Below are 112421 nucleotides of genomic sequence, written 5' to 3'. Positions count from 1 at the left end.
GTGATCGCGACCTCGTCGGCGTGGTCGTTGGCCGCCTCGCCGTGTGCGTCCGCGACCCGCTCGATCGCGGTCATCGCCGCCTCCCGGCAGACCGCCGCGATCTCCGCTCCGGAGTAGCCGTCCGTCTCGTCGGCGAGCCGGTCGAGGTCCACGTCGTCGGCGACCGGCTTCTCGCGGGTGTGGACCGCGAACACCGCCCGCCGCGCCTCCCGGTCCGGCTCGGGCACCTCGACGTGCGTCTCCAGCCGGCCGGGACGCAACAGCGCGCGGTCGATCGCCGACCGGCGGTTCGTCGCGGCGAGCACGACGAGGTTCGGGTTGTCGCTCGCGCGGTCCAGCTCGGTCAAAAGCTGCGAGACCACGCGCTCGCCGACGCCGGAGTCGCCCCCGCCGGCCGCGTCGCGGTCGGTCGCGATCGCGTCGATCTCGTCGAAGAAGACGATCACCGGCGCGGCCTGTCTGGCGCGGTCGAAGAGGTCTCGCACCGCCTTCTCGGACTCGCCGACGTACCGGTCGAGCAGCTCCGGGCCGGCGACCTGAACGAAGTTGACGCCGCTCTCGCCCGCGATCGCCCGCGCGAGCAGCGTCTTCCCGGTGCCCGGCGGCCCGTGTAACAGGACGCCCGTCGGCGGGTCGGCGTTCGCCGCGTCGAAGAGCGGACCGTACGTCAGCGGCCAGCTCACCGCCCGCTCGAGCTTCTCCTTCGCCCCGTCGAGCCCGCCAACGTCGTCAAAGTCGGTGGTGGGCTGTTCGGCGACGTACTCGCGCATCGCGCTCGGCTCGACCGCGGCGTGGGCGGCCTCGAAGTCGGCCCGCGTGACGGTCACCGAGTCGAGCGCACGGGCGTCGCTCTCGCGGGCGCGGCGGAGCGCGGTCATCGCCGCCTCCTGGGTCAGCCCCTCGATGTCCGCGCCGACGAAGCCGTGGGTCCGGCTCGCGATCCGGTCCAAGTCCACGTCGTCGGCGAGCGGCATCCGCCGCGTGTGGACGTCGAGGATCTGCCTGCGGCCCGCCTCGCCGGGAACGCCGATCTCGATCTCGCGGTCGAACCGGCCGCCGCGCCGGAGCGCGGGATCGAGCGAGTCCACCCGATTGGTCGCGCCGATGACGATCACGTCGCCGCGGGCGTCGAGCCCGTCCATGAGCGAGAGCAGCTGGCCGACGACGCGGTTCTCCACGTCGCCGCCGTCGTCGCGCTTGCCCGCGATCGAGTCGATCTCGTCGAAGAAAACGATCGCGGGCGCGTCCTCGCTCGCGCGCTCGAACACCTCGCGGAGCCGCTCCTCGGATTCCCCCTTGTACTTCGACATGATCTCCGGGCCGTCGACCGTGATGAACGTCGCGTCCACCTCGTTGGCGACGGCGCGAGCGATGAGCGTCTTCCCGGTGCCCGGCGGCCCGTACAACAGGACTCCCTTCGGCGGGTCGACCCCGAGCCGGGTGAACACGCCCGGCTCCGAGAGCGGCAGCTCGATCGTCTCGCGCACCAGCTCCAGCTCCTCGTCCAATCCGCCGATGTCCTCGTAGGTCGCGCCGGCGGTGTGTTCGGCCGGCGGGGCCTCCCCCTCGCCCGCCGGACGGCCGTCGGTTCCGGGCGTCGAGCCGGCCTCCCGCGTCGCGTCGGACGCGCCGGTCCCGGAGCCGGTTCCCGCCTCGGCTCCGGTTCCGGCTCCACCCTGCTCCCCGTCGGCGGCCGACCCGGACCGATCCCGGTCTCCGCCCTCGTAGTCGACCGACACGTCGGTGCCGCTCGCGACCCGGACGGTGCCGCTCGGCCGCGTCTCACGGACGACGAACCGGAGGCCGCCGAGCCGCTCGACGTGGACGGCCTCGCCGCGGGAGATCGGTCGGTCGCGGAGGTCGCGGGCGAGCGCGCGCTCGACGACCTCGCGGCTCACGTCGACCGACGCCAGCCGGGCGGGCGCGGCGAGGACGACCCGGTCGGCGTCGACCACGTCGACGGGGCTGACGGTGACGACGTCGCCGACCTTCACGCCGGCGTTGGCGCGGGTGTCGGCGTCGATGAGGACGGAGCCGTCCTCCGCGTCGGGGCCGCCGGGCCACACCTTCGCGACGGCCGAGCGCTCGCCGTCGATCCGGACCGTGTCGCCGCTGAGGAGGCCGAGTCGCTTGCGCGCGGGTTCGGGGAGCCTGGCGATGCCGCGGCCCGCGTCGCGCTTCTCGGCGGCGCGAACGGTGAGCCTGACGCCGGCGGTCTCGTTCATGGAGCGTCTTCCGTCCGCTGGCCCTTTACCCTTACTCGGGGGCTCCGCCGTCCGCGACGCTCCTCCGCCGGCCGTAACCGCCTTCACCGACCGCAGCCGCCTCCGCCGACCGCAACCCCCTTACCCCGGCCGGCCGCGAATGCGGGCATGCAACCGACAGGCGACCTCCGCGGCGACGCCGTCCACGTCGGCGGGGACGCCAGACAGCGGTTCTACGACTCGCGCGGCTACGGCCGCCCGCTCGGCGGGAACGCGATCGAGCTCTCGCGGGTCGAGGCCGCCCACCTGCTGTTCCGCGGCGATCTCGCCGGGGTTCGCCTCGAGTCCGGCGACGGCGGCGCGGACGCCGACCCCGCCGGCTTCGAGCGGTTCTTCGTCGACAGCGCCGCCGCGACCGACCGCTTCGCGGTGCGCTACCTCGTCTACGCCGACCTCCGCGACCGCGGGTTCTACCTCTCGCCCGCCCGCGATCCGTGGCCGGGCGGCCGGGCGGACGTGCCCGACGCGGTCGACGTCGTCGCCTACGAGCGCGGGTCGACGCCCGACACCGGAAACGTCCGCTACCCGGTGCGCGTCGTGGGCGAACGCGAGTCGGTCCCCGCCGGCGACCTCGCCGGCCAGACCCTCGCGGTCGTCGACGAGGAGAGCGACATCACCTACTTCGAGGCCGCCACCCCGAAGCTTGCGGGCTCGACCGCCTACGACCCGCCGGCCGACCTGACCGGAGTCCTCCTCTCCGACCGCGTCGTGCTCTGGGACGCCCCGCCCGACCTCTACGAGCGCGGGTTCTACGGCCAGCCGCTCTCGGGGCGGGCGGCCGCGGTCGAGGGGATCGTTCAGCTCTCGCTCGTCGAGGCCGCGTCGCTCGCGGCCGACGGGAGCCTCCGGCTCTCGGCGGTCGTCGCCGGCGGGGGGGCGGACGACGGCGACGGCGATCTCGCGGGCGACGACCCCGCGAGCGCCGCCGCCGCGATCGTCGCCCGCGGCCGCGCCGTGGAGGGCGACCGGTTCGACCGCCGGCTCGCGGCCTACCGCGACCTCCGCGAGCGCCGGACCGTCCCCAAGACGGGGTTCAAGTTCGGCGCGGACTTCCGGACGTACCTCGACGTCGACACCGTCGAGGACCTCCCGCACTCCGAGCACCTCGTGCGGGTGGTCGAGCCCGACCACGTCCTCGCGCCGCGCGAGCTCTCGCTCGACGTGCGGCTCGCCGGCGGCGTCCGGAAGGAGCTGGTGTTCGCGCTGACCGACGGGAGTGGAAGCGCGGGAGACGCCGGGACCGACGACCGGATCGAGTGGCTCTCGGTCGGGAGGCTGACGCCGTGAGGGGCGGTCGAGGTCGATCGGGGCGGGACCGGACGCCGCGGAGTCGGCCGAGGGGATCCCCGTGACCCTCGCGGTCTCCTTCTGGGCGCTCGTCGTCTTCGCGACGGTCTCGTGTCTGTTCATGGCCTGGTCGCTCGGGGCCAACAGCAACTCCCCGCCGTTCGCGCCGGCGATCGGGGCGAACGCGGTGTCGACGATGCGCGCGGCGTTCCTGATCGGGATCCTCGCCGCCGCGGGCGCGCTGACGCAGGGCGGGGCGATCTCCGAGACGGTCGGCGCGGACCTGATCGACGGCGTCGCGATCACGCCGCTCGGGGCGACGACCGGCCTGCTCGTGGCCGCGTCGTTCATGGCGTTCGGCGTCTACAGCGGCTATCCGGTCCCCGCGGCGTTCGCGACGACGGGCGCGATGGTCGGCGTCGGCCTCTCGCTCGGCGGCGACCCCGCGCTCGACACCTACCGCCGGATCGGGACGTTCTGGCTGCTCGTACCCCCCGTCTCCGGCGGGCTCGCGTACCTCACGGCGACGCTGCTTCGGCGCGACGACGTGCCCGACACGGTCGGCGTCCCACTGTTGGCCGGCGTGGTCGCCGGGATCCTCGCGAACGTCCGGCTCGGGGTGATCCCGCATCCGGAGCGCGCGCAGGGCTCCGTCGCCGAGGCGGTCGCGGCGGCGGTCGGCGGGAGTATTGAGGTCCCGACCGCGCTCGGCGTGGATCCCGTCGTCGTCCTCGTGACGCTCGCGTTCGCGGCCGTCGGGTTCCGGTTCATCCGCCGCCGGACGCGGGCCTCGGTGGAGAAGGGGATCCGGACGTTCCTGCTCGTCCTCGGGAGCGTCGTCGCCTTCTCGAGCGGCGGCAGCCAGGTGGGGCTCGCGACCGGGCCGCTGGAGAACCTCTACGGGACGGCGCTCGGGCTGCCCGCGATCGTGCTGATGGGCGTCGGCGCGAGCGGGATCCTCGCGGGCGCGTGGATGGGCGCGCCGCGGCTCCTCCAGGCGACCTCGCGGGAGTACGCCCAGCTCGGCCTCCGGCGGTCGATCGCGGCGCTCGTGCCGGGGTTCGTCATCGCGCAGGCGGCGATCACGCTCGGGATCCCCATCTCGTTCAACAACATCATCATCTCGGGCGTCATCGGCGGCGGGCTCGCGGCGGGGTCCGCGGGCGTCTCCCGCCGGAAGATCGGCGTGACGGTCGGGTTCTGGGGGATCACGCTCGTCACGTCCGTCGCGATCGGGTTCGGCCTCTACCGGCTCCTCTCGACGACGCTCGGGATCGCGTGAGCGCGGCGGATCCGATTCGTCCGCCTCGGGAGACACCGATTCGTCCGCCTCGGGAGAGGTGGCTTCCTACTGAAACGAGACGCCTGAGCGTACGGTCCTGAAGCGTCGTGACCCCTCGACGGGGACGAGATCGTATCAACGAACAAAATTATGTGACTTATTATCGTACCACTGGTATGGAGTACTTCCTCACGGGGGGAACGGGATTCATCGGCACGCGGCTGGTCGAGCGACTCGCTGCCGACGGACACGCGCTGACGGTGCTGACGCGGGATCGATCGAACGCCACACACCTCCCCGACTCGGTCTCGGTCCTCGAGGGGGACATCACCGAGAAGGCGAGCATGCGAGAGGGGATCGAGGGCGTCGATGGCGTCTTCCACCTCGCCGCCTGGTTCCAGCTTGGACCCGGGCCCTGGAACGAACGGCTGGCCGAGCGTATCAACGTCGACGGAACGAGAAACGTCCTCGAACTGATGGACGAACTCGACGTTCCCAAGGGCGTCTACGCCAGTACCGTCGGCGTGTACGGCAATACCGGCGGCGAGTACGTCGACGAGTCGTATCGCTCTCCGAACGATTTCCCGACGGTGTACCAGGAGACGAAGTGGCGAGCGCATTACGAGGTCGCGGATCCCATGATGGAGAACGGACTCCCGCTGGTGGTGGCGACGCTCGGGGCGATCTACGGGCCGGGCGACAAGCCGTACGGCGGAACGCCACGGGCGGCGGCGATCGACTACCTCCACGGGGAGCTACCGATGATACCGAGCGATTTCGTCATGTCGTTCGATCACGTCGAGGACACGGCCGCGAACCTTCAGCGGGCGATGGAGCGCGGGTCTCCCGGTGAAGAGTACATCATCGCCGGGGAGCCGCGTGATCTGGTCGACTACTTCGACATCGCCGAGGACTGTACCGGCGTCCCGGCCCCACGAGCGGTACCGGGATCCTTGTTCGGCCTGCTGCGGTATGGCGTCGCCGCTCTCGAGGGGATCACCAGACCCCCCGAAGGGTTCGAGAGCGAGTTGCTCGGGTTCTTCGCCACCGGAGAAGCGTTGGTCGATAACTCGAAGGCGCGGCGTGAACTCGACATCGAGCACCGATCGCTCGAGGACGGGGTCCGCGAGTACATGCGCTGGGAAATGGAAGAACAGGGGATGGAGCCGGGGCGAGCGGAGAGCTCGGTGAGGACGTAGACGGAGGATCGCGACCGAGCCGTCCGTCCCGATCACCGGACGACGGTGACGGTGACGGGGGCCTCCCCCACGACCGTGCTCGCGATCGTCCCCAGGAGCCGCCGGGCGATCGAGCCGCGCTCGCCGCCGTGGCCGCCCATCACGACGTGGTCGACGTCGTGGTCCGCGACGTACGCGAGGATCGTCTCCGCCGGGTCGCCGGTCTCGACCGTCGTCTCGACGGGTCGGTCCGCGGCGGCGGCCCGCTCGCGGGCGTCCGCGACCAGCCGCTCCGCGCGCTCTGCTGCCTCCCGCTCGCGTTCCCCGTCCGGCTCCAGCACGCCGCCCTCGGTCATGCCGGCGTCCAGCGGGGTGACGACGTTCAGCACCGTCACCGGGCAGTCGAAGGTCGCGAGCGCGTGCGCCAGCGCCTCCGCGGCCAGCGGCGAGCCGTCGAGGGGAACGAGCACGTGGTCGGGGGTCATATCGGCCGATCGATCGGCGGAGGCATAAAGCCCGCAAGCCGGCGGCGGCTCGCGTGCCGGCGACCGCGTGCCGGCCGCCCGCCGCGTGCGAGCCGCTCCCGCGCAAGCGAACGGTTTTTGCGTCGACCGACGGGAGGAGTGGTATGAACGAGGACACCCCCCGCACGGACGGCGGGACCGAGCGCGCCGACGGCGAGCCGAGCGAGGACGTCGCGCTCGACCCGTGGGGGTCGGCGTCGGTCGGCGACTACGCCGACCTGTTCGCCGAGTTCGGCATCGAGGCGTTCGACGACGTCGCCGACGACGTGGTCGACCCGCACTACCTGATGCGCCGCGGCGTCATCTTCGGCCACCGCGAGTACGACGCGGTCGCGGAGGCGATGGCGAACGGCGAGCCGTTCGCCGCGCTCTCGGGGTTCATGCCCACCGGCGACCCGCACATCGGCCACAAGCTCGTGTTCGACGAGCTGATCTGGCACCAACGGCGGGGCGGCGACGTGTTCGGGCTGATCGCCGACCTCGAGGCCCACTCGGCCCGCGGGATGTCCTGGGACGAGATCGACGAGCACGCTCGGAGCTACCTCCTCTCGCTTCTCGCGCTCGGGTTCGATCCCGAGGAGGGCGAGCTCTACCGGCAGTCCGACAACCGCGCGGTCCAGGACCTCGGCTTCGAGCTGGGGTCGAAGGCGAACTTCTCGGAGTTCGAGGCGATCTACGGCTTCGACGGCGAGACGAACATCTCGCACATGCAGAGCGTCGTCACCCAGACCGCGGACATCCTCTACCCGCAGCTGGTCGACGAGCCGAAACCCACCGTGATCCCGGTCGGCCCCGACCAGGACCCGCACGTCCGGCTCACGCGCGACCTGGCGACGCGGATGCGCTACTTCAAGGTGACCGAGGCGTTCGCGAGCTTCGAGCTCGACGACGAGGAGCGGACGCTGGTGCGGGCCGCCTACGACGCGCTGGCGGGCGGCGACGACGGCGCGGCCGGCGACGAGGCGGACGACTCCGACGTGCGCTGTGAGGACGCCGCCGCGTGGCTCGCCGACTACGAGCCGCCCGAGGTCGACGCCGAGGCGGTCGACCTCGAGGAGGCAAAGACGAGCGCCCTCGACAAGCTCCGCGCGGGCGGCAAGGAGCCGCTCCGCCCGCGCGTCCGCTTCCTCGACCGCAACGCCACCGACGAGGCGTTCGAGGCGCTGATCGAGGCGATAGCGGGCGAAAAGCGCGTCTTCGAGGGCCACGTCGACGCGTTCGAGATGACGCGCGAGGCGGCCGAGTCGCTGGCGCGGGAGGTGGAGATCGACCACGACGGCTTCGGCTTCCGCCAGCCCTCCTCGATATACCACCGCTTCATGACCGGGCTCACCGGCGGGAAGATGTCCTCGTCGATCCCGGCGAGTCACATCTCGCTCCTGGACGACCCCGAGGACGGCTACGACAAGGTGCGGTCGGCGACGACCGGCGGACGCGACACGGCCGAGAAGCAGCGCGAACTGGGCGGCGAGGCCGACGAGTGCCCCGTCTACGAGCTGTACGCCTACCTGCTCGCGGGCGACGACGACGGGCTCGCGACGGAGGTGTACTCCGAGTGCGTCAACGGCGAGCGGCTCTGTGGCGGCTGTAAGGAGCAGGCGGCCGAACTGATGCGCGAGTTCCTCTCGGAGCACCAGGAGAAACGCGCGGAGGCCGAGGAACTCCTCGAGGATCTCGACATCGACCTCGACTCCGACCGGCGCGGGACGGGCGGCGAGCACTGAGAACGCCGCCGATCTCGCCGCCGATTTGACGCCGACCGTTCCGGGTCGATCGGACGGGAGCGCGGGGGCGGGAGCACGGCCGCTACGCGACTGCGGATCCGGTATGAATGGTGGACGGCCGAGCTAGCCCGGTGTTCCGGCACGGGGTATCCCGGTTGCCTCCTCCACCCCGCGACCCGACGAGCGACGGGCGTCCGGCGGTGGGCTGCTCGCTTCCGCGCCTGACCCGTTGTCGCCGACGAACCGCGACGGGCCGCTCCTGCGAGCGGGCGCCACGGACCGCTGTCCCCGGCGGACGAGGCTTCCACGTTGGCTCTCGGGGCCCGCGCCGGTCTATCCGGACGCGCCCGGTGTTCGGTCCCCGCTGAAGACTACCTCGCGGGTGACGAGCGGGGCCTAACCGCCCGACCTAGTCCGGTTTCCACTACATCGGTGCCCCATAAGGGCCTTTCGTTCGCGGGAGGCGCGCACGGTCGCCGGCGCCGGCGCTCGGCTCCCGAGCCTACCCGAGCAGCTCCCGGGCGTACACGCCGGCGGAGAGCGGAATCGGCAGCGACGCGACGGTCACGGCGGCCGCGTGGTACTCCAGCCACCGGTGCTCCCCGAACATGGTCGTCGGCTCGACCGAGAGCCACCAGAGCGCCGAGAGCAGCGTCGTCGCGACCCCGAGGACGACGAGCGCGCCGGCGAGCGTCCCCGGGTCGACGTTTCCCTGCTCGACGGAGGCGAACACGACCGCGCTCAACAGCGCGAGCAGCGCGACTCCCCCGGCTCCGACCGGCCCGGCCGTGTAGTACCCGGCGAGCTGGGCGTCGAACCCGGAGACGAGCGCGTACGGGACGGCGAGCAGGAGCGCGCTGACGAGGGCGGCGGCGATCCCGACCTGTCGGGAGCGGGCGCGAACGTTCATGTCCCGAGATACTCGGTCGGCGCGGTAAAAGGACCGGATCGCGGTCGGTTCTCCACCGAGCCCCGCCGCCGAGCCCGCACCGTTTTGGCCCCGCGGCGCGGACGGGCGGACATGTCGCTCGACATCGAGACGCCGGACCCGCCGGAGCTGTCCGCCGTCGACCCGAACGAGTACGAGGACGCCGAGGTCGCCGGCGGCGAGTACCGCCGCGACGAGCTGTCGGCGTTCCTGCGCGAGGGGGCCTGGGAGGAGGCGTTCGCGGAGTGGGCCGCCGACACCGACCTCGACGAGTCGGACTGGCGGATAGTCGAGGATCTCGAGTTGGTCTCCCGGTTCGACTTCTTCTGGGACTCCTTCGCCGACCGCGTGGGCTACCACGCGCCGGGCGTCCCCGAGGACTGGAAGGAGCGGAACTACCACGCCGACCTCGACTCGTGGGGCTCCGTCTCCGCGATCAACGCCGGGCTCACGGAGCTCGGCCAGGTCGTCTGTGACGTGCTCAAAGCGGAGTACATCGAGTGGGAGTCGGAGTACGAGGCCCCCGACGACCTCCCGGACTTCGACGCCTGACCGTGTCCGAGGACGATCCCACGGAGTCGCCCGACCCCTCGCCGCCGGCCGGCTTCTCGCCGCCGCCGATCCCGGCGTTCGACGCCGAGGCGGCCGAGACGGCCCGCGAGCGACAGGGCGACCTGACGAAGCCGCCGGGGAGCCTCGGCCGGCTCGAGGACCTCGCGGTCGCGCTCGCCGGGCTGACCGGCGATCCCCGCCCGACGCTCGCGGACCCGACCGTCGTCGTCGCCGCCGCGGACCACGGCGTGGTCGACCGGGGCGTCTCGGCGTACCCGAAGTCCGTGACCCGCGCCATGCTCCGGAACTTCGCGGCCGGCGGGACCGCCGTCTCCGCGATAAGCGAGGTCGTCGGCGCGGAGACGCTCGTCGTCGACGCGGGCGTCGAGGGGCCGGCGATCGAGGCCGGCGGTCCCGTCGAGATCGTCGACGAGCGGATCGGCCCCGGCACGGACGACGTCGCCGCGGGACCGGCGATGTCCCGCGCCGACGCGGTCGCGGCGCTGTCGGGCGGCGTCCGGACCGCTCGAACGCGGCTCGCGGACGCCGGGATCGTCGCGCTCGGGGAGATGGGGATCGGCAACACCACGGTCGCCGCCGCGCTCACGGCGGCGCTCACCGGGGCGGACCCGGACCGGGTCACCGGTCACGGGACCGGCGTCGACGAGGAGACCCGCGCGCACAAGGTCGCGGTCGTGGAGCGCGCGCTCGCGACGAACGGGCTCGTCGACGACGACGGAGGGATCGACCGCGACGACGATCTCGACGGGGGGATCGACCGCGGCGAGGAGCCCGACGCCGGTTTCGACGTCGGCCCCGTCGAGGTGCTCCGGCGCGTCGGTGGCTACGAGGTCGGGCTTCTCGCCGGCGTCGCGATCGGCTGTGCGGCCGACCGGACGCCGGTCGTCGTCGACGGCGCGGTCTCGGGCGCGGCCGCGCTCGTCGCCGACGCGGTCGCGGGGGACGTGCGGCCGTACCTGCTCCCCTCGCATCTGGGCGACGAGCCGGGCCACGCCGTCCAGCTCGACGCCCTCGGTCTGGAGCCGCTCTTCGATCACGGGCTCCGGCTGGGCGAGGGCTCCGGCGCGGCGCTGGCGCTTTCGACCTACCGCGCCGCCTGCCGGACCCACGACCGGATGGCGACGTTCGCGGAGGCGGGCATCGAGCGGTAACGGAACGCTCCGCCGAACGCCGCAGTCCGCCGTATTCAAATACGCGGGCGGGAACACGTCCGTATGGAGCAGATCGACGACCAGTACACGCCGGCCGACGTCGAGTCGGCGGTCGCGGAGTACTGGGACGACGCGGACGCCTACGAGGCGGCGAAGGAGGCACACGCCGACGACCCGCCCTTCTTCTTCGTCGACGGGCCGCCGTACACCTCCGGACAGATGCACCTCGGGACCGCCTGGAACAAGACGCTGAAGGACGCCGTCATCCGGCATAAGCGGATGACCGGCCACCGCGTCACGGACCGGCCGGGCTACGACATGCACGGCCTCCCGATCGAGGTGAAAGTCGAGGAGGAACTCGGCTTCGAGAACAAGCGGGACATCGAGGAGTACGGGATGGAGCCGTTCATCGAGCGGTGCAAGGAGTTCGCCTTGGAGAACCGGGCGGCGATGGACGAGGACTTCAAGTCGATCGGCGTCTGGATGGACTGGGAGGACCCCTACGAGACCGTCTCGCCCGAGTACATGGAGGCGGCGTGGTGGGCGTTCTCGAACGTCGCCGAGAACGGCCTCGTCGAGCAGGGGAAACGCTCCATCTCGCAGTGCCCGCGCTGTGAGACCGGGCTCGCCAACAACGAGGTGGAGTACGAGGACGTCGAGGACCCCTCGATCTACGTGAAGTTCCCCCTCGCAGACCGCGAGGGCAGCCTCGTGATCTGGACGACGACGCCGTGGACGATCCCCGCGAACACCTTCGTCGCCGTCGACGAGGACCTCACGTACAACGCCGTCCGCGCGGAGACGGACGGCGAGGAGGAGCTGCTGTACGTCGCCGAGGCGTGCGTCGAGGACGTGCTCCGGGAGGGTCGGTACGACGACTACGAGGTGGAGGCCGAGCTCTCGGGCGCGGACATGCTCGGCTGGGCGTACGACCACCCGCTCGCCGACCACGTCGCCGACTACCCCGACTTCGAGGGCGCGGGCGAGGTGTACGCCGCCGACTACGTGGAGGCGGACCGCACCGGGCTCGTTCACTCCGCGCCGGGCCACGGGGAGGAGGACTTCCAGCGCGGCACCGAGCTCGGCCTCGAGATATTCTGTCCCGTCGCCCCGAACGGCGAGTTCACGGACGCGGCCGGCGAGTACGCCGGGCGGTTCGTGCGCGACGCCAACGAGGCGATCATCGCGGATCTCGTCGCCGACGGACACATGCTCGCGCACGGCACCGTCGATCACAGCTACGGCCACTGCTGGCGGTGTGACACCGGGATCATCCAGCTCGTCACCGACCAGTGGTTCATCTCCATCACGGACGTGAAGGACGACCTCCTCGACAACATGGAGGCCTCGGAGTGGCACCCGCAGTGGGCGCGGGACAACCGCTTCCGCGACTTCATCGAGGACGCCCCCGATTGGAACGTCTCCCGGCAGCGCTACTGGGGGATCCCGATCCCGATCTGGGTGCCCGAGGACGCGGCGGCCGGGGACCTCGACGACGACATGATCGTGATCGGGACCCGCGAGGAGCTCGCCGAGCGCGTCGAGGAGGAGGTCGACCCCGACTCGATCGACCTCCACCGACCCTCCGTCGACGACCTCACGATCGTCGAGGACGGGACCACCTACCGCCGCGTCGAGGACGTCTTCGACGTGTGGCTCGACTCCTCGGTCGCCTCGTGGGGGACGCTCGGCTACCCGAGCGACGCGGACGCGCACGACGAGCTGTGGCCCGCCGACCTGATCATCGAGGCGCACGACCAGACGCGCGGCTGGTTCTGGTCGCAGCTCGGGATGGGGACCGCCGCGGTCGGCGAGATCCCCTACGAGGAGGTGATCATGCACGGGTTCGCCAACGACGAGGACGGCCGCAAGATGTCCAAGTCCGTCGGCAACATCGTCACGCCCGAGGAGGCGATCGAGCGGGCCGGCCGCGACCCGCTCCGGACGTACCTCCTCAGCCACGACCAGCAGGGCGTCGACCTCGCGTTCGAGTGGGACGGACTCGCCGAGTTACAGGGGAAGCTCAACATCCTCTGGAACGTGTTCCGGTTCCCGCTCGAGTACATGGAGCTCGACGGCTACGACCCGGCCGAGGCCTCCCTCGACGACGGCGAACTGGAACTCGTCGATCGGTGGGTGCTCTCGCGGCTCCAGTCCGTGGAGACGGAGGTCACCGAGGCCTGGGACGACTACCGCGTCAGCGACGCGGTCAACGCGACCATCGAGTTCGTCACCCAGGACGTCTCCCGGTTCTACGTGAAGGCCGTTCGCGACCGCATGTGGGAGGAGGCCGACTCCGCCTCGAAGCGCGGGGCCTACGCCACGCTCGCGACCGTCCTCGACGAGGTCGTCCGGCTGCTCGCGCCGATCGCGCCCTACCTCACCGAGCGGATGTACCGGACGCTCGACGGCGAGGCGACCACGGTCCACCAGCTCGCGTACCCCGAGCCCGACGACGACCTGCGCGACCCCGACCTCGAACGCGACGTGGCGGTCCTCCGCGACGTGGAGGAGGCCGCGGCGAACGCCCGCCAGCAGGCCGGCCGCAAGCTCCGCTGGCCCGTCCCGCGGGTCGTCGTCGAGACCGACGACGACGCGGTCGCCGGCGCGGTCGACCGGCTCGCCGATCTGATCGCCGACCGCGTCAACGCCCGCGAGGTTCACGTCACGGACGCCTTCGACGAGCTGGTCGAGACCGCCGAGCCGCGGATGGCGGCGATCGGCCCCGCCTTCGGCGGCGACGCGCAGAAGGTGATGGAGGCGGTCCAGGGCGCGACCCGCGCGGCGATAGAGGGCGGCGAGGTGGCGGTCGACGGCGACTCCGTCGACCTCGACGACGAGATGGTCGAGTACGTCGCCGAGCCGCCGGAGAACGTCACCGGCGTCGACTTCGACGGCGGAACGGTGTACGTCGACACCTCGCTCACCCCCGGAATCGAGTCCGAGGGGTACGCCCGCGACGTGATCCGCCGGGTCCAGGAGATGCGCAAGGAGCTCGACCTCGACGTCGAGGCGCGGATCCGACTCGGCGTCGCCGTCGACGACGATCGCGTGGCGGGCTTCGTCGACGAGCACGCCGACCTGATCGCGGGCGAGGTCCGCGCCGACGGCTGGCTCGACGATCCGGCCGACGCCGCGGAGGGCGGGCTCGTCGAGGAGTGGAACGTCGAGGACGTCGCGGTGACGATCGGGATCGAGCCGGTCGCGTAGCCGCGTCGCGCGACGCTCCCGCTTTCGGGACGGTCCCCCGCCATCCGCGACGACCGCGTGACGATCGCCGGCGGCGCTCGGTCGACCCCGAAACGTATACCTAGTCCCCTCACCACGGTCCGTGTATGCGTGTTCGACCGGCGCGTCCCGGCGACGCCGAGACGCTTCGGACGACGGTTTCCCGCGCCCGCGAGGCGACGGTGTTCGACGACATCGGCGCGCCCCTTCTGGACGTCTCGGCGGCCGGCGTCCGGGAGGCGGCCGTGGGCGCGGAGTGCTGCTTCCTCATGGAGGACGACGACGGCCCGATCGGGGTGGCGATCGCCCACCCCGACGAGGAGGGAACCGAGGCCGAGCTCCTCGCGCTGTGGGTCCACCCGGAGCACGTCGGAGAGGGCGTCACCGAGGAGCTGCTCTCGCGCGTCGCGTCGGCGCTCTCCGACCGCGGCGTCGAGACCCTCCGCGCGAGCGTGCCCGACGACCGGCCGAGCGCCCACGAGTTCTACCGCGCCCACGGGTTCGACCGGCGCACGGTGCGGCGGGGCCCCGCCGGCGACGAGGCGATAGTGGTGGCCGACATCGAGACCGTCGCGTGACCGCGACGGGCTCGACTCGAGACACCTCCCGCCATCGATCCATCCCACCGACATGACCGCTCCCGACCTCGGTCCCGCCCTCCTCGTCGCGCTCGGCGGCACCCTGCTGTTCGTCGCCCTCGCGAGCCTCCCGGCCGGCAGCCGCGTCCGCCGGGCGTACGGGATCGACCCCGACGACGACGCCGGCGCTCGCGCGAACGCCGCCGTGCTCGCCGCGACCGGCGCGTTCCTCCTCGCGCTCGCGGCCGCGATCCGCGCCGCGGTCCCGGATCGATCCGTCGCGGCCGGAACGCTCGCCGTCGCCGCCGCGGGGACGGTCCTGCTCGGCTGGCTCGTCCGCTACCGCGACCGCCGCGAACTCCTGACGACGCCGAACGTCGACCGCGAGCGCGCCCGCCGGCTCGGCGCCGCGGCCATGCTGACCGGCGGGCTCCTCTGTGTCCCGCTGGCGGCGGTGCTTTTCGGCGCTGGAGAGTCGACCGTCGCCGTCGCCGTGCTCGCGACCGCGGTCCTCTCGACGCTCGCCGTCGCCGCCGCGTATCGCTAGAAGGAGGTTACTTCAGACGTTCCTGGAGAAAGGAGGGGTGTGCGGCGGTGACCCCGTCGACGGCGAGCAGCTCGTCGTTGATCACGTCGCCGAGCTCGTCGCCGTCGGCGGCGCGCACCTCCGCCATCAGCATGTGGTCGCCGGAGGAGGTGTACAGCGCCTCGATCTCGTCGAGCGCCTTCAGCTCGCGGGTCGCGGAGACGTACTTGCCGGAGTCCACGTCCATCCCCACCATCGCGATCGACTGCGTCGAGAGCTTCTTCGGGTCGACGTCGGCCGAGTAGCCGACGATGACGCCTTCCTCCTCGAGCTTGTCGATGTACTTTCGCACCGTTGGCTTCGAGACCTCCGCCCGCTCGGCGATCTCCCCGCAGGAGGCCTGCGCGTCCTCCTCCAACACCGAGAGGATACGCTCTTCCGTCGATACGGTACTCATACGAACTCCTTTGTCACCACGGAAAAAATACCTTGCGAACCCGAAAACGGGAGTCGAAACGCCGAACCGGGCCGGCGGGGCTACTCGTGTTTGCCGACGAATCGGTCGTACGAGCGCTCCCACTCGTAGTCGTCGTCCCAGTAGCGCTCGGCCAGCGGCTCCTCCGGCATCTCGCCGATCTGGCGCTTCTCCTGGCCGTAGGAGGGGCGGTCCTCGTCGACGTAGAAGCGGCCGGTGAGCACCTCGCCGTCGTACAGCGCCTCCTCCGTCGTCCGCATCATCTCGGCGGCCTCGACGCGGTCGGTCCTGTCGAACTCGTAGTCGTCGGAGTCGTTGACGTCGATGTACGGGACGTACTGGCGGGCGTCCTTGTTCCAGGTCGGACACTGCGTCAGGAAGTCGACGTGGGCGAACCCGTCGTGTTCGATCGCCTCGATGAGGATCTCCTTGGCCTGGTTCGGGTTGACCGCGGCCGTCCGGGCGACGTAGGAGGCCCCGGCGTTGAGCGACATCGAGAGCGGCTTGAGCGGCTCCTTGGCGCTGCCCGAGGGCTGGGTCTTCGACTTGTGACCCTTCGGGCTCGTCGGCGAGGTCTGGCCCTTCGTGAGCCCGAAGATCTCGTTGTTGAACACGATGTAGGTCATGTCGTGGTTCTCCCGGGCCGTGTGGATGAAGTGGTTCCCGCCGATCCCGTAGCCGTCGCCGTCGCCGCCGGCGGCGATGACCTCCAGGTCGGGGTTCGCGAGCTTCGCGGCGCGGGCCACGGGCAGCGAGCGCCCGTGGATCGTGTGGAAGCCGTACGTGTCGAGGTAGCTGTTCAGCTTGCCCGAACAGCCGATCCCGGTACAGAGCAGCGTCTCCTCGGGCGTGCGCCCGACCTCGGGGAGCGCCTGTTTCAGCGCCTTCAGGACGCTGAAGTCGCCGCAGCCGGGACACCAGGTGGGCTGGGGCTCGACGCCGGGGGTGTACTCGTCGCGGTCGATCTCTCGTTCCTCTCCGATGGCTGAAAACGTGCTCATGGGTTAATCACCTGCTGCTGGGACGAAGGTGGTCTGATGGCCGGACGCGTCGCCGTCGCCCTCGACGATCGCCGCCTCGAAGCCGTCGACGACCTCGGCCGGCTCGAACGGGTTGCCGTTGTACTTCAGGAGGCTCGACAGCTTCTCGCCGTACCGGCCGAGGTTCTTCTGGACGAGCCCGCGGAACTGCCCGGAGGCGGTCATCTCGACCACGAGGACCTCGTCGACGCTCTCGACGAACGCCTCGACCTCCTCGGTCGGGAACGGGAGCATGTCGGAGACGCCGAGCGACTTCACCGAGACGCCGGCGTCGTTGAGCCGGTCGACGGCCTCCTCGACGGTCCCCTGCTGGCTCCCGAACGTGAGGATCCCGTACTCGGCGTCGGCGGGGCCAGCGTACGAGCTCGTGTCCACGGTGTCCAGGTCCGCGCGGATCGCCTCGAGCTTCTGCGTCCGGCGGTCGATCTGTGCGACCCGGTTGTCGGGCGACTCGCTGATGTGGCCCGTCGGGTCGTGCTCGTTGCCCGTCGCGAGGAAGCGACCGCCCTTCTGGCCGGGGATGGATCGGGGGGTGACGCCGTCCTCGGCGTCGTGTTGGAAGCGGTGGAACTTCCCGTCGGCCGAGTGGGGCTGTTCGGCGAGCTCCTCCTCCGTGAGCGTCTTGCCGAGCGTCGGGTTCGGCTCGCGGTCGAAGTGGCTCTTGGGGACGCTCACGAGCTCCCCGCCGAGCTTCTGGTCGTACAGGAGGATCGTCGGGATCTGGTACTCGTAGGCGAGCCGGAAGGCGAGCCGCGACTGCTCGTACGCCTCCTCGACCGTGCCGGGGGCTAAGACGACCCGCTGGGAGTCGCCCTGGGAGGTGTACAGGACGTGCTCGAGGTCGGACTGCTCCGGCTTCGTCGGCATCCCGGTCGAGGGGCCGGCGCGCATCGCCTCCACCAGGACGACCGGCGTCTCCGTCATCTCCGCGAGCCCGAGCGGCTCGGACATCAGCGCGAAGCCGCCGCCCGAGGATCCGGACATCGCCTTGACGCCGGCGTGGGAGGCTCCCACGGCCAGCGCCGCCGCCGCGATCTCGTCTTCGACCTGCTCCGAGATCCCGCCCAGCTCGGGCAGGTTCTGGGTCATGATCGTGAACACTTCCGTCCACGGCGTCATGGGGTAGCCCGCGATGAAGCGGCACCCCTCGTCGATCGCGCCGTACGAGATGGCGTCGGACCCGGACATGAGGAGCTGCGTCTCCTCGTGTTCGCCGGTCGGGACCGAGACCCCGACCTCCTCGACGTCGTACTCCTCGCGGACCTGGTCGTAGGCGGTCTCGAGGATCTCGAGGTTGGGGTCGAGGATCTTCTCGGGCATCGCGTCGCGCATCAGGTCCTCGACGTGCTCGAGGTCCATGCCGATCAGCGCGCAGGTCGCGCCGACGCCGGCGGTGTTACGCATCACTTCCCGGCCCATGTCGCGGGCGAGCCCGCGGAGGTCGAGCGGGAAGACGTGCCAGTCGTTCTCCTCGACGCGCTCGTCGAAGTTCGGGATCTCGGAGGGGTCGAGGAGGCCCTCGTCGTAGACGATGACGCCGCCCTCGCGGAGCTCGTCGAGGTTCTCCGAGAGCGGCTTGATCTCCTCGTTCCCGTAGACGGCACCCTCCTGCGGGTTTCGGGCGAAGGAGTCGCCGAGCGCCAACAGGAAGTTGTAGCCGTCGCCGCGGGAGCGTACCGGGTCCGCCGACGCGCGGATCTCCGTGTACGTGTGGCCCCCACGGATCCGGGACGGATAGTGCCGGTGTGTGAACACGTTCAGCCCCGATCGCATCAGGGCCTTCGCGAAGTTCTGGCTGGTGGAAGCGATCCCGTCGCCGGATCCTCCCGATATCCGCCAGATGAGTTCTTGATCAGTCATATCGTGGATCTTGGCCCGGTAAGGCCCAGTAGCCAGACGTTGTGTCGGTCACCTCTTAGGGTTTGCTATGGATTCACATGAAACGATCATGAACGATCCCCGGAGCGAGGGCCCCACGTCGGCGCGTACGGGGGTTCCGGGATCCGGCGTGGAGCCCGAGCGTCGAGCCGGAGGCGCTCGCGTTCGGCGGCCGGGCGGCGGCGGTCCGCGCCCTTTTAGACCGTCCTCCGCCGAACGGCGGTATGCTCACGTTCATCGGCCTCGGCCTCTACGACGAGCGCTCGATCACCGTCGAGGGGCGCGAGGCGCTCCGGTCGGCGGACCGCGTCTTCGCGGAGTTCTACACCAGCCGGCTGGTCGGCGCGGACATCGCGGACCTCGAGGCGGCCCACGGCGTCGAGATCGAGGTGCGCGACCGGGAGGGTGTCGAGCGCGACCCGGAGCCGATCCTCGCGGCCGCGGAAGACGGCGACGCCGCCTTCCTCACCGCCGGCGACACCATGATCTCGACGACGCACACGGACCTCCGCCTCCGGGCCGAAGAACGGGGGATCGAGACGCGAGTGGTCCACGGCGTCACCGCCCAGTCGGCCGCCTCGAGTCTCACCGGGCTCCAGAACTACCGCTTCGGAAAGGCCGTGACGCTCCCGTTCCCGTACGCCCACGGCGGCGACGACGTGCCGGGAAGCGTACGCGAGACGATCGAGGCGAACCGCGAGCGCGGGCTCCACACCGTCGTCTACCTCGACATCAAGGTCGGCACCGGCCCGTCGGGCCCCGACCCCGACCACGAGGAGTACATGACCGCCGACTACGCCGCGGGCCTGCTCGCGGACGGCTGGCGCGACGCGCTCGCGGTCGTGGTCGCTCGCGCCGGCTCGCCGGACGCGGTCGTCGCCGCGGACCGGCTCTCGGCGCTCGCCGGCCGCGAGTTCGGCGACCCGCTCCACCTGCTCGTGATCCCCGGCGACCTCCACCACGTCGAGGCGGAGGCGCTCGTCGGGCTGGCCGGCGCGCCCGAGTCGATCCTCGAGGAGTAAATCCTCCCGAGGAGTAAGTCCCCCGAGGAATGAGTCCTCCCGAGGAGTGAGCCGGAACGGCCCGCCGACCCTCACGATTAATGATGGTGGCCCTCGTCGACGTGGAACATGACTGACGTACCCGTCGGTCGGCTCATGTCGACGGAGCTCGTGACGGTCGCCGCCGACGCCACCGCGGCGGAGGCGGCCGAACGAATGCTGGAGACGGGCGTGAACTCGATCCTCGTCGTCGACGAGGCCGGCCGTCTCGAGGGACTGCTCACCGGGTGGGACTTCGTTCGGCTCGTCCGCGAGAACGACCCGCACGACGAGACGCTCGTCGGCGAGTGTATGACCGCCGACGTCGTCACCGCGTCCGAGGACGACTCGGTCGAGGCGCTCGCCGACCTCGCGGACGGCGAGTACAGCCACCTCCCGGTGACCGACGAGGACGGCGTCGTCGTCGGAATGCTGTCGACGACCGACCTCACGAAACACCTCGCCGGCCGGTAGTCTTCCGAGGAGCGCCCCCTTGCGCCATCCGGAAGACCCAACACGTCCCACGGACGAGGTGTGGTATGGACTTACACGATCGCACCCGAGTCAGCGAGGTCATGTCGACGCCGCTGGAGACGATCGGCGGCGACGAGCCGATCCGCGACGCCGCCCGTCGCATGCGCGAGAAGGACATCAGCGCGCTCGTCGTCACCGCCGGCAGCGGCTGTATCGTCACCCAGAGCGACATCGTCGGCGCGGTCGCCGACGGGCTCGACACGGAGGAGACGCTCGTCCGCGACGTCATGACGGAGGACGTCGAGACCGTCACCCCGGACCTGCTGATGGAGGAGGTCGCCGCCATGATGACGATGTACGGCGTGAAACACCTCCCGGTGGTCGACGACGACTACGTCGGGATGATCTCCTCGACCGACGTGACCGCGCACCTCTCGTAAAAGCGAGGGCGCGATGCCCGGTTCCGCCCGCTTCGAACACGCCAGCGGCGTCGGTTCCCCTCGCGGTTCGGTCAGTAAAGTCGAAGCAACGAGCGACCGCCGGAGCGGTGGCGCGCCCGGGAGCGGGCCGGAGGCCCGCGACCGGAACGCGAGGGACGCGGCGAGCGGAGCGAGCCGCGAGGCTGGGGAGGTGTGAGGTGCGGGGCTGTGGGGAGCGGGGGGACTCAAAGGGGCAGTCGCGAGGGCGACGCTCGGCGACGTAAGCACCGCAGCGAGCGAAGCGAGCGAGGAGCACAGCAAGGCCTCCGAGCCCTCGCGACTGGGGCTTTGGCGGTGTTCACCGCGCCAGCAACGGTCGCGTTTCTGTCAGAGTAAGACCACCTGTAACACCCACTCTACTAGCAACCGAATTCTAGCGACCGTCTCGTGGCGCAACGAGCGTACGAAAGTGGGTTCGACCGAACCCCTTCCGCCTCGCTCCGCTCAAAACAGCAGCAGCGGCACGCCGACCGCCAGCCCGACGGCGATGAGCACGAGGTTCCAGATCAACACCGGGCGGACGAGGTCGCGACCGACGCTCGCGGCGAAGGCGGTCTTCACGAGGATGCTCGAGACCGTGCCGGCGACGATCCCCGCGACCGCGGTGTCGACCGTGACCTGCCCGGTGCCCAGGAGCGAGACCGCGGTCGTCGTCGCCGTTCCCGAGGAGACGAGCCCCGCGAGGAAGGCGGTGGCGACGAAGCCGGTCGCGCCGAACGCCCGCTCGGCCCCGGCGGAGACGAGCAGCACGAGGAGGAACAGCCCGCCGAAGGAGAGCGCGTTCCGCATGCTGAACGGGGAGGTGAGCTCCGCCTCCACGCCGGTCCGCCAGTCGCTCCGCCAGAGCGCGAGCGCGACCCCCGCGACCGTGATCGCGCCGAGGGGCGCGCCGACGGCGAGCGCCGCCTCGGGGACGAAGACGACGACGAGCGCCGCGTTCCGCAGCGCCATCGCCGCGTTCGCGAGCAGGATCGAGCCGACGGCGATGTCGAGCAGGTCCGTCCGCCCGGCGGCGCGTTTGGCCATCTCGGCGACGACCGCGGTGGAGTTCACGAGCCCGCCGAAAAAGCCCGTGACGGCGTAGCCGCGGCCCTGGTACCTCTTGACGAGCACGTAGTTGACGAAGCCGATCGCGCTTATCGCGACGACGAGCGACCAGACCAGCCGCGGCTGGACCGCCCCCCACGGGTCGACCGTCTCGGCGGGGAGGATCGGGAAGACGACGAACGCGAGGATGGTGAACTCGACGGCGCTGCGCACCTCCTCGCGGGAGAGCTCCCACGCGAACTGGTGGAGCTCGCGTTTCAACACGAGCAGGAACGAGGAGAGCACCGCCACCGTCACCGCCTCTAAGAAGAGGCTCGCCGCGACGAGCACGCCGACCCCGTAGGCGACGAGCATCGAGACGGAGGTGGTGAGCGAGAGGCCGTCGACGTCCGGCTCGACGAAGCTCCGGACCGCCAGAAGCACCGCGCTGGCGACGATCAACGCGCCGCCGACGACGAGCAGTCCTGGCTCGTCGGCGACCGAGAACACCGCCGCGACGAGGCTGACGAGCGCGAACGTCCGGATCCCCGCCGACTTCTGTGACCACTCCCGTTCGAGTCCGAGGAACATCCCCAGGAGCGTCGCCAACACCAGCTTGGCGACGTTCGTCTCCAGGTAGATCAGGGGGTCGACGCCGACGGTCGAGGCGACCGTGGCGAGGGTCGAGGCGACCGCGCCGCCCGTCACGGCCGGTCACCCCGGTCGAAACCGTCGGAATCGCCGAGATCGCCGAAATCGCCGAAACCGTCGAAATCGCCGAAATCATCGCGAGCGGGTCGCATCCCTCGTCACCTCCGGGGTCACCGGTTCGTCGGCTCCCGCGGGAGGTCGAGCGCCTCCGTGAGGTCGTGTTCCTCGCCGGTGAGCACGTAGAGCACGTCCTCGAGGATGACGACGAGCTCCGGGAGCTGTCTGGCGACGAGGTAGGTGATCCCGATCAGCGCGACGACCGCGAGCAGCTGGCTGATGATCCGGTCGGAGACCAGAAACGAGACGCGATAGGGGTTGCTCGCGCCGAACATCGCCAACACCAGCTCCGGCTGCCACTGCATGTACTGGTTGCCGGCGACGATCGTGATGAACGTCGTCCGGAGGATGTTGAGCACGTAGATGAGCGGGATGGAGACCACGAGCGCCCGGATCTTCCGGTCGAGCGGCCCCTCCACGGCGGCGACGAGCCCGCCGAAGATCGCCATGCTGCCGAGGCCCGTACACGCCAACACGACGTTGATCCGCATGCGGTGGCCGTCCGCGAGCGTCCACCCGAAGGCGGCGTCGTACCCCTCGTAGCTCGTCACGCGCTCGGGGGCGTACCCGAGGAGGTCGATCATCGCGCCGGTGTGGTTCGCGACGATCTCGATGAGGATCCGCCGGGGCTCCGGGACCGCCACGCCGGCGAGCGTGAACGCCGGGATCGTCTCGAACGGCAGGTAGATGAACAGCATGATCGAGACCGCCCGGGTGAGCGTGAAGAGCGACGCCCGCCCGTCGTACAGCAGGTAGCCGACGTAGAGACAGGCGGGGACGCCGACGAGCGCGAGGATCGACTCGACGTAGCTCTGGTGTTCGAACGCGAAGTACGGCACCGTCGTCAACCAGAACAGCCCGAACAGTCCCCACGTGCCCGCCGCGAGCGCCCGTCCCGCCGCGTACCCGCGGGCGTCGAGCAGCCAGGCGGCCGCGAAGAGGATCGCGACGATCCACGCGAACGTGAACGTGTCGGGGACCACGCTCAGTATCGCGGGGACGCCGGAACCGAACATGTAGAGAGGGTCGGAGGTCGTCGAATAAAGCCCTTGTCGTTGTCGGCGATCCGCGTTACGCCGCCGGTGTGCCGAGCTATCGCTCCTCGCTGTCGAGCACGCGGATCTGGTCGCCGCGGACCGTGACCGGGATGGGGACGGTCGCCTCGTACAGCTCGACGGTCACCTGGTCTTTCCCCTCGTCGATGCGCTGGACGCGGGCCTTCTCGCCCTTGAACGGGCCGGCGATGAGTTCGACGATGTCGCCCTCGGCGATCCCCTCCACGTCGGGGGTCGGCGAGAGGAAGTGTTCGACCTCCGAGAAGGGGCTCTCGGCGGGGCCGTCGGAGCCCTGGATGACGCCGCGGGCGTGCGGGATCTCGTCGAGGATCCGGGCGAAGACGCTGCCGTCCGAGGCCTCGACCATCACGTAGCTCGTGAGCTGGTCGGGGGCGATGACGGCCTGGATCTCCGGCATCTCCTTTTCGGCGAGCATGTCCGCGACGGTCCGCTCCTGGCGGGCGGTCGTCTTGACCGAGAAGATCGGCATTACGCGCCGACCCCCGGCAGGAGGCTCATGATCGCGAACATCAGGAAGCCGAGGAAGCCGATGAGCAGGATCCCGGCACCGGCGATCTTCGACACCTGGAGGAACTCGTCGGTGCTCGGCGTGCTCGCCAGCTTCAACACGCGGATATAGCTGTTGAGGTCGTACGGGACGTCCATGTTACGAGCGAGTTCGTGACGGGACGGTTTTTACCTTTTGATGCGAGCCGCCGGGCGACCGACCTCACCCACGCTCGCCGTCTCCTCGCTCCGCGACCCACCGAACCCCGCCGACGACGCCGGCCGCCGTCAGGGCGTTCGAGAGGGCCCCTGGCGCGTCGTTCCAGGTGACCGGGTCGCCGGTCACCGCGCCGAGAACGACGAGCGCGAGGAGGGTCGCGACGAACGCGAGAAGCGAGGCGTCGACGAACCCCGGCAGGCCGCGGTCCGTCTCCAGCCGCGGCTCGTCGACGGACGGGGAGTCGTCGGAATCGCCGAGGAGGGACGGGCGTGACATCGTGTGAGGGCGGGGAGCGGTACGGTCCGGCGAGACGGGGGGCGATACGGTTCCGCGGGGGGTGAGAGCAGCCGCGATCCTACGGCCGACCGGTCACTCGACGTAGTCGATGTCCTCCATCTCGGCGGCGACCTGTTCGGCGTCGCCGTCGTTCTGGCCGTAGATCTGCGGCGACTCGACGCCCGTGACGACGATCATCGTCCGCATCTCGCCCTCGAGGTCCTCGTCGACGGAGGTCCCCCAGATGATCCGGGCGTCGGGGTCGATCCGGTCGTAGATCTCCTCGACGACGCCCTCGGCCTCCTCGATGGACATGTCCTGTCCGCCGGTGACGTTCACGAGCGCGGAGTTCGCTCCGGAGATGTCGACGTCGAGCAGCGGCGAGCGGAGCGCCGATTTCACCGAGTCCTGCGCCTTCGACTCGGAGTCGGACTCGCCGAGCCCGATCATCGCGACGCCGCCCTTCTCCATCACGGTGCGGACGTCGGCGAAGTCGAGGTTGACGAGGCCGGGTTTGGTGATCAGCTCCGTGATCCCCTTCACCGAGCGCATCAGCACCTCGTCGGACACCTTGAACGCCTGCCGGACCGGGAGCTTCCCGACCGCGTCGAGCAGGCGATCGTTGGGGACGACGATCACGGTGTCGCTCACGTCGCGGAGGCGCTCGAGGCCGGCCTCCGCGTTCGTCCGTCGCACCTCGCCCTCGGCGGTGAACGGGGTCGTGACGATGGCGATGGTGAGCGCGCCGGAGTCGCGGGCGGCCTTCGCGACGACCGGGGCGGAGCCCGTTCCGGTTCCCCCGCCGAGCCCGGCGGTGACGAACACCATGTCGGAGCCGTCGATGGCGTCGGAGATCTCCTCTTGGGACTCGATGGCGGCCTCCTCGCCGACCTGCGGGAGCGAGCCCGCGCCGCGACCCTGCGTCTTCTGTTGGCCCATCAGGATCTTGGTGTCGGCCTCGATGTTGACGAGGTGTTGGACGTCGGTGTTGGCCGCGACGAGCTTCGCGCCGTGGATCCCCTCCTCGGTCATCCGGTTGACCGTGTTGCCGCCCGCGCCGCCGCAGCCGACGACGGTGATGTTGGTCTGGAGGTCCTGGAGAACGTCCTCCAGCTCGTCGTCGGTCATGGTGCCGGTCTGGGGGGCCGCGCCGGCGTGTCCGTCCTGTGCGGGGTCGCCGGGACCCCCGGAGCCGTCCGCCGGGGATTCCTCGGCTTCGTCGATGGCGTCCTCAACGATGGAGTCCATTATATGGTGCCGTTGCGACCCCGACGTATTTATTCTTGCCCGATCGTCCGACTCGCGTCAGACGCCGGGAGGCCCCCGCAGTCGGTTCGAAGGGGCCGTTCACGCCGGTAACCGCTCACTCGATCGGGAACCGCTCCTCCGAGCGCGTCGAGACCGCCTCCGGATCGATCGTCTCGCCGTCGACCTCGACCGGCTCGCCGGACGCGAGCCGACCGAACGCCGGACCCTCCGGCACGCCCAGATCGGCCGCCAGCGCCGGGTCGAAGGCGGTCTCGCGGGCGACGACGGCGTCCCCCTCGACGACGACCTCCTCGTAGCCGGCCTCGAGGACGGCCGCGAGGTCGGCGACGAGGTCCGCGTGGCCGGGGCTCGCCCCGTCGGCCGCGAAGGCGGCCTTCCCGGCCGCGCGCGTTCCCGCCTGTTCGGTCCCGAACGCGACCGCGTTCACCTCGACGGCAGCGCGCGCAGCCGCGGCGTCGACCCCCTGTGCCCGCGCCAGCAGGTCGGCCGGTAGCTCCCGGACGACCACCGTGTCCGCGGGGTCGGCGGGAATGTCCTCATCGTCGCGGTCGATCGCGTCGTCCTCGGGAACGACCGACCCGAACCGGAGTCCCTCGTCGACCGACTCGATCGCTGCCTCCAGGTGGTCGACGAGGTCGAGCGGGCGGTCGCCGACCTCGCGCACCCACGTCTCGCTCACGACCCGGTGGCCGAGGCCCCGGATCGCGTCGGCGAGCGTGGGGCGGTCGCCCTCGATCACGGCGTGGTCGGCGCGGCTCCGCTCGAACGCCGCCTCGATCACGTCGCGGTTCGCGTCCGGCGCGCCCATCTCGCCGAGCGCCCAGTCGGCCCCGACGTGCCCGACCGCCCACTCCGTCTCGCGGACGATGCGGGTGAACCGCGGGGCGTAGTGGCCGCCGCCGAAGCCGACGACGTGGCGGTTCCGACCGTCGGGTCCGGTCCGGTTCGGGCCTGTCCCCCGGAGCGCGAGGACGGCCCTCGCGACCGCGCGGGCACCATCGGGGTCGCTCCACTCGGACTCGTCGGAGCCGAGCTCGGCGAACAGCGACGGGACCGCGGTGTCGGTCGGGCCGTGGTGGGTACACTCGATGCCCACGTCGTACCCCTCCGGGGCGTGGGTCGCCATCGCGTCGACGACGCGGTCGACCGCGCCGGGCGCGGCCCGCGCGAGCGTCCGCGGCTCCCCGCCGTACTCCGCCGGCCCGAAGTTGCCGGTGACGTGGGCGGTGAGGAGCGGCCCGGTGTTTCCCGAGTGCCGCGAGACGAACACGAGGAGATCAGGATCGCCCCCGCGCGGCTCGTCGCTCCCGTCCTCCCGGTCGTTCTCGTCGATCCCGTCCTCCCGGTCGACCTCGGCCCTGCCGTCTCCCCCGCCGTCCCCGCGGCCGAAGGCGGCCGCGGGGTTCGACAGCTCGATGTGGAGGTCGGCGAACTCGCGGAGCTCGAACCCCTCGGTCCGGTAGTAGGTTCCCCCGCCCGCGGCGTCCGGGCGGCTCCCGTCCTCGCGGCTCGTCCAGTCGCCGACCTCGAGCAGCCGCTCGCCGACGTGTACGGAGGCGCTGTCGGCCCGGCTGACGACGATCGCTATCACGACTCCGGCTGGGTCGCCGTCGACCGAATAGCCGTCGGTTCCGGTCGGTGCGGATCCGCGGCGGCGACGGATCTCACGGCAACAGCAGGTAGACGAACCCAGCGTACGCGGCCACGAGGACCGCGCCGTCGACGCGGGTGAGCCGGTCGCCGCGGTACATCAGGCCGACGACGAGCAGCGTGAACGCGAGGAGCGCCGGGAACTCGAACGCCCGAACGCCGGGGCTCACGTCGATCGGGGAGACGAACGCGAGCAGGCCGATCACGGCCAGGACGTTGTAGATGTTCGAGCCGACGACGTTGCCGACGCTGAAGCTCGCCTCGTCGCGCGCGGCGGCGACGACGCTCGCGGCGAGTTCGGGCAGCGAGGTGCCCACCGCGAGCACGGTGAGGCCGATGAAGAGGTCCGAGAAGCCGGCCGCGGCGAGCAGGTCGCGGCCGCCGTCGATCAGCCAGCGCGAGCCGAGGACGAGCGCGGCGATCCCGGCGACCACGGCGAGGACGTCCCGCGCCTCCGCGTCCGGCATCCCGTCGCGTTCCGCGTCGGAGATCCCCGCCTGGGTCCGCCGGACGCGACGCAACACCACCAGGGTGAACGCGACGAGCGCCGCGAGGAGGACGGCACCCTCGAGGGGCCCGATCCGACCGTTCCACCCCAGTGCGACGAGCAGCAGCGCGGCGAGGACCATGAACGGCACGTCTCGACGGAACACCGTCTCGGAGACGCCGAGCGGGCGGATCAGCGCGGAGACGCCCAACACGAGCCCGATGTTGGCGACGTTCGACCCGACGATCGCGCCCAGCCCGATGTCGGTCGAGACGGTGAGCGCGCCGAGGACCGACACGAACAGCTCCGGCGTGGTCGTCGCGAACGCGACGACGGTCACGCCGACCGTCGAGGCCTTCAGCCCCACCGCGAGCGCGAGGTCGCGGGCGCCCGCCACCAGGAGCTCCGCGCCGGCGTACAGCAGGCCGATGCCGACGAGGAGGAGGCCGAGTTCGGTGACGGGCGAGCCGAGAACCATGCTCCGCGGTTCTCGCCGCCGCCCAAAAACGACGCGATACGGCTCGACGACGTCGGCGGTCTCGACCCCTACGTCCGGGTCGCGCGGAACTCGCCGTGTTTCATCCCGACGACGAAGACGATCGCGCCGAAGACGACCATCGACGGGAGGACCATCATCAGCGTCGTCGAGAGCGGCATCATGCCGCCGCCGACGAGCCCGGCGACGCCGAGGGCGATCAGAAGCGCCACGAGACCGGCCGCACGCGGGAGGTCGAACTCCATGTGATCGTTACGGGACTCGCGGACGTAAGGGTTCGGTCGATGACTCACGAGCCGGCGACCGTCGTCCGGAACGGTGGCGCGCCTCCGAGCGGCCCGGGGCCGCGAGGAGCCCGCGAGGTCGCCGGCGGCTCCGCCGCCGGCTGCCAGAGAATCTTCGATTCTCGCTGGACGCGGCGACCGAAGCGGAGCGGAGGGAGTCGCGAGGTTGGGGAGGCGTGAGGTGCGGTTGCGGGGCGGTCGGGCGGGACTTTGGCGGTGGTCACCGCGCCGGCAACCACGTACCACCGAGCGACTCGAACCTACGCCTCGATGATCTCGTCGTCGTCCTCCTCGGGGATCCGAAGCTCCCCGTCGAGCGAGACGACAGCGTCGCCGCCGACCGCGACGGTCACGTCGCCGTCCTCCGCACCCCCTTCGCCCTCCTCGACCCGAACCCGGACGTAGCCGGGGCGGTCGAGGAAGTGGCCCTGCTCACACCGGATCTCCTCCGGAAAGTCGCCCTCGAAGGCCCCCACCTCGTGGAGGTAGCCGCCGACCGCGCCGCTCGCGGTGCCCGTTACCGGGTCCTCCGGGACGCCGAGGGCGGGCGCGAACGCCCGACCGTGGAGCGTCGAGTCGGCCTCGAGCGCGTCGAAGGTGAACGCGTAGACGCCCGCGACGTCGAACTCGGCCGACAGCTCCTCGACCGCGCGCATGTCCGGGTCGGCCTCGCCCAGCCGCTCGAGGAAGTTGACGGGGACGACGAGGAACGGGAGGCCGGTGGAGGCGACGGCGACGGGGAGGTCCGCGCCCACGTCGCGCAGCGCGGCCGGGTCGATCCCGAGCGCGGACCCGAGTCGGTCGGCGTCGAGATCGGCGGGATCGACGGTCTCGACCGTCGGCGGCTCCTGGCGCATCCAGATCCGGCCCGACTCGGTCACCCTGATCGTCAGGTCGCCGACGTTCGTCCGGAGGAGGTGCTCGCCCGCCTCGACCGCGCCGTCCGCGAACAGCGCGGCGTACGAGGCGACCGTGGCGTGCCCGCAGAGGTCGACCTCGTCGGTGGGGGTGAAATACCGGATCCGGCGGCGGGACTGGACGTCGTCGTCCCCGTGCCTGTCGGCGTCGTCCCCGTCTCCGTTCCCGTCCTCGTCCCCGTCCCCGTCCCCGTCGCCGCCGTCCCCTTCGACTGGCGTGAGAAAGGCGGTCTCGGACGCGCCGAGTTCGGCCGCGATCCGGGACATTCGGTCGTCGCTCAGGCCCGCGGCGTCGGGGACCACGCCGGCGACGTTGCCGGCGAGAGGGTCGTCGGTGAACGCGTCGACGAGCAGGGTGCGTCGCGTCTCCATGCTCTCTCCTCGTCGTGCCCGTAAAAAAGCGCACGGGGGAGCGGGCGGGACCGCGGATCCGGACGGTCGGCTCACGGACGGGCACGGCGGACGCCCACGGCGTCAGTCGTGGGTCACCGACTCGGCCGGGTTGACCGACGTGGCGCCGCGAAGCTCGATCCGCGCGCCGCCCCCCGCCGCCTCCGCCGCGGCCGCGGTCCACCCGTGTGCGGCCGCGATCTGCGAGACGATGCCCAGCCCGAAGCCGGTGCCCTCGGGGTTGGTGGAGTACCCGGCCTCGAAGACCGCCTCGCGGTCCGCCTCCGGGATCCCCGGGCCGTCGTCGGCGACGAACAGGGTCGTCCCCTTGCGGCCGACCGTGACGGTCACGCCCGCGCCGCCGTGCTCGACCGCGTTGCGAAACAGGTTCTCGAACAGCGTCCGGAGCCGCGAGGCGTCGCCGACGACCTCGCCGGGATCCTCGACCCGCAGGGTCGCGTCCGCGGTCTCGACCGTCTCCCACGCCCGCTCGGCGACCGCCGCGACGTCCACCGACTCGGCGTCGACGACGCGCTCGCCCATCCGGGCGAACGAGAGCGCGTCCTCGATCAGCTCCGTCATCCGGTCGAGCGCCCGCGACGCGGTGTCGAGCCGCCCCTCGTCGCCCGTCTCGCGAGCCAACTCGAGGTTGCCGATCGCCACCGACAGCGGGTTCCGCAGGTCGTGTGAGACCACGCTCGCGAACCGCTCGAGCCGGTCGCGCTCGCGGGCGACCTCGAGTTGGGACTCCCGGCGCTCCAGCTCGTAGCTGACCCACCGACCCATCAGCTCGACGAGCGTCACCTCCCACGTCGAGAACGGCTCCGACCGGGCGTCGCGGTCGTAAAAACAGAACGTGCCGTACACCTCGTCGTCGACGACGACCGGCGCGCCCACGTAACAGCTGAGCTCGAGCGCGACGACGCCGTCGCGGTCGGCGAACGCGGGGTCGTCGGCCGCCGACTCGACCTGGAGGGACCGCTCCGTCGAGACGACCCGCTCGCAGACCGTCGCCGACAGGGGGACGACGTCGCCCTCGGCCAGCTCGCCGGTGGCGTCGTCGACGACGACCGCCCGGTAGCGGTCGCCGTGGACCTGCGAGAGCAGCCCCGACTCGACGCCGAGCACGTCCCTGCCGAGCGCGAGCAGCGCTCCGACCTTCTCCTCGAAGGTCGCGCCCTTCTCCGAGATGGCCTCGTGGAGGCGGTGCATGACCGACTCGCGCCGCTCGAGCTCGCGCCGCTCGAGCATCGCCTCCGTGACGTCGCGGGAGTACACCGAGACGCCGGAGTCGGACGGGTAGATCCGCGTCTCGAAGAACCGGTCCGCCGGCTCGTAGTGGATGGTCGCCGTCGCCGACTCCCCGGTCTCGCGGGCGCGCTCGAATGCCGCCTCGAACTCGGTGTCGAGCACGCCGGGGAAGGCGTCCCAGGCGTCCTCGCCGACGAGGTCGTCTCGAGTGCGGTCGCCGGCGGCGAGCGCGGCCGCCCGCGCGTTGAGGTAGGTGATCCGGTCGTCGCCGTCGAGCGCGACGAACGCGTCGGTCATCCGGTCGAGCAGGTCCGCGCGCTCCTCGGCGAGTTTCAGCTCCGCGGTGACGTCGGTCGCGATCCCGTAGACGGCGTACGGCTCGCCCGCCTCGTCGAACAGCGGGACGCGGACCGTGACGAACCGGCGCTCCCCGTCGGGGGCGGGGTACCGCTCGTCGAACCGACGGGGCTCGCCCGCCTCGACGGCCGCCGCGTCGTTGGCGCGGTAGCGGTCCGCGAACTCCCCGCCGTGGACCTCGGCGGTCGTCGAGCCGATGATCGCCTCGCGCGGCTTCCCGACCAGCGACGCGAACGCGTCGTTGACGAGGAGGTACCGGTCGTCGGTGTCCTTCATGAACACCAGGTTCGTCGTGTGTTCGAGGATCGTCTCCAGCCGCTCCGCGGACGCCCGGAGCCGCTCCATCGTTTCGGTGGGGTCCTCGGCGGCTTCGGCGCGGCCTTCCGGGCCCTCAACGGCTCCGGCGCGGCTTTCCGGGTCCTCGACAGCTCCGGCGTCGGCGTTCGTCGCCCGGACGATCCGGTCGCGGAGGTCGGCGAGCGCGTCCGGGTCGGCCTTCCGCACGTAGCCGGTCGCGTCGGCGTCGACCGCGGACGCCGCGAACCCCTCGTCGCCGTCGGCGGTGGCGAGGATCACGGGGACCGCGGGGTCGACCCCGCGGACGGCGGCGAGCAGGTCGAGCCCGGTCCCCGAACCGAGGTCGCGCTCGGCGACGACGCAGCCGTGCCGGGCCGGATCGAACGCGTCGCGGGCGCTCTCGAGGTCGCCGACGCGCTCGAGGTCGAACGCCCCCGCCGCGTCGGTCAGCGCCGACTCGAGCGCCGCGGCGAAGTCGTCGTGGGGGTCCGCGAGGAGTACGGAGGCCGGACGCTCTGTCACGAGCCCCCGTTCTCGACGGGATCACTTGTGTGTGGCGGGGAGCCGGCGGTCCGTGCCGGATCTCCGGCGGCGGCTCGCCGGGCGATCGATATCAACCCTTTTGCTTCTCTCCGTTGATGGAGACGTATGGGCCTCTTCGACCGGTTGCGGGGGAACGACACCCCGCGCGTGGCGTTCCTCGGGATCGACGGGCTTCCGTACGACCTCGTGGCGAACGATCCCGAGACGTTCCCGACGCTCTCGGCGATCGCCGAGGCGGGCGACGGCGGGGCGATAGACAGCATCGTCCCGCCGGAATCGAGCGCCTGCTGGCCCGTCCTCACGACCGGCGTGAACCCGGGAGAGACCGGCGTGTACGGCTTTCAGGACCGCGAGGTCGGCTCCTACGACACCTACGTCCCGATGGGCCGGGACGTCCAGGCGACGCGGGTGTGGGACCGGGCCACGGCCGCCGGCCTCGACGCGACGGTGTTGAACGTCCCCGTCACGTTCCCGCCGCAGCGGGACCTCCAGCGCATGCTCTCCGGCTACCTCTCGCCGGAGGTCGACAAGGCGGCACACCCCGAGGAGCTCAGGACGTACCTCGCGGAGGCCGACTACACCCTCTCCGTCAACGCGAAGCTCGGCCACAAGGCGGACAAGACCGCGTTCGTCGAGCACGCCCGCGAGACGCTCGACGGCCGGGCGGCGCTGTTCGACCGCTACGTCGAGCGCGACGACTGGGACCTGTTCGTCGGCGCGTTCACCGCCCCGGACCGTATCAACCACTTCCTGTGGGGCGACTACCGCGACTCGGGGGAGTACCGCGAGGACTTCGTCGACTTCTACGCCGCGCTCGACTCGCACATCGGGTCGATCCGGAAGTCCCTGCCCGACGACGTGACGCTCGTCGTCGGCTCGACGCACGGGTTCACGCGGCTCGACCACGACGTGTACTGTAACGAGTGGCTCGAGCGGGAGGGGTGGCTCGAGTACGCGGACGACGACCACGGCTCGCTCGCGGACCTCGGCGGCGACGCCCGCGCGTACTCGCTCGTCCCCGGCCGCTTCTACCTCAACCTCGAGGGACGCGAGCCGGAGGGGGTCGTCCCGGAGGCCGAGTACGACGAGGTCCGCGCCGACCTGATCGCGGACCTGGAGTCGTGGGAGGGGCCGAATGGAAATCCCGTCGTCGACCGCGTCGTCGAGCGCGAGACCGCCTTCCGGGGCGACCACGACGCGATCGCGCCCGACCTCGTGGCGATCCCGAACCCGGGGTTCGACCTGAAGGCCGGGTTCCGGCCGCGCGACCGCGTCTTCGACCCCGACGGGCCGCGGACGGGCATGCACTCCTTCGAGAACGCCTCGCTCTTCGTCGACCACCCCGCCGCGACCGTCGAGGACGCGGACCTCCTCGACGTCGCGCCCACCCTCCTGAAACTGCTCGACGTGGAGTACGCCCGGACCGACTGCGACGGCGCGAGCCTGGTGTAGCCGTCGTCGAACGGTTCGCGTGGCCCTTCACCGTGATCTCGTCCCATGACGGACGTTCTACAGCTCGTTTTCGTCGCGTTCCTCGCGGGGATCCTCGGGACGACCGTCCTCGGGGCGCTGTCCCGGGACCTCCAGTCGGTCGTGAACGGGATCGCGTCCCTCGTCGCGGCCGCGACGCCGACGCTCGCCGAACTCGCGATCGCGTCCGTGGGCGGGGCGGACGTCGCGTTCGGACCCGAACTCTCGTCGTGGATCGCGGTCGCGGGGTTTCTCCACATGCTGGGAATGTTGGGATGGTACGACACCGTCCGGTGGTGGGACCACCTCACGCACACCGTCTCCGCCGCGCTCGTCGCGGCGCTCGTCTACGCGAGCCTCCAGAGCCGGTACGGCCTCGGAGCGCATGTCACGGACGCCTACGCGGCCGTCTTCACCGTGTTGTTCACGCTCGGAGCCGGCGTGTTCTGGGAGTTCGTGGAACTCGCCGCCCGCGAACTCGGCGAGTACGTCGACAGGCCGCCGGTGCTCGAGTACTACGGCCTCCGGGACACGGTGCTCGACATGGCGTTCAACGGCGTCGGCGCGGTCGCGGTGGTCGCGTTCGACGTTCGGACGTTCGTGCCGATCGCCGAGCAGGTCCCGCGGCTCGCGGACGCGGCCGTCGTCGGGAGCACCGTCCTCCTGTTCGTCGGCGCGGTCTGTCTCGGCGTCGCGCTCGAGGCCGTTCGAACCGCCGCGACCGGATGAGACACCGGTCCACGGACGCACCGAAGGAGCCGGCTTCCGCGCGGCACCGCGACCTCCGCCGTCCCGCGTCGATACCGCCGGATCTCGGACGGTCGGACGCTCGGACGGACCGTTCCCGTGCCGGAGCGACGTTCGCGGCGTGCGACCGCTCGCGTCGAGTTGAAGTGTACCGGGACGGATCGACGGGTATGGAACGGACGCCGGACGGGACGCCCGTCGGGGTCGACGACCCCTACGCGGTCGCCGGGGCGTGCGACCACCTCACCGACGACGGGCGGTGCCGGTTCGCGCTGACGCGGGCCGGCGACGACCCGGCGTTCGCGGCCGCCCGGCGCGCCGACGACTACGCCTGCCACGTCGGGCCCGGCGGCGAGTGGCGTGCGTGCCCGCACTACCGGTCGACGACCGACGGCCGCGAGTGCGCGCGCTGCGGGATCGCCGAGGTCCGGCTGGCGCACGAGGACGCCCGGCCGCTGGTCGAGGAACACCACCTCTCGTACGGCGACGCGGACGGGGGCGGCGAGATCGACGAGTCGGACGACGACCACCCCGACGCCGGTCCCCACGAGATCACGGTCGCCCTCTGTCGGTGGTGTCACGCCAAGGTCCACGCGTCGTTCGCCCGGATCGACGACGACGCGAGCCCGGACCCGGAGGCGATCGCCGAGCGGGAGGGTCGCCGGACCAGGGAGCGCGAGGAGTCGGCGTTCGAGACGGCTCGCGAGCGGTACGGTTCCGACGGTGGCGACGAGTGAGGCGGGGACGAGGGGAGCGTGGGCCGGGCCCGCCGGGGAGGCGTGTCGCCACCGATCGGGACTCGGGCGGAGGGATCACGGCACGCGTCGCGAGCGACCCGACGCTTGCGGTCGGACTGGCGGACGGGCTCGCGGTCGGGCCCACGATCGGACTTTAGTGTCGGTACGCGGAAGCCGTGAACATGGACGAGCGCCACGAGCGGCTGAAGTCGGGCTCGAACGTCCTGCGAGGGCGAGCCGTGCGCGTTCCCCTCCCGGACGCGGAGGCGGAGCGGTCGCTCCACGAGAACATGATGCGGATCGCGGACGCCGGCGAGCGGAAGAGCGAACTGCTCGACGATCCGGACGTTCCGCTGACGGAGGTGTACGAGGACGAACTGGACGAGATGCGACGGAGCTTCGAGCACCGCCTGCGACAGGTCGCCGGCGAGGACTACTACGACATCGCGCTCGCGTACGTCGACGGCGAGCGCGACGACTGGATCGGCGCGCTCGCGGCGTACTACCTGGAGTGTTACTATCGATTACAGGAACGATACACCGTCGACGAGCAGATCTTCTTCCTGCTGATCCTCCGCTACCCGGACTGTTTCACCGTGAACCTCTGTTTTCTCGACGGGGAGGTCGGCCCGGACGCGGTTCGATACGAGTCCTCGACGCACGTCGAAGCGGACCTCAGCGACCACGACCGGGAACAGTACTACGGCGACTGCCAGTACTCACAACACGAGGCCGCGGCGTACCTTCGGGAGAACGTGGCGTGTATTCGCGAGGCGTTCCCGGATCCCGACACGACACCGTTCGATCGGCGTCAGTACGGGGGGTTCGTACACATCACCGGTCGGGACGGACCGACGTTCGCGGAGATACTCGACTCCCGGACGCCGGATCCGGATCGGTTCGACGACGAGGCGTCGGCACCCGGCCTGGTTCCGGAGGGGCCGGAAGCCGAACGGGCCAAGCGGGCCCTCCTCACCGATCCGGAGGTCGTCGTCTGACGGGGCGGCCCCACGATACGAACGACGAGGGATCCACCGACCGCGACACGACCGTCGAGCCGCCCGAAGGAGAGGCTATTCTCCGGGTTCGGGGCGGAGCTACTCCTCGGGTTTCGGGCGGACCAGGTTCGCGAGCGCGACGAGCGCGCCGAGGAACCAGCCGAGCGGGACGGAGATCCCGATCCACATCAGGACGTAGCCGAGCCCCGGAAGCCCCCACTGCTCGCCGAAGGTCTCGAGGTCGAAGGCGTTCCGGAGCGTGTCGTTGACGTCGCCGAACGCGAGGAACGTGTCGAGGATCCAGACGGCCAGGTCGTAGCTCGGCGGGAGGATGATCGCCTCGAGGGTCGGGGTGACGAGCGCGGCCACGACGGGCGGTAAGAAGAGCGCGGTCATCGCGAAGGGGTACGCCAACAGGACGCTGACGAGGCGGCCGCCGGTCTTCGAGAAGCCGGCGGCGAGCGCGGCGGAGACGACGGCGACGACGCTCGCCGCGCCGACGGCGATCACGTCCGCGGTGGCGAGTTGGAGGTAGGTGACGAGCGTGAGCGCCCCCCAGACGACGGTCGCGACGAGCACCGCGCCCGCGATCCCGATGCGGGCCACCGCGGAGTCGAGCTTCGCGGCGTAAAACCGGGTCGCGAACCCGACGAGAAGCAGGGGGTACGCCGCCGCGACGAGCGGCGCGCCGAGGACCGCCCAGAGGTAGTAGCCGACCGTCTGAGGGGCGGTCTCCGGCTTCCACTTGCCGAGCACCGTGCTGGGGTCGAGCTGTCTGGGGAAGACGATCTCCATCCAGGTCTCGTGGAGTCGCACCACGTCCAAGAGAAGCGCCTCCAGCAGGCCGATCTGCCCTCGTCGTTCCATTTGGCTCACATCGCGCGCGGGGTGACGTGAACTTTGTGCCTCGCGGCGGTACGGTTAAATCGGGACGGCGACGTATCCCCGGACATGTACCGGAGACGACTGCTGGGAGCGCTCGCGGCGGCGGGGACGCTCGCGACCGCGGGATGCCTCGGCGGCGATGACGGGACCTTCGAGTTCGACGCCGAGCCGGCGCGGGTGCCGGACGCGGCGCTGTCGGAGGCGGGCTACGAGGGCGAGGAGCCCCGAGCGTTCGAGATCGAACAGACGTTCGAAGTGGCCGGGATCGAGCGGGAGGTGTCGGCCGCGTCGTGGGTCGCGAGCTACGAGAACCCCGAGCGGGCGGCGTCGCTGCTCGTCGCGAGCACGCCCAACGCGACGGTGGCCGGGCAGTCGGTCAACCCGCTGGTCGGGGCGGACGACGCGGAAGTGCTCCGGCGGCTCCTCGAGCGGGGCGGCGGCGTCGACGGCGGGAGCGTCGGCGACCTCGAGGAGGTCGGGGCGGAGACGCGACCGGTCCTCGGCGGCGAGACGACCGTGACCACGTTCGCGACCGAGATCCGGTTCGAGAACGCCGGCGACGCGCCGATCGACGCCGAGGGGAGCGTCCCCGCGCTCGTCCACGTCGCGACCGTCGAACACGGCGGGGACGTGCTGGTGCTCGTCGGCGTCCACCCGCGTGCGGTCGAGGAGGGGGAGACGCAGGGCGCGCTGATGGAGGCGGTCGAACACGGGGAGTGAGGCGGTCGGACGCGAGCAGTGAGGCGGCCGGATCGGGGGATTCGACGGGTCTCCCGGCAGTGCCCGTGCCCCGGAACCCTTTTGGACGAACACGGGTCAGGACATGGTATAATGAGCGATCTCGAAGCGGAGTACCGCCTCGACTACTTCGAGGAGGAGGGGTTCGATCGGAAGGAGTGCCCCTCCTGCGGGGCGCACTTCTGGACGCGCGATCCCGACCGCGAACTGTGCGGCGAGCCGCCGTGTGAGGACTACAGCTTCATCGACGACCCCGGCTTCCCCGAGTCGTACACCCTCACGGAGATGCGCGAGGAGTTCCTCTCGTACTTCGAGGAGCACGGCCACGAGCGGATCGACCCGTACCCGGTCGCGGCGAACCGCTGGCGCGACGACGTCCTCCTGACGCAGGCGTCGATCTACGACTTCCAGCCGCTCGTCACGTCGGGCGAGACGCCGCCGCCGGCGAACCCGCTCACCATCTCCCAGCCCTGTATCCGCATGCAGGACATCGACAACGTCGGGAAGACGGGGCGACACACGATGGCGTTCGAGATGATGGCCCACCACGCGTTCAACACCCGCGAGGACGCCGAGGCGGAGTACGCCTACGAGGGGGAGGTGTACTGGAAGGACGAGACCGTCGAGTACTGCGACGGCCTCTTCGAGGAGCTCGGCGCGGATCTGGAGGAGATCACCTACATCGAGGACCCCTGGGTCGGCGGCGGCAACGCCGGCCCCGCCATCGAGGTCATCTACAAGGGCGCGGAGCTGGCCACGCTCGTCTTCATGTGTATGGAGCAGGACCCCGACGGCGACTACGAGATGAAGGACGGGAACACTTACTCCTTCATGGACACGTACATCGTCGACACGGGCTACGGCTTGGAGCGGTGGACGTGGATGAGCCAGGGGACGCCCACCGTCTACGAGGCGATCTACCCCGACGCCATCGACTTCCTGAAGGAGAACGCGGGGCTCGCGTACACCGACGAGGAGGAGGCGATCGTCGCCCGCGCCGCCAAGCTCTCCGGCCGCCTCGACATCGACGACGTCGACGACGTGGAGGACGCCCGCGGCGAGATCGCGGAGCGGCTCGACGTCGACGTCGACCGCCTGCGCCAGCTCGTCGAGCCGCTCGAGTCCATCTACGCCATCGCCGACCACTCGCGGACGCTCGCGTACATGTTCGGCGACGGGATCGTCCCCTCGAACGTCGGCACGGGCTACCTCGCGCGGATGGTGCTCCGGCGGACGAAGCGGCTCGTCGACGAGGTCGGCGTCGACGCTCCCCTCGACGAGCTGGTCGACATGCAGGCCGATCGGCTCGGCTACGAGAACCGCGACACGATCCGCGAGATCGTCCGGACCGAGGAGCGCAAGTACCGGAAGACGCTCGAGCGCGGCTCGCGAAAGGTCGAACAGCTCGCGGACGAGTACGCCGGCACGGACGAGCCCATCCCGACCGAGGAACTCCTCGAACTGTACGACTCCCACGGGATCCAGCCGGACATGGTCGCCGAGATCGCGGCCGACCGGGGCGCGAGCGTCGACGTGCCGGACGACTTCTACGCGCTCGTCGCCGACCGCCACGAGGAGATCGGCGACGACGAGGAGACGGACGATCGCGACGAGCGGTTCCGCGACCTCCCCGAGACGGAGAAGCTCTTCTACGACGACCAGGGTCGGACCGAGTTCGAGGCGGTCGTCCTCGACGTGTTCGAGGCCGAGGAGGGGTACGACGTGGTGTTGGACCAGACGATGTTCTACCCGGAGGGCGGCGGCCAACCGGCCGACCGCGGCCAGCTCGTCGGCGGCGAGGCCACGGCGGAGGTCACGGATGTACAAGAGGTCGACGGCGTCGTCCTCCACCGCACCGACGCCGATCCCGGAAAGGGCGAGTTCGTCCGCGGGCAGGTCGACGGCGACCGCCGGAACCGCCTGCGCGCACACCACACCGCGACCCACCTGATCGGCCACGCGGCCCGCGAGGTCCTCGGCGACCACGTCCGGCAGGCGGGCGCACAGAAGGGGCTCGACTCCTCGCGGCTCGACGTGCGCCACTACGACCGGATCACCCGCGAGGACGTCCGCGAGATCGAGCGCGTCGCCAACGAGCTGGTCCGCGAGAACCTCCCGGTGAGACAGGAGTGGCCCCACCGCCACGAGGCGGAGGCGGAACACGGCTTCGACCTCTATCAGGGCGGGGTGCCGCCGGGCACGAACGTCCGGCTGATCCACGTCGGCGACGCTGACGTCCAGGCGTGTGCGGGCACCCACGTCGACCGCACCGGCGACGTCGGCGCGGTCAAGGTGCTGAAGACGGAGCCGGTCCAGGACGGCGTCGAGCGGATCGTCTTCGCCGCCGGCGGCGCGGCCGTCGAGGCGACCCAGCGCACGGAGGACGCGCTGTACGACGCCGCCGACGCCCTCGACGTCGACCCGCTCGACGTACCCGAGACCGCGGAGCGGTTCTTCGAGGAGTGGAAGGCCCGCGGCAAGGAGATCGAGACGCTCAAGGAGGATCTGGCGGCCGCACGGGCGTCCGGCGGCGCGGACGCCGAGGAGGTCGAGATCGACGGAACGACCGCCGTGATCCAGCGGCTCGACGGCGACACCGACGAGTTACGCGCGACCGCGAACGCCCACGTCGACGACGGGAAGGTCGCGGTGGTCGGCAGCGGCGCGGACGGCTCGGCGAGCTTCGTCGTCGGCGTGCCCGACGGCGTCGACGTGGACGCCGGCCAGGTGGTCGCCGAGCTCGCCGGGCGCGTCGGCGGCGGCGGCGGCGGCCCGCCGGACTTCGCGCAGGGCGGCGGCCCGGACGTCGACGCCCTCGACGACGCGCTCGAGGCGGCCCCGGACGTGTTGCGGACGCTCCAGGAGGCGTAGTCCACGGCCATGCCGCACGCGAGCAACGGCGGCGTCTCGATCCGGTACGAGGTCGACGAGGGGCGTTCCGCCGGCGACGAGGCGGTCGTCTTCTGTGGCGACGTGGGGCTCGGCGCGTGGCAGTTCGGCTGGCAACACGCCGCGCTCGCGGGGCCGCACACGACGATCACGCCGGAGACGCGGGGCGTGGGGCGCTCGGACGCGCCGCCGGGCCCCTACTCGGTCGAAGCGCTCGCGGGCGATCTCGAAGCGGTGTGTGCCGCGGAGGGGATCCGGAACGCCCACCTCGTCGGCTACGGGCTCGGGGGGATGGTCGCGCTCGCGTACGGACTCGGCTCGACGCGTCCCGCGAGCCTGACGCTCGTCGGAACGCCGCCGGCCGGCGACGCCTACAACCCGGCCGGGGTGTGGGCGGACCCGTCGGACCCGGAGGCGGTCAGGGGGTCGTTGACGGGGCTGCTCTCCGAGCGGTTCCGGCGGGAGCACGCCGACGCGCTCTCGCGGATCGTCGAGTGGCGGCTCGCCGAGGACGCGGACCGCGAGACCTTCGAGGCGCACCGGGCGGCCGTCGAGGGGTTCGACGCCGCCGACCGCCTCCACGAGGCGACGCTCCCGACGCTCGTCGTTCACGGGGGCGAGGACGCGGTGTGCCCGCGTTCCGCCGGCGAGACGCTCGCCGAGGGACTTCCGCGCGGCGAGTTTCACGCCGTCGAGGGGGCCCGCCACCTCGTCGGCGTCGAGGCGTCCGCGGAGGTCAACGACCTCCTCGTCGGGTGGCTCGCGGAACACGCGACCGATCCGGACGCCTGAGATCGGCCGCGATCCGCGCGTTCGGATCGACGGATCCCGTCCCCGACACCGGACGGTTCCGTCGCCGCCACAACGGTTTTGAGCCCCTCGCTCGTCGGATCGGCCATGAGCCGACTCCGATTCGCCCTGCTGAACGCCGCTCACGACGGCGAGCACACCCGCCGCAACTTCCGCCGGGAGTTCGACGCCGACCTCGTCGAGTTCGACGCGACCGACGCACGCCTCCCCGAGCACACCGACTTCGACGGCGTCGTCATCACCGGCTCCCGCTCGTCCGTCTACTGGGACGAGGCGTGGATCCCGGAGCTCGTCGACTACGTCTCCGAGGCGGCCGACGACGGCGTGCCGGTGCTCGGCGTCTGTTACGGCCACCAGGTGCTCGCGGAGGCGCTGGGCGGCCGCGTCGCCGGCATGGACGGGTTCGAACTGGGGTACAACACGGTCCGCCACGACGCCGACGACGAGCTGTTCGCGGACGTGCCGGAGTCGTTCACCGTGTTCACGAGCCACGGCGACGCGGTCGTCGACCTCCCGCCGGGCGCGACGCTGCTCGCCGAGAACGAACACGGCGTCCACGCGTTTCGGGAGGGCCACTGCTGGGGCGTCCAGTTCCACCCGGAGTACGACGTCGAGACCGCCGAGGACGTCGCCGAGGGGAAACGCGACCGGCTCGGCGACGCCCGCGTCGACGACGTGCTCGCGAACATCACGCCGGAGGCGTTCGAGGCCGCCTGCGAGGCGAAGGCGATCTTCGACAACTTCCTCGCGTACGCCGAGGGCGTGAAACGCGATCGCGAGGCGGCCGCGGCGGCCGACGACTGAGACGGGGGGACGGCGACCGCCGCCGGAGACCGACCGGCCCGGTACCGAACGTGACCCGGCCCCCGCCGGTAACTACATTCTCCGTGCCGACGTAGCGGTACTCGAATGATACTCCGTCGGATGAACGAGTGGGCCGGGCGGGCCAAAGGCGAGATCCAGCGCTCGTTCTCCGAGGAGCACACGGTGCGGGAGACGGCCGGAAGCTTCTCCGTCGGCGTCTTCATCACGATGCTGCCGACGCTCGGAACCGGCCTCCTCGCGTTCGTCGCGCTCGCGTGGGCGTCGAGCCGGATCAACAAGGCGGCGCTTTTGGCCTCCGTCGTGGTCTTCAATCCGGCGGTGAAGTGGGGCGTCTACGCGGCCAGCTTCACGCTCGGCGTGGCGATCCTCGGGCCGGTTCCGGGCGTGACACCGGCGGAGGTGTCGCTGTCGGCCGGCCCGGAGATCGTCGCCCGGCTGCTCGTCGGCAACACGATCCTCGCCGTCGTCGCGGCGGTTCCCAGCTACGTCGTCTGCTACCGGCTCGTGGCGGCGTACCGCGCCCGCGAGTTCGCCGTCGTCGAGACGGTCTCGGAGGTCGTCACGGGGGAGGACGACGAGGACGCGGACGGGGCGACCGGGACGGACGAGACGGTCGGGACGACCGGGACGGACGAAACCGTCGAGGAGGACGCGGAACTGCTCAAGGAACCGGCCGAGCCCGCGGAGTGACGGTCGCGAGCACTCGATCCGACCCCGACGGTTCTCCGCTCTCCGGATCCCGCCGCGCACGCGTCGCGACCGGGTCGAACACCCTTATACGGTTCCCGCCCGGAACCCGGGTATGAACGTAGTACCGGACACCAGTGCGGTCGTCGACGGCCGCGTGTCCGAACGCGTCGAGGACGGCAGTTACGAGGGGGTGACGGTCGTCGTCCCCGAGGCCGTCGTCGGCGAGCTGGAGTCGCAGGCCAACGACGGGCTCGAGTCCGGCTGGGACGGCCTCGAGGAACTCAAGCGGCTCGCCGGCTTTCGCGACGAGGGAACGATCGACCTGCGGTACGTCGGCGACCGCCCCAGCGGCGACCAGCGCTCTCGCGCCGCCGAGGGCGACGTCGACGCGCTCATCCGCGACATCGCCGCCGACAACGACGCGACGCTCCTCTCGAGCGACGTCGTCCAGGCGGAGGTCGCCCGCGCGAAGGGGATCGACGTCGAGTACGTCGAGCCGGTCGCCCGCGGCGTCGTCGACGAGCTCCCCATCGAGGAGTACTTCACCGACGAGACGATGTCCGTCCACCTGAAGGCGGGGACGAAGCCGAAGGCCAAACGCGGCTCGCTCGGCGAGATGCGCTACGAGGTCATCGAGGAGGAGGAGACGGGAGAGGAGCGGATGGCCGAGCTGGCGAACTCGATCGTGGACCTCGCGCGGCAGTCCTCGGACGGCTTCATCGAGCTCTCCGACGACGGGATGGACATCGTCCAGTACCGGAACTACCGGATCGCGGTGGCGCGCCCGCCCTTCGCCGACGGGATCGAGATCACGGCGGTCCGACCCATCGCGAAGACGACCCTCGACGACTACGAGTTCGCCGACGAGCTTCGCGAGCGCTTCCTCGAGCGGAAACGCGGCGTGCTCATCTCCGGGTCGCCGGGGGCCGGCAAGTCGACGTTCGCGCAGGCGGTCGCGGAGTTCCTCAACGACTCCGACTACGCGGTCAAGACGATGGAGAAGCCGCGGGACCTCCAGGTCGGTCCGGAGATCACCCAGTACGGCGCGCTCGGCGGGAAGATGGAGAACACGGCCGACTCCCTGCTTCTGGTCCGGCCCGACTACACGATCTACGACGAGGTCCGCAAGACGGGCGACTTCGAGGTGTTCTCGGACATGCGGATGGCCGGCGTCGGCATGGTCGGCGTCGTCCACGCCTCGCGCGCCATCGACGCGCTCCAGCGGCTCGTCGGCCGCGTCGAGCTCGGGATGATCCCCCAGATCGTCGACACCGTCGTCTACATCGAGGCCGGCGAGGTCCACACCGTCTACGACGTGACGACGGAGGTGAAGGTGCCCGCGGGGCTCACCGCCGAGGACCTCGCGCGGCCGGTGATCCAGGTGGCGAACTTCGAGACCGGCAAACCGGAGTACGAGATCTACACCTTCAACCGGCAGGTCGTCACCGTCCCGCTCGACGACGCGGACGGCGGGGAGGCCGAATCGGGCGTCGGCCGCATCGCGAAACAGGAGATCGAACGCGAGATCCGCTCGGTCGCACACGGCCACGTCGACGTGGAGCTCAGGGGCGACGACGAGGCGATCGTGTACGTCGACGAGGGCGACATCGGTACCGTGATCGGGAAGGGCGGCGGTCGCATCAGCGACATCGAGAGCCGCCTCGGGATCGAGATCGACGTGCGGACCCACGCGGAGAAGCCGGGGGGTTCCGGTGGGAGCACGGCCGGCGGCCCCGGCGGAAACGGACGCGGCGGCGCGAGCGGCGCGGGCGGGGGACGCGACGGGCAGGTTGGCGAGGAGCGCGGCTCCGTCGTCCAGCCGGAGATCACCTCGAGACACGTCGTCCTGGACGTCGACGGCGGCGTCGGCGAGACGGTCGAGGTCCGGGCGAACGGCGAGTACCTCTTCACCGCGACGGTCGGGCGCGGCGGCGAGGTACAGGTGTCGCGCGGGTCGGCCATCGCCGAGGAGCTGGAGGACGCGATCGACCGGAAGCGGACGATCACCGTCGTGCCCGCGCGCTGAGCCGTCGGCGCGCGAGGAGCCGACGCCGTCGGACGCCGCATCGAGGTACCACGATCGACGTATCCGGTTCCTCCTGAAAGATAACGCTTTTTTGGCGGTGGTCGGAAGGTGACGGCATGTCGAACGAGCTGAAACGCGGGTTGGAAGGCGTCCTCGTCGCGGAGTCGGAGCTCAGTCACGTCGATGGGGAGGTCGGCAAGCTCGTCTACCGCGGGTACGACATCGAGGAGTTGGCACGCGGCGCGAGCTACGAGGAGGTGCTCCACCTGCTCTGGCACGGCTCGCTGCCGACGCCCGCGGAGCTCGAGGAGTTCGGCGACGACCTCGCCGCCGAGCGGGCCGTCGACGACGAGGTGCTCTCGACGGTGCGTACCCTCGCGGACGCGGGCGACCGGCCGATGGCGGCGCTCCGCACCGCGGTCTCGATGCTGTCGGCGTACGACGGCGAGGGCGGCGACGGCGACGTCCTCGCCGAGGGCGCGGCGATCACGGCGAAGATACCCACGATCCTGGCGGCCTTCGAGCGCGCCCGCCAGGGCGAGGAGGCCGTCGACCCCGACCCGGAGCTCTCTCACGCGGGGAACTTCCTGTACATGCTCACCGGGACCGAGCCCGACGACGTGAGCGAGGAGACCTTCGACATGGCGTTGACGCTCCACGCCGACCACGGGCTCAACGCCTCGACGTTCACGGCGATCGTCATCGGCTCGACGATGGCCGACGTCTACTCCAGCGTCACCGGCGGGATCGGCGCGCTCTCCGGGTCGCTTCACGGCGGCGCGAACCAGGACGTCATGGAGATGCTCCGGGAGGTCGACGACTCCGGGAAGGACCCCGTCGAGTGGGCGGCCGACGCGCGCGAGGAGGGCCGGCGGATCCCCGGCTTCGGCCACCGCGTGTACAAGGTGAAGGACCCGCGCGCGAACATCCTCGAGGAGAAGCTGCGCGACCTCGCCGAGTCCTCGGGCGACCGGAAGTGGCTCGAGTACACCACGGCCATCGAGTCGTACCTCGAGGAGGAGGGCCTCGTCGAGAAGGGGATCGCCCCGAACGTCGACTTCTACTCCGGCTCCGTCTACGACGCCATGGGGATCCCGGTGGACCTCTACACCCCCATCTTCGCGATGAGCCGCGTCGGGGGCTGGGTCGCGCACGTCCACGAGTACCGCGAGGACAACCGGCTCATCCGTCCGCGGGCGCGCTACACCGGCCCCGAGACCGCCGATTTCGTGCCGCTCGAGGAGCGCTGAGTCGGGAGTCGTCCTCGGTCGTCGAATCGGTGTACGTCGGGGTCCAGTCCGCCGTTCACGACGAGCCGAACCGCCGGCGGAGGTATCGCGTCAGAAGCGGGAGGTCGTCGAGGTGGATCAGCTTCCGCATCGCGCGTTTGTCCCCGCGGTTGACCGCCGCGAGCGTGTCCTCGTCCGTCCGCCGGAGGTCGCGCATCAGCCGGTCGTACCGCTCGTTGGGCGCGAGGTACAGAAGTTCCGTGAGCACCAGCCGCGAGTTCATCCGCGGAGCGACGTCGCGGTGCCAGAGCGTCTCGTAGATCGCGAGGCTCTCGGCGTCGGTCGGGCGGTCGGCGTCGGTGAAACACCGGTCTATCGACATCGCCGCGGCGCGCGCGGACTTCATGCCCTTGTGGATCCCCTCGCCCCACAGCGGGTCGATGGTGGGGACGGTGTCGCCGATGGCGAGGAAGCCGTCCGTGTGCATCCGGCCGGGCCGCTGGATGTGTGCCGACCCGCGGTGGACCTTCCCCTCCAAGCGCTCGGCGTCGGCGAACCGGGGGTCGGACTCGAGCCACCCCTCGAGGTAGCCGTCGATCGTCTTCCCCTCCTCGCCGGCCTCGCGGTGGCGCTCGTTTTGTATGTAACAGAGCCCGACCTTGGCGCTCTCCTCGCCGGTGGCGAAGATCCACGAGTAGCCGCCGGGGGCGATGTCGTGGTCGAGCCGGAGCATCATCGCCCGTCGGAGGTCGGCGAACTCCGGGTGATCGAGGTCGACGTTCTCCATCTCGTACTCGATGCCGATCGCCTGGTTCTCGCGCTCGAGGTCGACCACGTCGAGCGCGCTGGCGATCGGCGCGGCCGGGCCGGTGGCGTCGACGACGATGTCGGCGTACACCTCCTCGTCGCCGGCGTACCTGACGCCCTCGATGACGCCGTCGTCGTCGAGGATCGGCCGGGAGACCCGCGAGTCGAAGCGGTACTCCGCGCCCTTCTCGCGGCCGTCGGCGACGAGGTAGCGCTTGAAGTCGGCGAACTCCAACACCGCGCCCGGCTGGTAGGACTCGTAGTGGTCGTTCGGCGACTCCAACACCACGTCGTCGGTGTACGACATCACGACGTCGTCCGGGATCCCGAACGCGGACATCATGGAGGGGAACGTGCCCGCGGTCGACTTGTTGCTCTGCCGCGGGAACTCGGCTTCGGCTTCCGTCTCGAGAACGACGACGTCGTAGCCCCGGGCGGCCAGATCGCGGGCGCACTGTGCGCCCGCCGGTCCGGCGCCCGCGATCGCGACGTCGTAACGGTCGGACATACCGCGTACATGCCCACCCGTGTAATTAGGTTTGCCGAAACGGGACGAGGTCTCGAGGAAACGGGCCGCTGTCGGCCGTTTTTGACGGAATCGAGAGGTCGGGATGTCGGCGGAAATCAGGCGTGAGAGAGGGATCGAACGGGAGGATCGATCGGCGGAGAGGCCCGCCGGCGACGACGGGGAAAGCCGTCGGCGACGACGCGACGCCGACGGCTCAGTAGAACTCGCGGACCAGGTCGGTCGCGTTCTCCGGCGCGCCGTCCGGGATGTCGGACATGTCCTCGTCGACGCCGTGCTGCTCGTGGTACGGCACCGACTCCTCGTCCCGGTAGATGACGCCCTGGTACTCCTTGTCGGAGTCGAGGATGACGTCCTTGGCCGCGTCGTAGTCGCTCGGGTCGTGGTCCTCCTCGGCGAGGTCGACGAGCGAGTCGCGGAAGTAGTCGTAGGTGTCGACGTCGTTGAACGTCACACAGGGCGAGTAGACGTTCACGAAGCCGAAGCCGTCGTGCTCGACGGCCTCTTGGATGATCTCCTGGTGACGCAGGGCGTCCGAGGAGAACGACTGCGCGATGAACGTCGCGCCCGACGCCAGCGCGAGCGCGTGGGGGTTCACCGGGGGCTGTTTGGGGCCCTCGGGGGTCGTCGCCGTCTCGAAGTCCTCACGCGAGGTCGGCGACGCCTGGCCCTTGGTCAGGCCGTAGATGCGGTTGTCCATCACGACGTAGGTCATGTCGACGTTCCGCCGGACGGCGTGGACGAAGTGGCCCGCGCCGATGGAGTAGCCGTCCCCGTCGCCGCCGGCGACCATCACTTCGATGTCGGGGCGCGCCATCTTGACCCCGGTCCCGACCGGGAGCGCCCGGCCGTGGACGCCGTGGAGCGCGTAGCTGTGCATGTACGTGCCGATCTTGCCCGAACAGCCGATGCCGGCGACGACGAAGGTGTTGTCGGGGTCGTTCCCCGTCTCCGCGAGGGCCTTCATCATGCCGTTCATCGTGCCGAAGTCGCCACATCCCGGACACCACGTCGGCTGCTTGTCGGATTTGAAGTCGGTGAATCGAACGTCTGAACTCATTGGGTCGCCTCCGTCCCCGTCTCCAGGGTCGCTTTGATCTCTCGTGCGAGCTCGTCCGCCTTGAACCGCACGCCGTCGTACTTGTTGATCCGGTCGACGCGAACCAGCGCGTCCCGCTCGATCAGGTTCGCGAACTGCCCGGTCTCGTTACACTCCACGACGATGGTCTCTTCGGCCGCCTCGATGGCGTCCGAGAGGTCGGGTCGCGGGAAGACGTACGGGACCGAGAGCACGCGGATGCCGATCCCGTCCTCCTCGAGCAGGTCGAGCGCCTCCGCGAGCGCACCCTCGTTCGAGCCCCACGTGATCACGAGGTTCTCGGCGTCCTCGTCGCCGAACTCGCGAGGGCTCCACTCCTCCCGGTCCGTCGCCGTCTCCACCTTCCGGTTGCGCTTGTCGACCTGCTCGACGCGCATCTCCGTGTCCTCGGTCCGCCGGCCCTGCTCGTCGTGTTCGAGCCCCGTCGACATGTGCGCGCCGTCGACGGTGCCGGGGAACGCGCGCGGGGAGATCCCGTCCTCGGTCAGCTCGTGGGGCTTGAACCCGCCGCTCTCCGAGAGGTGCTCGTCGACCGACGCGTCGTCGACGACGAAGCCGCGGTCGACCTCGACCGCGTCCATGTCGAAGGTGTCCGGCGAGAACGTCTGTTCCGTGACCGCCATCGAGAGGTCCGCCGTGAGGTAGACGGGGAGCTGGTACTTCTCGGCGAGGTTGAACGCCTCGACCGTCTTCCAGAAGCACTCGTCGACGGTGGTGGGCGCGAGCACGAACCGGGGGACCTCGCCGTGGCCGCCGTACAGCATGTGGTTCAGGTCGCCCTGCTCCTGTTTCGTCGGCATCCCCGTGGAGGGGCCCGAGCGCATCACGTTACAGATGACGAGCGGCGTCTCCGAGGTGGCGACGAGCCCGAACGTCTCCGTCATCAGGTCGATCCCCGGCCCCGACGTCGCCGTCATCGCGCGCGCGCCGCCGCGAGCGGCCCCGAGCGCCATGTTGATCGCCGACAACTCGTCTTCCGCCTGGACGACGTGGCCGCCGTACCGCTCCAGCCGGCCGGTGAGGTACGTCATCACGTCCGTCGCGGGCGTGATCGGGTAGCCGGAGTAGAACCGGCAGCCGGCGGCGATGGCACCCATGCCGATCGCCTCGTCGCCGTTGAGGAGGACGTAGTCCTCGTCGGTGGTCTCGAGGTCGTACTCGAACTCGGCGTCGTACTCCTCGGCGACGTACGACCGCCCCGCGCGGGCGGCCTCCTTGTTGTTGTCGACGAGCTTCTGGCCCTTGTCGCCGAAGCGCTTCTCGAGGGCGGAGTCGAGGTTCTCGATGGGGAACTCGGCGACCTCACACGCCGCGCCGAGCGCGACGACGTTCCGCATGATCGCGCCGCCCGCCTCCTCGGCGAGCCGCTTGAGCGGGACGTCGATGCCGATCATCCCTTCGGGGATCTCGACGTTCTGCATCGTCGTGCGCTCGCCGTCGTAGATGATCACGGACCCCTCGTGGAGCTCCTCGAGGTTCTCCTCGATGGTCCGCGGGGTCAACGCGATGAGTACGTCGAGTCTGTCCACGACGCTCTGTACCTTGTCGACGGAGGTTCGCACCTTGTACGCGGTGTATCCGCCGCGGATCCGCGAGGCGAAGTCCTTCGACGTGAACACGTGTCGACCCGATCGGGACAGCGCCTGCGCGAAGATCTTGCCCGTCGAGTCGATGCCGTCGCCGGCCTCCCCGCCGACGGCCCAGTTGAAGTCCGCAGCCATTCTATGTCGATGGTTCACTCGGACTCATCAAAAGGCTTCTGGATGGCGGTACCCGAGCGTTATTCAACGAACGTCCTGTTTTTCGCGAATATTGTCACTTTATCGGCCTCGAACTTCGAATGATCCCGCAAATATTGGCCGATCGTCAACCCGATCCGATCCGATAGACACCGACCGTCGCAGTCGGTTTCGACGCGCGTCGAACCGGCTCGTCCGATCCGAGCCGCCCGCCGGCGGGGCGGGAGCGAGACGAGAACACGTTTGTGTCCGAGGGACCGACGGGGCGTATGGACGCGACAGTCGCGGTGACGTCGGTCGAGGAGGTCGGCTCGGACACGTACGCGATCCGGTTCGACACGCCCGGGGGCTTCAGCGCCGAGCCCGGCCAGTTCGTGAAGCTGGGGACGGAGATCGACGGCGAGTCCGTCGCGCGGTTCTACACGCTCTCCTCGCCCACCACGGAGGAGACCTTCGAGGTCACCGTCGGGATCGACCTCGAGGAGGGCGGGGAGTTCTCCCGCTTTCTCGCCGACATCGAGCCGGGCGTCGAGATGTCGCTCACCGGACCCTTCGGCGACCAGCACTACGACGGCGAGGGGCGCGTCGTCGTCCTCGCCGGCGGCCCCGGCGTCGGCCCGGCCGTCGCCATCGCCCGGCGCGCGCTCGACGACGGCGGGAAGGCCGCGGTCGTCTACCGCGACGACGACCCCGCTCACGAGGCCCGCCTCGACGACCTCCGCGAGCGGGGCGCGTCGATCGCGGTGATCGGCGGCGACGACGACCTGACGGGGCCCGTCGCGGACGCGCTGACCGGCGCGGCCGACGAGGGCGTCTTCGTCTACGGCTTCGCGGAGTTCGTCGACGACGCCCTGGCGGCGATCGAGGCCGGCGGCGGCGATCCCGACGGCGCGAAAGTCGAGAACTTCGGGTAGCTACCCGCACGAACCGGCACGGCTCGCCGGATCCCGGGAACGAACCGCTTAATCCACGGACGACGCTTCGGTCGGACGAGCCACCGTGGGTACCGAGTCGACGCCGGAGACGACCGAGGAGATCCCCGACGACGAGCGCGACGCGCTGGTGACGATCGCCGGCGGAGCCGTCGTCACGAGCGGGGCCTTCTCCGCACAGCGCGGGCTCATGACCGCGACGGAGTTCGTCCTCGCCCGCGGGCTGGGGCCGGCGACCTACGGCGTGTACGCGCTCGCGTGGCGGATCGCCCAGGTGCTCGCCCGGATCGTCCCCGTCGGGAGCGTGCCGGCGCTCCAGCGGTTCGTTCCGGGCGAGGAGGACCCCGGCCGCCGGTCGCGGGTGGTCGGACTCGCGTACGCGACGACGGCGGCCGCGGGGGCCGCGCTCGCGCTCGCCGTCTGGATCGCCGCGCCGCGGGTGAACGACCTCACCGTGGCCGACCCGGCCTTCCCGCCGACGATGCGGCTCTTCGGCGTCCTCGTCGGGCTGATGGGGCTCGTCACCGTCACCGGCGCGGTCTTCCGGGCGATCGGCTCCGCGCGCGGCGAGGTCCTCTTCAACAAACTGTGCCGGCCGGCGGTCCGGCTCGTCGGCGCGGCCGTCGCGCTGGCGCTCGGGTCCTCCGTCGTCGGCGTCGCCGGGGCGATCGTGGCGGCCACGGCGCTCCTCGTCGCCGTCGGCGTCCCCGTCTCGGTGCGCGCCACGGGGATCACGCCCACCCTCCGCGGCGCGCGCCGGGAGGCCCGCCGCTTCTACGACCACGCCGCGCCGGTCGCGATGAGCAGCCTCGGCAAGGTGTTTCAGAACCGGATCGACGTGCTGCTCGTCGGGGCGCTCCTCACCGCGGTCGCCGCCGGGGTGTACAACGTCGTCCTCGTGTTCGTCTCGATCGCGTGGATCCCCCTCCTCTCGTTCAACCAACTGCTCCCGCCGGTGGCCTCGGAGCTGTACGCGGACGACCGGACGGGGACGCTCAACGCGGTGTACGCCTCCGTGACCCGGCTCATCGTCACCACGGTCCTGCCGGTCATCGCGACCCTCGGCGTGTTCGGCGAGCCCCTGCTCGCGCTGTTCGGGGAGACGTACCTCAGAGGTCATCTCCCGCTCGTGGTCTACCTCGGCGGGGTGTTCGTCGGCAGCGCCGTCGGCGCGACGGGCTGGCTCCTCATGATGACGGACCACCAGTACGCCCGGATGGCGCTCGACTGGCTGCTCGCGGCGCTCAACGTCGGGCTGACGTACGCGTTCGTTCTCCGGTACGGGCTCGTGGGGGCCGCGCTCGGCACCTCCGTCGCCATCGCCGTCCAGAACGGGGCGCAGGTCCTGCTGCTCCGCCGGTTCGAGGGGCTGTGGCCGTTCGACCGGACGTTCCTCGCGCCGCTGTCGGCGGGGGCGGTCATGGTCGGCGTCATGCTGACGATCCGGGTCGCGGTCACCGGGATCGCGGGCGTCGCGGTCGGCGTCCCGGTCGGGGTCGCCGCCTACCTGCTCGTCCTCCGTGCCGTCGGTGTCGACCCCCGCGACCGCCTCGTCGTCCGCGAACTCGCCGGACGCTACCGGACGTCGGTCCGGGCGGCGATCGACGAGCGATAGCGTCGGCGGACGGGGGTCGCTCGTCGACCGCCCTGGACGCGTCGGCCGGCGAGGAGGCGGCCCCGACGCGGCCCCGATGCGGCGACGCACGCCGTCGCGGGGGACACATATACACCGGATGCCCGAGATATCCGATCGAGAGTGGAACGCATGGCGACGACAGACCCGCCGATGGACGTCCTCCTCGTCGGATCGGACCCCGGTACCGCGGAGCGCGTCGCGGCCGCGCTCGAACGGGCGGACGACCGGCTCGACGTCGACCCCACGGCGGACGCCGACGAGGCGTTCGATCGGATCGTCGCCGGAGGCTACGACTGCGTCGTCGCCGCCGCGCTCCACGCGGGCGACGCGGCGACCGGCGGGGCGGACCGCGTCGACGCGCTGGAGCTCCTCGACCGCGTTCGCGCACACGACCCGGATCTCCCGTTCGTCGTCTACGCCGACGCCGGGAGCGACGACGACTCGTCCTCCGAGGCACTCTCCGCCGCCGAGGCCCGCTCCGCCACCGAGACGCTTTCCGCCTCCGAGGCGCTCTCGGCGGGCGTCACGGACTACGTCCGCCGGGACCCGACGACCGACGGCGACGCGATCCTGGCCCACCGCGTCGCGACCGCGGTGGAGTCGACCCGCGCGATACGCGAGGCCGAGCGCCGCCGCGAGCGCCTCGAGCGGTTCGTGGAGGTGGTGTCACACGACCTCCGCAACCCGCTCAACGTCGCGCAGGGGCGGCTGGACCTCGCCCGCGCCGACGGCGACGGGGAGCACCTCGAGCCGGCCGCCGACGCGGTCGACCGGAGCCTCGCGCTGATCGGCGACCTCCTGGCGCTCGCTCGCGAGGGGAAGGCGGTGGCCGACGTCGAGCGGATCTCGCTCGCGGACGCGGTCGAGGCGGCGTGGACGAGCGTCGAGACGGCCGACGCGACGCTCGTCGTCGAGGCCGACGGCGAGATCCGCGGGGACCCCGGACGCGTGAGACAGCTGCTCGAGAACCTCCTCGCCAACGCGGTCCGCCACGGCGGCGAGGACGCGACGGTCCGGGTCGGCGTGGTCGAGCCGATGTACACCTCCACGCGGGCGGCGAGCGCCGGCGGAGCCGGGTTCTACGTCGCCGACGACGGCCCCGGGATCCCCAAGGCCGACCGCGAACGCGTGTTCGAGACCGGGTACACCACCGACGACGACGGGACGGGCTTCGGGCTCAACATCGCGAGGGAGATCGCCGAGGCGCACGGCTGGGACATCCGCGTCGAGGAGAGCCGGGACGGCGGGGCGCGCTTCGAGATCACCGGCGTCGACGTCGAGGGATGAGGGGAACGGGGTGAGACGGGCCCGCTACCGCTCCGCGAAGTAGTCGACGAGCCGTTCCGCGGCCTCGAGCGACCGCGGGGTGACGAGGGCGAACCGCAGCCAGTCGTCGCGGGCGGTCCCGAAGGTGTCGCCGGGCATGCCCGCGACGCCCGCCTCGTCGATCAGGCGCTTCACGTTCTCCATGGTGCCGGGGAATCCCTCGAACCGCGCCAGCACGTAGAAGCCGCCGTCCGGGCGGGTGTACTCCGCGCCGGCCGCGTCGAGCGCCTCCGTGAACGCGTCGATCCGGTCGGCGAGCCGCTCGCGGGCCTCCGCGTAGTACGCCTCCTCCGTCGCCTCCAGCGCGTGCGAGACCGCGTACTGGGCGGGCCGCGAGCCCGCGACGTTCACGAGCATGTGCCGCGTCTTCGCCGCGCCGACGTGCGCGTCCGGGAGGATCGCGTAGCCGACGCGGAATCCCGTGATCGCCATCGACTTCGAGAAGCCGCTCGTGACGATCACCCGGTCGGAGTCGATCGAGAGCGCCGACTCGAAGGATCCGGTGTGGTCGAAGCGGTCGTACACCTCGTCGACGACGACGAGCGCGTCGACCTCGGTCGCGATCTCGACGACCTCCCGCACCTTCTCGATGTCGTACACCGCGCCGGTCGGGTTGTTCGGGGTGTTGAGGACGATCAGCGCGGTCTCGGCGCTCGCGGCCTCGCGGATCGCGTCGACGTCGAGGCCGCCGTCGCGCTCGGTCGGGACGAGGGTCGGATCGCCGCCGAGCAGCTCGGTCTTTCCGGGGTAGTACGGGTAGACGGGGTCCATGAGCAGCGCCTCGTCGCCCGCGTCGCGCTCCAGCGCCCGCGCCATCCCGAGGTAGTTCGCCTCGCCCGTCCCGTTCGTGAGGACGATCCGGTCGACGTCGACCCCGCGTCTCACCGCGATCGCCTCGCGGAGCTCCCGGATCCCCTCGCTCGGCGGGTACTGGAACTCGGCGGACGGCAGCTCCGCGTACGCCGCGACGGCCTCACGGAGCGCGGCGGGCGGCTCCCAGTCGGGGTTGCCGCTCACCATGTCGATGACGTCGCGGTCGGCGTCGACGCCGTACTTCATCACGTGAAAGAACTTGGGCTCCTCGTACTCCATGTCCGTTCATGGGGTGTGCCCCCCGTGGCTCTTTCGACGCCGGATCCCGGTCGTTCCCGTCGGATCCGGGTCGCCATCCTCGGATCCGGCTCGCCACCCTCGGATCCGGGTCGCAATCGTCGAATCCCGGGCGTCCCGTCCCGGACGCGATCCGTGCCTTTTCGGTCGACGCCGCGAGAGACGGGGCATGAACAAACGCGGCCACGTGTTGAACGCGCTGCTTCTCGCCGTCGGGCTCGGGTTCGTGCTGGAGCCGGGCGTCGACGTCGCCACCGCCCGGAAGGTCGCCCAGATCACGGTACCGATCGTGTTGGGCGCGCTCTTCCCCGACGTCGACACCGCCTTCGGCAAACACCGGAAGACGCTCCACAGCCTCCCGGTGCTCGCGGTCGTCCTCGCGTACCCGATCGTCTTCGACAACCTCCACTTCGTCTGGGTCGGCGTGGTGACCCACTACCTGCTGGATCTCCTGGGCAGCCGCCGGGGGATCGCGCTCTTTCACCCGTTCTCGGACAAGGAGTTCTCGCTGCCGTTCGGCGTCACCACGAGCAGCAAGTACGCGGACCTCGTGACCGTTATCATCACCGCCCTCGAGATAGCCGCGTTCTGGGCGGTCACCACCTACGTCGTCTCGCTCGACGTGGACCTCTCGTCGGCGACCGCCGGCTTCGGGCTCTGAGGCCGAAATCGGCGGGGAGCGGTCTCGTCGAGATAGTCAGCCGCGGACCGTTTTTCCACTCTCAACCGCTCAGTACAGCCGAAGGAGTGAGCGATCGCCGGAGCGGTGGCGCGCCTCCGAGTGCCCCGGAGAGGCGCGAGGAGCCCGCGAGGGACGCTGCGAACGAAGTGAGCAGCGAGGCTGGGGAGGTGTGAGGTGCGAGGTGGTTGCGGTCGGGTGGGACTCAAAGGGGCAGCCGGCTCCGGGAAGACGGCCGACGCAAGCACCGCAGCGAACGAAGTGAGCGAGGAGCACAGCGAGGCCCTCGACCGGAGCCGGCTGGGGCTTTGAAAGAGTTCACCGCCCCAGCAACGATCTCTTTTTCACCACCTCGATCACCGATAAAATACCCGCTCTATAAGCACCCGAAGCATGACGGTCGTTTCGAACGGAAACGGGCCGACCGATCCCCGCCGACGCTCACTCGTAGACGGCCACGTCGTCGAACCGGCCCTCGTAGGCGACGTTCGAGGGGAGCGTGGGCTCCTCGCCGGAGAGGAACAGCCGCTCGGCCTTCGCCCACGTGTTCTCGTAGGCGAGGTGGCCGAACTCGACGAGCCCGCGGAGCCGGTGGTCGAGACCGCCGCGGTGGACGACCGTCCGGGGGCGGCCCTCGCGGAACGCCTCGACGATCGCCTCCTCGTCGGGGAGGTCGCCCTCGAAGGCAGTCCAGGCCTCGCCGACCGTCGGGCGGAGGTGGGCGTACGAGGAGCCGAACCCGCGGAGGTCGAGGTCGTCCGCGATGTCGAGCGCGCGGCCGTTCTGGTGGCCGAGCAGCTTCGTGTTGTACGTCTCTATGGCGTCGACACGGGCGTCGTGAGCGGCGAGTTCGGGCCGGGTGAGCGAGATGGTCGCGAACGAGGGGTGCGGGACGAGCACCGCGGCGTCCTGGCGTTCGAACTCCGCCATCGCCCCCTCGAAGGTGACGTAGTCGGGGACGGGATCGGAGAGCCCGATCGCGAGGAGGTGTCGGCGGTTCCCCCAGTCGCCGGTGAACACCTCGCGGCCGGGGACCACCGTCAGGTCGTCGTCGGAGAACCGGGCCGCGCGCTCGCGGATCGCCGGCAGTCGGGTGAAGTGAGGCGCGTACACGAGCGCGTCGATCCCGCGCTCCTTCGCGCGGGCGACGACGCGGTCGTCGAGGACCTTGACGTGGGCGTCGACGCGCGTTCGAGATCGGCTCACGGTCGGCGGTACGCGAAAGCCGCCCAAAGGCGTATCGTTCGCGGTCGACGGCCGCCCGCCGCGATCGACCCGGCCGCCCAGTTCGACTCGACGGGACCGCCGGCGTCGGGGGAAACCGTTAATCCCCTCGGCGGGAACCGTGGGGTATGGTTCCCTGGGCGTGCGGCATCGACGGCTGTGACGCCGTCTTCGAGGACGTCGAGTCGGCCGTGCTCCACCAGACGCGAGAACACCAGCGCCACGAGTGTAAGGTGTGCGGCACGATCGTCCCGGACGGCTACTTCGCGATCCGGCACGCGTTCGACGAGCACACCCGCGCGGAGTACGTCCGCGCGTACGACGCCGACTCCGCGGCGGTGCGCCGACGGGAGCAGGTGAAACGCGAGATCGAGAGCGAGGCGAACCTCCAGACCGTCGTGGAGCGGCTCGACGAGTCGCCGTAGGCGGCTCTCCTCCTCGCGCGGCGTCGATGGCGACCCGGACCGACGGGTACACAAGCGCGCCGCCGCCAGTGGCGAGCATGGACGACATCGACGTCGAGCCCGTCGACCGCGTCGACGACGAGGACGCCGGGAGCGACGCGACCGGCGGGGACGCCGAGAGCGACGGGATCGACGAGGACGCGCTCAAGGAGGCGGCCGGAGACGACGAACTCCCGCGGGGCGTGGACGCGCCCGAGTACGTGCTCTACGGCGGGAAAGGCGGCGTGGGGAAGACGACGATGGCGGCCGCGACCGCGCTCTCCTCGGCGGCGGGCGGCGTCCCGACCCTCGTCGTCTCGACGGACCCCGCCCACTCCCTTTCGGACACGCTGGGGATCGACGTGCCCGCGGAGCCGGCGGTGGTCCACGAGGACCTGCCGCTTTACGCCGCCGAGATCGACCCCGACGACGCGATGGAGGAGGGGATGTTCGGCGCGGACGGCGACCCGCTCGGCGGACTCGGCGAGATGGGCGAGGCGATGGGCGGGATGCCGGGGATGGGTGGGATGGCGGACGACGCCGCCGAGGGGATGGACGACGCGCCCGGCTCGCTGCTCGGCGGGACGATGCCCGGCGCGGACGAGGCCGCGGCGATGCGCCAGCTGCTCGAGTACCTCGACGACCCCCGGTTCGACCGAGTGGTCGTCGACACCGCGCCCACCGGCCACACCCTCCGGCTCCTCCAGCTGCCCGAGATCATGGACTCGATGATCGGCCGCGTGATGTCGCTCCGCCAGCGGTTCTCGGGGATGATGGACGGGATCAAGGGGATGTTCGGCGGGGGCGACGACGAGCCCGACCCGAGCGCCGACCTCGAGGAGTTGCGGGCGCGGATCGAGCGCCTCCGGGACGTGTTACGCGACCCCGACCGGACCGACTTCCGCGTCGTCACCATCCCCGAGGAGATGAGCGTCGTCGAGTCCGAGCGGCTCGTCGCCCGGCTCGACGAGTTCTCGATTCCGGTGAACACGCTCGTCGTCAACCGCGTGATGGAGCGGGTGAGCGAGGTGGCCGACGTCGATCCCGAGTGGATCGTCGAGCCCGACCCCGAACACTGCGAGTTCTGCGCGCGGCGGTGGGAGGTCCAGCAGGCGGCGCTGCGGGAGGCGACCGACCTCTTCCGCGGCCGCGACGTGAAACGGGTCCCGCTTCTGGCGAAGGAGGTTCGCGGCGAGGCGGCGCTGCGCGTCGTCGCGGCCTGTCTCGACTGACGGAGCGGAAGGCCCCGTCGACCCCTCACTCCCCGGAGCCGCCCGACCGCGCGAGGAGTCCCTCGCGGAGCCGCTCCGCGACGCCCGAGAGGTGCGCCTGTCCGAACGTCGCGACGACGAGCGCGCCGATGGAGTTGTACGTCAGATCGAGGACGGTGTCGTCGAGGCCGTGCTGTGCGAGGGGCATGGTGACCCCGGTCGTGGCGGCGATGATGTCGAGCGCGAACTCGAACAGCTCCCAGACGACGCCGAACGCGAGGACGACGACGAGGATGAAGACGAACGCGAAGCGGTCGGGGATCCGGATCCGGTCGCTGTGGAGGTCGACGGCGCGCAGCGCCGTGTACCCCACGCCGGCGACGAGCGACGCCGAAAGCGAGTGCGTGAGATGGTCCCACCACTCGATCCGCGTGTAGAGCGCGGCCGATCCCAGGGTGTGAAAGAAGACGGCGCTCGTGATCCACACGCCGAGCCAGGGGTCGATCGGGACCTCGTAGTTCCGCTCGAGCGCCGCCGGAACGAACGTGATGAGCAGCGCGATCCCGCCGTTGGAGATCGCCTTCGGCGCGCCGGCGACGATCCCGTAGACGAGGATCCCGACGAGCACGAGCTGCATCCCTCGCGTGAGCCGCTTCTGGTTTCGAACCGACGGTCGCGGAAGAAGCCTCATCGGCGGACCACCCGTCGGATCGCCCGCCGGAGCCGCACGCCGCGACGGCGGAAGTAGACGTCGAAGAGGACGCCGGCGGCGAGCCCGGCCAGCGTCACGTAGAGCCACTCGATCATGAGCGCCTCGTTCGTCGTCAGGAAGTCGGTCCCGAGCCTGCGGTCGGCGTTCCACCGGAGGACCGTCCACGCGGCCGCGGTGGCCATCGTCGTCATCACGACGAGGACGATCGCGAACCAATGAGTCACCCGCAGCGACGTGAACATGTGGAGATCGACGGTGATGACGAGCGCCAGTGCGGCGATCGCGAGGTACACCGCGAAGACGCCGAGGTCACCGCCGAGAAGCGCCCGGACCAACACGGGCAACAGCGCGAGCCCGAGCAGCTCCCACGGGAGCATCACCCGCGGATCCCGAGCGGCGACCGCCGGCGCGATCACGACGGCCGTGATGGCCGCGACGAGCGCCATCGAGAGGAGATCGAACCCGAGCAGGCTCTCGAGGAAGACGCCGACGAGCACCGCGACCATCGCCCACGCGATCACCGCGTTCGTTCGCCCGTTGCGGAACAGCCCCTCCAGCCAGTCCTCGATGACCTCCGAGTCGGCCAGGTCCGACACGGACCGGTCGATCACGGAGCGATCGGATTCGGACCGGTCACCCCCGGATCGGTCGGATCCGCCCTCCGGAGCGTCGGGGTCGGATCCGTCGGGTTCGGGCCCGTCGGACTCCTCGCCCGGGGCGTTCGCGTCGAAGCGGTCGGTGTCCATACGTCCGATCCGGGAGCGCCGACTAATATGGTTGTCCCGACGGAGGCGACCGGGGTTCGGTCGCTTTTTTGTCGGTCACGTACGAACGCCGCGCATGAACCGAAGGCGGTTCGTGCTCGCCGCCTCCGCGACCGCCGGCCTCTCGGCGGGATCCGGATGTCTCGGCGTCCGCGAGCCGGACGGGCTCCGCCTCGGCGGTATCCTCCTGACGAACCGGCGGCCCGAGCGAGTTGAGGCGCGACTCCGCGTGACGCGCGACGGGACGCCGGTGCTCGACGAGCGGTACGCGCTGGCGGCCGCGGACGACGGTGACGGCTCCGGAGTGTTCCGCAACGACGCCTGGGCGGATCGGGTCGGCGTCTACGGGGTGAGAGTCGACCTGGCAGACGGACCGAGCGAGGCCTTCGAGTACACCGGCGACCACCGCGACGGGACGTGTACGATCGCCCGCGTCGGGATCCGCGAGGGAACCGTCGCCTTCGGCAGTCACCGGGCGACCGAGGAGGCTCCGTGCCGACCGGACGGGGAATCCTGAACGGACGGTCTTTTATCCGGCACGCGCCTCCGACCGGTATGAACTGTCGGCGGTGTGGCACCCCCCTGGAGAAGCCGGGGGATTACTGTCTGACCTGTAACACCGCCAACAGCGACGCGGTCGTCGCGGAGTTCACGGCGGAGCGCGCTGAGCTGACGATGCTCGCGGAGGACGACGTCGTCGGGCGGACGACCGTGACGACCCGTCCCGAGGACGACGAGGAGCTGAGCGGGATCCAGCTCCGCAACTTCGCCGGCCGCGTCGCCGACGAGATCCGTCGCAAGCGCCCCGAGACCGTGTACGCGGCCGGCACACGCGAACCCCTCCGGGAGACGCGCGCGCAGCTCCACCACGAGTTCTACCGCGTGCCGGAGGGGGACGGGGACCGCGAGGACGGTCGCGACGGCGACGGGGATCGCGACGACGCGACCGCGGCCGAGAGCGACGTGGTCGAGTGGGTGCTCGACCGCCGCGGCGACCGGGCGCTGGAGGTGGTCGAGACGCCGCCGCGCGAGAAGATCGGCGGGTCCCACTCGACGCTCATCGGCGACCGCAAGGGCCGGCGGGCGGTTCAGACGGTGGCCGAACACCCGCACGTGAAGAAGGTCGTCCCCGGCCCGATCGACGCCGGCGGCACCGGCTCCCGGACGGGCCTGCGCGCGAAGGCGACGCGCGCGGGGACGAACGGGAACGTCCGGCTCCTCCTCCGGGACGGCTCCAGCGTGCAGGAGAACCGGATCGTCACGACCGCGATGGACCGCGAGACCGGCGAGCGCGTCCGCGAGGACCTGAACGAGGCGCTGCGGGAGGTCGACCTCCAGGACGCCTGAACTCCCGATCGGTCGCCGGCTTCGCTCTCGCTCGCTGCTTTCGCTCTCAGTCGCTGCTCTCGTTCTCAGTCGCCGGCCTCGGGTTCCGGCGCGGGTTCGGCCGCACAGCGGTTCGGTCCCATCTCGAGGTCGATCGCGGCGACCTCGTCGGCCGGGGGCTCGACCCCGCGGTTGGCCGCGATCACCGACTCGTAGTTCGGCGGCTTCTCCGGCAGCGTCGCCGTGATCTCCTCGACGAACGCCTCCCGGTCCCGTCGGAGGATCCCGATCTCCCGTCGGGCCTCCCCGACCGTCGTCGCCACGGGTTCGCCGGGGGTCGCGTCGGCGGTCCCGTCGTTCGCGACGGCGAAGTGGCCGGGCAACACGGCGACGTCGTCGGGCTCGGCGAGGAGCGTGCCGTGGAGCGAGTCGTAGAGGCGCTCCGCGCCGGTCCGCGCGCCGGCGGATTCGCGTTCGCTGCCCTCGTCGCGATCGCCTTCCTCGCCGCCCTCGTCGGCCGCGAACTGGAGCTCCGTCCGGCCGACGCCCCCCGTGAAGAGGGTGTCGCCGGTGAGGACGGCCGAGCCGCCGACGAGGTAGCTCGCCATGTCGTCGGTGTGTCCGGGCGTCGCGAGCGCCTTCACGTCGATCCCGCCGACCGAGAGGGTCTCGTTGCGCCCGATCGCGTCGAAGTCGTACGCCACGTCGCGGTCGGCGACCGCGGCGGGGAGGACGTATGGGACCCCCAACTCGTCCGCGAGCGCGCGGCCGCCGGAGAGGTGGTCGGCGTGGACGTGGGTGTCGAGCACGGCCGCGATCGACGCGTCGCGGGCGGCGGCCGCGGCCCGCCACTCCTCGCCGTGGCGGGAGACGTCGACGGCGACGGCGACACGGGAGCCATCGTCACCCTCGCCCCCGACCACGAGATATCCCAGACACCCCTTCGCGCGGCGCTGGATCTGGACGATATCGAGGGGGTCGTCGCCGGCGTCGGGGAGGGGAACCTCGACCCGGTCGTAGACGGCCGACCAGCCGCGCATCCCGTCGTCGATGGCGTACACGTCGTCGTAGCCGGCGGCCGCGAGGTCGTCGGCGAGCGCGTGCGAGGACTTCCCCTTCGCGCAGACGGTCACGACCGTCTCCTCGGGGCCGAGCCCCGTCGCCGTCTCGAACTCCTCGCGGTCGAACCGGTGGAACGGCTTGTAGACGTAGTTGATCGCGCCGGCGATCCGCCAGCCCTCGTAGCTCTCCTCGGGCCTGGTGTCGACGAGGGCGAACTCGCGCTCGCCGCGTCGCGCCGCGTCGACCATGTCGCGGAACTCGTCGGCGGAGATCGTCTGGACCATGGCGGAGTATTGGTGGGAGCGGACAAAAGCGCTGTTCTCGGAGGCGGTCGGGCGACGCGACGGCCGGGAGACGAGTTGGTGGTGGCGCGCCTCCGAGCGGCCGGAGGCCGCGAGGAGCCCGCGAGGGCCGTCGTTCGTTGCTTAGACTGGAGGGAGCATCCGCGAGCGAAGCGAGCGGTTCACCGACGGAGCCGTCGAAGACGGCGGAGTCGGCTTTTTCCCTCCAGGTTTTTCGAGGAGCGGTTCCCGAAGCGAACGCAGTGAGCGAGGGCACCCGACGATGAAAAAGGTGGCTGTATTGACCACAACCGGATCGAGACGTACTGTCTGTCAAACGAGTTCTCGAAGTCCTCTCACATCGTCGCACCGATCGGGACTTCAACGATTCGATCAACCCGGCAACCGCACAATAGACACCTTTTAACGCGCCGACGCGGACGAGAGGGTAATGGTCGAGGCGTTCGCGGTCGCCAGCGGCAAGGGCGGCACCGGCAAGACGACGAGCACGCTCGCGCTCGGCATGGCGCTCGCCGAGGAGCACGACGTGACGGTCGTCGACGCCGACACCGGGATGGCGAACCTGCTGTTTCACACCGGACTCGACGACGCGGCGGTCACCCTCCACGACCTGCTCGTCGAGGGGACCGCGACGGACGTCTCGGAGGCGACCTACGAGCGGTTCGGGCTCTCGGTCGTCCCCTGTGGCACCTCGCTCGCCGGCTTCTCCGCGGCCGACCCCGCGCGGCTCCGCGAGGTCGTCGCCGAACTCGCCCGCGACACGGACGTGCTCCTCCTGGACTCGCCGGCCGCGCTCGGCTCGAAGTCCGCGGTGTTGCCCGTCGTCCTCGCCGACCGCGTCGTGATCGTGGTCGAGCCGACGATCCCCGCGCTCTCGGACGGGCTGAAGGTCCAGGAGTACGCCCGCTCGTACGGTACCGAGACCGCGGGCGTCCTGCTCAACAAGGTGCGGGATCCGGCGGCCGCGGTCGCGGAGCAGGCCGGCCGCCACTTCGGCGGCCCGGTGCTCGCGGAGGTGCCCGACAGCGACGTGGTCCGGGCCGCGCGGCGGGCCGGGAAGCCGCTCCTCGCCCACGCGCCCGACAGCGAGCCCGCCGCCCGGTACCGCGAGGCGGCCGCCCGCCTCGAGGTGCGCGACGGCGACGGGGAGGCGGTGGCGGCGCGGTTCAAGAGCGCGGTCGTCCCCGACACCCCATGACCGGGTCGCCGGGCGGAGCGGGACGGCCGACCGACGGGACGGAGTCGACGGACGCCCCGGTCCTCGAGATCCCGCGCGGGGACCTCCTCCGGTCGCGGGTCGTCTCCGACGTCGGGACCACCCTGTCGGCCGCGCTCGACCGCGAACTGACCGGCTACGCCACCGTCGTCCCCCAGGAGACGCTGCTGCTCTCCGGCGACGCCCGCGGCGTGCTCACCTTCGAGGCGGGCGTTCCCGTGTTGGCGTACAACACCGTGACCGACAGCGGCGGCCCCGACGCGCTCGCCGAGCTGGCCGTCCCCGGCCCGTACCGCGTCGAGCTGTACGCGGTCGCGTCCGAGGCGCTCCGAGCGGCTCACGACGAGGAGTCGCTCCGGGTCCCGCCCGCGGCGGTCGCGACGGAGCTCGCCGACGACCCCGACCTCGCGGAGCGCACCCGCGAGAGCGCCCCGGACGACCGCCTGACCGACGGGGACGGCGAGGAGGCCGACGCGGTCGCGGCGTTCCTCGCGGACGACGACCGGATCGACGCCATCCGCGAGCAGGCCCGCGCCGAGGCGAGAGAGCGCGCGGACGAGTGGGGGCTGGACGGCGCGCTCGCTGACGGCGGCGACGGCGACGACGACCGGACGGAGCCGGTGACGGGCGACGACCGCCCGAGCGACGGCGACGCGGGCCGAGCGGAGCGGTTTTGACCCGGCCGCCCCTACGGTCGCCATCACCGTCCTCCGTCTCCTCCGACTGACCGCGCCGCGGGACTTCGCCGACTGGTACGCCGCGAGCCGCGCGTACACCCGGCACGTCGCCGAGGGAATGGGGTTCGCGGGTGCCGAGGACCTCGACGGCGATCGGATCGCGGAGCGGCTCGCCGCGGACCCGACGGACCTCCCGCCGGCGGCGGCGCGTTCGGTGGCGACCACGCTGCTCGCGGACGGGGCCTTCTCGGAGCCGTACTGCGAGTGGATGCCGCTGTGGTACGAACTCGGTCTCCTCGCGCCGGTCAGGTACGGCGAGTGGCGGCTCCGCCGGGTCGCCCGCGAGGTCGCGGCGGCGGCCGGCGTCACCGCGAGCGCCCCGCGCTTCTCCCGCCCGCGAGACGTCGTCGTCGACGGGCGTCCGGCGCTCGCGGGCGTCTCCGGCTTCCGCGAGCGGTTCCTCGCAGCAGGTGCGCTCCTCCATCTGGAGTGGTTCGTCCACGCCGCGGCCGCCGACGGAATCGCAGTCCCGAGCGACCTCGTCAAGCGGGCGCGCGAGGAGTCGCTGTCGTACTACGCCGGCGACCGCGACCGTCTCTCGCCGGAGGTCCGACGGTTCCAGCGACTGCTCTTCGCCGACGACGCCTGGGTCGCTCGGGTGGACGCGGCCTACGGCCTCGACAGCCGTCTCTTCGGGCTCTGGGAGCGGCTCCTCCGGGACGAGCGACGCCGGCTCGCGAGCGACTGATCCGTCGGGCGGACGGGGCGACGGCGACCGGGACGAGGTGTTACAACACCTGTAACACGTGATCGGATCGATCATTCGAGCAGCAAGTAAGTATAGGTCAACCGAAGCCGTGCTGAAATGTACGGACCGGATCCCGGTTCGTCACGCCCGCGACGAACTCGGCCCTCTCTCGCTTTCGAACCGCCGCCCGCCTCGCCCACGCAGAAAGCGTTCCGCTTCGAGTCAGGACGGTGGACGGCCGCCGACAACTCAGTCGCGAGTAACATTTATTCGACGCCGTTCGGTTCGGAAGATTCATACGGTGGGTCGTGGATCCACCGGACACACGAATGGCAGTACTCTGGCTGGACGACGTCGACGCCGACGACATCGGGACCGTCGGCGGCAAGGGGGCTTCGCTGGGCGAACTCATCGGCGCGGGGCTGCCGGTCCCGCCGGGATTCGTCGTCACGGCGGGGACCTACCGCGAGTTCATCGAGGAGGCGGGGATCGACGAGGAGCTGTTCTCCGCCGTCGACGTGGACCCCGAGGACTCCGCCGCGCTCCGGGAGGCCGAGGCGACGGCCCGGGAGCTGATCACGGAGACCCCGTTCCCCGACGAGGTCCGCGAGGGGATCCTAGAGAGCTACCGCGAGATGGGCGAGGACGGCGAGGAGGCGTTCGTCGCCGTGCGCTCCTCGGCGACCGCCGAGGACCTGCCCGACTCGTCGTTCGCCGGGCAACAGGAGACGTTCCTCAACGTCCGCGAGACCGACCTCCTCCGGCGCGTGAAGGAGTGCTGGGCGTCGCTTTTCACCCAGCGGGCGATCTACTACCGCCAACAGCGCGGGTTCCCCCACGAGGACGTCGACATCGCGGTGGTCGTCCAGCGGATGGTCGACGCCGAGAAGTCGGGCGTGCTGTTCACGAGCCACCCGTCGACCGGCGACCCGCAGATGACCATCGAGGCCGCCTGGGGGCTCGGCGAGGCGGTCGTCTCCGGCACCGTCTCCCCGGACAACTACGTGTACGACCGCGGGCGCGACCGCGTCGAGGACGTGACGATCGCGGAGAAGAAGGTGGAGATGGTGAAGGACCCCGAGTCGGGCGAGACCGTCCAGCTCGACGTCGAGGAGGACCGACGCACGGCGCGGGTGCTCTCCGACGAGGAGATCGACGAGCTGGTCGAACTCGGCGAGCTCGTCGAGGACCACTACGGCACTCCACAGGACGTCGAGTGGGCGATCTATGACGGCGAGGTGTACATGCTTCAGTCCCGGCCGATCACCACGATCCGCGAGGACGCCGGCGACGACGCGAGCGGGTCGGCCGGCGGAGAGGCCGGCGGCGACCTCGCCGCGGCGGTGGCCGGCAACGGCGGGTCCGGCGGGACCGCGGAGAGCGACGGCGGCGACGGCGACGCGGCGGACGTCCTCGTGGACGGGCTCGGCGCGAGCCCCGGCGCGGTCTCCGGCACCGTCCGGATCGTCACGAAGCTCGACCACCTCGACCAGGTCCAGGAGGGCGACGTGCTCGTGACCGAGATGACGATGCCCGACATGGTGCCCGCGATGAAACGGGCCGCGGGCATCGTGACCGACGAGGGCGGGATGACGAGCCACGCCGCGATCATCTCCCGCGAGCTCGGCGTCCCGGCCGTCGTCGGCACGGGGAACGGCTCCCGCGTCCTCGAGGAGGGCCAGAGCGTCACGATCGACGGCGACAAGGGGACCGTCCGCGCCGGGGCCGACGAGACGGCCGAGCCCGCGGAGGAGTTCGAGCCGGTGGAGGCCGCGCGGCCGGAGACCCCCGTGAAACCGATGACGGCGACGGAGGTGAAGGTGAACGTCTCGATCCCGGAGGCCGCGGAGCGGGCGGCCGCGACCGGGGCGGACGGGGTCGGCCTGCTCCGGATAGAACACATGGTGCTCTCGCTCGGGAAGACGCCCGAGAGGTACATCGCGGACCACGGGGCGCGGGCGTATCAGGACGAGCTCATCGAGGGCGTCCGGCGGGTCGCAGACGAGTTCTACCCCCGGCCGGTCCGGGTCCGGACCATCGACGCGCCGACGGACGAGTTCCGCGAGCTCGAGGGCGGCGACGGCGAGCCGAACGAGCACAACCCAATGTTGGGCTGGCGGGGTATCCGACGGAGCCTCGACAAGCCGGAGCCGTTCCGCCAGGAGCTGGCCGCGTTCGCGCGGCTCATCGACATGGGGTATGACAACCTCGAGGTGATGTTCCCGCTCGTCAACGACGCGGCCGACCTCGAGGGCGTGAAGGGACACATGCGCGAGGCCGGGATCGACCCCGAGACGCACCGGTGGGGCGTGATGATCGAGACGCCGGCGAGCGCGCTCCAGATCGACGAGCTCGCGGAGGCGGGGATCGACTTCGCCTCCTTCGGCACCAACGACCTCACGCAGTACACGCTCGCGGTCGACCGTAACAACGAGCACGTCGCCGACCGCTTCGACGAGCTCCACCCGGCCGTCCTGCGGCTCATCGGCGACACGATCGAGCGGTGCCGGGAGCTGGGCGTCGACACCAGCATCTGCGGGCAGGCCGGCTCGAAGACCGAGATGGTCGAGTTCCTCGTCGAGGAGGGGGTCTCGTCCATCTCCGCGAACATCGACGCCGTCCGCGACGTCCAACACGAGGTGAAGCGGGTCGAACAGCGGCTGCTGCTCGACTCGGTTCGCTGAGCGGGACGGAAGGGTCGGAGCGACGGTCGGAAACGGGATCGGACGCGCTCGAACCGGGCGGCCGCCGCGACCGGGCGAGCGGAACCAACATATTCACTATCGGCGGCGACGAACCCGGATCCATGAGCACGGACGATGTCTCTCGGCGCACGTTCATGCGGACCGCCGGCGGCACCGCCGCCGCCGTCGGGGGAGCCACGGCCGCGACGGGAACCGCCGCGGGACAGGAGGGCGGCGGCAGCGTGGAGCCGGACTGGCCGAGCGCCACGAACGGAAACGTGGGGTCCTACCAGGACGCCAGGGGCCAGGACTCGGTCACGATCTCGGTCGGCGCGGGCGATCAGGGGCTCGCGTTCGATCCGACCCAGGTCTGGGTCGACCCGGGGACGACGATCACCTGGGAGTGGACGGGAGCCGGAGGCGCACACAACGTCCAGACCGTCGAGGGCGGCGGCCCGGCCTCCCTCGACAGCGGCGATCCCGTCGGCGAGGAGGGGTACACCTACGAGTACGAGACCAGCGAGGAGGACGCCGGCATCACCCACTACCACTGCGTTCCCCACACCGCGGTCGGCATGCACGGTGGACTCGCCGTCGGCGAGGACGTTCCGACCGTTGACACCGGCGGCGGCGGCGGAAGCGGCGCGGTGTTCGTCCCCGACGGCGCGCGCGCGCTGACGATCGCCACCTTCATCGCCATGGTGAGCACGCTCGGCCTCGCGTTCGTCTTCATGAAGTACGGCGGAACGATCGCCCCGGACGAGGCCTGACCCGCGGACGCAGCCCCGTTCACTTCTTCGGTCGTCACCCGTCCGCGCGGCCCGCAGACGAGGAGCCGTCAGATCGCGCCGAGTTCGCGGTAGGCGTCGACGTATCGGTCGAGGACCGCGTCGCGACCGTAGGTCTCGAACGCCGGGTCGCTCGTCGACCGGTCGAGGTCGCGGACGGCGGTTATCGCGTCCGCCAGCTCCGCGGGGCTCGTGACGAGCCGCCCGCGGTCGCGCCCCTCGACGAGCTCGTGGGCGCTCGAGTCGGCCTGGTACTCGACGAGCCCGACGCAGCCGCACGCCAGCGCCCACAAAAGCTCCGTCGGGAACGTCTCCCAGCTCGCGGTCTGTGCGAAGACGTGGGTGCCCTTGAACACCGAGACCCGCTCGTCGAGCGGGAGCTCCCCGAGGAACGTGACCCGGTCGTCGATCCGGAGGTCCTCGGCGGTCGATTCGGTCCGGCTCCGCTCGGGACCGTCGCCGATCACGGCGGCGTTCCAGTCGCGTCCGCGGCGTTCGGCAAGCGCCAGGAGGAACGTCTCGACGTTGGCGTGGCGGTCGAGCCGCCGGGAGTAGACCGCGTCGAAGCGGTCGTCCGGCTCCGCGTCGGCGACGAGGTCGAGGTCGACGCTCTCGGGGATCACCCGGACCGCCGAGCCGTCCGCGCCGTGTTCGCGGATCCGCGTCTTCGTCGTGCGCGAGGGCGTCGAGACCGCGTCCGCCCCGCGCGCCAGCATCGGGTAGACCCGCCGCGAGTCCGCCGGGTGGTCGCGCCACCAGTCGACGAGGACCGGCGGGCCGCCGACCCGCCCCGCGAGCGTCGCCGCGAGTGCGGGCGTCGGCGGGCTGTTGACCGCGTGGACGACGTCCGGGTCGAGGCGGCGGACCGCCGCCGGAAGCCGCGCCGCGAACGCCGCCGGCGACGGGTCGACGACGACGGACCGGTACGTGATCCCGTCCGCCTCGAACGTCGACGCCTCGCCGCCCCACCAGCGGGCACACAGCCACGTCACGTCGTGGCCGCGGGCGGCGAGGCCCGCGGCGGTCCGGTGCGTCCGCGAGCGCGCCGGCGTGTCGCCGTGTTCGGGGGTGAAAAGCGAGACGAACGCGACGCGCATACGCCGACCGGAGGAGGGGCCCGACCAAAAAGACCCGCCATCGCGGACGCGCGAGGAGCCGCCACCACCCGAAACGGTTTCTCCCCCGCGGCGGAACGGGGCGTATGCACCGATACGACGTCGAACGCTACCTCAACGTGCGGGGGGCGGGCGGGGCGACGCTCGGACCCGACGGCCGGCTCTCCTTCCTGCTCGACACCACCGGTACCTCGCAGGTGTGGTCCGTCGACCGGCCGCTCGCGTGGCCCGAACAACACACCTTCTTCGAGGAACGGGTCACGTTCGTCGACGCCTCGCCGGAGCGGTCGGAGGCGGTCTTCGGCATGGACGAGGGCGGCAACGAGCGGGCACAGCTGTACCGGCTCGACTTCGAGACGGGCGCGATCACGGACCTCACGGAGCGCCCGGAGGCGAAACACCGGTGGGGCGGCTGGGCGGGCGACGGCGAGCGGTTCGCGTTCGCGTCGAACCGCCGCGAGGAGGCGGTGTTCGACGTCTACGTCCAGGGACGCGAGGGGACGGGCGACGACGCGGAGCTCGTCCACGAGGGCGACGGGTGGCTCTCCGTGGCCGGCTGGTCGCCCGACGACGACCGGCTGATCGTCCACGAGGCGCACTCCTCGTTCGACCACGACCTGTACACGCTCGAGGTCGAGTCGGGAACGCTCACGCACCACACGCCCCACGACGGCGACGTCCGGTACGGCAGCCCCGAGTGGGGTCCCGACGGGGAGTCGATCTACCTCGTCACCGACCGCGAGAGCGACACGCTCCGGCTCGAGCGGCTCGAGTTGGAAACGGGCGCGTTCTCCGTCGTCGTCGACGGTGGCGGCGACGGCGACGACGGCGGCGGAGAGGAGGAGAACGCGGACGCCACGCCCGGGGAGGCCGGCTGGAACGTCGACGGGGTCGCGGTCCACGAGGAGTCCCGTCGGGTCGTCTACTCGCGGAACGTCGACGGCTACACCGAGATCACGGTCGGCGAGCTGGTCGCGCCCGATCGGATCGACGAGTTTCCCGACCCCGACTTGCCGAGTGGCGTCGCCGGCGGCGTGAGCTTCGGGCCCGACGGCGACCGGTTCGCGATCACCGCCACGGGCAGCACCGACAACGCGAACGTCCACGTCGTCGAGACGACGACCGGCGAGACCGAGCGCTGGACGAACGCCTCCACCGCGGGGATCCCGCGGGACACGTTCGTCGAGCCCGAACTCGTCCACTACCCCACCTTCGACGGCCGGGAGATCCCGGCGTTCTTCTCGGTTCCCGAGACGGACGCGCCCGAGTCCGGCTACCCCGTCGTCGTCGACGTCCACGGCGGCCCGGAGTCGCAGCGCCGCCCCTCCTTCGGCGCGGTCAAACAGTACCTGCTCAACGGCGGCTACGCCGTCTTCGAGCCCAACGTCCGCGGCTCCTCGGGCTATGGGCGGGCGTACGCCGCGCTCGACGACGTGGAGAACCGGATGGACTCGGTCGCCGACCTGCGGGCCGGCGTCGAGTGGCTCCACGACCATCCGGAGGTCGACCCCGACCGGATCGTCGCGATGGGCGGTTCCTACGGCGGCTTCATGGTGCTCGCGGCGCTGACGGAGTACCCGGAGCTGTGGGCCGCCGGCGTCGACGTCGTCGGGATCGCGAACTTCGTCACCTTCCTCGAGAACACCGGCGACTGGCGGCGCGAGCTGCGCGAGGCCGAGTACGGGTCGCTCGAGGAGGACCGGGAGTTCCTCGAGTCGATCTCGCCGATCAACAACGTCGAGGCCATCGAGTCGCCGCTCTTCGTCCTCCACGGCGCGAACGACCCGCGGGTGCCCGTGAGCGAGGCCGAGCGGATCGTCGAGGAGGCCCGCGAGCGGGACGTTCCGGTGCGAAAGCTGATCTTCGACGACGAGGGCCACGGCTTCTCGAAGCTGGAGAACCGGATCGAGGCGTACCGCGCGATCGTCGAGTTCCTCGAGGAACACGTCTGACGTCTTCCGTAGCCACGAACGAGACGCTGCGAGACCCGCCGTGACCGTTATCCGTCTTCGTCGGAAACTCCGAGGGGAATGGATGGTCCCGAACCGCTCGGCCTGCTGCTCGATCAGGCGCAGGACAAGATCGCCCTCCTGAACGACGAGGGGCGGTTCACCTACGTCAACGGCGCGGCGGAGCGGATCCTCGGGTTCGCGCCCGCCGATCTCGTCGGCGAGGACGCCTTCGAGTACGTCCACCCGGACGACCGCGAGGCGGTGCGTCGCGCGTTCCGCGACGTGATCGATCGCGACGAGTTCGCCGAGGACACCGTCGAGTACCGCCACCGGGCGGCGGACGGGTCGTGGGTCTGGTTGGCGAGTCGCATGTCGAACCTCAGCGACGGCGGGCTCGACGGATACGTCGTGAGCTCCCGCGACGTCACCGACCGGGTTCGGGCCGAGCGCGAGCGCGCCGAAACGGCGTCGAACCTGCGGGAGATCGCGACGGTCTCCGGGGACGTGCTCTGGATGTTCGACGCGGACTGGTCCGAAGTTCGCTTCGTGAACCCCGCGTACGAGGAGATCTACGGGACGTCGATCGACGCGCTCGAGGACGACCCGACGACGTTCCTCGACGCGGTCCACCCGGAGGACGTCCCCGCCGTCGAGGCGGCGATGAAGCGGCTCTCCGAGGGCACGCCGGTCGACATGGAGTACCGGGTGAACCCGGGCGAGAACTACAACCGCTGCGTGTGGGTACAGGCCGAGCCGATCACCGAGGACGGCGAGGTGGTCCGCATCACGGGGTTCACCAGGGACGTCACCGACCGGCGACGCCGCGAGTGCCAGCTGGTCGTGATGGACAACCTCCTGCGACACAACCTCCGAAACGACCTCAACGTCATCCTCGGTCGGGCGGAGTACCTCGAGTCGGAGGTGCCGGAGTCGGCGGAACACACCGCCGTGATCCGCCGCGTCGGCGAACAGCTCCTCGAGACCGCCGAGAAGGAGCGCGACATCATCGACCTCATCACCGAAACGCGGGAACCCGAGCGGATCGAGCTCCACGAGACGATCGGGGACTGCGTCGGGATCGTCCGAGAGCGACACCCGAACGCCGCTATCGAGGTCTCGACGCCGGATCCGGTCGCGGTCGAGGGGCGGCCCGAACTCGGTTCCGCGGTGATCGAACTGCTCGAGAACGCGGTGCGACACGCAGACGGCGACGACCCGACGGTGAGCATCGCCCTCCGACGGACGCCCGTCAGCGCGGAGATCGTCGTCCGGGACGACCACGCGCCGATCCCGCCCGTCGAGGCGGACGTGCTCACGGGCGATCACGACATGACCAACGTGTACCACAGCAGCGGGCTGGGGCTCTGGCTCGTCCACTGGAGCGTGGACCTCTCGGACGGCACGATATCCGTGGAGTCCGGCCCGGAGCGCGGCAACGAGATCACGGTCACCCTGCCGCGAACGGTCGATTGATCGGAGACGACGCCCGCGGTCCGAAACGACCTTACCCCGCGGGCCCGCCTCACCGGTATGGTCGAGAACGTCGTGTATCCCGCGTACTTCGACGCCGACCGCTCGCGCTCGGAGGGTCGCCGCGTCCCGACCGACCTGGCGGTCGAGGAGCCGACCGTCGACGAGATCGCGAAGGCGGTCCAGCAGGTCGGCTACGACGCGGTGATCGAACGGGAGAAGACGTACTCCAGGGAGTACGAACCCCGCGGCGCGGTGGTGGTGCGCGGCACCGAGGACACCGCGAAGAACGACCTCGTACAGGCGATCGCCGCCTACATCGGGATCTTACGCGAGTGACGATGCGCCGCGTCGGCACCGTCGTCAGGACGGCACAGGGGCTCGCCGTCGCCCGCGCCGACCCCGGCGAGGAGCCGCCGGAGATCGGTGCCGGCGTCGTCGACGAGTCCCTCTCGCGGGTCGGCCGCGTCGTCGACGTGTTCGGTCCGGTCGATCACCCGTACGTCGCCGTCACTCCCGACGACGGAGTCTCGCTCGCCGCGCTCGTCGGCGGACCGCTGTACGCGCGGTAGACCGACCGTCGCTCGCGACGATCCGTCGCTCAGACCGCCTTTTCCTCCTCGACGATGTCGAAGTCGTCGAGCGTCTTCTCCGACCGGACGAGCCGTTCGCACACGAAGAGCTTCTCCGTGCGGTCCAGCCGGTCCCACGCCAGCTCCGGCGGCGGCGACTCCTCGTAGGCCCGAAAGCGCTCGAACACCCGCTCGTTGAGGAACCGCTCGAAGGAGCCGCAGTCCGGACACGTCACCGAGAGGTGTGAGGTGTCGAACTCTCGAACCACGGTGTGCTCGCGGCAGTTCAGACAGCGGTACCGACGCGTTCGGCTCATGGTCGATCGAGGCGGCGAACGCGCTAGTATCTGCGGGTACCGGGCGGACCGTACCCGATCGAAACGCGCCGAAGAAACGAAAAGCGGCCGAAGACGGCGCTAGAACAGCGCCGCGGCGGCGGCCTCGGCCGCGTCGATGACGGGACCGAAGCCGGGCAGGAGCAGCACGGTCGCGACCGCCGCGAAGACGACCGCCGCGTACAGCGCGGTCGGCCGCACGTCGATCGCGTCGAGCGCGCTCGGCGTCGCGGGGTCGTCGAGGAACATCGCCCGGACGACCCGGCTGTAGTAGTACAGCGAGACGACGCTGTTCACCGCGCCGAGCCCCGCGAGCCAGAGGAACCCGTTCTCGATCGCTCCCATGAACAGGAAGTACTTCGAGAAGAACCCGGCGAAGGGCGGGAGCCCGGCGAGCGAGAACATGAACACGGCCATCGCCGTACACGCCACGGGGGCGCGCCGGGCGAGGCCGGCGTAGTCCTCGAAGGTCCGGCCGATCCCCCACCGCTCCGCCATCGCGACGAAGAGGAACGCGCCGGTGTTCATGAAGCCGTAGACGAGCAGGTGCGCCATCGCGGCACCCATCACGGCCTCGTTGCCGGCGCTGCCGGTCGAGAGCGCCGCCAGCCCGATCAGCGCGTAGCCGGCGTGGCCGATCGAGGAGTACGCCAGCATCCGCTTGACCTCCTCTTGGACGGCGGCCGCGAAGTTACCGAGCGTCATCGTCACCGCCGCGACGGCGGCGAACGCGAGCGCCCAGTCGATGCCGGCCGCGACCGACGCCCCGAGCGGGAACGCCTCGGTGAACACACGGAAGGCGACGACGAACCCGGCGGCCTTCGACGCCGACGAGAGGAACGCGCTCACGGGCGCGGGCGCGCCCTCGTACGCCTCCGGGGCCCAGAAGTGGAACGGCACGGAGGCGGTCTTGAACGCGACGCCGCCGACGATCATCACGATCCCGATCCCGGCGACGCCGGCGAGCGCGTCGAGCGACTCGACCGCGCTCGCGACCTCGCCGAAGACCAGCGAGCCGGTCGCCGCGTACACCAAGGAGATCCCGAAGAGGAACACCGCCGACGACAGCGCCCCGACGAGGAAGTACTTCAGCCCCGCCTCGACGCTGCCGCGGTTCTTCTTGAGGAACGCCACGAGCGCGTACGACGGCAGCGACACCATCTCGAGGGCGACGAAGACGACCGCGAGCGAGTTCGCGACCGCCAAAAGCGCCATCCCCGTGGCGGCGAACAGTGTCAGCGAGTAGAACGCCGCCGGATTCTGGTGGTCGTGGAAGTAGTCGTGAGCGGCCACGACGACGAGCGCCGTCACCGACGCGAAGATCGCGGTGAAAAAGAGCGCCAGCGTGTCCACCTTCACCGCGCCCTCGAGGAGCGTGATCGCCCCGCCGGTGTCGGCGTGACCCGTGCCGGCGACGACGAACCAGACGGTGACCGAAAGCGACGCGAGCGCGCCGAGCGCGCTCACGACGGCCATCGACGTGTTCGACCGCTCGTTGGGGCGGATCGTGTCGACCAGAAGCAGCGCGAGGCCGGTGAGCCCGAGCAGCAGCGCGGGCGACAGCGCGGTCCACGCGGGAGTCACGCTAGACATCGACGCTCACCCCCTCGACCACGGGCATCGCGGCGTCACGGATCATCTCGAAGAAGACGTCCGGCGCGACCCCGAGCACGATGATCGCCGCCAGCAGGACCGCGAGCGGCGCCACGTCGTGGAACGGGGCAGGGCCGACCTCGTAGTCGGTCTCGAGCCGGAACGGCCCGAACAGCGTCTTCTGCATCGCCGACAGCAGGTAGCCGGCGACGATCACGATCCCGAACATCGCCAGCGCCGTGAAGACGGGCGCGTACGGGAGCGCCGGCGCGCCGAACGCGCCGACGAAGATGAAGAACTCCCCGGCGAAGCCGGCCATCAGGGGAAGCCCCATGTAGCCGAACGCGCCGGCGACGAGAATTCCCACGGTGACCGGCATCCGGTCGGCCATGCCGGCCATGTCGCCGACCATCCGGGTGTGGGTCGCGTTGTAGACCACGCCGACGGCCATGAACATCAGCCCCGAGATGAGGCCGTGTGCGACCATCTGGAACGTCGCGCCGCCGACGCCGTACTCGGTGAAGACGACGAGCCCGAGGATGACGTACCCCATCGACGAGACGGAGGAGTAGGCGACGATGCGCTTGAGGTCCTTCTGTGCGAGCGCCAGCATCGCGCCGTAGATGACGCTGATCACGGCGATCGCGGCGATCGGGACCGCCAGGGCGGACGCCTGCTCGGGCAGCATCGTGAAGTTGAACCGGAGCAGCGCGTACGTCCCCATCTTCAGGAGGACGCCCGCCAGGAGCACCGACACCGGCGTCGGGGCCTCGACGTGGGCGTCCGGCAGCCACGTGTGGAACGGGACGATCGGCACCTTCACCGCGAACCCGGCGAACGTCGCGAGGAACGCGACCATCGCCATCCGGCCGGGCGAGATGCCGAACCACGTCTCGAGGCCGCCGTCGGCGATCGCCTGCGTGATCTCCGGGAGCGCCAGCGACCCGATCGAGTCGCCGAGCGCGAACGTCAGCGACATGAAGCCGATGAACATCAAAAGCGACGCCGCGTTCGTGTACACGAAGAACTTGATCGCGGCGTACTTCCGACGGGGACCGCCCCAGATCCCGATGAGGAAGTACATCGGGACGAGGACCGCCTCCCAGAAGACGAACCAGAGGAAGAAGTCGAGCGCGGTGAACACGCCGAGCAGGTTCGCCTCCATGAACAGCATCAGCCCGTAGAACTGGCTCTGCCGGGAGTCGACGGGCGTCCACGCGCTGAGGATGGCGAGCGGGACGAGGAACGTCGTGAGCACGACGAGCGGCAGGCTGATCCCGTCGAGCCCGACGAACCACGACACCGTCCGGCCGCCGACCTCGATCCACTCGTAGCGCGACTCGAAGGCGATCGTCCCGCCCGTGAGCGCGTTCCCGACCGCGTCGAACCGCGACCAGAGGTAGAGGCTCCCGACGAACGGGACCGCGCTGAGCGCGAACGCGAGCCGACCCGCCCACGCGTTCGGCGCGAGCAGGACGACGAGCGCGGCGAGGAACGTGAACCCGATGAGCGCCTCGAGTATCACAGGAACCACCCCCCGTTGACCCCGAGGACGACGAGCAGCGCGATCAGCCCCAGCGTGAGCATCGCGGCGTACTGCGTCACCAGGCCGGTCTGTATCCGGCGGACGCGGCTCCCGCCGAGGAGGCTCACCGAGGAGACGCCGTTGACGACGCCGTCGATGATCCCCTGGTCGAAGGTGTCCGCGCCGCCCGCGACGTCTTCGGTTCGATACGCGATCCAGACTTGGAGTTCGTCGAGGTAGTAGTTGTTGTACAACACGTCCTTGATCCCGCCGAGTTTCGCCGTGTGCTCCGTCGGCGACGCGACGTTATACAGCCGCCACGCGAGGCCGAGCCCCGCCAGCGCCAGTCCGAGCGAGACCGCCGCGCCGACGAGCACGGTCGGGACCTCCCCGCCCGCGATGTATCCGCTGCTGTACGGCCCGATGTCGGCGTAGTGGTGCGAGGAGAGCCCCTCGATGCCGCCCCACTCGTTGTCGAGCCAGCGGTGGAGGTAGTCGATGCCCTCGAGCCCGAGCACCTTCTGGACCGGCACCATGTTGATGAAGCCGGTCACGACCGCGAGCGAGCCGAGAACCGTCAACGGCCCCTTCACGTTCCAGCGGACGGGTTCGGGATCGGCCGCCAGGTCGGTCCGCGGATCGCCGTGGAAGGTCAAAAAGACCATCCGGAAGGTGTAGAAGGCGGTGACCGGCACCGCGAGCAGCCCCATGACGTAGCCGCCGAGAAGCAGCGGCTCGTTCAGGCCGTGAACGAGCGCCTCGTAGAGGACCTCGTCCTTCGACCAGAAGCCGGCGAACGGGAAGATGCCCGCGAGCGCCAGCGAGCCGGCGAGGAACGTGTAGTAGGTGACGGGCATCTTCGCCTTCAGTCCGCCCATGTCCCACATGTCCTCGTTGTGGTGCATCGCGATGATGACCGACCCCGCACCGAGGAAGAGCAGGGCCTTGAAGAAGGCGTGGGTCGTCAGATGGAAGACCGCGGCCACGTAGCCGCCCGCGCCGAGCGCGAGCATCATGTAGCCGTACTGCGAGATGGTCGAGTACGCGAGCACCTGCTTCAGTTCGTCCTTCACCACGCCCATCGTCGCCGCGAACAGCGCGGTGAAGCCGCCGACGAACGCGATGACCGCGAGCGTCGTCGGCGTCAGCGCGTAGAAGCCGTACATCCGCGCGACGAGGTAGACGCCGGCCGCGACCATCGTCGCCGCGTGGATGAGCGCGGAGACGGGCGTCGGGCCCTCCATCGCGTCGGGCAGCCACGTGTGAAGCGGGAACTGCGCGGACTTCCCGACGACGCCGCCCAGGACGAGCAGGCCGACGACCGTGAACCACGTCATCGGGTCGAGCCCGCCGGGCGTCCAGACGTCGCCGGAGCCGGCGAGCGCCGCCTCCGCGAGCGCGGGGAACGACCCCTCGCCCGCGAACGCGGCCGTGCCGAACGTCGCGAACACGGCGACGACGCCGACGAGGAAGAAGTAGTCGCCGAAGCGGGTGACCAAAAAGGCCTTCTTCGCCGCCGAGGGCGGCCCGGGCTCGCGGAAGTGGAACCCGATGAGCAGGTACGAGCAGAGCCCGACCAGCTCGAAGAACATGAACGCCATGAGCAGGTTGTCTGCGACGACGAACCCGAGCATCGAGGCCGTAAAGAGGCCGAGCCCGGCGTAGTAGCGCGGTAGCCCCGTCTCGCCCTCGTCGTTCATGTAGCCGAGCGAGAAGACGTGGACCAACAGCGCGACGAGCGTCACGATGACGAGCATCAGCGCCGACAGCGGGTCCACGAGGGCCCCGAACGTGAGCTCGAACTGGTCGCCGGCCGCCCACGTGTACAGCGTCTCGTTGTAGGCGCGGCCGCCGGCGACGGCCGTCGCGATCCACAGCGACAGCAGGAACGACCCCGCAGTCGCCGCTATCCCGCCGAAGGCACCGCCCTTCGGGAGGTACTTTCCCGCCCCGAGCGCGACCAGGAACGAGAAGAACGGTAACAACACGACCGCCGGAACGTACGCGAATGCGTCCACCATCTTACCACCTCATCTCCGTCGGAACGGTCACGTCGATGTCTCCGAAGTTGCGGTACAACACGAGGATGATCCCGATCCCGATCGCGACCTCCGCGGCCGCCAACGCGATCACGAACAGCGCGAACACCTGCCCGGTGAGGTCGCCGTAGTACAGTGAGAACGCGACGAAGTTGATGTTCGCCGCGTTCATCATGAGCTCGACGCTCATGAGGAAGTACAGCGCGTCGCTCCGGGTGAGGATCCCGAACAGCCCGATACAGAAGATCCCGGCCGCCAGGACGAGGTACCACTGTGCCGGCACCATCACCGCTCACCCCCGTCGCGACCGCCGTCGGTGAGCGCCTCACCGATCGCCGCGCTCACGGAGCCGCCGTCCTCGCGTCGCGCGAGGTAGATGGCCCCGTCGACGGCGACGTCGAGCGCGACGGCGACGATCAGGAAGGCGGCCAGGAATCCCTCCGAGGGGATCGCCGCCGCCTCGCTCAGGTTGAACAGCGCGTACCCGACGTTGTGGACGATCGACTCGCCCTCCGGGAAGCCGGCCGCCTCCCCGAAGCTCGCCGACACGAACGTCGCGGCCATCACCGCGAACAGCGCGCCGACCGCGATCGCGGGCAGGATCCGGGTTCCGCCGGAGTCGTCAGTCATCCGCTACTCACCTCCACATCGTTCGTTCCATCCGATCGCGTGAGCATCACGGCGAACGTGACGAGAATGAGAACCCCGCCAACGTAGACGAGGATCTGCATGGCGGCGATGAACTCCGCCCGTAACATCACGTAGTGCACCGCGACGCTCGTCAGGGCACCGCCCAGAAGCAACGCGGCGTGGAACACGTCGCGTGCCAAGACGACCCCCAGGCTGAACGCCAGCGTGACCGCGGCGAACAGCGCGAACGCGATGGTGTCGTAAACCATTGTGTAACCCTCCTATCAGTGTCCCTTTGAAGATTTCGAGATACGCCCGTTACTGGTAGTCGACCTCGCCGTCTCCCTCCCCGATCCACGCGCCGCGATCGGGGTTCCGGGACTCCAGCGGGTCGATTCCCTTGTACCACGGGACGTTCTTGAGCTGTTCTTTGTTGTAGACGAACTCGTCTTTCGAGTCCGCGGTGAACTCGAAGTTCTGCGTCAACAGGATGGCGTCGACGGGACAGACCTCCTCACACAGCCGGCAGTAGATACACTGCCCGATGTGGAGGTTGTACTGCTCGCCGTTGCGCTGGTCGTCTTGAACGATCTGGATCGTGTCGTTCGGGCAGACGTTCTCGCACTGCCGACACCAGATACACCGTTCCTGGCTGAACTTGTGAACCCCGCGGAACCGCGGGCTCACGTCGGGCGCGTCCTCCGGGTATTCCACCGTGAACGTCGACCCGTCCAGCGCGTGTTTCATCGTCGTCGCCATCGATTTCATGAGTCCGATCATTACGCGATCACCCCCACGATTACGGCCGTGAGCACCAGGTTCGCGAACGACAACACCAGCATTCCCTTCCAGCCGATCTCGATCAGCTGGTCGATACGGACGCGCGGGAGCGCCGAGCGCGCCCACTGCGTGAACAGGAAGAAGCCCCAGATCTTCACCACGAACCAGAGGAAGCCGATGCTCTCCGGTCCGGGCCCGGCGGCCCCGCCGAGGAACGTCACGGCGAGGATCGCCCCGCCGAGGAAGATGTGAACGAACTCCCCGAGGTAGAACAACACGAAGTACGCCGAGGAGTACTCCGTCTGGTACCCCGCGACGATCTCCGTCGGCGCCTCCGGAATGTCGAACGGGTTCCGCCCGATCTCAGCCATGTTCGCCGTGAGGAACAACACGAAGGCGAACGGGTTCACGAAGGCGTACCACGTCGGGACGTCGAAGCCGCCGACGCTGAACAGGACGTCGCCCTGCGCGGCGACGATGCCGCTCATCTGGAGCGTCCCCGCGAAGATCACGACGGACATCGCGGTCACGATGAGCGGTATCTCGTAGGCGAGGTTCTGTGCGACCGCGCGGAGCCCGCCCAGCATCGAGTACTTGTTGTTCGAGGCGTAGCCGGCCATCACCAGCGAGATGGACGCGATGGAGGCGAACGCGAACACCAGCGCCAGCCCGACCTCGGGGTCGGCGATCTGGAGGTTCACGGGTCCGAGCCGTCCCATCGGGATCACGGAGAAGCCGAGCAGCGCCGACGCGGGCAACACGAGCGGCGCGAGGTCCCACGTCGGGCGGTCGACGCCCTCGGGGACGATGAGCTCCTTCGCGAGCAGCTGGACGGCCGCGGCCGGGATGATGAGCAGCCCGAACGGACCGATCCGGTTGACGGCGATCCGGTCCGTGAACGCGGCCGTGATCTTCCGTTTCGCCCACGGGCCGGCGACGCCGGTGAACGCGAGCACGATGTTGCCGACGACGGCGGCGGCGACGAGCGAGCCGACGACGTCGCCGAGCACGCCCGAGAGTCCCAGCGTCTCCGAGACGAACTCGGGGAACAGCTGTACCGTCCCCATCAGCGGTCCACCTCCCCGAGCACGACGTCGAGGCTCCCCAGCGCGGCGATCACGTCGGGGATGTACTCGCCGTTGGCCATCTCCGGCAGCGTCTGGAGGTTCGAGAAGCACGGCGACCGGATCTTGAAGCGGGCGGGCTTGTCGGTCCCGTCCGCACGCATGTAGATGCCGAGTTCGCCCTTGGCGGCCTCGACCGCGCGGTAGATCTCCGTGTCGTCGTCGGGCCGGAGCGTCCGCGGGACGTTGGCCTGGATGTTCCGCTCCTCCTCGGGCCAGTCCTCGAGCAGGTCGATACACTGCTCGATGATCTTCGCGGACTCCTCGACCTCGCGCATCCGGACCAACAGCCGCGAGTAGTTGTCACAGCCGTCCTCGGTCACCACGTCCCAGTCGAGCTCGTCGTAGTACCCATACGGATCGTCGCGACGCAGGTCGTAGTCGACCCCCGAACCCCGGAGGACGGGGCCGGTCGCGCCGTAGTTCTTCGCGACCTCCGGCGGGAGGACTCCGGTGTCGATCGTCCGCATCTGGAAGACCTCGTTTTCGGTGACCAGGTTGTGGTACTCCTCGACGGAGCCGGGCAGCTGGTCGAGGAAGTCGCGCGTCTTCGAGAAGAACTCGCCGCGGGGCTCGGGCAAGTCCCAGACGACGCCGCCGAGCCGGAAGTAGTTGAACATCAGCCGCTGGCCCGTCAGGTCCTCGAGGAGGTCCTGAACGCGCTCGCGGTCGTTGATGGCGTACATGAACGTCGCCGTGAAGTCGCCGTTGATGTCGAGCGCGAACGTCGCGAGCGCGAGCATGTGCGCCGCGATCCGACACATCTCCGCGCCCATGGTGCGGATGACCTGCGCGTACTCGGGCACCTCGATGTCCGCGAGGTCCTCGGCCGCCCGCGCGTACGCCCACTCGTTGAGCAGGCCCGCCGAGATGTAGTCCCAGCGGTCGGGGTACGGCATGATCTGGTGGCGGTAGGTGCCCGACTGGGCCATCTGCTCTTCACACCGGTGGAGGTAGCCGATGTCCGGCTCCACGTCGATCACCTGCTCGCCGTCGAGGATCGTCTTCAGGTGGAGGACGCCGTGGGTGGCCGGGTGGTGCGGCCCGATGTTGAGGAACATCGTGTCCGACTCGGCGTCGCGGTGGTGGTCCTCGAGCGGGTTGGCGTGTTCCGGCAGCGTGGCGATCTGCGGGCGGTCCTTGTCGTAGTCCATCGACAGCGGGTGGCCCTGCCACGTCTCCGGGAGCAGGATCCGCCGGAGGTCGGGGTGGTCGTCGTACTCGATCCCGATCAGGTCGAACGCCTCCCGCTCGTGCCAGTCCGCCGTGCGGAAGACCGCCTCGCCCGACTCCGAGACCGGCCGGTCCTTGTCCGCGGGGACGACGACGCTGACCTCCTGGGTCGGGTCGTCGAACTTCTTCAGGTGGTAGATCGACTCGTAGCGGTTCTCGTACTCCTGGGCGGTGACGAGCGACAGGTGGTCGTAGCCGGCCTGCTGTTTGAGTCGCGAGAGCGTCTCCTGGACGGCGTCCGGTCGGATCACGAAGCCGGGCGCGTTCAGGTGGTCGTCGCGGTCGATGACGAGGTCGCCGAGCAGGGCCTCCAGCTCGTCGGGGGTCCGCTCCGGGACCTCGTCCGTCTCTGTGGTGTCTGGTGCTTCGAGGCTCATGGTGAATCGGCGAAGTTGTACCGCATGACGAGTTCGTCCTCGTCGATCTGGTCTGCGAGCGTCTCGACGAGTTCGTCCTTCTCGAGGTCGGAGAACTCCTCGAGCTCGTACGGCTTCACCGTCACGGGAGCGGCCTCGCCGTTCGCGATGCGCTCCTGGAGCTTGACGACCCCGTAGACGAGCGCCTCCGGACGCGGCGGGCAGCCGGGGACGTGGATGTCGATCGGGATGACCTCCTCCGCGCCCTTGATCACGTTGTACCCCTCCTGGAACGGGCCGCCGGAGATGGTACACGACCCCATCCCGACGACGAACTTCGGCTCGGGCATCTGGTCGTAGACGCGTTTCATCCGCGGGGCGAACTTCGAGACGATCGTTCCGGGGACGATCATCACGTCCGCCTGCCGCGGCGACGCGCGGGGGACCCCGCTGCCGAAGCGGTCGAGGTCGTGTTTCACCGCGTACGTGTGCATCATCTCGATGCTACAGCAGGCGATTCCGAACTGTAGCATGAACATCGAGGAGCCGCGACACCAGTTCAGGAACTTGTCGAACTTGGTGAGGATGAAGGGAGAGGAGCCGAACGCCTCCCGGAGGCGGGAGTTGAAGCGGTCCCCCTGCCCCTCCATGCGGCTGTCGCGGGTCTGTGTTACCACGCGCGATTCGTCGGTGATGAAGGGTTGATCGCTGCTCATGTGTTGATGTCACGCTCCGTCTTTCTGCTGGCCGCACGGGAGCTGCGGGCCCACTCGACCGCGCCGGTCCGCCACGCCCAGCCGAGCCCGATCGCGAGGATCCCGACGAAGGTCAACATCGGCCACAGCAGGTCCGCCATGGGGACGCCCGCCTCGATCGCGGGGCGGTAGATGACGGCCCACGGGAACAGCATCACGGTCTCGATGTCGAAGACGACGAACAGCAACGCGACCATGTAATACTGGATGTTGAACCGGATCCGCGTCCCGCCCGTCGGGGTCTCGCCGGACTCGTAGGTGGTACTTTTGCCGGTCTCAGGCACGCTCGGACGGAGCAACGCCGACACGGTCATCATCCCTACCGGGATGAGCAGGCCGACGGCCGCCAAGGCGCCGATCGCTATCCAATCGCTCATATAGGTCTCCGTAACGTGCGAGGATTTGGACCGCCCCCTCATAAGCGTTGAGACTTGTGTGCCCGCGCGCGAGCGGGCCGGTATCGCCCGTTTCCGGTCCGAGCGGCAGCGAACCGACGGACAGCCGTCGATCCGACGAGCGGATCGCAGCGAGAGGCAAGCGCTGCCGGCGACGGCGACGGCGGTAGTATATAAACTGGCGCGCGGCGCGGTCGACGCGTCTGCGAGCCAGCCCGCGAGGGACGCGTCGACCGAAGCGAAGCGGAGGGAGCCACAGCGAGGCGCGCGAGTCCTCCCGGCTGGAGCTTTGGCGGTGTCGGTCGCGTCTTTGGCAACGGTCGTTTATAGCTGATCGACTGGGGCTCTGGAGCAGGTCACCACGCCGACAACTCCCTACCGATCCCGGAAGCCGTCGATGCCCAGATCGTGGAGGTCGGCGGAGACGTCGGCGACGCCGCCCTTGAGGTCCTCGTGGTACGCCACCAGCCGCTCCTCGATCTCGTCGTGCTCGCGCGCGAGGACCTGCGCGGCCGAGAGCGCGGCGTTGAACGACTTGCCGGCGTCGACGGCGACGATGGGCGCGCCGGTGGGCATCCCGATCACGGAGTCGACGGACTTCTCCTGGACCGGCACGCCGATCACGGGGATGGGGTACGCGATCGAGGCGGTCATGTTCGGGAGGTCCGCCGACTTCCCGCCCGCGCCCGCGACGATCACGTCGAGCCCGCGGGCCGCGGCGGTCTCGCCGTAGGCGTACATGAGTTCTGGCGTCCGGTGTGCGGAGACGACGTAGCTCTCGAAGGTGAACCGCGCGTCGGGCGCGTCGTGGAAGTCGGTCTGTTCCGCGAACCCGAGCTCCGAGAGCGCGTCGTACGCCCCCTCCATGACGGGCAGGTCGGAGTCCGACCCCATGATGATCCCCACGTCGGGGGTGGTATCCGGATCGGCGTCCGCCGCCGCTTCCGTCTCGAGCCGGTCGATGAGGTCCTGGACCGTGGGCATGGATCCGGGATCGATCGGCGGGGTGTAAGTCGTTGCGGGTTCGGGTCCCCCGTGGGATCCGCTCGTCGACGCCGCCGGGGCGATGCTTTATCACCGGTGCGCTACCTGTCACGGGTATGACCGAGCAGGAGACGATCCACGTCGCGGACGTCAGCGAGGGGATCGGCGGCGACGCGACGGCGGATCCGGGGTCGCCGGTCGAGCTTCCGGTCGTCGACGTGCTCACCGGCCGGTCGTTCATCACCGGCAAGAGCGGCTCCGGCAAGAGCAACACCGCGAGCGTCGTCATCGAGAACCTCCTCGACAACGGCTTTCCCGTCATGATCGTCGACACCGACGGCGAGTACTACGGCCTGAAGGAGGAGTACGAGATCCTCCACGCCGGCGCGGACGACGAGTGCGACATCGTCGTCTCCCCGGAACACGCCGAGAAGCTCGCGAACCTCGCGTTGGAACAGAACGTCCCGATCATCCTCGACGTCTCGGGGTACCTCGAGGAGGACACCGCCAACGAGCTCCTTCTCGAAGTGGTCAAACAGCTGTTCGCCAAGGAGAAGCGCCTCAAGAAACCGTTTCTGCTCGTCGTCGAGGAGTGTCACGAGTACATCCCGGAGGGCGGCGGGATGGACGAGACGGGCAAGATGCTGATCAAGGTGGGCAAGCGCGGGCGGAAACACGGCCTCGGGATCGTCGGGATCAGCCAGCGGCCCGCCGACGTGAAGAAGGACTTCATCACCCAGTGCGACTGGCTCTGCTGGCACCGGCTCACCTGGGACAACGACACGAAGGTGGTGGGGCGGATTCTGGGCTCGAAGTACGCGAGCGCCGTGGAGGACCTCGGCGACGGCGAGGCGTTCCTGATGACCGACTGGGACGAGTCGATCCGCCGGATCCAGTTCCACCGCAAGGAGACGTTCGACGCGGGCGCGACCCCCGGCCTCGACGACTTCGAGCGGCCGGAGCTCAAGTCGGTCTCGAGCGACCTCGTCGGGGAGCTCCAGTCCATCTCCGACGAGAAGGCGCGCCGCGAGTCCGAGCTCGCCGACCTCCGCCAGGAGCTGGAGAAGAAGGACCAGCGGATCCGGGAACTCGAGCGCGAACTCGAGGAGGCCCGCGACCTGAGCAGCATGGCCGACCAGTTCGCCCAGGCGCTTCTGGGCAAGGCGGAGGCCCCCTACCGCGGAGGGTCCGGTCGGTCGGCCGCCGCGGAGAAGCGCCTGGACCAGTCCGGGCTCGGCGAGTACGACGAGGAACCGATCGGAGGGGAGACGACCGAGACGACCGAATCCGCGGCCGTGGAGACGGGAGAGGAGGCCACGGGGACGGCGGGCGAGGAGACGCCGTCCGCGGAGGTCGACGGCGGCGGGGACGGAACGGACCGGGCGGCCGAGAGCCGGGAGGAGCACGCCGAGGCCGGAGACGACGGCGCGCCGGCGGCCGACGTGGACCCCGTGACGCGCTCGGACGTCGCGGAGGGCGCGCTCCGGTTCGACGACGCGATCGAGCTCGGCACCCGCGAGGCAGTCATCGACGAGCTCCGCGGGCGGATCGAGTCGCTCCCGGAGCTGTCGCGCGGGATGCTGCGACACTACCGCCGCGAGGGCGTCTCCGACCCGGTGGCCGCCCACATCGACGCCGGCGGCGACGGCGACGCGGGCCACGCCTACAGCCGGCACCGCCCGATCCGGAAGGCCGGGCTCATCCGCCACGCCGGGCGGGGTCACTACGCGTACGCCGTGCCCGACCTGATCCGCGAGGCGTACGCCGACCGGCTGGACGAGCCGGCCGTCCGCGAGACGGTCCGCGAGGTGGAGACCGCGTTCGTCCCTCCCGGCGAGCGGTCGTACCCGCCGGACGCCACGCCGGAGGACCTCGGCGAGCGGGACGACGGGTCGACCGGAGACGGCGACCGATCCGCGGGGACCGACCGAGGGGACGAGACCGCGCGGATCGACGGCGAAGACGGCTCGCTCGCCGGGATCGGGGAAGCCGCCTCGGACGCCGAGGGGAGCACGGATCGGCCGGCGGAGTCGAACCTGAGCGAGGCGGCGCGACGGCTCGCCGAACGGGGCCGAAGCGGCGACGAGTGAGCGAGGGAAGGGAGCGACTCAGAGGACGCCGGAGAGATCGGACGATTATTCGCCCGGAAGGAGACGCGAGACCGCCGATCGAACCGCCGACCAGACGCCGTCCGCCGGCTCCGAGCGCTCCTCGTCGAGCTGTCGGTTCTTCTCCGCGAGGAGCCGTTCGTACCGGTCGATGACGTACCGGAGGTGCCGGTCCTTGCGTTCGATCTCTGCTTCCAGGCGTTCGATCTCGTCGAGGGGACCCTCCGTCTCGTCCGGGAGGCGGTCCTCGTTCGGAGGGCGATCCTCGTTCGGGGGACGATCCTCGTCCGGGGAGCGATCGGGCCCCCGCTCCGGAAGGCCCTCCCCGTGGCTCGACGGATCGCTCCGTGCGTCTCGGGCGGGGTCCCGGTCGGACCGATCGCTTCGAGCCGCCGAGACCGGGCGATCGGGGTTCGCCGGCGCGTACCGCTCGCTACCGTTCGACTCGATTCGACCGCGGACGCTCTCGACGGAGGGACCGGGAATCATGTGTCGAGATACCATATACCGAACCGACACGCATAAATGTCAGTCAGACGAGCGTCATGCCCTCGTCGGAGACACTCCCGACCGCCCGTTCCTCCGTGCGGCGGAGGCCTACCGTTCGCGCTCCGTGTCGACCTCGGCGGTCGCGGTCTCCGTGACGTCCGAGTCGGCGTCCCCGGCGTCGGCGTCGCCGCCGTCGGCGTTCGCCTCGGCCTCCTTTCGCGCCCGGTCGGCGGCGAGTTCGCGGTCGATGTCGTCCTCGACGTACGTCAGCGACTCGACGGTGACGACGTTGCCGCCGCCGGGGTCGACGACCATCACCTCCTCGCCCTCCTCGATGGTTCCCTCGATGGAGCGCGCCGAGTAGTGCGGGTTGAAGCCGCCGCCCTCGAGTTTCACCTGGCCGCCCCGCGGGGTCACGGTCTCGGAGACGGTCCCGACTTTCCCCTTGAGGCTGTCGCTGTCGCTGGTCTGGGCCTGTCCCTTGCCGCCGTAGAGGTCGAACTCGTGGTAGCCGTAGAACGCGGCCGCGCCGACCACGACGGTGAGGACCGCCATCGCGAACACCAGGCCGCCGAAGGCGACGCCGACCGTCGAGAGCAACAGCCCGCCGAGCCCCGCGCCGATGAGCGCGATGCCGACGACGATGAAGTTCGCGCCCGGCGCGAGCGCCTCCGCCATCGCCAACAGGAGCCCCGCCGTCAACAGCAACAGGGGAAGCGTGTCCGGACCGACCAGGTCCGCCTGTAGGAGCACGTCCATGTCCCGCCGTACGGCTGGGAGGCGGATAAGTGGTGGTACGACGGACACGGGAGTGAGCCTCACGCCGGCGCGAAACCGTTCAGTAGCGGGAGGGAGTCACCGATTCGCGGCGGCGCGCCGGTGAGCACCCGGCGGGCGCGAACCCGACCGCGAGGGAGTCGGGCGGCCGGAGCGACGCGGAGGACGGCCGACAGGGCGAGAGCGAAGCTCTCGCTTGCAGCCGGACGTAGTCCGGCGACGAGGCCGGGGAGGCGTGAGGTGCGGGGCGGCCGCGCGGTTGGCTGGGGCTCTGGAGAAGTCTTCCGCGGTCCCGTATCCCTCTCTACCGACGGTCAGAACCCGAAGACGAACACGCCGACGACGAGCGCGACGCCGAGGACGACGAAGACGGCGTGTTCGGCGTCGATGGAGCCGGGTTCGATCGGCTCGTTCTCGGGCGTCGACGTGTCCTCCGTCACGCCGTCCGGTCCCACGTCGTCGACGCTGAATCGCCACTCGCGGCCCTCGTCCTCGTCGTCCGTCCGGACCTCGTTCGCCCGGCTTCGGGTGTCGTCGCCGCTCATACTCGCCGTAGACGCGTGTCGGATAAATGGCTGGCGGGCGCGGTCCGCTGAGGACGAGTCGGGGTCCCTACCGCCGTCTCGCGGGCGCGATCACGTCGCCCTCGTACACGACGCCGCGCTCGCCGTCGAGCGTCAGCGTGGTCCCGTCGGCCACCGAGTCCGGCAGCGTCACCCCGGATATCATCGGCACGCCCAGCTCGCGGGCGACGACCGCGGGGTAGCCGGTCATGCCCGGGCGGGCGTCGACGATGCCGGCGATGCGGTCGAGGTCGCCGGCGAACTCGCCCTCGAAGTCGGGAGCGAGCGCGACGATCGATCCCTCGGGGACCGCGGAGAGGTCGCCGTCCGAACTCCGGTGGACCGGGGCGGCGACCCGGCCGGCGACGACCGCCTTCCCGGTGGCGACCGTCTCGGCCGCGATGTGGACCTTCAGCGTGTTCGTGGTGTTCGTCCCCTCGAGCTCGGTCAACATCCCGGAGAGGACGACGAGGGTGTCGCCGGAGGCGGCCGCGCCGGTGTCGAGCGCGGCGTCGACCGCGTTGTCGAGGACGGCCTCCATGTCGTCGGCGTACGCGGTGGTGACCGGCTGGACGCCCCACGAGAGCGCGAGCTGGCGGCGCACCCGGTCGTCCGGCGTGGTCGCGACCACGGGGACGCCGGGGCGGAACATCGCCGTCTTGCGGGCGGTGTAGCCGGACTCCGAGACCGCGACGACCGTCGACGCGCCGATGTCGCGCGCGAGGTACCGCGCCGAGCGCGCGAGCGCCTCGGTCCGGGAGTCGTCGGCGGCGGTCGGCACCCGCTGTTCGCGGGTCTCGGCGTACTCCTCGCTGGTCTCGACCTCCCGGACGATCCGGTCCATCGTCTCGACGACCCGGACCGGGTGGTCGCCGATCGCGGTCTCGCCGGAGAGCATCACCGCGTCGGTGCCGTCGAGGACCGCGTTGGCGACGTCCGAGGCCTCGGCGCGGGTGGGTCGCCGCGAGCGGACCATCGAGTCGAGCATCTCGGTCGCCGTGATCACGGGCACGCCCTCGTCGACGCAGGTGCGGATGATCCGCTTCTGGATCATGGGCACGTCCTCGAGGGGACACTCGACGCCGAGGTCGCCGCGGGCGACCATCACGCCGTCCGCGGCGTCGACGATCCCGCCGAGGTTATCGACGGCCCCCGCGCGTTCGATCTTCGCGATCACGGGGATGTCGTCGCCGCCGTGCGCCTCCAGGCGGTCGGCGATCCGGTACACGTCGTCGGCGTCGCGGACGAACGAGGCGGCGACGAAGTCGGCGTCGGCGCGCGCCGCGAGGCGGAGTTCGTCCTCGTCCTTCGGCGTGATGAGGTCGACGTCGATGGCGACGCCCGGGAGGTTGACCCCCTTCCGGGAGCCGAGCTCGCCGCCGGAGACCACCCGCGCCACGACCGACTCCCCCTCGACCCGCTCGACGCGACACTCGATCCGGCCGTCGTCCAGGAGGATCGTGTCGCCGGGGGCCGCCGCCGCGATCGAGTGGGTGAGTCCGACCCGCTCGGGGGTCGCGTCCTCGCCCTCGTGGAACGTCACCTCGGCGTCGGTCGTGAGCGCGATCGGCTCGTCGATCTCCGCGGTTCGGACCTCGGGACCCTTCAGGTCGACCATCACCGCGAGCGGGTCGTCGATCGCGTCGTCGACGGCGCGGACGCGCTCGATGACGTCCTCGCGGTGGCCCGTCGTCCCGTGGCTGGCGTTGAGTCGAGCGACCGACATTCCCGCGGCCGCGAGGCCGCGGATCGTGTCCCGGTCGTCCGACGCCGGACCCAGCGTACAGACGATCTTGGCGTTTCGCATACGTCCGATTCGGCGCAGCGCCGGAAAAAGCCATGCGGTCGAGCCGCGATCGGACCGAACCCACGGAGCCCGCGAAGCGCGCCCGAACGACCGGATATCGCCGATCTCGCCGAGAACGATCGGGGACGATCACGACGGATACGCCGAGTCCGATCGGCCCGCTTTCGAGTTCAGCGATTGCCGGTCGAACGCCCGATCGGGGTCCGGCGTCCGATTCGCGGGACATGTCACTCGGAGCGAAATACATAAGCGCTTACTACCACACCGGACGGACGAATGGACAGTATCGCCGCGGTCCGATCCCGGGACGCGCTCGCGTTCTCGGTGCTCGACAGCGAGGTCAGGCTCGCCATTCTCGACTCGCTGTACGACCTGACGGTCGCGTCCGGACCGCTCGCGGGCAACGCCGCGTACTCGACGATCCAGGCCGACGTGGGCGTCGAGGACAGCGGTCGGTTCAGCTACCACCTCGACAAGCTCACCGACCAGTTCGTCACGAAGACCGAGAGCGGGTATCGGCTCGCGGAGCCGGGGCGGGAGGTGGTCCGGCTCCGACGGACCGGCGTGCTCACCGAGGACCCGACCGTCGAGGCCGAACCGGTCGACGGGGAGTGTTACCGCTGTGGGGAAGGGGTCCAGGCCTTCTACCGCAGGGGGTATCTCGTGACGCGGTGTCCGGGATGTGTGGGGCTGATCGATCACGAGCTCGTCACCGAGGGGACGCTCGCATCGGTCTCGTATCCGCCGTCGGGCGTGACGGGGATCGACATCGAGACCGCCTTCGAACGCTCGCACCGCCGGTCGGCACACACCTTTCGGGCGATGGCGGACGGGTTCTGCCCGAACTGCGGGCACGACGTGACGACGACGCTTCCCCCCGCGAAAGGCGAGGAGCCGGGAGACGACGGGTACGGGTTCCGCCACGTGAACCACGACGGGATGGTCCGGTTCGCGTGCGGCCACTGCGGACGCCGACATATCTCCCACCCGCTCTACGCCACCGACGACCGGGATCCCATGGCCACGTTCTTCACGAGAAACGGGGTCGAACCCGGCTGGGAGCGCATCGCCGCGGTGATGTCGTGGCCGGTCACCGCCGTCGGAGGGGACCTCGTCTTCGAGACGCCGGACGGGGCCCGGTTCCGGGTCGGCGAGGGGCTCGACGTCAGCCGGGAGTGACCCTCCCGCGAGTCGACCCGCCGTCAGTCGTCGGCGGGGGCGGGCCGCGAGGAGAGCCGCACGTCGCCGGCGTCGACGCCGAGCTCGTCGAGCGCGGCCTGCGCCGCGCGCTTGCCGGAGACGAGCATCGCGCCGAAGGTCGGCCCCATCCGCGGGAGCCCGTGGGCCGTCGCGACCGCCATCCCGCTCGCGACGAGCCCGTCGTGGACGACGCCGGTGTGCTCGACGACGGCGTCCTCGCTCTCGCCGACCCACATCGAGTCGTGGCCCGGCGAGTCGTGGCCCGGCGCGCCGTACTCGTCGTCGCCGGTCGCGTCCATCCCCGCGTCGTGCTCCCTCGCGTGGGAGATGCCGGGGGCCTCGAGGACCCCGCGCTCGTCGAGCTTGGAGATCGCGACCGCGTCGTGGCCGGTGGCGTCGATCACGACCTCGGACTCCACCGCGATGGGGTCGACGCAGGTGATCTCGCGCGGGAGCGCGTGGACCGGCGTCCAGTTCATCACGATGCCGCCGACGCGGTGGTCCTCGCGGACGACGAGGTCGGTGAACTCCGTCATGTTCTGGACCTTGGCTCCCGCGTCGCAGGCCGCCTTGATCAGCCCCGAACACGCCTCCGGCCCGTTGGCGACGTAGAGGTCCTCGACGCCCTCCGCGGGCTCGAAGTCGACGCCGAGATCCGCGAGCACCTCCTGGGCGGGGTCGCGGACGGTCACCTTGTTCATGAGGAAGCCGCCGAGCCAGAAGCCGCCGCCGAGGTAGTTGTTCTTCTCGACGACCATCACCTTCACCCCGCGCTCGGCGAGCTCCTTCGCCGCCATCAGCCCGGACGGGCCGCCCCCGACCACGATGACGTCGCTCTCGGAGAACTCGAGGAACTCATCCGACCAGTCCTGGCCGATGGCGCGCGTTACGTCCGTCTCGCTCACGTCGCTGAAGCCGTCGAAGTCCATGATACGACTGAGTGGTATCACTGGGTAGTATTAGTCGTTGTGGTCGATACGGTCGATGTCGTCCGAGTACCGATCCGACTCGCGGTGCGGTGGCGTCGCCGGCGGCTCCGCCGCCGGCTTCAAGCGAGAGCTCCGCTCTCGCCCTGCGCCGGTGAGCGCCCGGAGGGCGCGAACCCGACCGCGAGGGACGCGGCGACTGAAAGGAGCCGCGAGGCTGGGGAGGCGTGAGGGGCGGGGCTGTGCGGTCGGGTGGGACTCAAAGGGGCAGTCGCGAGGACGACGGCGGCCGACGTAAGCACTGGAAGGAGTGAGCAGAGCGAACGACTGAAGCGCGCAACGAGGCCCCCAAGTCCTCGTGACTGGGGCTTTGGCGGTAGTCACCGCGCCAGCAACACTCCCGCACCGATCGGCCCAACCACTCTCACGGTAAACGGAATCACAACGAACCCGGAGAGGGAACGCGCCACGGAGGCGCACGGCCGTGACCGACTCGTAGCCTTTTTACCCACGCTGGCGGTATCCAGGCACACTATGGCTGAGGACAAGGCACGAAGCACCGGCAGCGCGGGCCGATTCGGGGCTCGCTACGGCCGCGTCGCCAGAAAGCGGGTCAAGGACATCGAGGGAGAGATGCAGAACGCGACCGTCGACGGCGACGACGTCAAGCGCGTCGGCACCGGCATCTGGGTGAACGAGGAGACCGGCGAGACGTTCACCGGCGGGGCCTACCGCCCCGAGACTCCCGGCGGTCGGACCGTCCGCCGCTCCATCCGCGCCGCGCTCGCCGACGAGGAATAATGAGTTACAAGTGTTCCCGCTGTAAGCGCGACGTCACGCTCGACGAGTACGGCGGCGTCCGCTGTCCCTACTGCGGCCACCGCGTCCTCCTGAAGGAGCGCGGCGGCGACATCAAGGAAGTCGACGTCGAGTAACCGGACCTCGCCGTGACCGACCGCGACCACGGAACGCTTCTCTCCTTCGAGTACCCCGACGAGCGACGCGCCCGGATCGTCGCCGACGCGCTCGCGCCCGAGGTCGGCGAGCTCGACGAGTCCCGGTCGAGCGCGACCGTCTCGCGGGACGGTTCCGTCGTCCGAGTGCGCGTGACCGCCGCCGACCTCGTCGCGCTGCGGGCCGGGATCACGAGCTGGTCGCGGCTGGTCGCGGTCGCCGAGCGCGTGAGCCGGGACCTGTAGTCCACCCGGACGGTTTTCATCCGCTCGGTGCCTCTCCCGTCGGTTCCCGGCGGTTCTCGTTCTCGTCGGAGAAGTCGGGGGTTTTTCCGTCCGGACCGCCTCGGTCCGCCCATGCAAGGGAACATGCCGCCCGAGGCACAGGAGAAGATCGAGGAGCTTCAGGAGCTTCAGGAGACCGCACAGCAGGTCGCAGAGCAGAAGGAGCAGGCGAAGACCGCGCTCAACGAGTCGAAGACGGCGCTCGACGCCTTAGAGGACGTCGACGAGGACGCCGGCATGTACCGCGAGATCGGCGAGGTGCTCGTCGAGACCGACTACGAGTCCGCCTACGACGACCTCGAGAACAAGGTCGACTCGCTCGAGGTCCGCGTCGAGCAGCTCGAGAAACAGGAGGAGCGCGTTCAAGAGCAGTTCGACGACCTCCAGGGCGAGCTCCAGCAGATGCTCCAGGGCGGCGCGGGCGGCGGCGGCGGCCCGATGGGCCCCGGCGGCCCGGGCGCGGGCGGCGCGTAGAGACCGATGAGCGAGGACGCGTCGAGCGAGCGACCGACCGACGGCGACCCCGCCGACGAGGAGGTCGTCCGGACCGCCGCCGAGGCGGCGGAGGGCGTCGTCTTCCATCGATACGACCAATCGGCCGTGACCGACCTCGACGTCACGGTCACCTTCGAGGACGGCGTCCTCGACGTGGACGTCTACCTGAACGCGCCCGACGGCCCCGACGACCCCGACCCGGAGGCGGTCGCCGAGGCGGCCACGGAGGCCGCGGGCGAGGCCGTCGACGAGCTGTTCGAGGAGTAGAGAGCGGACCGGAGTTCGGCCCGTTCGTCGTTTTCGACCGAAAGCGGGAGCGCCGTCCCGCCGCTCACGTCAGGAAGAACAGCAGCACGCTCACCGACATGGCGAAAAGCGTCACCGCCGCCGCCAGCGCCGCGCCGAGTGAGAGCGCGGCGTTGGCCTGCGTCGCGAGCGTCTCGGTGCGGTCGTTGCCGAAGACGGTCACCGTCGCGTGCTCCGTTCCCCCGCCGACCGCGACGGGTTCGAGGTCCGCACGCGCGTCGACCGCGAGCGACGCGACCGTCTCCGCGAGCCGGTCCGCGTCGATCTCCTCTCCGACCCGGTTGTCCGCGCGGGTCCGGTTGACGACGTGGTTGTCGGTGGTCATGACCTCGACGCGGTCGATGCCGGTGGCCTCGCGGACGGCCGCGAGCAGGTCCTCGCGCAGGCCCGGCACCATGTTGTTGCCGTCGATGAGCACGTAGGCGGCCTCGACGCCGGCGACGCGGGTGACCGCGACGCGGACGCCGAGCGGGCCGATCCCCTCCTCGGGCGTCCAGGGGGTCGGCTCCCAGGCGACGCCGAGTTCCGTCCACCCGCGGTCGGCGTCGGCGGTCGCCCTCCCGGCGGAGCCGGCGGCCTCGTACAGGTCGTAGGAACGCTCCGAGCCGGGCGTGACGTGGCCCAGATCCGCCCCCGAGAGCCCCGTGTGACAGTTGTGGCCGTCGACGAGGAGGACGTCCTCCGCCCCGCCGGACCGGAACTCCGCCCTCGCGGACTGGCCGACCGCGAAGTCGACGTCGTCGGCCGACCCCGGCGCGAACGTCGAGACCGCGAGCGCGGCGTCGCCGAACCGCTGGGCCAGCACCGACGACTCGCCGGCCTCGACCGACTGCGGGACCGTCCCCTCCCGGCGGAACGTCGCGTCCTCGAGCGCGCGGTCGGCGGCGTCGATGACGCAGTCGACCTCGCTCTCGGAGACGAGGTTGAAGTCGTGACCCGCGGTCGCGTGCGGCGGGAAGCCGACGCCGTCCGCGGAGAGCGCGACCCGACGGGGGAGGTCGCCGCCGCCGATCTCGCCGAGCGGACCGGGGTGGATCATCGGGAGCACGAACCGGGCCTTCTCCTCGCCGAGGCGGTCGGGATCGACCCGCCCGCCGTCGGCGGCGGTCGTGTCGGGGTCGTCGCCGGCCGCGTCGGCCGCCGCGTCGGGGACCTCCGTGCCGGCGTCGTCTCCCTCGATCACCCGGAACGACAGCGCCGAGACGGGGACGACCGCCTCCTGTCCGAGCCGCTCGAAGAACTCTTCCAGGTCACGGGACTCCTCGGCGGCGTAGCCGATGAACCCGCGGATGAAATCCAGCACCGAGACGTCGAGCGCGCGCCGCCACGGCCGCTCGACGGCGACGAGGAACCCCCAGACCGCGACGGCGTAGAGCAGACAGAGCGCGCCCAAAAGCAGGAAGTGGTCGAGCGTCACCGCGTCGAAGACGGGCGGGCCGTGGTCGGTCCGCGAGAGGAACACGACGTACGCCTCGTAGGCGGAGCCCCCGTCGATGAGGAGGCGCGCGGTCCCGCCGTACACGAAGAGCAGGACCGCGGCGACGGCGGTCTGGACCAGCGCGGGGACGCTGGCGGCGGGGACGGAGACCCGCGAGACGGCGAGGACGGCGAGCAGTCGGAGGGCGAAGATGGACGCGAGCGCGACGACGAGCGCGTCGAAGACGAACCGCTGGGAGAGCCCGAAGACGGCGGCGAAGACGCCGGCGACGACGAGGACGACGACGACGAACAGCTCACACAGCAGCGCCAGAAGCGCCGAGCGGTTGTACGTGAGGTTCCCGCCGAGCGCGCGGTCGACCGTGGTGGTCGTGAGCGCGGCGACGACCGTCGGCGCGCCGAGGAAGACGATCCCCTGCCAGGCGTCCTGGCCGACGAGCAACACGGGGTACGTCGACCCCATCGTCGAGGCGGAGTCGAAGACGGCGATCCCCGTGAGCCCGCCGAGGAGCACGGCGAACGCGAGCGTTCGCGGCCAGCGCGGCGCACGGAAGATGAACTTGGAGAGCCCGGCGAGCCGTCCCTGTGTCGCGGTCACGGGTTCGCGATACTCGCCCGCGGATGAAAATCTCTCCGGCTTCCGGACGCCGGGAGAGGATCGGAATCACCCGCCAGGAGGGCGTCAAACGAAACGTGATTCCCGCGGCGGCGCGCCTCCGAGTGCCCCGCAGGGGCACGAGGAGCCCGCGAGGGACGCGGCGAGCGGTGAAACCGCGAGCCGCGAGGCTGGGGAGGCGTGAGGTGCGGTGCTGTGCGGGGTGGGACTCAAAGGGGCAGTCGCGAGGAGGCCGTAGGCGACGCAAGCACCGCAACGAGAGAGCGAGTGAAACGAGCGAGCGAGAGAGGAGCACAGCAAGCGTACGACCTCCTCGCGCCTGGGGCTTTGGACGCGTTCACACCTGATGTTTCGATGGGACAGTCAATCGTCACGGCGGTTCTCACTGCCAACTGATATCATCCACTCTGAAAACCGTGTCTCCGCCACCGATAGCCGCAAAGGAAACCGTATCGAATCCGGAGATATCGTTCTCGAAGGGCGCGTCCGTGGCGACCCGTTCTCCGTCAACGTACACCTCGCCGATCGTTCCGTCAGTCCAGTCGATCCCCTGTATGCGGACTTGGACGAACCGCTCAACGTCCGGACTGATGGCACCATCGCGGATCCGAGCCCTGTCCTCCTCATCGTTCCCGTCTCCGAATCTGAAGTACAGCCCGTCGTTTTGTATGTGATTGACGAACCGAATCCCAATAGTGTCCCCGTTGATCAACCTCAGTTGGTTTTTGGTGTACTGGTCCGCGCTCACCGGTCTTATATAGAAGGACATCCCACTCGGTGAGACAGTTCGATCGAGGCTAGATTCAGCGCTGAAATTACTGATACTCCCACCTTGATCGAGGTAGAGCGAATACTGGCTTTGATGTCCGTCGTTCGCGATTCCGATCTCGTTTTCCTGTGCGAGGCCTCCCGGTCCCCCTCCGACGGCGCGCCACTCCGGATCATCAAGCGTCCCGTCCTCGAAATCGTCATACAGCGAGATCGTGTCAGAACCTTCGCTTCCGGTCTCATCCGTGTCGGATGGAGCGGTCTCGTTTTCGGGTGAGGTCTCCGCCGATTCGCCGGTATCCGGTGACCGCTGCTCGCTGTCCGTTGAGGGACCCTGGATACCGAGTAACTCCTTCGCGCCGACGTAATACCCTACGAACGTTCCACATCCGACGCCGCCGATAAATTCCAGAATTCCGCGCCTCTCCATGGGAGAGTTGTTAACAAGAAAACACTATAACCTTCCGATAGAAACCAATCCAAGGCGAGTCAGCAGGACGACAGCGAGGGATCGAACTGTCGGTACGCCATATTAAGTGAGTTCCACACACTTCCGACGAACATACGGGTATCGATCGGACCGCTGTCCACTTTTTTTGAAACGAAGATGAGGCCGCTACGCTACAGAGAATCGCGTTATTCAGCGATACTCTGATCGGATGTACTGAACGTCCACAGTATCGAAACGCCCTACGCCGACTCGCAGATCGCGACGAAGTTCTCGAAGACCGCCTCGCCCTCCTCGGTGTGGGCGACCTCGGGGTGCCACTGGACGCCGTACAGGCCCTCCTCCGCGTTCGACATCGCCTCGATGCCGCAGACGTCCGAGGTCGCGGTGTGGGTGAATCCCGGCGGCAGCTCCTTCACCTCGTCGGCGTGGGAGGCCCACACGCGGGTGTCGGGCGCGAGCGACCCGACGAGCGGGTCGTCCTCGTCGACGATCGCCACGTCGACGTCGGCGTAGCCGCCGTAGTCGCCGCCGCCGACGCGCCCGCCTCGCTCGTCCGCGATCACCTGCATCCCGAGACAGATCCCGAAGACGGGGACCTCGAGGTCGAGGTACTCGCGCGCCTTGCCGATCCGGTCCATGTCGGGACCGCCCGAGAGGACGATTCCGTCCGCGTCGACCTCGGCGGGCGGCGTGTCGGCGTCGACGATCTCGGTGTCGACGCCCATGTCCCGGAGCGCGCGCCGCTCCAGGTGGGTGAACTGGCCGTGGAGGTCCAAGACGACGATCCGTGTCATGGACGCGATCCGCGGGGGCGGCACAAAAACGACTCGGAATTGACGCAGGGTCGTGCCGGTTCTCGGTCACGCTCGGCAATAATGATCCACGGTTGTGGATCTCGACCCCGAAAAACCGGGCTCGGACCGCTACCGCTCCAGCGGATCCGTCTTCGTGAACTCCCGCAGCAGGACGGTCGCGTACGACCCGCTCGGGAGCGCGAACGCGAAGGTGGGATCGCCCGCCTCGAACGTCACCTCGAGGTCCGTCCGGACCTGGATCGCCCGGCGGGTTCCGGTCGAGTCGAACTCGCCGGGGAGGTCGAAGTCCGCGGGTTCGATCCCGGCGTCCGCGAGCACCGACCGCTCGATATCGCCCGGTTCCCCCGCCGCGAGTTCGGTCTCGGTGCCGACGAGCGGCGCGGTGACGAACGCCCGCCCGCGCGCGCAGTGGCGCGCAATCACCTCCACCCGCTCGTCGGTCACCCGCTGTTCGCGGTCGGGGTCGGGCGCGTACAGCTCGTCGGGGACATCGCGGTCGGCGAAACACGCCACGTCGCCGACGACGGGGCGGTCGAAGGGGAGCCCGCTGGAGAGCCGCTCGCTCACGATCCGGTTGAACAACACCGACTGGGCCGCGTTGACGAAGAGCCGCTGGAGGTTCGAGGGCACCGCCTCGAGCGCGTGCCGCCAGTCGTCGTCCGCGGGCGGCGCGGCCGGGTCGACCCCGCGCTCGGCGAGCCGGGAGAGCATCCCGCGCTCGAACCGGAGCTTGCGGGGCATCGCGTCGAGACAGGCCTCCCAGTCGCCGTCGCCGGTGCCGGCGGCGGCGCGGGAGTCGTCGTCCGCGGCGGGAGCGCCCTCTCCGCCGCCCGTGGCGTCCTCCCCGTCGCCGCCCGCGACCCCGAAGGCGTCGTCGACGCGCCTCCGACCGGCGCGGGTGTCGTCCGGCTCGGCCGGCGAGGGGTTCCCCGCGTACAGCCGGACCGCCTCGCGGAAGTCGCCGCGGACGACCGCGAGCCCGACGCGGTGGGTGACCGGCCGGACGCTGCCGAACCGCTGTTGCCCGAAGTAGTTGGGGACCGCGACGGGCGCGTCCGGGTCGTCGGGGTCCGCGCCCGCGAACGCCCGGAGGTCGCGGACGATCGCTCCGACTTGCTCCTCCGCGTCCGGGACCGCGTCGGCGACGCGGATCTCGAAGGCGTTGCCGGCGAGGTCGCCGAAGGAGAGCCGGCGGCCGGCTCGCCCGATCGGCTCGACGTCGACGCCGCGGATCTCGGGAAGGTCCTCGGGGTCGACCTCCCGCAGCGTGAACAGCTGGGTCGTCACGGCGCGTTTGTCCTTCGTGCCCGCCCAGGAGACGCGCTCGCGGCTGATCCCCAAAGCGTCGGAGATCCGGCGCGCGAAGTCGTTCGTGTCCCAGTTCCGGAGCGTGGCGCGGACGACGAGCTCGGGGTAGCCGCCGCGGTCGGCATCGAGGGGATCCGGATCGAACGCCTCCAGCTCGGTGACGCGGAAGTCCTCGGGGCGTTCGCGGAGCCGCCCGCCGATCCCGTCGGCGTCGCTCACGAACTGCGCGATGCCGACCGCGCGCTCGACGGGGTGGGCCTCGCGGCGGTCGCGGGGGGAGGGGTCGTCCGGAGATGAGTCGACCATTCAGTAGAGCGGGAGCTCGCCCGTGACGCGGTCGACGAGGTCGTCGCTCGCGGGACCGACCGCGAGCGCGGTGACGGTCCCCGGCTCCAGTTCGGTGTGGCCGGCGTCGCGGATGATCGCGTACGGGATCCCCTCCGTGTCCGCCTTGTCCGCGAGTTCGAAGAGCTGGCTCTCGGAGTCGGCCCCGAGGACGACCTTCTTCTGGCCGGATCCCTTCCACTTCTTGCGGCTTCGTCGGCCCGTGTCCTCGTAGGCCGACAGCGACGCGTGTGCGACCTGCGCGGCGAGTTTCCCCTCGCCCATGCCGAGGTCCCGGCGGGCGACGATCGCCTGTTTCATACGGGGTGAGAGCCCCGCCGCGGGTATAGCTCTGTTCTCTCGGGCGACCGAATCGTCAGGATTTTTTGATCGCGCTCGACGAGTTCGACCGCGTCGTCCCCGCGACGCTTGGTTCCCATGGATCTGGACGAGTTCGCGCGCACGAGCGCGCCAGAACGCGACGGTGACGAGTTTCGAAAGGAGAACAACCGGCTGCTCGGGGTCCCGCTCGACGGGACCGTGACGGTGAAGGCCGGCTCGATGGTGGCGTACACGGGCGACGTGACGTTCACCGGCAAGGCCTCGGCCGAGGGCGGCGTGACCGGCTTCCTCAAGGACGCGGTGAGCAGCGAGGGGACGCCGGTGATGGAGGCTGAGGGCAGCGGCTACCTCTACGTCGCCGAGCAGAGCAAGAAGGTGCGGATACTCGATCTGGACGCCGGCGAGTCGATCTCCGTCAGCGGCAACGACGTGCTCGCCTTCGAGTCCTCCGTCGACTACGAGATCAACACGATCGGCAGCGTCTCGGAGGCGGCCGCGGGCGGGCTGACGAACGTCTACCTCACCGGGCCGGGGCAGGTCGCGATCTCCACGCACGGCGACCCCGCCGTGTTGGAGCCGCCGGTCTTCACCGACCCGGACGCGACCGTCGCCTGGAGCAGCGACCTCTCGCCGTCGGTGTCGATCAACAAGACGTTCGAGTTCGGGCAGACCTCCGGCGAGTCCGTTCAGATGGAGTTCACGGGCTCGGAGGGGTTCGTCGTGGTCCAGCCGCACGAGGAGTGAGGAGCCGACCGGCGTTTCCGACGACGGCTCCCGACGACGGTTTCCGACGGTTTCCGGGACTCTTTAGGTCGCGCCCCTCCCTCTCCCGGCATGATCCTGTCGGATTCGGACATCCTCGACCGCCTCGCGGCCGGGGACCTCGCCATCGAGCCGCTCGCGGACGTCGACCAGCAGGTCCAGCCCGCGAGCGTCGACCTCCGGCTCGGCGAGCGCTTCCTGGAGTTCCAGCGCACCAACATCCCCTGTATCCACCCCACCGACGCCGACGAGGTCGGCGAGTACGTCACGGAAACCACCGTGCCGGAGGGCGAGGAGTTCATCCTCCACCCCGGCGACTTCGTGCTCGGGACGACGACCGAGCGCGTCGAGATCCCCGACGACCTCGTCGCGCACGTCGAGGGGCGGTCGTCGCTCGGGCGGCTCGCGATCGTCGTCCACGCGACCGCGGGGCTCTGTGACCCCGGCTACAAGGGGCAGATCACCCTCGAGCTCTCGAACCTCGGCACCGCCCCGGTCGCGCTCTCGCCGGGGATGCGCGTCTCACAGCTCACCTTCACGGAGCTGAAGTCGGCCGCCGACCGCCCGTACGGCAGCGAGCGCGGCTCGAAGTACCAGGACCAGGACGGCCCGCAGGCGTCCCGGATCGGGTCCGATCCGGAGTTCGGTGGTGAGTCCGAATGAAGTTCATCGAGGAGGTCGTCGTCGACGAATTCCTGCCGACGGTGCGCTCGATGCTCGCCGAGGACCTCCGCGAGCGCGGGTTCACCCAGCGGGAGGTCGCCGACGCGCTCGGCATCTCCCAGTCGGCCGTCTCGAAGTACGCCCACGGCGACGTGGCCCGCCACGATCGGATCGTCGCCGACGAGCGCGTGCGCGACCTCGTCGAGCGGGTCGGCGAGGGGCTCGCCGCGGGGGACCTCTCACCCGTGGCGGCGCTCGTCGAGATCGAGGTACTGATCCGGCGGCTGGAGGAGGGCGACCTCCTCGCGGAGCTCCACGAGGAGGCGATGCCGGGACTCGCGGCGGCCGACGTCGACTTCTCGGTCCACGACCCCGACAGCGGGCTCCGCGAGCGCGAGGCCGTCCTCGCGTCGGTCCGCCGCGGGCTCCGGACCCTGACGAACGCCTCCGGCTTCGCGGGGCTCATTCCGAACGTCGGCGCGAACGTGGTCGAGTGTCTCCCCGACGCGACCGCCGTCGACGACGTGGCGGCCGTCCCCGGCCGGCTCGTCGACGTGAAGGGGCGCGCGATGGTGCCCGGCGAGCCGGAGTTCGGCGTGAGCGAGCACGTCGCCACGGTGCTTCTCGCCGCCCGCGAGGCGGGCGCGTCGGCCCGCGGCGCGGTCAACGTCCGGTACGACCCCGACCTCGTCGCGACGCTCGCCGAGTCGCATCCGACCGTCGAGTTCGACGCGGAGCGGGGGACGCGCGAGGCGGTCGTGGAGGCGGTCACGGAGGCGGTCGCGGCCGCCGATCCCCCCGAAAACGTCGGGGGTTCGGCGGACGACGGGACGCTCGTCTGCTATCAGACCGGCGCGGTCGGCGTCGAGCCGATCGTGTACGTCCTCGCGCCGACCGCGCCGGAGGCGGCGCGGATCGTTCGGGAGTTGCTGTAGGGACGGGAACACGGACGTGTCGTAAGCGGCGGGCTCGCACCCGAAAACCAGCGGGCTTTTGGCGCGTATCCACGACACACGACACACGATGAGCCATGACGACTTCCCCACCGATCATCCGGCGGTGGTGACCTGTGGACTGCCGTACGCCAACGGCGACCTCCACATCGGGCACCTCCGCACCTACGTCGGCGGCGACGTCTACGCCCGCGCGCTCGAGCGGCTCGGCCAGGAGACCGCGTTCGTCTCGGGCTCGGACATGCACGGGACGCCCGTCGCGGTCAACGCCGAGCAGGCGGGCGTCTCCCCCGAGGACTTCGCGCTCGACTGGCACGAGCGGTACGCCGAGACGTTCCCGAAGTTCAACGTCGACTTCGACAACTACGGCCACACCCACGACGAGACGAACACCGAAACGACCCAGGAACTCGTCCGCGACCTCGACGAGGCCGGCCACCTGTACGAAAAGGAGATCATGGTCGCGTACGACCCCGTCGACGACCAGTTCCTCCCGGACCGCTACGTCGAGGGGACCTGCCCGTACTGCGGGGCGCACGCCCGCGGCGACGAGTGCGACGAGGGCTGCCAGCGCCACCTCGAGCCGGGCGAGGTCGAGGATCCCGTCTCGACGATCACCGGCAACCCCGCCGAGTACCGCGAGCGCACCCACAAGTTCTTCGAGGTCTCGGCGTTCTCGGAGTACCTCTCCGGGTTCCTCGACCGTCTCGAGGGGACCTCGAACGCCCGGAACCAGCCCCGCGAGTGGATCGAACAGGGGCTCCAGGACTGGTGTATCACCCGCGACATGGACTGGGGGATCGACATGCCCGGCGAGAACCCGCAGGACCTCGTCCTCTACGTCTGGGTCGACGCCCCCATCGAGTACGTCTCCTCGACGAAACAGTACACGGAGCGCGTCGGCGCGGACGCCTTCGACTGGGAGGCGGCCTGGAAGGAGGGCGCGGACGACGCCCACCCCGAGGGCGGCGAGATCGTCCACGTGATCGGCCGCGACATCATCCAGCACCACACGATCTTCTGGCCCGCCATGCTGGAGGCGACCGGGCACGCGGAGCCGCGGGCGGTGATGGCGAGCGGCTTCGTCACGCTCGGCGGCAAGGGGTTCTCGACCAGCCGCGACCGCGCGGTCTGGGCCGACGAGTACCTCGAGGAGGGGTTCCATCCCGACCCGCTGCGCTACTACCTCGCGACGAACGGCGGGTTCCAACAGGACGTGGACTTCTCGTGGGAGAAGTTCCGCGACCGCGTGAACACCGAACTCGTGGGCACGGTCGGCAACTTCCTCTACCGGTCGCTGCTCTTCGCGCACCGCAACTACGACGACGCGCCGATCGCGGACGCGACGAGCGAGGAGGTGGCCGACCGGATCGACGAGGCGGTCGCCGACGTCGAGGCCGCCGTCAACGACTACTCGGTGCGGGCGCTCGGCGACGCCGTGACCGACCTCGCGCGCTTCGGCAACGAGTACATCCAGCACAACGAGCCGTGGAAGCTCGTCGACGACGAGCCCGAGGAGGCCGCGCGGGTGATCCACGACTGCGTCGCGATCGCGAAGGCGATCGCGGTGCTCTTCGAGCCGATCGCCCCCGAGAAGTGCGAGCGGCTGTGGGACCAGCTCGGCGAGGACGGCTCCGTCCACGAGGTCACCGTCGCGGCCGCGAGCGAGGAGCCCGAGGGCGACCTCTCCGAGCCGACCGAGCTCTTCGAGAAGGTCGAGGACGACCGCGTCGAGGAGCTGAACGCGAAACTGGAGTCGCGCGTCGCCGAGGCGGAAGGCGACGAGGCAAGCGACGACGCGGACGGATCGAGTGATGATCAAGGCGACGAAGACGACGAAGACGACACCGAGGACACCGACATGACCGACATCGACCCCATCAGCGACGACCGCATCAGCTTCGAGCAGTTCCAGGAACTCGACGTCCGCGTCGGGCGGATCGAGGAGGCAGCGGAGATCGAGGGAGCCGACGACCTCCTGAAGCTCCGCGTCGACCTCGGCGTCGAGACCCGCACCATCGTCGCGGGACTCAAGGGGCTCCACGCGGTCGAGGACCTCCCCGGGACGAAGGTGGTCGTCCTCGCCAACATGGAGAAGGCGGACCTGTTCGGCGTGGAGTCGAACGGGATGGTGCTCGCCGCGGGCGAGCAGGCCGACCTCCTCACTACCTACGAGGACGCGGAACCCGGCACGAAGGTGCTCTGAGCGCGACGACGCGGTCCCGCCGCTTCCGACGAGTTCTTCGGAATTTATACCGCGGGGCGGAGAACGTCCTCCCGTCATGTCCCTGCTTCCCCGCTGGTTCGAGATACAGCCCTTCGAGCGGCAGATCGTCATCCTCGCGGTCGTCTGCGACCCGATCGGCTTTACCGCCGGCTACCTGATCGCCCCCGAACTCGGCGTCGAGCCGATCCTCGGCGGCGTCTACGGGCTCGTCGCCGCGAGCCTCCCGGTGTCGCTTCTCGTGTTGCGCGAGGCGGGCGCGAACTGATCGGACGAGGGTCGCGAACGAGAGTCGATCGACCGCCTCAGGCGTCGAGAATCTCGATCAGGTTCCCGTCGGGGTCGCGAACGAACAGGATCGTCGTCCCGCTCTCGGTCGTTCGCGGCCCGCTCAGCGTCTCCACGTCGTCCGCGAGGTCGCCGTGGAAGGCGTCCACGTCGTCGACGGAGAGCCCGAGGTGGGTCGCGCCCGGTCGGTCGAGCGAGCGCGCCGGCATCGGCTCGCCCTCGGGGTCGTACTCGACGAGTTCGACGCGGATCCCGTCGGCCGCGAGGTGCGCGAACGAGGCGGACGCGCCGGCGACGTCGACGGCGTCGGCGAACGCCTCCCCGCCGACGGCGAACTCGGCGACGACCTCGAGGTCGAAGACGTCGGTGTAGAAGGCGACGGCGCGGTCGAGGTTCGAGACGGTGATTCCGGCGTGGTGTGCGGTCGGATCGGACACGGGCGGAGCGTCGGCGACCGGCGAGAAAACCGTGTCGGGTCACGCGCCGAGCAGGCGGGCGACCACCCCCGCGAGGACGGCGAGCGCGCCGACGACGAACGTTCCGGGCAGCGGGAGCACGAACAGGAGCACGCCGAGCACGACGAGAAGGGTGGAGACCCTCATGAGCGTCGTTGGAGACTGCGCCGAATATATCTGGTGACGGGGCGGGTCGCTCGCGACGCGTCGGTCGAGTCGCCTGGGACGCGCCGGACCGAAACGACCATTCGACGCCCGCCCCCACCGGCGCGTATGTACGTCGTCGTCAACGCGGCCCAGAGCGTCGACGGGAAGCTCTCGACGCGCCGCCGGGAGCAGCTCCGGATCTCGGGCGAGGAGGACTTCGACCGGGTGGACCGGATCCGGGCGGCCGCCGACGCGGTGTTGGTCGGCGTCGGGACCGTCCTCGCCGACGACCCGCACCTCACGCTCGACGAGGAGGCGCGCCGCGTCGAGCGGCTGCGGAACGGCCGGCCGGGTGACCCCGCGCGCGTCGTCGTCGACTCGACGGGCCGGACGCCGACGGACGCGCGGATCCTCGACGACGCGGCGACCACCTACCTGCTCGTGTCGGCGGCGGCGACCCCCGAGCGCCGCGAGGAACTGTCGGCCGCTGGCGCGGAGGTGGTCGTCGCCGGCGAGGAACGCGTCGACCTGGACGAGGCCGCGAGCGCGCTCGAGGACGCGGGCGTCGACCGGCTGATGGTGGAGGGGGGCGGCGAGGTGATCTACTCGTGTTTCGCGGCCGGGATCGTCGACGAGCTCCAGGTGTACGTCGGGTCGCTCGTCGTGGGCGGACGCGACGCGCCGACGCTGGTCGACGGCGACGGGTTCCTGGAGGCGTTCCCGCGACTGGATCTGACCGGGATCGAGCGGCTCGACGACGGCGTCGTGCTCTCGTACGACGTGGGAGAGCGCTCGTAACGGATCGACTCGCGCTGGACTCAACTCACGCTCAGCTCGCCCCCGTTCAACTCGACTCGCGCTCGGGTTTCGCCCGTCAACGACACCCACGCCGCACGTGGGAGGTTCCCAAGATCGGGCGGTACACGCCCCGTGCTACCGACTTTCACACGATTCCACCGAAGTATTTATATGTCGGCCTGCGGTACGTTGAGGTACCAGAACGCCTCCGGCGCTGGTGGATCGCACGCTGAAATGAACGGGAGTTCTTGCCGACGGCCCAACGCACGACGGCGAGCGGTCGCTATCTCCGGAGCGGTGATGGAGTGATCAAAAAATGGTAACGAAAGAAGAAGTCATCGAACAGTACGACATCGAGCCGATGAACGACGCGGACAACGTGGACCTTTCTGAAGACGACCTGGAGAACGGCTCCAAGGGTCAGCTCATCAAACGCGCCGGGCAGCTGCGCGACCGACGCAACGAGCTGAACCAGATGGCCTCCGAGCGAGCGTCGAACCGCGACGACCTCAACGCCAAGACCCGAGAGAAGGTCGACGAGGCCCAACAGCACCGCGAGAAGCGCGACGAGCTCAACGAGCAGGTCCAGGAGCACAAGGACAAGCGCAACGAGCTCAACGCGAAGGCGAACGAACTGTTCGACGAGGTCGAGGAGCTCAAAGGCGACATGGAGCTCGGCTCCGGCAAGTCCATCGAGGAGCTCAAAGAGGAGATCGAGGAGCTCGAGTTCCGTCAGCAGACGGAGGTCCTCGACGCGGAGGACGAGCGCGAGCTCATCGAGAAGATCGACGACAAACGCGAGGAGCTCGCCGAGAAGAAAGAGAAGATCGACGACACGAGCGAGCTCGACGAGCTCGTCGAGGAGGCCGAGGAGGTCCGCTCCGAGGCGTCGAAACACCACCAGAAGGTGACGGAGCTCGCGGACAAGGCCCAGGAGCACCACAACCAGATGATCGAGGCCTACCGCGAGGCCGACGACATCCGTGACGAGGCCGACGAGATGCACGAGCTCTTCGTCGAGGCCCAGGAGGCGGCGGACCGCCACCACGAGGACTTCGTCCGCGTCCAGAAGCGCCTGCGCGAGCTCGACAAGAAGGAGGAGGAGGAGCGCAAGGACGAGCGCGCCGAGAAGCGCGAGGAGGAGAAGGAGGAGGCCGAGGAGATCTACCAGAAGTTCAAGGAGGGCGAGACCCTCGACACCGAGGACCTGATGAAGCTCCAGAAGACGGGGCTTCTGTAAGTCCGGCTCGGCTCTCTACTGCGGTTTGCGGTCTTTTTCGCGAGGTTGGAGGTGGAGCGATGCCCGTGAGCGGCGCGTCCCGTCGGAGTCGGCGTTATACGTCGTCGCTGGCGCGGTGAACGCGACTGCGAAGAACATCTCCAAAGCCCCAGCCACGAGGAGTCCGTACGCTCGCTGTGCTCCTCACTCGGTCGCTACCGCTCCCTCGTTGCGGTGCTTGCGTCCCCTACGGACTCCTCGTGGCTGCCCCTTTGAGTCCCGCCCACCGCCCAACCCCGCACCTCACGCCTCCCCAGCCTCGCGGCTCCTTTCAGTCGCCGCATCCCTCGCGGGCTCCTCGTGCCCCGTTGGGTCACTCGGAGGCGCGCCACCGCGGCAGGAACCCGAGGAGAGCGAATCCGGGATGGTACCGTCGGATCGCCACGCAGCCAACAACGTGAAACGCGCCCGCCACCAACCGGCGGTATGGACGACGACGCGCGTTCGACCGGAACGGACCTCCTCGCGGCCGCGGCGGTGGGCGCGGCGGGCGCGGTGGCTGGCAAGCGACTCGTCGGCCGGCTCACCCGCGGCCGATTCGGCGACACGGAGGAGTACAACGTCGCGAAGGTGTCGATTTCGGGGGCGATAAAGCGGGATAAGGGCCGCCCCTCGCCGCTCTCGGGTCCCGGGGGCACGACCGCCGACGAGGTCGTCGAGCAGGTGGAGGCGGCCGACGACGACGAGGACGTCGAGGCGCTGCTCGTCCACCTCAACACGCCGGGCGGGGAGGTCGTCCCCAGCGACGACATCCGGCGGGCGGTCGCCGACTTCGACGGGCCGACGGTGGCGTACGCGACCGACCTCTGTGCGTCGGGCGGCTACTGGATCGCGAGCGGCTGTGACGAGCTGTGGGCCCGCGAGGGGAGCCTCGTGGGCTCGATCGGCGTCATCGGCTCGCGGCCGAACGCGGCCGGGCTGGCCGAGAAGCTCGGCATCTCCTACGAGCAGTTCACCGCCGGCGAGTACAAGGACGCCGGCGTCCCGCTGCGGGAGATCGAGGAGGACGAGCGCGAGTACCTCCAGTCGCTCATCGACGGCTACTACGAGCAGTTCGTCGAGACCGTGAGCGAGGGCCGGGAGATGGACCCGGAGACGATCCGCGAGACGGAGGCGCGCGTCTACCTCGGCCCCGACGCGCTCGAGATCGGCCTCGTCGACGAGCTCGGCGTCGAGTCGGCGGTCGAAGACCGGATCGCGGAGTCGATCGGCGAGGACGTGGAGGTCAAAGAGTTCACGCCCGAGCGGGGGCTCGCGGAGCGGCTCGGGATCGGCGCGGAGCGCGTCGCGTTCGCCGCCGGCAACGGCGTCGCGAGCGTCTTCGCCGGCGACGGCCGCGACGTCGAGGTCGAGTTCCGGTAGTCCCGGCAGTCCCGGCAGTCCCGGCAGTCCCGGCAGTCCCAGCAGCGCCGGCGGCTCCGCTCGTCCCGGCTCGGAGCCGGCCGCGACACTCCCCGACGGCGAGACTTTTTACTCCGTCGGGGTGTGTGACCATCCGTGACGACGCTGGTGATCTGCGTGGACCGCTCCGGGACGATCGGACGGGCCACCAACGTCCCGATGCCGGTGGCGGGCTGGGAGGCCGTGCGCTCGCTCGTCACCGACGCCGGGGTCGCGGACCCCGAGGACGCCAGCGTCAACTGCCTGCTCGAGGCGCTTCGAGTCGCCCGCGACCTCCGCGACGAGCGCGAGGAGTCGGTCGTGGCCGTCGTCTCGGCCGAGAGCGAGAGCCCGGTCGGTGCCGACCGCTCGATCGCGGCCCAGCTCGACGACCTCGTGGACCGCTACGACCCGAGCGCCGCGATCGTCGTCGTCGACTCCGCGGAGGACGAGCGCGTCCTCCCGATCGTCGAGTCGCGGATGCCCGTCGACGGCGTCGACCGCGTCGTGGTCCGGCAGGCCCGCGACATCGAGTCGACGTACTACCTGTTGAAGCAGTTCCTCGCCGACGAGCAGCTCCGCTCGACCGTGCTCGTCCCGATCGGGATCGCGCTGTTGTTGCTCCCCGTCCTGTTCGTCCAGTTCTCCGCGGCGGCCGCGGTCGCCGGCGTCGCCGGGCTGCTCGGCGCGGCGCTTTTATACAAGGGACTCGGGATCGACCGGCTGGTCGCGGGGATGCCCGAACGGGTGCGGGAGGCGCTGTACGCCGGACAGGTGTCGGTCGTGACGTACGTCGTCGCCGCCGGGCTCTCGCTCGTCGGCGGCTTCTTCGGCGTGCTGGCGGCCACGGAGCTCGAGAACGCGCTCTTGACCGTCCAGGCGATGGAGTTCACCTACGAGGCCGTCCCGTGGCTCGCGATCGCGGGCGTGACCGCCGCGGTCGGCCGCCTGCTCGACGAGCTGATCCGCGACGAGGGGATCCGGACGCCGTACCTCAACCTCCCGTTCGTGATCGTCGCCGTCGCGCTCGTCGTGCGCGGGTTCGCCGGCTACTTCCTCGAACAGGAGGCGCTCCGTCCGCCCACCGTGGTCGCCGGGTTCCCGGTCGCGCCCGCCCAGCGGCTGGCGGCGTTCATCGTCGCCGGCGTCGTGGTCTCGCTCGTCGGC

Annotated in this window: 108 protein-coding genes and 1 other RNA gene (2 of these 109 running past the window's edge); 56 read left to right on the top strand and 53 right to left on the bottom strand. The window is 70.3% G+C overall.

Going from position 1 to position 112421, the window contains the following annotated elements:
* Nucleotides 1-2225: the 5' portion of an AAA family ATPase gene (locus AXA68_RS06475; protein WP_066414329.1), read on the bottom strand. The gene continues 52 nt to the left of window position 1, outside the view; 2225 of the gene's 2277 nt are visible here — the first part of the coding sequence; it begins with the start codon at nucleotides 2223-2225; its stop codon lies off the left edge, out of view.
* 147 nt (nucleotides 2226-2372) lie between these two features.
* Here AXA68_RS06475 and endA point away from each other — a divergent pair, with 147 nt between their 5' ends.
* The 3 genes from endA to AXA68_RS06460 all read left to right on the top strand — a co-directional run bounded on the left by endA (nucleotide 2373) and on the right by AXA68_RS06460 (nucleotide 6032).
* The gene (endA, locus tag AXA68_RS06470) at nucleotides 2373-3551 is read left to right on the top strand and encodes a tRNA-intron lyase (RefSeq protein WP_066414328.1); all 1179 of its coding nucleotides are present in this window, start codon (nucleotides 2373-2375) and stop codon (nucleotides 3549-3551) included.
* 121 nt (nucleotides 3552-3672) lie between these two features.
* Nucleotides 3673-4833, top strand: a complete 1161-nt coding sequence (locus AXA68_RS06465) for an inorganic phosphate transporter (RefSeq protein ID WP_066418405.1) — start codon at nucleotides 3673-3675, stop codon at nucleotides 4831-4833.
* A gap of 176 nt (nucleotides 4834-5009) precedes the next feature.
* A complete protein-coding gene (locus AXA68_RS06460) occupies nucleotides 5010-6032 on the top strand; it encodes an NAD-dependent epimerase/dehydratase family protein (RefSeq protein WP_066414327.1) in 1023 nt (340 codons plus the stop codon).
* Nucleotides 6033-6064: 32 nt separating this feature from the next.
* Here AXA68_RS06460 and AXA68_RS06455 read toward each other — a convergent pair whose 3' ends face one another.
* Nucleotides 6065-6496, bottom strand: coding sequence for a universal stress protein (locus tag AXA68_RS06455; protein WP_066414324.1), 432 nt, complete (start codon nucleotides 6494-6496; stop codon nucleotides 6065-6067).
* 143 nt (nucleotides 6497-6639) lie between these two features.
* Between AXA68_RS06455 and AXA68_RS06450 the strand changes: the two genes are divergently transcribed.
* On the top strand, nucleotides 6640-8259 hold the full coding sequence (locus tag AXA68_RS06450; protein ID WP_066414322.1) for a tryptophan--tRNA ligase: 1620 nt from the start codon (nucleotides 6640-6642) through the stop codon (nucleotides 8257-8259).
* 108 nt (nucleotides 8260-8367) lie between these two features.
* Here the strand turns inward: AXA68_RS06450 and ffs are convergent.
* Nucleotides 8368-8679, bottom strand: an RNA gene (gene ffs, locus AXA68_RS06445) — signal recognition particle sRNA.
* An 82-nt stretch (nucleotides 8680-8761) separates the two neighbouring features.
* The gene (locus tag AXA68_RS06440) at nucleotides 8762-9169 is read right to left on the bottom strand and encodes a DUF7548 family protein (protein WP_066414320.1); all 408 of its coding nucleotides are present in this window, start codon (nucleotides 9167-9169) and stop codon (nucleotides 8762-8764) included.
* A gap of 111 nt (nucleotides 9170-9280) precedes the next feature.
* Between AXA68_RS06440 and AXA68_RS06435 the strand changes: the two genes are divergently transcribed.
* From AXA68_RS06435 to AXA68_RS06415, 5 genes are all read left to right on the top strand, one after another.
* Complete coding sequence (locus AXA68_RS06435; RefSeq protein ID WP_066414317.1) at nucleotides 9281-9739, top strand: hypothetical protein; 459 nt, start codon at nucleotides 9281-9283, stop codon at nucleotides 9737-9739.
* Between the two features lie 2 nt (nucleotides 9740-9741).
* Complete coding sequence (locus AXA68_RS06430) at nucleotides 9742-10911, top strand: nicotinate-nucleotide--dimethylbenzimidazole phosphoribosyltransferase (protein ID WP_198530026.1); 1170 nt, start codon at nucleotides 9742-9744, stop codon at nucleotides 10909-10911.
* A 63-nt stretch (nucleotides 10912-10974) separates the two neighbouring features.
* The gene (gene ileS / locus AXA68_RS06425) at nucleotides 10975-14121 is read left to right on the top strand and encodes an isoleucine--tRNA ligase (protein ID WP_066414315.1); all 3147 of its coding nucleotides are present in this window, start codon (nucleotides 10975-10977) and stop codon (nucleotides 14119-14121) included.
* A gap of 125 nt (nucleotides 14122-14246) precedes the next feature.
* Nucleotides 14247-14717 carry a GNAT family N-acetyltransferase gene (locus AXA68_RS06420; protein ID WP_066414313.1) on the top strand — a complete coding sequence of 157 codons (471 nt, stop codon included), beginning with the start codon at nucleotides 14247-14249 and terminating at the stop codon, nucleotides 14715-14717.
* A gap of 52 nt (nucleotides 14718-14769) precedes the next feature.
* The gene (locus AXA68_RS06415) at nucleotides 14770-15264 is read left to right on the top strand and encodes a hypothetical protein (protein ID WP_066414311.1); all 495 of its coding nucleotides are present in this window, start codon (nucleotides 14770-14772) and stop codon (nucleotides 15262-15264) included.
* Nucleotides 15265-15271: 7 nt separating this feature from the next.
* Here the strand turns inward: AXA68_RS06415 and lrpA1 are convergent, their stop codons facing one another.
* The 3 genes from lrpA1 to AXA68_RS06400 all read right to left on the bottom strand — a co-directional run bounded on the left by lrpA1 (nucleotide 15272) and on the right by AXA68_RS06400 (nucleotide 18618).
* Nucleotides 15272-15700 (bottom strand): HTH-type transcriptional regulator LrpA1, encoded by a 429-nt coding sequence (gene lrpA1, locus AXA68_RS06410; RefSeq protein ID WP_066414309.1) that lies wholly within the window; start codon nucleotides 15698-15700, stop codon nucleotides 15272-15274.
* Between the two features lie 80 nt (nucleotides 15701-15780).
* On the bottom strand, nucleotides 15781-16719 hold the full coding sequence (locus AXA68_RS06405) for a thiamine pyrophosphate-dependent enzyme (RefSeq protein ID WP_066414307.1): 939 nt from the start codon (nucleotides 16717-16719) through the stop codon (nucleotides 15781-15783).
* 3 nt (nucleotides 16720-16722) lie between these two features.
* Entirely contained in the window at nucleotides 16723-18618 is a 1896-nt protein-coding gene (locus tag AXA68_RS06400; RefSeq protein WP_066414304.1) for a 2-oxoacid:acceptor oxidoreductase subunit alpha, read from the bottom strand.
* A 242-nt stretch (nucleotides 18619-18860) separates the two neighbouring features.
* Here AXA68_RS06400 and dph5 point away from each other — a divergent pair, with 242 nt between their 5' ends.
* The 3 genes from dph5 (at nucleotide 18861) to AXA68_RS06385 (ending at nucleotide 20590) form a co-directional block, all read left to right on the top strand.
* Entirely contained in the window at nucleotides 18861-19658 is a 798-nt protein-coding gene (gene dph5 / locus AXA68_RS06395) for a diphthine synthase (RefSeq protein WP_066414303.1), read from the top strand.
* 108 nt (nucleotides 19659-19766) lie between these two features.
* A complete protein-coding gene (locus AXA68_RS06390; protein WP_066414302.1) occupies nucleotides 19767-20150 on the top strand; it encodes a CBS domain-containing protein in 384 nt (127 codons plus the stop codon).
* Nucleotides 20151-20215: 65 nt separating this feature from the next.
* Entirely contained in the window at nucleotides 20216-20590 is a 375-nt protein-coding gene (locus AXA68_RS06385; protein WP_066414301.1) for a CBS domain-containing protein, read from the top strand.
* A 483-nt stretch (nucleotides 20591-21073) separates the two neighbouring features.
* Here the strand turns inward: AXA68_RS06385 and AXA68_RS06380 are convergent, their stop codons facing one another.
* The 11 genes from AXA68_RS06380 to AXA68_RS06330 form a co-directional block, all read right to left on the bottom strand.
* A complete protein-coding gene (locus AXA68_RS06380) occupies nucleotides 21074-22363 on the bottom strand; it encodes an MgtC/SapB family protein (RefSeq protein ID WP_066414299.1) in 1290 nt (429 codons plus the stop codon).
* 113 nt (nucleotides 22364-22476) lie between these two features.
* The gene (gene artA, locus AXA68_RS06375) at nucleotides 22477-23439 is read right to left on the bottom strand and encodes an archaeosortase A (protein WP_066414292.1); all 963 of its coding nucleotides are present in this window, start codon (nucleotides 23437-23439) and stop codon (nucleotides 22477-22479) included.
* 76 nt (nucleotides 23440-23515) lie between these two features.
* Nucleotides 23516-23968, bottom strand: coding sequence for a transcription elongation factor Spt5 (locus tag AXA68_RS06370; protein WP_066414290.1), 453 nt, complete (start codon nucleotides 23966-23968; stop codon nucleotides 23516-23518).
* Nucleotides 23968-24144 carry a protein translocase SEC61 complex subunit gamma gene (locus AXA68_RS06365; protein ID WP_066414288.1) on the bottom strand — a complete coding sequence of 59 codons (177 nt, stop codon included), beginning with the start codon at nucleotides 24142-24144 and terminating at the stop codon, nucleotides 23968-23970. Before AXA68_RS06365 ends, AXA68_RS06370 begins: the two co-directional genes overlap by 1 nt.
* 64 nt (nucleotides 24145-24208) lie before the next feature.
* The gene (locus AXA68_RS06360; RefSeq protein WP_066414280.1) at nucleotides 24209-24481 is read right to left on the bottom strand and encodes a hypothetical protein; all 273 of its coding nucleotides are present in this window, start codon (nucleotides 24479-24481) and stop codon (nucleotides 24209-24211) included.
* Between the two features lie 93 nt (nucleotides 24482-24574).
* Nucleotides 24575-25729 (bottom strand): cell division protein FtsZ, encoded by a 1155-nt coding sequence (ftsZ, locus tag AXA68_RS06355; RefSeq protein WP_066414276.1) that lies wholly within the window; start codon nucleotides 25727-25729, stop codon nucleotides 24575-24577.
* A 115-nt stretch (nucleotides 25730-25844) separates the two neighbouring features.
* Complete coding sequence (locus AXA68_RS06350; RefSeq protein WP_066414275.1) at nucleotides 25845-27341, bottom strand: D-aminoacyl-tRNA deacylase; 1497 nt, start codon at nucleotides 27339-27341, stop codon at nucleotides 25845-25847.
* A gap of 73 nt (nucleotides 27342-27414) precedes the next feature.
* Entirely contained in the window at nucleotides 27415-28365 is a 951-nt protein-coding gene (locus AXA68_RS06345; RefSeq protein ID WP_066414273.1) for a calcium/sodium antiporter, read from the bottom strand.
* A 68-nt stretch (nucleotides 28366-28433) separates the two neighbouring features.
* Nucleotides 28434-28628 carry a DUF7333 family protein gene (locus AXA68_RS06340; RefSeq protein ID WP_066414271.1) on the bottom strand — a complete coding sequence of 65 codons (195 nt, stop codon included), beginning with the start codon at nucleotides 28626-28628 and terminating at the stop codon, nucleotides 28434-28436.
* Nucleotides 28629-28927: 299 nt separating this feature from the next.
* Nucleotides 28928-29956 carry a PhzF family phenazine biosynthesis protein gene (locus tag AXA68_RS06335; RefSeq protein ID WP_066414268.1) on the bottom strand — a complete coding sequence of 343 codons (1029 nt, stop codon included), beginning with the start codon at nucleotides 29954-29956 and terminating at the stop codon, nucleotides 28928-28930.
* A gap of 102 nt (nucleotides 29957-30058) precedes the next feature.
* Complete coding sequence (locus AXA68_RS06330; protein ID WP_066414260.1) at nucleotides 30059-32401, bottom strand: PAS domain-containing protein; 2343 nt, start codon at nucleotides 32399-32401, stop codon at nucleotides 30059-30061.
* Nucleotides 32402-32527: 126 nt separating this feature from the next.
* On the opposite strand from AXA68_RS06330, the gene AXA68_RS06325 reads away from it, so the two are divergent.
* The 4 genes from AXA68_RS06325 (at nucleotide 32528) to AXA68_RS06310 (ending at nucleotide 36374) form a co-directional block, all read left to right on the top strand.
* Complete coding sequence (locus AXA68_RS06325; RefSeq protein ID WP_066414258.1) at nucleotides 32528-33874, top strand: alkaline phosphatase family protein; 1347 nt, start codon at nucleotides 32528-32530, stop codon at nucleotides 33872-33874.
* A gap of 45 nt (nucleotides 33875-33919) precedes the next feature.
* Nucleotides 33920-34621: a hypothetical protein gene (locus AXA68_RS06320; RefSeq protein WP_066414256.1), complete on the top strand. Its 702-nt coding sequence runs from the start codon at nucleotides 33920-33922 to the stop codon at nucleotides 34619-34621.
* Between the two features lie 188 nt (nucleotides 34622-34809).
* A complete protein-coding gene (locus tag AXA68_RS06315) occupies nucleotides 34810-35376 on the top strand; it encodes a DUF7097 family protein (RefSeq protein WP_066414254.1) in 567 nt (188 codons plus the stop codon).
* A gap of 182 nt (nucleotides 35377-35558) precedes the next feature.
* Nucleotides 35559-36374, top strand: coding sequence for a hypothetical protein (locus AXA68_RS06310; RefSeq protein ID WP_066414251.1), 816 nt, complete (start codon nucleotides 35559-35561; stop codon nucleotides 36372-36374).
* A gap of 99 nt (nucleotides 36375-36473) precedes the next feature.
* On the opposite strand, the gene AXA68_RS06305 is transcribed toward AXA68_RS06310, so the two are convergent.
* Nucleotides 36474-37214, bottom strand: coding sequence for a hypothetical protein (locus tag AXA68_RS06305; RefSeq protein WP_066418401.1), 741 nt, complete (start codon nucleotides 37212-37214; stop codon nucleotides 36474-36476).
* A 111-nt stretch (nucleotides 37215-37325) separates the two neighbouring features.
* Here AXA68_RS06305 and AXA68_RS06300 point away from each other — a divergent pair, with 111 nt between their 5' ends.
* The 7 genes from AXA68_RS06300 to citZ all read left to right on the top strand — a co-directional run bounded on the left by AXA68_RS06300 (nucleotide 37326) and on the right by citZ (nucleotide 46487).
* Nucleotides 37326-37979 carry a DUF6517 family protein gene (locus AXA68_RS06300; RefSeq protein WP_066414244.1) on the top strand — a complete coding sequence of 218 codons (654 nt, stop codon included), beginning with the start codon at nucleotides 37326-37328 and terminating at the stop codon, nucleotides 37977-37979.
* Between the two features lie 111 nt (nucleotides 37980-38090).
* On the top strand, nucleotides 38091-40868 hold the full coding sequence (alaS, locus tag AXA68_RS06295; protein ID WP_066414242.1) for an alanine--tRNA ligase: 2778 nt from the start codon (nucleotides 38091-38093) through the stop codon (nucleotides 40866-40868).
* 9 nt (nucleotides 40869-40877) lie between these two features.
* Nucleotides 40878-41678, top strand: coding sequence for an alpha/beta fold hydrolase (locus AXA68_RS06290; RefSeq protein WP_066414239.1), 801 nt, complete (start codon nucleotides 40878-40880; stop codon nucleotides 41676-41678).
* A gap of 105 nt (nucleotides 41679-41783) precedes the next feature.
* Nucleotides 41784-42500: a type 1 glutamine amidotransferase gene (locus AXA68_RS06285; RefSeq protein ID WP_066414237.1), complete on the top strand. Its 717-nt coding sequence runs from the start codon at nucleotides 41784-41786 to the stop codon at nucleotides 42498-42500.
* 105 nt (nucleotides 42501-42605) lie between these two features.
* Nucleotides 42606-43211 carry a DUF2062 domain-containing protein gene (locus AXA68_RS06280; protein WP_080505162.1) on the top strand — a complete coding sequence of 202 codons (606 nt, stop codon included), beginning with the start codon at nucleotides 42606-42608 and terminating at the stop codon, nucleotides 43209-43211.
* Between the two features lie 112 nt (nucleotides 43212-43323).
* Complete coding sequence (locus AXA68_RS06275) at nucleotides 43324-45237, top strand: PINc/VapC family ATPase (protein ID WP_066414236.1); 1914 nt, start codon at nucleotides 43324-43326, stop codon at nucleotides 45235-45237.
* 116 nt (nucleotides 45238-45353) lie between these two features.
* Nucleotides 45354-46487, top strand: a complete 1134-nt coding sequence (gene citZ / locus AXA68_RS06270) for a citrate synthase (protein ID WP_066414235.1) — start codon at nucleotides 45354-45356, stop codon at nucleotides 46485-46487.
* A 55-nt stretch (nucleotides 46488-46542) separates the two neighbouring features.
* Here the strand turns inward: citZ and AXA68_RS06265 are convergent, their stop codons facing one another.
* From AXA68_RS06265 to AXA68_RS06255, 3 genes are all read right to left on the bottom strand, one after another.
* On the bottom strand, nucleotides 46543-47781 hold the full coding sequence (locus tag AXA68_RS06265) for a digeranylgeranylglycerophospholipid reductase (protein ID WP_066414232.1): 1239 nt from the start codon (nucleotides 47779-47781) through the stop codon (nucleotides 46543-46545).
* A gap of 214 nt (nucleotides 47782-47995) precedes the next feature.
* Nucleotides 47996-48859: a 2-oxoacid:ferredoxin oxidoreductase subunit beta gene (locus AXA68_RS06260; RefSeq protein ID WP_066414229.1), complete on the bottom strand. Its 864-nt coding sequence runs from the start codon at nucleotides 48857-48859 to the stop codon at nucleotides 47996-47998.
* On the bottom strand, nucleotides 48856-50619 hold the full coding sequence (locus AXA68_RS06255) for a 2-oxoacid:acceptor oxidoreductase subunit alpha (RefSeq protein WP_066414226.1): 1764 nt from the start codon (nucleotides 50617-50619) through the stop codon (nucleotides 48856-48858). The genes AXA68_RS06260 and AXA68_RS06255 overlap by 4 nt, the downstream gene beginning before the upstream one ends.
* Before the next feature lie 287 nt (nucleotides 50620-50906).
* Here AXA68_RS06255 and AXA68_RS06250 point away from each other — a divergent pair, with 287 nt between their 5' ends.
* The 3 genes from AXA68_RS06250 to AXA68_RS15855 all read left to right on the top strand — a co-directional run bounded on the left by AXA68_RS06250 (nucleotide 50907) and on the right by AXA68_RS15855 (nucleotide 54492).
* On the top strand, nucleotides 50907-51551 hold the full coding sequence (locus tag AXA68_RS06250) for an FAD-dependent oxidoreductase (RefSeq protein WP_066414224.1): 645 nt from the start codon (nucleotides 50907-50909) through the stop codon (nucleotides 51549-51551).
* Nucleotides 51552-51636: 85 nt separating this feature from the next.
* A complete protein-coding gene (locus AXA68_RS06245) occupies nucleotides 51637-53184 on the top strand; it encodes a lipopolysaccharide biosynthesis protein (RefSeq protein ID WP_066414221.1) in 1548 nt (515 codons plus the stop codon).
* Nucleotides 53185-53334: 150 nt separating this feature from the next.
* Complete coding sequence (locus AXA68_RS15855) at nucleotides 53335-54492, top strand: sensor histidine kinase (protein WP_080505161.1); 1158 nt, start codon at nucleotides 53335-53337, stop codon at nucleotides 54490-54492.
* Between the two features lie 24 nt (nucleotides 54493-54516).
* Here AXA68_RS15855 and AXA68_RS06235 read toward each other — a convergent pair whose 3' ends face one another.
* The gene (locus AXA68_RS06235) at nucleotides 54517-55623 is read right to left on the bottom strand and encodes a pyridoxal phosphate-dependent aminotransferase (protein ID WP_066414218.1); all 1107 of its coding nucleotides are present in this window, start codon (nucleotides 55621-55623) and stop codon (nucleotides 54517-54519) included.
* A 187-nt stretch (nucleotides 55624-55810) separates the two neighbouring features.
* Between AXA68_RS06235 and AXA68_RS06230 the strand changes: the two genes are divergently transcribed.
* A complete protein-coding gene (locus AXA68_RS06230) occupies nucleotides 55811-56302 on the top strand; it encodes a metal-dependent hydrolase (RefSeq protein WP_066414216.1) in 492 nt (163 codons plus the stop codon).
* 459 nt (nucleotides 56303-56761) lie between these two features.
* Here AXA68_RS06230 and AXA68_RS06225 read toward each other — a convergent pair whose 3' ends face one another.
* Complete coding sequence (locus AXA68_RS06225) at nucleotides 56762-57526, bottom strand: PHP domain-containing protein (RefSeq protein ID WP_198530025.1); 765 nt, start codon at nucleotides 57524-57526, stop codon at nucleotides 56762-56764.
* 146 nt (nucleotides 57527-57672) lie between these two features.
* Between AXA68_RS06225 and AXA68_RS06220 the strand changes: the two genes are divergently transcribed.
* Together AXA68_RS06220 and AXA68_RS06215 are read left to right on the top strand one after the other, a co-directional pair.
* Nucleotides 57673-57969 (top strand): DUF7565 family protein, encoded by a 297-nt coding sequence (locus tag AXA68_RS06220; protein WP_066414213.1) that lies wholly within the window; start codon nucleotides 57673-57675, stop codon nucleotides 57967-57969.
* Between the two features lie 77 nt (nucleotides 57970-58046).
* Nucleotides 58047-59219, top strand: coding sequence for an ArsA family ATPase (locus AXA68_RS06215; protein WP_066414211.1), 1173 nt, complete (start codon nucleotides 58047-58049; stop codon nucleotides 59217-59219).
* A 25-nt stretch (nucleotides 59220-59244) separates the two neighbouring features.
* Here the strand turns inward: AXA68_RS06215 and AXA68_RS06210 are convergent, their stop codons facing one another.
* A complete protein-coding gene (locus AXA68_RS06210) occupies nucleotides 59245-59889 on the bottom strand; it encodes a hypothetical protein (RefSeq protein WP_066414207.1) in 645 nt (214 codons plus the stop codon).
* Nucleotides 59886-60656 carry a hypothetical protein gene (locus AXA68_RS06205; protein WP_232745055.1) on the bottom strand — a complete coding sequence of 257 codons (771 nt, stop codon included), beginning with the start codon at nucleotides 60654-60656 and terminating at the stop codon, nucleotides 59886-59888. The genes AXA68_RS06210 and AXA68_RS06205 overlap by 4 nt, the downstream gene beginning before the upstream one ends.
* A 94-nt stretch (nucleotides 60657-60750) precedes the next feature.
* Between AXA68_RS06205 and AXA68_RS06200 the strand changes: the two genes are divergently transcribed.
* Both AXA68_RS06200 and AXA68_RS06195 read left to right on the top strand, forming a co-directional pair.
* Nucleotides 60751-61191 (top strand): hypothetical protein, encoded by a 441-nt coding sequence (locus tag AXA68_RS06200; RefSeq protein WP_066414206.1) that lies wholly within the window; start codon nucleotides 60751-60753, stop codon nucleotides 61189-61191.
* Between the two features lie 38 nt (nucleotides 61192-61229).
* Nucleotides 61230-62021 carry a DUF2103 domain-containing protein gene (locus tag AXA68_RS06195; RefSeq protein ID WP_066414205.1) on the top strand — a complete coding sequence of 264 codons (792 nt, stop codon included), beginning with the start codon at nucleotides 61230-61232 and terminating at the stop codon, nucleotides 62019-62021.
* Between the two features lie 65 nt (nucleotides 62022-62086).
* On the opposite strand, the gene AXA68_RS06190 is transcribed toward AXA68_RS06195, so the two are convergent.
* A complete protein-coding gene (locus AXA68_RS06190) occupies nucleotides 62087-63346 on the bottom strand; it encodes an MBL fold metallo-hydrolase (protein ID WP_066414203.1) in 1260 nt (419 codons plus the stop codon).
* 448 nt (nucleotides 63347-63794) lie between these two features.
* Here AXA68_RS06190 and AXA68_RS06185 point away from each other — a divergent pair, with 448 nt between their 5' ends.
* From AXA68_RS06185 to AXA68_RS06165, 5 genes are all read left to right on the top strand, one after another.
* Nucleotides 63795-64562, top strand: a complete 768-nt coding sequence (locus tag AXA68_RS06185; RefSeq protein WP_066414200.1) for a nucleotide-binding protein — start codon at nucleotides 63795-63797, stop codon at nucleotides 64560-64562.
* A complete protein-coding gene (locus AXA68_RS06180; protein ID WP_080505160.1) occupies nucleotides 64559-65257 on the top strand; it encodes a hypothetical protein in 699 nt (232 codons plus the stop codon). Before AXA68_RS06185 ends, AXA68_RS06180 begins: the two co-directional genes overlap by 4 nt.
* Before the next feature lie 118 nt (nucleotides 65258-65375).
* Complete coding sequence (locus AXA68_RS06175; protein ID WP_066414198.1) at nucleotides 65376-66005, top strand: hypothetical protein; 630 nt, start codon at nucleotides 65376-65378, stop codon at nucleotides 66003-66005.
* A 329-nt stretch (nucleotides 66006-66334) separates the two neighbouring features.
* Complete coding sequence (gene ppsA, locus AXA68_RS06170; protein ID WP_066414196.1) at nucleotides 66335-68689, top strand: phosphoenolpyruvate synthase; 2355 nt, start codon at nucleotides 66335-66337, stop codon at nucleotides 68687-68689.
* 122 nt (nucleotides 68690-68811) lie between these two features.
* Entirely contained in the window at nucleotides 68812-69459 is a 648-nt protein-coding gene (locus AXA68_RS06165; protein ID WP_066414194.1) for a halocyanin domain-containing protein, read from the top strand.
* A 68-nt stretch (nucleotides 69460-69527) separates the two neighbouring features.
* On the opposite strand, the gene AXA68_RS06160 is transcribed toward AXA68_RS06165, so the two are convergent.
* Nucleotides 69528-70574: a glycosyltransferase family 4 protein gene (locus AXA68_RS06160; protein ID WP_066414192.1), complete on the bottom strand. Its 1047-nt coding sequence runs from the start codon at nucleotides 70572-70574 to the stop codon at nucleotides 69528-69530.
* Between the two features lie 104 nt (nucleotides 70575-70678).
* Between AXA68_RS06160 and AXA68_RS06155 the strand changes: the two genes are divergently transcribed.
* From AXA68_RS06155 to AXA68_RS06140, 4 genes are all read left to right on the top strand, one after another.
* Entirely contained in the window at nucleotides 70679-72544 is a 1866-nt protein-coding gene (locus AXA68_RS06155; RefSeq protein WP_066414190.1) for a S9 family peptidase, read from the top strand.
* 78 nt (nucleotides 72545-72622) lie between these two features.
* Complete coding sequence (locus tag AXA68_RS06150) at nucleotides 72623-74017, top strand: PAS domain-containing sensor histidine kinase (protein WP_066414189.1); 1395 nt, start codon at nucleotides 72623-72625, stop codon at nucleotides 74015-74017.
* A gap of 57 nt (nucleotides 74018-74074) precedes the next feature.
* Nucleotides 74075-74353: a signal recognition particle subunit SRP19 gene (gene srp19, locus AXA68_RS06145; protein WP_066414188.1), complete on the top strand. Its 279-nt coding sequence runs from the start codon at nucleotides 74075-74077 to the stop codon at nucleotides 74351-74353.
* 2 nt (nucleotides 74354-74355) lie between these two features.
* Nucleotides 74356-74586, top strand: a complete 231-nt coding sequence (locus tag AXA68_RS06140; protein WP_066414184.1) for an H/ACA ribonucleoprotein complex subunit GAR1 — start codon at nucleotides 74356-74358, stop codon at nucleotides 74584-74586.
* Nucleotides 74587-74615: 29 nt separating this feature from the next.
* Here the strand turns inward: AXA68_RS06140 and AXA68_RS06135 are convergent, their stop codons facing one another.
* The 13 genes from AXA68_RS06135 to purE form a co-directional block, all read right to left on the bottom strand.
* Nucleotides 74616-74903 (bottom strand): hypothetical protein, encoded by a 288-nt coding sequence (locus tag AXA68_RS06135; protein WP_066414182.1) that lies wholly within the window; start codon nucleotides 74901-74903, stop codon nucleotides 74616-74618.
* Between the two features lie 99 nt (nucleotides 74904-75002).
* Entirely contained in the window at nucleotides 75003-76514 is a 1512-nt protein-coding gene (locus tag AXA68_RS06130) for an NADH-quinone oxidoreductase subunit N (protein WP_066414180.1), read from the bottom strand.
* Complete coding sequence (locus AXA68_RS06125; RefSeq protein ID WP_198530024.1) at nucleotides 76507-78039, bottom strand: complex I subunit 4 family protein; 1533 nt, start codon at nucleotides 78037-78039, stop codon at nucleotides 76507-76509. Before AXA68_RS06125 ends, AXA68_RS06130 begins: the two co-directional genes overlap by 8 nt.
* Complete coding sequence (gene nuoL, locus AXA68_RS06120) at nucleotides 78036-80060, bottom strand: NADH-quinone oxidoreductase subunit L (RefSeq protein WP_066414178.1); 2025 nt, start codon at nucleotides 80058-80060, stop codon at nucleotides 78036-78038. Before nuoL ends, AXA68_RS06125 begins: the two co-directional genes overlap by 4 nt.
* A gap of 1 nt (nucleotide 80061) precedes the next feature.
* Nucleotides 80062-80364, bottom strand: a complete 303-nt coding sequence (gene nuoK / locus AXA68_RS06115; RefSeq protein ID WP_066414176.1) for an NADH-quinone oxidoreductase subunit NuoK — start codon at nucleotides 80362-80364, stop codon at nucleotides 80062-80064.
* A complete protein-coding gene (locus AXA68_RS06110; RefSeq protein ID WP_066414174.1) occupies nucleotides 80364-80708 on the bottom strand; it encodes an NADH dehydrogenase in 345 nt (114 codons plus the stop codon). Before AXA68_RS06110 ends, nuoK begins: the two co-directional genes overlap by 1 nt.
* On the bottom strand, nucleotides 80705-80977 hold the full coding sequence (locus AXA68_RS06105; protein ID WP_066414171.1) for an NADH-quinone oxidoreductase subunit J: 273 nt from the start codon (nucleotides 80975-80977) through the stop codon (nucleotides 80705-80707). The genes AXA68_RS06110 and AXA68_RS06105 overlap by 4 nt, the downstream gene beginning before the upstream one ends.
* A gap of 49 nt (nucleotides 80978-81026) precedes the next feature.
* Complete coding sequence (locus tag AXA68_RS06100; protein ID WP_066414169.1) at nucleotides 81027-81488, bottom strand: NuoI/complex I 23 kDa subunit family protein; 462 nt, start codon at nucleotides 81486-81488, stop codon at nucleotides 81027-81029.
* Nucleotides 81488-82555 (bottom strand): complex I subunit 1/NuoH family protein, encoded by a 1068-nt coding sequence (locus tag AXA68_RS06095; protein ID WP_066414165.1) that lies wholly within the window; start codon nucleotides 82553-82555, stop codon nucleotides 81488-81490. The genes AXA68_RS06100 and AXA68_RS06095 overlap by 1 nt, the downstream gene beginning before the upstream one ends.
* Nucleotides 82555-84222 carry an NADH-quinone oxidoreductase subunit D gene (locus AXA68_RS06090; protein WP_066414162.1) on the bottom strand — a complete coding sequence of 556 codons (1668 nt, stop codon included), beginning with the start codon at nucleotides 84220-84222 and terminating at the stop codon, nucleotides 82555-82557. The genes AXA68_RS06095 and AXA68_RS06090 overlap by 1 nt, the downstream gene beginning before the upstream one ends.
* The gene (locus tag AXA68_RS06085) at nucleotides 84219-84917 is read right to left on the bottom strand and encodes an NADH-quinone oxidoreductase subunit B (protein ID WP_066414160.1); all 699 of its coding nucleotides are present in this window, start codon (nucleotides 84915-84917) and stop codon (nucleotides 84219-84221) included. The genes AXA68_RS06090 and AXA68_RS06085 overlap by 4 nt, the downstream gene beginning before the upstream one ends.
* The gene (locus AXA68_RS06080; RefSeq protein WP_066414153.1) at nucleotides 84914-85333 is read right to left on the bottom strand and encodes an NADH-quinone oxidoreductase subunit A; all 420 of its coding nucleotides are present in this window, start codon (nucleotides 85331-85333) and stop codon (nucleotides 84914-84916) included. The genes AXA68_RS06085 and AXA68_RS06080 overlap by 4 nt, the downstream gene beginning before the upstream one ends.
* A 393-nt stretch (nucleotides 85334-85726) precedes the next feature.
* Nucleotides 85727-86335, bottom strand: a complete 609-nt coding sequence (gene purE / locus AXA68_RS06075; protein ID WP_066414152.1) for a 5-(carboxyamino)imidazole ribonucleotide mutase — start codon at nucleotides 86333-86335, stop codon at nucleotides 85727-85729.
* 116 nt (nucleotides 86336-86451) lie between these two features.
* On the opposite strand from purE, the gene AXA68_RS06070 reads away from it, so the two are divergent.
* The gene (locus AXA68_RS06070; RefSeq protein ID WP_066414150.1) at nucleotides 86452-88425 is read left to right on the top strand and encodes an ATP-binding protein; all 1974 of its coding nucleotides are present in this window, start codon (nucleotides 86452-86454) and stop codon (nucleotides 88423-88425) included.
* Nucleotides 88426-88470: 45 nt separating this feature from the next.
* Here AXA68_RS06070 and AXA68_RS06065 read toward each other — a convergent pair whose 3' ends face one another.
* From AXA68_RS06065 to pyk, 4 genes are all read right to left on the bottom strand, one after another.
* On the bottom strand, nucleotides 88471-88947 hold the full coding sequence (locus tag AXA68_RS06065) for a hypothetical protein (protein WP_157884788.1): 477 nt from the start codon (nucleotides 88945-88947) through the stop codon (nucleotides 88471-88473).
* 93 nt (nucleotides 88948-89040) lie between these two features.
* Entirely contained in the window at nucleotides 89041-89691 is a 651-nt protein-coding gene (locus AXA68_RS06060; RefSeq protein ID WP_066414143.1) for a protease, read from the bottom strand.
* Nucleotides 89692-90023: 332 nt separating this feature from the next.
* A complete protein-coding gene (locus AXA68_RS06055; protein ID WP_198530023.1) occupies nucleotides 90024-90254 on the bottom strand; it encodes a DUF7312 domain-containing protein in 231 nt (76 codons plus the stop codon).
* Between the two features lie 67 nt (nucleotides 90255-90321).
* Entirely contained in the window at nucleotides 90322-92079 is a 1758-nt protein-coding gene (pyk, locus tag AXA68_RS06050) for a pyruvate kinase (protein ID WP_066414139.1), read from the bottom strand.
* A 276-nt stretch (nucleotides 92080-92355) separates the two neighbouring features.
* Here pyk and AXA68_RS06045 point away from each other — a divergent pair, with 276 nt between their 5' ends.
* Nucleotides 92356-93258, top strand: coding sequence for a DUF7351 domain-containing protein (locus tag AXA68_RS06045; RefSeq protein ID WP_066414137.1), 903 nt, complete (start codon nucleotides 92356-92358; stop codon nucleotides 93256-93258).
* 23 nt (nucleotides 93259-93281) lie between these two features.
* On the opposite strand, the gene AXA68_RS06040 is transcribed toward AXA68_RS06045, so the two are convergent.
* Nucleotides 93282-94208 (bottom strand): sulfide-dependent adenosine diphosphate thiazole synthase, encoded by a 927-nt coding sequence (locus AXA68_RS06040; RefSeq protein WP_094533848.1) that lies wholly within the window; start codon nucleotides 94206-94208, stop codon nucleotides 93282-93284.
* A 531-nt stretch (nucleotides 94209-94739) separates the two neighbouring features.
* Between AXA68_RS06040 and AXA68_RS06035 the strand changes: the two genes are divergently transcribed.
* The 5 genes from AXA68_RS06035 to AXA68_RS06015 all read left to right on the top strand — a co-directional run bounded on the left by AXA68_RS06035 (nucleotide 94740) and on the right by AXA68_RS06015 (nucleotide 96205).
* Nucleotides 94740-95006 carry a 50S ribosomal protein L37 gene (locus tag AXA68_RS06035; protein WP_066414134.1) on the top strand — a complete coding sequence of 89 codons (267 nt, stop codon included), beginning with the start codon at nucleotides 94740-94742 and terminating at the stop codon, nucleotides 95004-95006.
* The gene (locus AXA68_RS06030; protein WP_007994536.1) at nucleotides 95006-95140 is read left to right on the top strand and encodes a DNA-directed RNA polymerase subunit P; all 135 of its coding nucleotides are present in this window, start codon (nucleotides 95006-95008) and stop codon (nucleotides 95138-95140) included. Before AXA68_RS06035 ends, AXA68_RS06030 begins: the two co-directional genes overlap by 1 nt.
* A gap of 12 nt (nucleotides 95141-95152) precedes the next feature.
* Complete coding sequence (locus tag AXA68_RS06025) at nucleotides 95153-95404, top strand: KEOPS complex subunit Pcc1 (protein WP_066414131.1); 252 nt, start codon at nucleotides 95153-95155, stop codon at nucleotides 95402-95404.
* Between the two features lie 123 nt (nucleotides 95405-95527).
* Nucleotides 95528-95917 carry a prefoldin subunit beta gene (locus AXA68_RS06020; RefSeq protein ID WP_066418384.1) on the top strand — a complete coding sequence of 130 codons (390 nt, stop codon included), beginning with the start codon at nucleotides 95528-95530 and terminating at the stop codon, nucleotides 95915-95917.
* A 6-nt stretch (nucleotides 95918-95923) separates the two neighbouring features.
* On the top strand, nucleotides 95924-96205 hold the full coding sequence (locus tag AXA68_RS06015; protein WP_066414129.1) for a hypothetical protein: 282 nt from the start codon (nucleotides 95924-95926) through the stop codon (nucleotides 96203-96205).
* 64 nt (nucleotides 96206-96269) lie between these two features.
* On the opposite strand, the gene AXA68_RS06010 is transcribed toward AXA68_RS06015, so the two are convergent.
* The 5 genes from AXA68_RS06010 to pth2 form a co-directional block, all read right to left on the bottom strand.
* Complete coding sequence (locus AXA68_RS06010; RefSeq protein ID WP_066414127.1) at nucleotides 96270-98279, bottom strand: DUF2070 family protein; 2010 nt, start codon at nucleotides 98277-98279, stop codon at nucleotides 96270-96272.
* A 400-nt stretch (nucleotides 98280-98679) separates the two neighbouring features.
* Nucleotides 98680-99495 carry a hypothetical protein gene (locus AXA68_RS06005; protein WP_066414125.1) on the bottom strand — a complete coding sequence of 272 codons (816 nt, stop codon included), beginning with the start codon at nucleotides 99493-99495 and terminating at the stop codon, nucleotides 98680-98682.
* Nucleotides 99496-99755: 260 nt separating this feature from the next.
* Nucleotides 99756-100310 (bottom strand): GMP synthase subunit A, encoded by a 555-nt coding sequence (locus tag AXA68_RS06000; protein ID WP_066414123.1) that lies wholly within the window; start codon nucleotides 100308-100310, stop codon nucleotides 99756-99758.
* Between the two features lie 129 nt (nucleotides 100311-100439).
* Nucleotides 100440-101945, bottom strand: coding sequence for a tRNA pseudouridine(13) synthase TruD (truD, locus tag AXA68_RS05995; RefSeq protein ID WP_066414121.1), 1506 nt, complete (start codon nucleotides 101943-101945; stop codon nucleotides 100440-100442).
* Nucleotides 101946-102284 (bottom strand): peptidyl-tRNA hydrolase Pth2, encoded by a 339-nt coding sequence (pth2, locus tag AXA68_RS05990; RefSeq protein ID WP_066414120.1) that lies wholly within the window; start codon nucleotides 102282-102284, stop codon nucleotides 101946-101948. It lies immediately after the preceding gene.
* A gap of 117 nt (nucleotides 102285-102401) precedes the next feature.
* Between pth2 and AXA68_RS05985 the strand changes: the two genes are divergently transcribed.
* The 5 genes from AXA68_RS05985 (at nucleotide 102402) to AXA68_RS05965 (ending at nucleotide 107175) form a co-directional block, all read left to right on the top strand.
* On the top strand, nucleotides 102402-103049 hold the full coding sequence (locus AXA68_RS05985) for an AIM24 family protein (protein WP_066414116.1): 648 nt from the start codon (nucleotides 102402-102404) through the stop codon (nucleotides 103047-103049).
* Nucleotides 103050-103139: 90 nt separating this feature from the next.
* Nucleotides 103140-103730 (top strand): dCTP deaminase, encoded by a 591-nt coding sequence (gene dcd, locus AXA68_RS05980; protein WP_066414114.1) that lies wholly within the window; start codon nucleotides 103140-103142, stop codon nucleotides 103728-103730.
* Nucleotides 103727-104665, top strand: coding sequence for a thiamine-phosphate synthase family protein (locus AXA68_RS05975; RefSeq protein WP_066414110.1), 939 nt, complete (start codon nucleotides 103727-103729; stop codon nucleotides 104663-104665). Before dcd ends, AXA68_RS05975 begins: the two co-directional genes overlap by 4 nt.
* A gap of 88 nt (nucleotides 104666-104753) precedes the next feature.
* Nucleotides 104754-106889 carry a methionine--tRNA ligase gene (gene metG / locus AXA68_RS05970; RefSeq protein WP_066414108.1) on the top strand — a complete coding sequence of 712 codons (2136 nt, stop codon included), beginning with the start codon at nucleotides 104754-104756 and terminating at the stop codon, nucleotides 106887-106889.
* Between the two features lie 76 nt (nucleotides 106890-106965).
* A complete protein-coding gene (locus tag AXA68_RS05965; protein WP_066414106.1) occupies nucleotides 106966-107175 on the top strand; it encodes a hypothetical protein in 210 nt (69 codons plus the stop codon).
* A 37-nt stretch (nucleotides 107176-107212) separates the two neighbouring features.
* Here the strand turns inward: AXA68_RS05965 and AXA68_RS05960 are convergent, their stop codons facing one another.
* The gene (locus tag AXA68_RS05960; protein WP_066414104.1) at nucleotides 107213-107632 is read right to left on the bottom strand and encodes a VOC family protein; all 420 of its coding nucleotides are present in this window, start codon (nucleotides 107630-107632) and stop codon (nucleotides 107213-107215) included.
* 39 nt (nucleotides 107633-107671) lie between these two features.
* Complete coding sequence (locus tag AXA68_RS17445) at nucleotides 107672-107797, bottom strand: hypothetical protein (protein WP_269799188.1); 126 nt, start codon at nucleotides 107795-107797, stop codon at nucleotides 107672-107674.
* A gap of 126 nt (nucleotides 107798-107923) precedes the next feature.
* Between AXA68_RS17445 and AXA68_RS05955 the strand changes: the two genes are divergently transcribed.
* From AXA68_RS05955 to AXA68_RS05940, 4 genes are all read left to right on the top strand, one after another.
* On the top strand, nucleotides 107924-108595 hold the full coding sequence (locus AXA68_RS05955) for a 2,5-diamino-6-(ribosylamino)-4(3H)-pyrimidinone 5'-phosphate reductase (protein WP_066414102.1): 672 nt from the start codon (nucleotides 107924-107926) through the stop codon (nucleotides 108593-108595).
* A gap of 316 nt (nucleotides 108596-108911) precedes the next feature.
* Nucleotides 108912-109835 carry a coiled-coil protein gene (locus tag AXA68_RS05950; protein WP_066414099.1) on the top strand — a complete coding sequence of 308 codons (924 nt, stop codon included), beginning with the start codon at nucleotides 108912-108914 and terminating at the stop codon, nucleotides 109833-109835.
* 465 nt (nucleotides 109836-110300) lie between these two features.
* Nucleotides 110301-111236: a signal peptide peptidase SppA gene (sppA, locus tag AXA68_RS05945; RefSeq protein WP_066414096.1), complete on the top strand. Its 936-nt coding sequence runs from the start codon at nucleotides 110301-110303 to the stop codon at nucleotides 111234-111236.
* Between the two features lie 135 nt (nucleotides 111237-111371).
* Nucleotides 111372-112421: the 5' portion of a DUF373 family protein gene (locus AXA68_RS05940; protein ID WP_066414093.1), read on the top strand. The gene runs 90 nt beyond the window's last position; only the first 1050 of its 1140 coding nucleotides appear in the window; the start codon lies at nucleotides 111372-111374; the stop codon falls past the right edge of the window.

Origin of the sequence: Halorubrum aethiopicum (assembly GCF_001542905.1) — an archaeon.
Classification (GTDB): Archaea; Halobacteriota; Halobacteria; order Halobacteriales; family Haloferacaceae; genus Halorubrum; species Halorubrum aethiopicum.
Note: the sequence above shows the minus strand (reverse complement) of the source record. Positions and strands in the feature narration are given on the sequence as shown.

Coding starts and splice junctions, on each gene's coding strand:
- endA (WP_066414328.1), top strand. CDS start 2,373: ATGCAACCGACAGGCGACCTCCGCGGCGACGCCGTCCACGTCGGCGGG.
- AXA68_RS06465 (WP_066418405.1), top strand. CDS start 3,673: ATGGCCTGGTCGCTCGGGGCCAACAGCAACTCCCCGCCGTTCGCGCCG.
- AXA68_RS06460 (WP_066414327.1), top strand. CDS start 5,010: ATGGAGTACTTCCTCACGGGGGGAACGGGATTCATCGGCACGCGGCTG.
- AXA68_RS06455 (WP_066414324.1), bottom strand. CDS start 6,496: ATGACCCCCGACCACGTGCTCGTTCCCCTCGACGGCTCGCCGCTGGCC.
- AXA68_RS06450 (WP_066414322.1), top strand. CDS start 6,640: ATGAACGAGGACACCCCCCGCACGGACGGCGGGACCGAGCGCGCCGAC.
- AXA68_RS06440 (WP_066414320.1), bottom strand. CDS start 9,169: ATGAACGTTCGCGCCCGCTCCCGACAGGTCGGGATCGCCGCCGCCCTC.
- AXA68_RS06435 (WP_066414317.1), top strand. CDS start 9,281: ATGTCGCTCGACATCGAGACGCCGGACCCGCCGGAGCTGTCCGCCGTC.
- ileS (WP_066414315.1), top strand. CDS start 10,975: ATGGAGCAGATCGACGACCAGTACACGCCGGCCGACGTCGAGTCGGCG.
- AXA68_RS06420 (WP_066414313.1), top strand. CDS start 14,247: ATGCGTGTTCGACCGGCGCGTCCCGGCGACGCCGAGACGCTTCGGACG.
- AXA68_RS06415 (WP_066414311.1), top strand. CDS start 14,770: ATGACCGCTCCCGACCTCGGTCCCGCCCTCCTCGTCGCGCTCGGCGGC.
- lrpA1 (WP_066414309.1), bottom strand. CDS start 15,700: ATGAGTACCGTATCGACGGAAGAGCGTATCCTCTCGGTGTTGGAGGAG.
- AXA68_RS06405 (WP_066414307.1), bottom strand. CDS start 16,719: ATGAGCACGTTTTCAGCCATCGGAGAGGAACGAGAGATCGACCGCGAC.
- AXA68_RS06400 (WP_066414304.1), bottom strand. CDS start 18,618: ATGACTGATCAAGAACTCATCTGGCGGATATCGGGAGGATCCGGCGAC.
- dph5 (WP_066414303.1), top strand. CDS start 18,861: ATGCTCACGTTCATCGGCCTCGGCCTCTACGACGAGCGCTCGATCACC.
- AXA68_RS06390 (WP_066414302.1), top strand. CDS start 19,767: ATGACTGACGTACCCGTCGGTCGGCTCATGTCGACGGAGCTCGTGACG.
- AXA68_RS06385 (WP_066414301.1), top strand. CDS start 20,216: ATGGACTTACACGATCGCACCCGAGTCAGCGAGGTCATGTCGACGCCG.
- artA (WP_066414292.1), bottom strand. CDS start 23,439: ATGTTCGGTTCCGGCGTCCCCGCGATACTGAGCGTGGTCCCCGACACG.
- AXA68_RS06370 (WP_066414290.1), bottom strand. CDS start 23,968: ATGCCGATCTTCTCGGTCAAGACGACCGCCCGCCAGGAGCGGACCGTC.
- AXA68_RS06365 (WP_066414288.1), bottom strand. CDS start 24,144: ATGGACGTCCCGTACGACCTCAACAGCTATATCCGCGTGTTGAAGCTG.
- AXA68_RS06360 (WP_066414280.1), bottom strand. CDS start 24,481: ATGTCACGCCCGTCCCTCCTCGGCGATTCCGACGACTCCCCGTCCGTC.
- ftsZ (WP_066414276.1), bottom strand. CDS start 25,729: ATGGACTCCATCGTTGAGGACGCCATCGACGAAGCCGAGGAATCCCCG.
- AXA68_RS06345 (WP_066414273.1), bottom strand. CDS start 28,365: ATGGTTCTCGGCTCGCCCGTCACCGAACTCGGCCTCCTCCTCGTCGGC.
- AXA68_RS06340 (WP_066414271.1), bottom strand. CDS start 28,628: ATGGAGTTCGACCTCCCGCGTGCGGCCGGTCTCGTGGCGCTTCTGATC.
- AXA68_RS06335 (WP_066414268.1), bottom strand. CDS start 29,956: ATGGAGACGCGACGCACCCTGCTCGTCGACGCGTTCACCGACGACCCT.
- AXA68_RS06325 (WP_066414258.1), top strand. CDS start 32,528: ATGGGCCTCTTCGACCGGTTGCGGGGGAACGACACCCCGCGCGTGGCG.
- AXA68_RS06320 (WP_066414256.1), top strand. CDS start 33,920: ATGACGGACGTTCTACAGCTCGTTTTCGTCGCGTTCCTCGCGGGGATC.
- AXA68_RS06315 (WP_066414254.1), top strand. CDS start 34,810: ATGGAACGGACGCCGGACGGGACGCCCGTCGGGGTCGACGACCCCTAC.
- AXA68_RS06310 (WP_066414251.1), top strand. CDS start 35,559: ATGGACGAGCGCCACGAGCGGCTGAAGTCGGGCTCGAACGTCCTGCGA.
- AXA68_RS06300 (WP_066414244.1), top strand. CDS start 37,326: ATGTACCGGAGACGACTGCTGGGAGCGCTCGCGGCGGCGGGGACGCTC.
- alaS (WP_066414242.1), top strand. CDS start 38,091: ATGAGCGATCTCGAAGCGGAGTACCGCCTCGACTACTTCGAGGAGGAG.
- AXA68_RS06290 (WP_066414239.1), top strand. CDS start 40,878: ATGCCGCACGCGAGCAACGGCGGCGTCTCGATCCGGTACGAGGTCGAC.
- AXA68_RS06285 (WP_066414237.1), top strand. CDS start 41,784: ATGAGCCGACTCCGATTCGCCCTGCTGAACGCCGCTCACGACGGCGAG.
- AXA68_RS06280 (WP_080505162.1), top strand. CDS start 42,606: ATGATACTCCGTCGGATGAACGAGTGGGCCGGGCGGGCCAAAGGCGAG.
- AXA68_RS06275 (WP_066414236.1), top strand. CDS start 43,324: ATGAACGTAGTACCGGACACCAGTGCGGTCGTCGACGGCCGCGTGTCC.
- citZ (WP_066414235.1), top strand. CDS start 45,354: ATGTCGAACGAGCTGAAACGCGGGTTGGAAGGCGTCCTCGTCGCGGAG.
- AXA68_RS06265 (WP_066414232.1), bottom strand. CDS start 47,781: ATGTCCGACCGTTACGACGTCGCGATCGCGGGCGCCGGACCGGCGGGC.
- AXA68_RS06260 (WP_066414229.1), bottom strand. CDS start 48,859: ATGAGTTCAGACGTTCGATTCACCGACTTCAAATCCGACAAGCAGCCG.
- AXA68_RS06255 (WP_066414226.1), bottom strand. CDS start 50,619: ATGGCTGCGGACTTCAACTGGGCCGTCGGCGGGGAGGCCGGCGACGGC.
- AXA68_RS06250 (WP_066414224.1), top strand. CDS start 50,907: ATGGACGCGACAGTCGCGGTGACGTCGGTCGAGGAGGTCGGCTCGGAC.
- AXA68_RS15855 (WP_080505161.1), top strand. CDS start 53,335: ATGGCGACGACAGACCCGCCGATGGACGTCCTCCTCGTCGGATCGGAC.
- AXA68_RS06235 (WP_066414218.1), bottom strand. CDS start 55,623: ATGGAGTACGAGGAGCCCAAGTTCTTTCACGTGATGAAGTACGGCGTC.
- AXA68_RS06230 (WP_066414216.1), top strand. CDS start 55,811: ATGAACAAACGCGGCCACGTGTTGAACGCGCTGCTTCTCGCCGTCGGG.
- AXA68_RS06220 (WP_066414213.1), top strand. CDS start 57,673: ATGGTTCCCTGGGCGTGCGGCATCGACGGCTGTGACGCCGTCTTCGAG.
- AXA68_RS06215 (WP_066414211.1), top strand. CDS start 58,047: ATGGACGACATCGACGTCGAGCCCGTCGACCGCGTCGACGACGAGGAC.
- AXA68_RS06210 (WP_066414207.1), bottom strand. CDS start 59,889: ATGAGGCTTCTTCCGCGACCGTCGGTTCGAAACCAGAAGCGGCTCACG.
- AXA68_RS06205 (WP_232745055.1), bottom strand. CDS start 60,656: ATGGACACCGACCGCTTCGACGCGAACGCCCCGGGCGAGGAGTCCGAC.
- AXA68_RS06200 (WP_066414206.1), top strand. CDS start 60,751: ATGAACCGAAGGCGGTTCGTGCTCGCCGCCTCCGCGACCGCCGGCCTC.
- AXA68_RS06195 (WP_066414205.1), top strand. CDS start 61,230: ATGAACTGTCGGCGGTGTGGCACCCCCCTGGAGAAGCCGGGGGATTAC.
- AXA68_RS06190 (WP_066414203.1), bottom strand. CDS start 63,346: ATGGTCCAGACGATCTCCGCCGACGAGTTCCGCGACATGGTCGACGCG.
- AXA68_RS06185 (WP_066414200.1), top strand. CDS start 63,795: ATGGTCGAGGCGTTCGCGGTCGCCAGCGGCAAGGGCGGCACCGGCAAG.
- AXA68_RS06180 (WP_080505160.1), top strand. CDS start 64,559: ATGACCGGGTCGCCGGGCGGAGCGGGACGGCCGACCGACGGGACGGAG.
- AXA68_RS06175 (WP_066414198.1), top strand. CDS start 65,376: ATGGGGTTCGCGGGTGCCGAGGACCTCGACGGCGATCGGATCGCGGAG.
- ppsA (WP_066414196.1), top strand. CDS start 66,335: ATGGCAGTACTCTGGCTGGACGACGTCGACGCCGACGACATCGGGACC.
- AXA68_RS06165 (WP_066414194.1), top strand. CDS start 68,812: ATGAGCACGGACGATGTCTCTCGGCGCACGTTCATGCGGACCGCCGGC.
- AXA68_RS06160 (WP_066414192.1), bottom strand. CDS start 70,574: ATGCGCGTCGCGTTCGTCTCGCTTTTCACCCCCGAACACGGCGACACG.
- AXA68_RS06155 (WP_066414190.1), top strand. CDS start 70,679: ATGCACCGATACGACGTCGAACGCTACCTCAACGTGCGGGGGGCGGGC.
- AXA68_RS06150 (WP_066414189.1), top strand. CDS start 72,623: ATGGATGGTCCCGAACCGCTCGGCCTGCTGCTCGATCAGGCGCAGGAC.
- srp19 (WP_066414188.1), top strand. CDS start 74,075: ATGGTCGAGAACGTCGTGTATCCCGCGTACTTCGACGCCGACCGCTCG.
- AXA68_RS06140 (WP_066414184.1), top strand. CDS start 74,356: ATGCGCCGCGTCGGCACCGTCGTCAGGACGGCACAGGGGCTCGCCGTC.
- AXA68_RS06135 (WP_066414182.1), bottom strand. CDS start 74,903: ATGAGCCGAACGCGTCGGTACCGCTGTCTGAACTGCCGCGAGCACACC.
- AXA68_RS06130 (WP_066414180.1), bottom strand. CDS start 76,514: ATGTCTAGCGTGACTCCCGCGTGGACCGCGCTGTCGCCCGCGCTGCTG.
- nuoL (WP_066414178.1), bottom strand. CDS start 80,060: ATGGTGGACGCATTCGCGTACGTTCCGGCGGTCGTGTTGTTACCGTTC.
- nuoK (WP_066414176.1), bottom strand. CDS start 80,364: ATGGTGCCGGCACAGTGGTACCTCGTCCTGGCGGCCGGGATCTTCTGT.
- AXA68_RS06110 (WP_066414174.1), bottom strand. CDS start 80,708: ATGACTGACGACTCCGGCGGAACCCGGATCCTGCCCGCGATCGCGGTC.
- AXA68_RS06105 (WP_066414171.1), bottom strand. CDS start 80,977: ATGGTTTACGACACCATCGCGTTCGCGCTGTTCGCCGCGGTCACGCTG.
- AXA68_RS06100 (WP_066414169.1), bottom strand. CDS start 81,488: ATGATCGGACTCATGAAATCGATGGCGACGACGATGAAACACGCGCTG.
- AXA68_RS06095 (WP_066414165.1), bottom strand. CDS start 82,555: ATGGGGACGGTACAGCTGTTCCCCGAGTTCGTCTCGGAGACGCTGGGA.
- AXA68_RS06090 (WP_066414162.1), bottom strand. CDS start 84,222: ATGAGCCTCGAAGCACCAGACACCACAGAGACGGACGAGGTCCCGGAG.
- AXA68_RS06085 (WP_066414160.1), bottom strand. CDS start 84,917: ATGAGCAGCGATCAACCCTTCATCACCGACGAATCGCGCGTGGTAACA.
- AXA68_RS06080 (WP_066414153.1), bottom strand. CDS start 85,333: ATGAGCGATTGGATAGCGATCGGCGCCTTGGCGGCCGTCGGCCTGCTC.
- purE (WP_066414152.1), bottom strand. CDS start 86,335: ATGCCCACGGTCCAGGACCTCATCGACCGGCTCGAGACGGAAGCGGCG.
- AXA68_RS06070 (WP_066414150.1), top strand. CDS start 86,452: ATGACCGAGCAGGAGACGATCCACGTCGCGGACGTCAGCGAGGGGATC.
- AXA68_RS06065 (WP_157884788.1), bottom strand. CDS start 88,947: ATGGTATCTCGACACATGATTCCCGGTCCCTCCGTCGAGAGCGTCCGC.
- AXA68_RS06060 (WP_066414143.1), bottom strand. CDS start 89,691: ATGGACGTGCTCCTACAGGCGGACCTGGTCGGTCCGGACACGCTTCCC.
- AXA68_RS06055 (WP_198530023.1), bottom strand. CDS start 90,254: ATGAGCGGCGACGACACCCGAAGCCGGGCGAACGAGGTCCGGACGGAC.
- pyk (WP_066414139.1), bottom strand. CDS start 92,079: ATGCGAAACGCCAAGATCGTCTGTACGCTGGGTCCGGCGTCGGACGAC.
- AXA68_RS06045 (WP_066414137.1), top strand. CDS start 92,356: ATGGACAGTATCGCCGCGGTCCGATCCCGGGACGCGCTCGCGTTCTCG.
- AXA68_RS06040 (WP_094533848.1), bottom strand. CDS start 94,208: ATGGACTTCGACGGCTTCAGCGACGTGAGCGAGACGGACGTAACGCGC.
- AXA68_RS06035 (WP_066414134.1), top strand. CDS start 94,740: ATGGCTGAGGACAAGGCACGAAGCACCGGCAGCGCGGGCCGATTCGGG.
- AXA68_RS06030 (WP_007994536.1), top strand. CDS start 95,006: ATGAGTTACAAGTGTTCCCGCTGTAAGCGCGACGTCACGCTCGACGAG.
- AXA68_RS06020 (WP_066418384.1), top strand. CDS start 95,528: ATGCCGCCCGAGGCACAGGAGAAGATCGAGGAGCTTCAGGAGCTTCAG.
- AXA68_RS06015 (WP_066414129.1), top strand. CDS start 95,924: ATGAGCGAGGACGCGTCGAGCGAGCGACCGACCGACGGCGACCCCGCC.
- AXA68_RS06005 (WP_066414125.1), bottom strand. CDS start 99,495: ATGGAGAGGCGCGGAATTCTGGAATTTATCGGCGGCGTCGGATGTGGA.
- AXA68_RS06000 (WP_066414123.1), bottom strand. CDS start 100,310: ATGACACGGATCGTCGTCTTGGACCTCCACGGCCAGTTCACCCACCTG.
- truD (WP_066414121.1), bottom strand. CDS start 101,945: ATGGTCGACTCATCTCCGGACGACCCCTCCCCCCGCGACCGCCGCGAG.
- pth2 (WP_066414120.1), bottom strand. CDS start 102,284: ATGAAACAGGCGATCGTCGCCCGCCGGGACCTCGGCATGGGCGAGGGG.
- AXA68_RS05985 (WP_066414116.1), top strand. CDS start 102,402: ATGGATCTGGACGAGTTCGCGCGCACGAGCGCGCCAGAACGCGACGGT.
- dcd (WP_066414114.1), top strand. CDS start 103,140: ATGATCCTGTCGGATTCGGACATCCTCGACCGCCTCGCGGCCGGGGAC.
- AXA68_RS05975 (WP_066414110.1), top strand. CDS start 103,727: ATGAAGTTCATCGAGGAGGTCGTCGTCGACGAATTCCTGCCGACGGTG.
- metG (WP_066414108.1), top strand. CDS start 104,754: ATGAGCCATGACGACTTCCCCACCGATCATCCGGCGGTGGTGACCTGT.
- AXA68_RS05965 (WP_066414106.1), top strand. CDS start 106,966: ATGTCCCTGCTTCCCCGCTGGTTCGAGATACAGCCCTTCGAGCGGCAG.
- AXA68_RS17445 (WP_269799188.1), bottom strand. CDS start 107,797: ATGAGGGTCTCCACCCTTCTCGTCGTGCTCGGCGTGCTCCTGTTCGTG.
- AXA68_RS05955 (WP_066414102.1), top strand. CDS start 107,924: ATGTACGTCGTCGTCAACGCGGCCCAGAGCGTCGACGGGAAGCTCTCG.
- AXA68_RS05950 (WP_066414099.1), top strand. CDS start 108,912: ATGGTAACGAAAGAAGAAGTCATCGAACAGTACGACATCGAGCCGATG.
- sppA (WP_066414096.1), top strand. CDS start 110,301: ATGGACGACGACGCGCGTTCGACCGGAACGGACCTCCTCGCGGCCGCG.